A 115,343-nucleotide genomic window follows, 5' to 3' on the forward strand; every position below is an offset into this window, starting at 1 on the left:
GAGAACGACTGACACGTCGTCAACCCCCTTTCGTGAATTTTCTTTTAGCCAGGCGCCGATCGACGCCAGAAACAGGCGTCCCCTATATATAGGGAGAGTGGTGCAAACGCGACCCCGTCGTGTCAGGACGGCCGAACTCCTCTATAGTGAGAAGCTTGAAATCAGCGAATGTGCACGCACCTAGACGCATCGACCCGGCGACCGCTCTACGCCCGACCAGCGGCCCAAGGACGAACCTGCGACAAACGCGCATGATGAAATGATGTGCACAAGATGAGCGCGATGGCCCAAGCTCGTATATAATGCGAGCCGCGCGAATTTCGCACATTTCTATCGGCCCGCTTCGAGCGGGCTCATCTTTTTTGCTCCCCAGAGCACAGCCAAACAACCGCGTTGAGTCACTCAGGTGATGTTGAGCCATGCTCGAAACGCCTGACGGTCGCGTCTTGCGTCTCATAGCGAAGCCTCTAGAGGAGAATACGTGAACCCTTTTGATCGCGAAGATTCGCAACACGAAACCGCCGCCTACACCGCCAAAGCTCCCTCGGGCCGTACGGCCAAGGGCAAGGGCGCCGGTAAAGCGATCCCCGTGGCGGCCGAGCTGCCGCCGCAGCAAGCCGAAGAACGTCAGCGCCAGATGCGTGCGCTGATCCAGTTGGGTAAGGAGCAAGGCTACCTGACCCACGCGCAGATCAACGACCATTTGCCCGACAACTTCGCGCAAACAGCCGCGATCGACAGCATTGTCAGCGCGTTCAACGACATGGGCGTGCAGGTCTACGAACAGGCCCCGGACGCGGAAACGCTGCTGCTGAACTCGAACGCCCCCGCCGTGGTGTCGGACGATCAGGCGGATGAGGAAACCGAAGTCGCCCTGTCGACCGTCGATTCCGAATTCGGCCGCACGACCGATCCAGTGCGCATGTACATGCGTGAGATGGGCGCGACTGAACTGCTGACGCGCGCCGGCGAAATCGCGATTGCCAAGCGCATCGAAGACGGCCTGCATGAAATGGTGCAGGCAATTGCCGCTTGCCCGCTCGCGATCTCGGCCATTCTGGCGAGCGCTCAGCAGGTTGCCGACGGCGAACTGCGCATCGACGAACTGGTCGACGGTCTGAACGAAGACACGCTCGCCGCCGAAGAAGACAGCGCAAGCGCGGACGCATCCGCCGATGTCGACGCCGACACGGACGGCGACGACGACGAAGACAGCGACGACGACGTCGGCCCGGCCGACTCCTCGGCAGCGGACGAAGCACGCCTGAAGCAACTCACGAGCGACTGCCTCGAGATCTTCGCCCAGGTCGGCATGCTGTCCGACCAGATGAACGCGTCGCACACGCGCGGCGATGTCACCTCGAAGGCGTACCAGCGCGCGCGCGAAGAGATCCAGCAGCACCTCGCGAAGATCCGCTTCACCGCGCGCACAATCGATCGCCTGTGCGGCGACGTGCAGCAACAGGTTGCGCAAGTTCGCGCGATCGAGCGCAACATTCTGCAAATCGTCGTTTCGAAGAGCGGCATGCCGCGCGAGAAGTTCATCGAGTCGTTTGCCGGTCATGAAGCCGACCTCGGCTGGACGGAACGTGCGGCGCGCGGTGCGTCGTCGTACGGCGCGGCGCTCGAGCGCCATCTGCCGGCAATTCAGTCCGAACAGCAAAAGCTGATCGAAATCGAAGCAACGGTTTCGCTGCCGCTGAAGCATCTGAAAGAGATCAACCGCCAGATGGTCGCGGCCGAATCGAAGATGCGCAAGGCGAAGAGCGAGATGATCGAGGCGAACCTGCGTCTCGTGATCTCGATCGCGAAGAAGTACGTGAACCGCGGCATGCTGTTCCTCGACCTGATCCAGGAAGGCAACATCGGCTTGATGAAGGCGGTGGACAAGTTCGAATACCGTCGCGGCTGGAAATTTTCCACCTACGCAACGTGGTGGGTTCGTCAGGCCGTGACGCGTTCGCTCGCCGATCAGGCTCGCACGATCCGCGTGCCGGTGCACATGATCGAAACGATCAACAAGCTGAACCGCATTTCGCGCGAAATCCTGCAGCAGACCGGTCAGGAAGCGCATCCGTCCGTGCTCGCGGAACGCATGGAACTCTCGGAAGAGAAGGTGCGCGGCATTCTGAAGATCGCGAAGCAGCCGGTATCGATGGAAACGCCGGTCGGCGACGACGGCGACGCCACGCTCGGCGATATGATCGAAGACTCGGCAGCGTCCTCGCCGGCCGACGCAGCAATGCAAGCCGACTTGCGCGCCGCCATCGACGACGCACTCGACTCGTTGTCGCCGCGCGAAGCCAAGGTGCTGCGTATGCGTTACGGCATCAACACGAAGTCGGACCACACGCTCGAAGAAGTCGGCAAGCAGTTCGACGTCACGCGTGAGCGGATTCGTCAGATCGAGAGCAAGGCCATGCGCAAGCTGATGCATCCGAGCCGCGCCGACCGCCTGAAGTCGTTCCTCGACCGCTAAGCCAGCAATAGCGCTTGTCGTGCACCACGCACGGCAAGCGCTTTTTTTTGTCCGTCTCTCAGGCAAGCAGCGAAATGACCCCTCCGATCGTAATTCCCGCTGCCAGCCAACGGCCAGCCGTATAGAACGCGTTGTGCGCTTCCTGAGGCTGATCCGGACGCTCGAGCCCGAGCGTGCCGTACGCAAACGATTTGACCGCTGAGACGCCGGCTGCCAGTGTGCCCTCGCTTGCAGAATCGCTGACTGCGTCACCTTGACCCGTATTGCTATCTTGAGCCGCCGTCGTTGCGCCTTCCGCGGAGATATGGACGGCATCATCCTGCGTGGGAGCATCCGCCGTCGATGTCTGTATGACGGCGTCGTCCGCCGCGGACGGGCTTTTCGTCGTCGCGCGGTCCGGTCCCGGCAGTGTCGGCGACAACACACTGTCGATTTGCATAGCAACCTCCGTTGGTTTCGCTTCGATACGCCGGCCGCCGTCCGCTAGCGGCAAGTCGAAGTACGCTCGTGCAGTTGCGCCGCGAACGGTATGTCAACGACGAACGGCCGGTTACAACACCTATCGACCCCAGTGCGCCGAAACTTGAGCACAGGTAAGAAAGGGTAAGCGCTTTCCTTTGGATCGCTGCGTCCTCGCGCCGCCGGGTCCGAAACCCACCTCGCGCTGAACAGCGCGACAAGATCCGTTTGCGCAAGCTGGCGGCGAAACGCGGCTTGGCCCGTTGCGTCGAGCCCTGACGTCACCCGCCGCGGTCGCGCAACTTTCGCCGGTAACGCTTCCCACAATTGCGCCATGCTTCGCATGCCCCGCCGCACGGCTAGGCGAACCATGGCCGCCGCGCGACCACCCGTGGCGGCAACCGCCTGAAAAGCGCTCCCTCACCAACCATCGCCCCAGGTAACAGGCATAGTCGTTGCGCGCTCCTCATGTACGCTTTTTACGAGGAGCACATCATGACTACGCTCGATCCCCAAGTCCCGGCATCCGCCGGCACGCAAGGCGCAACTATCGTTGGAGTCGGCATCGGTGACGGTCCCGGACCGGATGTCATGGCGGCCTCCACGCTCGACGGAAACAAGGTGATGTCGTCCGACGGTGAACATGTCGGCAAGATTTCCGACATCATGCTCGACGTACGCGGCGGCCGAATCGCCTACGCGGTGTTGTCCACCGGCGGCTTTCTCGGCATGGGCGACACCCTTCACGCGATTCCCTGGAGCGCGCTCACGCTCGACACGGACGACAAGTGCTTCGTGCTCGATGCAAGCGCCGAACGGATCAAGAACGCGCCGGGCTTCGATAAGGATAACTGGCCTTCGATGGCGGACATGCAATGGGGCACGTCCGTGCACGAGTACTACCACCGTCCGCCGTATTGGGCGGTCACGCGTGACGTAGTGGAAGAGCGGGGATTGGACTCCGACCTTTGACCGTCAAACGGCCGGCATCGAGCCTCACGAGCCGCCTTCTTGCTGAAGGCGTGCTCGCTGTCGAACCTGTTCACAGCATTTGTCCACAGAAACTGTTCGCAAGCCTGTGGACAACCTGCGCATGACTCATCCAACTCCTTGAACGCATTGGCTTTGACCGCTGCGCTCCCAATGAGTCGCGTGCCTCACGGCTTGCCGCACATCGAGCGGACAGCAGCCCATTCGCGCGGCGTCAACGCACTTTCACCGAGCGGGGACCCTTGGCTTTGCTTTTGCCGATCGCTCGTCCGCGGATGATCCGAGAGGAATTCCACCGCAGCGCCGGCACTGCCGTTGCGCTTGTCGTTGCGTGCGTCAGTCAGCGCAAAAAACCCGGCAAGCCCGTCGCTGCGCAAGCCGCTTGCTTGCAGATAGGCGACGCCGTTTGCATCGGCGAGGCGCTCCATATCGCGGCTATACGACAAACCCACGAGTCGCCCAGCCAGCGTCGACACGTCAGCAAAGCCGAGATTGATGCCGAGCGTCGCGCTGATCACGCCGATACCGGCGCCGCGAAACGACGCGACCATCGGATCGCGCCGCGCGATATGCCCCGTCTCGTGCGCCATCACGCCGGCCAGTTGATCGACGTTGCCGGTGCGCTCGATCAGACCTCGCATGATCACCATGCGCGCGCCAGGCAGCGTCAGCGCATTGACCATCTTGCGGTCGATCACCTCCAGGTGGACCGGCTGCGCAATACCCGCCGCGTGAGCGAGCCGCGCTTCGAGTTGCTCGAGCGCGCGCTGCCCGTCTTCACCGCGACACACCTTGTGCTTGCCGACGACGACTGCTTCCACCATCTCGCCGAGCTGGTTTTCGGCGCTGCGCGGCACCAGCGCCGCACCCACCGCCGGCAGTCGCACGACGAGCACAAACGCGAGCACTAGCGCCACCACGCCGACCGCCATCCAGCCGAGATAGTGCCGCCGCTTCATGCGCCGCTGTACGATCTGCGCCGGCAGCGCGGCGGCATCGATCGACACGCGACCCGGCTCGCCTTTGCACGACAACGCGACTCGTCCTTCCGGATCGGGTTCGCCGACGACCAGCCGCGCGCGCGGCCACACCGCCAGTTCGCCCGCTATGCCGTCGATGAAGAGAAACGCGTCGCTCCAGCGCAGCGTCGCCGCATGAGCAGCGGCGCTGCGGCCGTCGTAGAAGCGCGCGCCATTTGAATCGGAGAGCGTCAACACCGCCTCAGAATCAGAACGCGCCACCGTGATCGAGCAGGTTCAGCATGCCCTCGCCGGTACGCGGCGGCGCCTGATCGCTTTGAGCCAGCGTCTGCGGATCGAGTTGACCGGACACCTGCAGCGTATCCGCCGCGAGTCGCATCACGCGATGCAGCACGATCGGCAAACCCAAACCCAGCGTGAACACGACGATGGCCAGATTGCCAAGGATCATGCCGAGCAGACGACCCGCGGTGATGCTGCTGCCGAAGCGCAGTTGCGAGCCCAGTGTCGTATTGCCCATGACATGCCGCGTCACCAAGGCCAGGTAGAAGCACTGAATCAACAACGCGCCGACGATGAACAACACGTAGAACAGAAACACCGAGCCGACAGCGGCGAGCGCGGCGGGACCGTTGCCCTTCAGCGGAGCGTGGCCGATAGGCAGCAACGCCATGAAGCTCTTGAGGAAGATTGCCCCGAGCACGAGCAGCAGCACGACCACGCCCACGAACGTCCCGACGAAAGCGAGATACAACGCGCGGGCGCGGCCTTCGAAGTGAAACGGCAAGCTGCCGAAACTGCTCGCGTTGATGCGGCGTTCCGCGAGGCGCATCGACACCCACGGCGCCATCTGACCGAGCGTGACGATGCACAGCAGGCCATACAGCAACACATACACGCCATAGACGAAGGACGAGCCGGTCATGCCGCCGCGAATCCCGCACCACTGTGTGCGGCTCAGGCGATAACGCTGCGCGCTGAAATAAGCGCCCGCCGCGACCACCGCGATCACGATGTAGAGCGCCAGAAGCGGCACCGCGCCTAACAACGCACTTCCCGTGACGGCGCGCAGAATCGCGCTGAGAATGCCCGCGCCGACAATCGCGCCGATCATAATCGCGATCGCCAGTAAAAAACCTTTGAACAATTCCCCGCCGGTGCCGGCGTATTCAAACCGTTCACCTTGAAAACGCATGCGCGACCAGATATATCGACGAGTATTGGTGGTCGCCCAAAATCGATAAATACCAAGCGTGATGATCTGCAGCAGCAGATTTTTGATGAAGATCCCGTACAACTCCCCAATCTTGCCGTCATAGGTCAAGAGCGGCTGCTTCTGGTCGAGTGAATTCATTTTTCTTCTGCCCCATTTCACGAACTGACGTTTTTATGGCCCGCGTACGCGTAAGCGTTGCGGGCTGGTGACGGCCCCGCACAAAACTGACTTGCATCCCGCCCGCTGTTTTTACGGCAATACAAACGTTTTCACGAGCGTCAATTCACCGGCCTTGCGCATAGGCGCGCGAATCGTTTCGCTCTTTTCGTTCGGCGTATTCTCGTTCGTGATGATGGTCACTTGCGCGACGGTCATATCGGCGCCGCTATTGCCGCTGCCGTAGTAATTCACATAGACCAGATACGTGCCCTTCAACGGCGCCGCGGACGAGTAAATCTCCGGCCCATAGCCGGTCGTCACATCGACGTCGAGCGCGCCGCCGTTCGGCGCGACGCGCTCGCCGTACCAGGTGTGCGCGCCGTCGGGCGAGACGACGTGCAGATCCAGATCGGTGCCGTCGGTATCCCACGCGAGCAGCACGCGCAACTTCGGCTGGGTCTTGCCGCTGTAGGCGTCGTAGAACTGCACGCGCTTGCGGCTGCCATCCGGCGCACGCAGTTCGACGCCGTTACTGCCCGCGGGAAACGCATACGGACGTGAGAACTTGCCGTCCTCTTCCACGCGCTGCGGCAGCGGCGTGCCGTCGACCACCAGCGTGCCCACCGACGTGCCCTTCTTCTTCGGCGCGTTGCGGATCTGTCCTTGGATCAGCGCGAATCTGGACTGCCCTTCCGGCGTCGACACCGCCACCGCCGGATAATGCACGTCCTGCGTATAACGCTCGCTATCGCCGCTCGTGTTGCGCCAGCCGTTCAACGGCGCGTCGAAGTCGATGTCGCTCGCCTGCGCCGCGGGCGCCACCAGCGAGCAGGCCAAACCAGCCACACAGGTGAAACATGCAATCGCGAGCCAACCGCGGCTCGCCTTTGTCCAACCCGTCGTCTCGACCTTCATTGTCACTACCCCCATCCCGCTGTCAGAGTCGCTCGCTTTTCACGAGCATCAGGTCGCCGATCTTGCGCAGCGGCACGACCATCGTTTCACGCCGTTCGTTCGGCGTGTTTTCGTTGAACACCAGCGTCAACGTCGCCGTGATCACGTCGCGATCGTGCGCGGCGGCGTCGAAGTTGTAGCCGGTCGAATCGAAATTGCCCCAGTAATTCAGAAAGAACAACCACGTGCCATGCTCGGGCGCCGCCGACGAAAAGATCCCCGGTCCCGCGCCGTCCACCGAATCGACGTCGAAACCGCTGCCGTCTTCGAGTGTCGGGTTGGCGAAGAACGCATGCAAACCGCCCGGCGTGATCACATGCAGATCGACCTGCGCGTGCGGATCATCCCACGTGACCATCGCGCGTAATTTAGCTTGCGGCTTGCTGCGGTCGGCTTCATAGAACTGCATGCGCTGGCGTTGCTTGCCGTCGGCGGAAATCAGCTCGATGCTATTCGAGCCCGCGCCGAACGCCCATGGCCGCGCAAACGCGCCTTCGTCGTCGGTGTAGAGCGGCGTGGGGTTGCCATTGACGACGAGCGTCGGCGGTTTGCGCGCGTGTTTGTCGATGTGCTTCAGACGTCCTTCGATCAGCGTGCGAAAGCGCTGCGCGCCGCGGTCGACCGGCGGCCGCGGATACGCCGCGACGAAATGCTCGCCCTCGTTCGTCAGCCCGCTGTGGCGCCAGCCGCCGAACGCGCCGGTGAGATCCGCGACTGCACCGTCGGCGTCAGTCGCGGCTTGGGCGTTCGGCGCGATCATGCAGATCGCAATCGCAGCGACGGCCGCGGCTGCGGCCAGCGTCACGATTGCGCGAACGCGGAGAGCACGCCGCAGCGATGGCCAGCGCAACAAGAATAACGGCGAGCGCGAGACGGTATTCATTGGATCGGATTGTCGGTACGAATCAGCGTGCGCGCGGTCCGCTCGACGAACGTCTCATCGAGACCACGTGGATGATGCTGAAACGCGAGGTGTATGTATTCATGCGCCAACGCGATACGGTCCTCTTCAGTCTGCAGGCGATACACGTAGACGCGATTGCGCTGCGCATCGGCATATGGCCGTCCCTCGCGCACGGCGCATACGGCGGGCAGATCGGGGGTTTCGTAGCCCGCCGCGCCGTCCATGCGCCGCGCCCACAACGGCGCGTTGCGCTGCAGCCATGCCTGCGCGCCGGCCACCGCGACGCAGTCGCCCGATAGAGGACTTTGGAACGAAGTCAGCGTCGCTTGCGGCCAGGTGCGCGCGAGAATGGTGTCGAACGTCAGGCCGGTTTGTGCGGACGCCTTCGCCGCCAGCCAGCTCATCTGTCCCGGTGCGGACTTGTCGTGGTGATACTGAACGGGCGCGCCGGTCAGCACCAGCGCGTCGGTCACATCCGCGGCGTGGCGGGCGGCGGCCGTCGGCGCGCGCGGCAGGACGCGCTGCGTGTTGCTGCTGTCGTCGATACGGAAACAGCCGTGATCGTGGTTGCCGTGCTGCACGACGTAAGTGCGCGCCGCGACCGCCAGCGCCTTCGCCGCTTCCGCCTGGCTCGTGTCGCCTTCGCGCTCGACCACACGCGCCACATAGTCGTTCATGCCGAAACGGCCGACCACTTGCGGCGTGCCGGCCGCAGCGCGATCGAGCCGCAATTCGCCGCGGCTCGTCACACGCGCCCAATTGCCATTGACGAAACCGACCCGGAAATCGCCGCGCAACGGGCCCTCGGACACGGCGACCGGTCCTGTGTCGCCGAGCACTTCGCGAATCGGATAGCGGCTGAAGAAATCGACCAGCACACAAGCGCCGTCGTCCGGCACGGTGACTTGCGAGAGCAGCGGCGCGATGCGCGGCGCGGCGGCCGCCAGCACGCGCGCGCTGCCGCTCGGGCCGCCCAGCCACACCGGCGTGCCATCGGCAAGCCAACCCGCCGCGCCGCCGATCGAGGCGCCCGGACGCGCCGGATCCGGCATCGTCCACGTCTTGGCGCGCAGCACGCTGCCGTATAGGGACACCGTGCCTTCGCCGCGTCCGCTGGTCAGCACCGACACCAGCGTGCTCGCCGCCGCTTCGCGCGGCCGGACGGGCATCGCCTGCAAAGCGGCGAGCAGTTCGGCCACCGGTACGCGGCGCGCCGGCGTCACGGCGTGCAGATCGCGCAGCCAGGTGGGCGCGTGAGCAGCCGTCCAGTACTTGCGCCAGTCGGCGGAATCGAGTTGCAGGCGCGCGGGCTCGAAAAAGAGTCCGCACGACTGCACCAGCGCATGTTCGCGGTCGATGTGACCGCCTGTCATGCAGCAATACACCTCTTCCGGATCGTCGCCGTTGCAGGCGTAATCCGGCGTGGCGATGTTGCGGTCCATCAGATAGCCGTAGACGAACAGCTTCCAGACGCTGCCGAGCGGCGTCTCCAGTGTCGCGGGCAACGCACCTGCGGCCTGAGGCGACAAACCGACTGCGGCGCCGCTGCCGTCGACTTGCCAAAGCTGGTTCTGGCCGTCGCGCAACCAGGCGAAGCGCAGCATTTGCGACGAGGATGCAGTCGCCGACGCGACCGGAGACGAAGCCGCCGCATAGGCAACCGCGCCGTTGAAACCACACACCACGCCCACGGCGAGCGCGATCCGCAGCGTAGCTGCCAGACAATCGCGTAAAGGCCGAAGCGCGCGGAACATGACGGTCTCGTCTCGCTTACTGAATACGCAACGTCGTCACGCGATCGCTCTTGCCGCCTTCGAACGCCTTCGCGTCCGGCTGATACATGCGGAAGTAGCGCGCGGGCGGCAACGCGAACGTGCCCGGCAACGCGAAGCGCACCAGTTGCCTCAGCGTGACCGGCCGGTCGAGCAAGGGCACGGGCTGGTGATAAGCCAGCTCGCCCATCTCGTACGACGCAACGCGCTGGAACGGCTGCGGACCACCGGCACCATCCTTCGCGCCCGGCAGACCATCGATCGACACGCCCCAGCTCGTCGCCTCGACGTCGCCGCCCGGAGGCAGCGGCACGTCGAGCAGACCGTAGTGGTAAGCATTGCCCGAGCGCGGCGTGAGCGTGACTTCGTCGACGTACAGCGCGTTGCTGTCGATCGCATCGCCCTGCTTCACCAGACGCGCGGTGAACGCGGAGCGCCCCAACTGGCTCTCGCCGGCGGCTTCCTTTTTCTTCGGATCGACGGCTATCTCAACCGGTTCGAGCTTGTAGAAACGCCGCTCGACGGTGATGTTCAGACGGCTGTCTTCGCTCGTATGACTGCGGAACGAAACCAGCGCGTTGACGTCGGTGCGCGCAGCGCCTGCGTCGAGCGTGGCTGGCAACGCCGCGCCGCTCCATTTGTAAAACGGCGTGCCGGTCGGCGTCGCGGCGCGTGTCCATCCCGCGCCTTGCAGCGATGGCAGCGACGCGGCCGCTACGTCGCCGCCCAACGCTTTACGCAACCACAAGAGCGTCAGCGCGCGATCGAGCGTCGGATAATCGGCGCTGCTCTTCGCAAGCAAGGCCGGTGCATCGGCCGCCGCGCCGCCGTCGCTACCCGACATGACCAGCAGGCTTTGCACGAGTGGCGCCGGATCGTTGCTCAACGCCGTACGCGCGGCGCTTACCGCGGCGTCGAAGCCATCCGGCAATTGCGCGCTCGTGCTGCGCGCCATGCTGGCGATCAGCAGCGTCGCCATCTGCTTGCCGCGCGGCGAGTCGGCTTGCGCGAACACGATGCTGTCCGACGCGCCGTATGTGCCGCTGCGCGCGGGCGCATTGGCCGTGGCCGCCGCATCGCTCATCAGATCCGCCGCCACGCCCGATACCGGCGTCGCAACCGGCAGGCCCATCTGCTGCATGAACCACAAGGCGAGCGCGCGATGCAACAGCGGCTCTTTCGCCCCGGCGTCGCGATACACGTCCATGGCGTGCTGCCAGTTGTCGGCGGGCAGGCTGATGCCGAGGCTGCGGCTTGCGAGCCAGTCCGCGTAATACGCGTAGGCGGTGATCAGCGCGCTGCCGCCCGTCGTATCGCCCCACCAGCCGAACGTGCCGCCGACGCCCGCGAGCATGGCCAGACGCTGCCGCTGATTGCGCAGCAGCGCTTCGAGCCCTTGCGTCGAGCTCGCGCTATCGTCGTAGCCACGGCCGTGGCCGATCGCGTCGTGCGCGAGCGCCAGCGGAATCAGGCGGCTCGAGGTCTGCTCGGCGCAACCGTACGGGTAGTTGATCAGATCGTCGGCGACGCGCATGAACTGGCTCTGCGCGCTGCCGATGAAACGCACGCTGACGTCCTGCGCATCTTGAGGCAGATCGAGCGGCTTGTTCGAGCCGTCGAGCGCCACTGTATTCTGATGCAGATCGAGCCAGCCACTCGCGTCGAGATGAATCGTGGTCTGCAGACGGTCCACGTCCTTGCCCGCGCTGCGCAGAGCCGCGTTGATCACTCCGTCCTTCAGCGCACCGCTCGGCAGACGCAGATAGTTCGCGCCGCGCTTGAGCGTGACCTTCTGATTGAGCGACAACCCACCGCCCTCGACCACCCACTGCGCGTCCATCTCCGCGTCGGTCTGATTGAAGGCGATCATGTCGATGGCTGGCTGATCGTTGACGCGGAAGTGCGACGGCCCGCTCCACTTCAGATACAGCGCCTTGTCCGAGCGCACGTAAGCGGTGCGCTGACCGACCATGCCGTCCGGCGCCGCCGCGCGCACCGTGATGCGCCAGCGCGCCAGCGAATCCGGCATCTTGAACGTCATGGTGGCATGGCCGTTCGCGTCGGTTTTCAGATTGCCTTCCCACGCGGCCGTATCCTGATCATCGCGACGCGGCCGTTCGAGCACCTTCACGCCGCGCTCGTTGTAGTTGGCGCGTTGCGGTCCGCCCGGCGCGCCCTTCAGCGGCGAGCGCGCGAGGTCGTAGGTGATGAACGACAGGCTCGACGAAGTCCGCACGTTATTGCGGCGTGGGTGATAAAAGAAATCGACGATGTTCGGCGCGATTTCCGGCTGCAACACATAGACCATTTCATCGACCACGCTCACCGTCAAATTCGCCGCTTCCGGCTTGCCGTTCAGCGTACTGTCGAAATTCAGCGTGACCGTGTCGCCCGGGCCATACACCGGCTTGTCACTCTTCACGTTCAATTCGATCTGCGGCTGCGCGACCACGATGCCTGCGTTCTGGAACACGTATTCGCCGGCGTGCACGTACAGCACCGAGAACGTCATGTTCGGCGCGAAGTCTTCGCCCACCTTGATCCGCGCCTTCCATTGCGACGGCGCCACGCGCTGCAGTTGCAACCAGTCGCCGCCTGCCGTAAGCAGCGCGCGACGTTCGACGTTGTCGCGTTCGAGCGTGAGCAACGCGTCGTCGACGGGCATCGGGAAGGTGATCAACGCTTCGGCGGTATCGCCGATTTTGTATCTGTCGCGATCGAACACGATCTCGACGCTGCCCGGAATCGCCTTCAGGCCATCGCCCGCGACCCAGTGGCTGGTGGCGGCGAGCAGATTGCCCAGATCGTCCTTGACCGACAGCATGTACGAACCCGGTTCGTCGAACTGCACCGGGAACGATAGCTTGCCGCCCGCGCTCGCGCCCTTCAGCGCGCCTTCGCGATGCGTTTGCGATTCGAGGCGCGTCCATTCCCACTTCGACGGCGCATGCGACGCGGGATCGACCGCGCCGAGCGCCCGCAGATCGAAGCTGACCGCTTCCTTCGGTTGTGAGAACGATTTGGCCGTGGCCAAACGATACGGCGTCGCGCCGCGCGCGATCAGCACTTCGCGCGTCACGCGCACCTTGTACGCCGCGCCGTCCTGCGCGAACAACGTCAACGCGTAGCGGCTCGGCTCCTTTGCAGCCGGCAGCGTGAGGCTCGCGTTGCCATCACTATCCGTCTTCAACTCCTGCTGTTCGAGCTTGACCGGAAAGAGTCCCGCATAACGCAATTCGCCATCGACGATCGTCACTTTCTGCGCGCGCAGCGTAACCGAGATCTTGCTGTCGCGCACCGGCTTGCCGTCCGGATAGCGCAACTGGATCTTGCCCTTCAGCGCCTCGCCGGTCGCGTAGTCGGCTTTATCCATCGACAGGTTCACATCGAAGTGCGGCTTCACATATTCGGCGACGCGAAACGCGCTGCCGTAGACATCGCCGTTGTAGTCAAAGCGCAGCGTGTAGCCGCCGGCGGTGGCGTCGGCGGGCAGCGTGAACGCGGTGTCCGCGCCGGTATCGGACGCGAAATGCACTTTGCTGGTCGCCACCGGCGCGCCGTTCGGATCGAGCACGTCGAGCCTGATATCGGCCTCGGCGGGCGCGGACGATTGCGTCGCGTTCTGGAACGTGCGGCCGATGAACTTCACATGCACCGGATCGCCCGGCCGGTACATGGGCCGGTCGGTCACTGCGTAGATCTTCGTGTTGTAGATCTCGCTGTCGTAATAGAAATTCTCGGAGACGAACACGCCGCCCTGCGGATCGGTGCCGAGCACATAGCTACGCTCGGGGCTCACGTGTTGCAGCACGAGCGCGCCGTCGCCGCCGGTCGTGCCGCTTTGCAGGACGCCCACGCCGTCGGTCCAGTTCACTTCCGTATTCGCCACGGGCTTACCGTTATCGCGCCGCGTTGTCCACACCAGCATGCCGCTCGACGCCGCCTTCACGACCGCCACCGTGTCGGACACGAACAGCAGCGTATGCGCGCGATAGTTGCCGATCACCGCCTCGACGATATACAGCCCCGGCGGCAACTTGCCGACCGGAATCATGACGTTGCCCGAACTGGCCTCGATAAAGTTACTGCTGCTGCCCGCGAGATTCACACCCTTGGGCGGCTCGATCACTTTCGCGTCCCAGATCGGATAGCGGAAACGCGCGACCATGTCGTAGCCTTTCAGCGGCGCGAATTGCGAGTTCGGCTCGAATTGCGTTTGCTTGCCGGTCTGTTCGCCGAGCTTGAACTGGGGCGCCGCTTCGGTCGCCTTGCTGCGGGTCGCGAACGACAGCACACGCTGCCATGCGCGGCGCGCTTCGGTGAACCAGCGGTCCCACAGATACGCGAGCGTATTCGCGAGCCCTTCGCCCTGATAATTCGGCGCGACATTCAATCGATGCAGATTCTTTTGCGCCTTCAGAAAGTCCAGCGGCTTCGGCACGCGATACACGACGATATCCGCGCCGCCATAGGCCTGCAGCGCGTCCTTGAAATCGCGGCCGGGTGCTTCGAGCCGCACCTGCGCCAGTTGATCGCTGCCGAAGCTCGCGTCCGAGAGCAGGAAGAACGGCTGACCGTCGACCTTCTGCGAGCTGAAGTTGCTCGACAGCGCCGTCTGCAACGTTGGATTCCCGGCGATGTTCGCATCGGCGGCGGCCGTGCTCGACGCTTCGTCGTCCGCGTAAGCGGCCGGTGCGACGGCGAGCATCATGGCTGCGACCAACGCCGCGAACGTGCATGCCGCGCGACGGCGCGCATTGCCCAGCCAACCGCTCGATGGCGTGACGGAAATCATTCGGGTCATGGTGTCAAAAAGTCCAAACGAAACACGCCGACGAAATTCGGATTGCCGTCGAGCGGCTGCCAGCGGGAATCTTTCCATTGCATCAGGTCGGAGACGGCGACGGCGCGCAGACCGGTATCGGTCGGCGTGACGGTGCCTGTGTGATAAGCGATGTAGCGATCCAGCCAGATCATCAGATGCTGGTCGTCGCCCTGGTCGAAGAACAACAGATCCCCGGGCAGCGCCTGGTTCACGTCCTTCGAAACAAAACGGCTATTGCGTTGAATCAGTGCGATCGCCGATGCGTACGCGCCGGTGGAACCGTCGAGCTGGGTCCAGCGGTTGGCGATCGTGCGCTGTGACCCGGACAGTTGCAGTTCGGGCGGCATGCTGCTGGTATCCGCGAGACCGGTCATGCCGTTGGCGCGCAGCCATTTGGTGTCGTGCGGCCTGAGCGTCTCGCCGGCCGCGAAGCGCACGAGGCCCGCACAATCGCGTTGTGTCCAGCGCGGTGTCGGTCCGCGCCGCATCTGCTGGTCGACGATGCGCACGAACCACGCGCGAAACGCTGCGGATTGCTGCGGTGAGAGTGCGTCGGGGTCGGGCGATGCGATGGTGCCAGTGAGCGCGTGCGAGTAGGGTGAGAGACTCCCCATGGTGAACGCGCAGGCGGCGCGCGCGAGCCATGTGCGGCGCGAGAGTACGCGAAGGCGGCGCACTCAGTCGCCCTCGGTGCCGGGCTGATCCGCGGGCGTATCGGCAGCGGTGGTATTCGCACCGGCATCGGCCTTCGCGCGGTCGAACCACCACTCCACCGGCACCCAGCCCGTCGAGCCCGGCAGGTTTTGCGGCAGCGTCAGCGAAACCGGCGGGTAGTGGGCGAGCGCGTGCAGCTTCGGCACCAGATGCGTGCGCGACGCGTTGCGGAACACCGCTTCCTGATCCGCCGGCAACGCCGCGCCGGCCTCGCGTTCGATCAGCGCGGCAGCCGACGAAGGCGTGAGCGTCAGAATCGTGCGCGGCAGACGTTGTGGCGCGAGCGTATCGGCGAGCGCCGGATAGCGCTTGTCGAGCACCGCGAGCGTGTCGTCGACGAGACGGCCGTCCGGCGAGAAAATCAGATAGCCGTGCGCGAGTGCGAGCCTGACCGGGAAGTAGCGTTCCGCCGACAACTGCGACGCGAACGACGCCTTGCTGGTCACCGCCGTGCCCGAACGCGCGCTGACCGGACGCTGCCACACGGTGACGTCCGCGCCCTGGTCGCGCGTAGTGACCGGCAGGCGACGATAGCTGGAGTCAGCGCCATCGGCTCTGGCGGCCTTCGCTTCGTAGGCCCCGATCACGTTGCCGAAAGTCTTGCCGAGCGCGGTCTTCAATGCGGCGATGCCGGCCGCGTCCTGCTTCTTCACACGTGCGACGAACACCGGCGCAACCAGCGTGGACTTCGCATACCAGCACACCGCAGCAGGACCCGTGAGCTGATCGCCGATCGCGGCGGCGTTGTCCGCGCCGCCGTCGGCCACTTTGCCCAACAGGCCCGAGGCCTCCTTCCAGTCCGTCGGCAAGCTCGTGCAGGCCGCCGCATTGGCCGGCAACGCGCGCCACAGGTCGGCGCCGTTCCATTGCTGCGGCAACTTGCCTGGCTCGATCAGCGCAGAGGTTTGCCAGTTCGCCGCGGCGTCGCCGTTCGGCGAGAAGTCGAAGCGCAGCGCGTCGATACCGGAAAAAAACGCCTGATAACCGAACGACAGGTAATTCGCCGACACCACCAGCCGATGGCCCTTCGGCGCGCCGCCGGACGCGTCGAGCCGATAGGCGTGCGCGGCATCGTCGCGGCCCGAGGACAGCATCTCGGACACGGCGTCGGCCCGCTCGCCCAGCAAGCCGCCCTTCCCGTCGAGCAATACGCCGGGTGCGGACAGCACCACCAGGCGGTCGTCTTTGGTGGCGAACAGCAGCGTGCGGCCGACCGCCAGTTTCAATGCATAGACCGGCACGTCGCCGGAGAGCTTCGCCACCTGGCTCAGTTGCGCGTCGCTCGTGGCGACGTTGCCGACGCCTTGCAGCAGCTTGGCGAAGCCGTTGCGATGCATCGACATCACCCAGTAGCCGAGGCGGCCGTCGGGCGAACGCCACAGCAGCACGTGCGCGGGTTCGTCAAAGACACGACGGATCAGTTCGTCGCGCCAGTCGAGTTGATGTTCGAACGCGAGACGCCGCAGCGCGCCTTCGGCGGACAGACGCGTATTGCTCGATTCGTAGTAGTCGACGAAGTCTTGTGTCAGCACGTCGTGCAACAGCGGCACGCGCAGGATGTCGCGCGGCAAACGCGAGAGCGCTTCGCTGTCGATCACCGCGTCAGGGTGATGAATATCGAGGACGACTTCGCTGTTCTCGGCGACTTTGCGATGCCCAAAAGGACGCCACACCGCCTGAATGATCACGCCGGCCACGACTAGAAGACCGACTACCAGGATTGCAATCTTTTTGCGCGACATCTTCATCTGATTTCTTCTGGTTCGATGCGACGGTATTAACGCGGATGCCCGGTGGATTAAGCCAGCGGGATCAATCTCCGAAGGCAGCGATGATAACCGATATTTTTAGCTCAAAACCAGCGACGCTTCCTATTTAACAGTCGGACTTGCCTGATGAGTTTGACAAAAATCGGACACATGCGTGATTAAGGGATTAGGAAATGCATCCATTGGACACGGCGATTCGATTCGTTAAACCGACGCAAGCCAGTGCGGAGATTATATGCAGGAACACGCGGCGGCTAGCCGACGCTTTGAGAATAGTACCCATCGGCCTAGATGGCATTACTCGCCCGGGGCTTTATGCTAAATCCGCTTAATTTAGCGTACGCGTAAAAAAACCCGGCTGCGCGCAATGTGCTCGGCGGGTTATTTCAGGCATCGCGATTACTACTTTGATGCGAGCACCACCTTAGCTGCAGTCAAAAATGTTCGAGCGCCTGCTTCATTCTCTGCACGCCGGTTTCGATATCCGCCACGCCCGGCGCGGCAAATGACAAGCGCAATGCCGACGAATCGATATTGTCTTTATAGAACGCGACGCCCGGCACAAACATCACATTGCGCTCGATACAGGCGCGCAGATAATCGGACGCATTCTGACCGGCCTTCAATCGTGCCCACACGAACATGCCGCCCGCCGGACGATGAAACGCAATGTGTTCCGCCAGTTGCGCATCGAGCGCGTCGCACAGCGTGCGGCATTTCCCGGCGTAGGCGTCGACGATGCGTGGCAAATGACGCTCCAGCGCGCCGCTCGCGAGGTACTCCGCGGCGATCGCCTGGGTCCACGGCGAGCTGCACAGGTCGACGGTCTGCTTGGCGACGACGCAGCGCCGCAGAATCTCCGCGTGCGCGAGCATCCAGCCGACACGCAAACCCGGCGCGACGATCTTCGACAGACTGGAGAAATGCACGACCCAGTCGCGTGAAGCCGGCACCTGCTCGCTCAACGCGAGGAGCGACGGCAACGCTGTACCGCTGAAGCGCAGATCGCCGTAGGGATCGTCTTCGACGATCAGAAGGCGGTGACGTGCCGCCAGTTTCAGCAAAGCCGTGCGGCGTTCGAGCGACAAGGTCGCGCCGGTCGGATTGGCGAACGTGGGCACCGTGTACAACAGCTTCGGTGCGCGGCGCAATGTGCCAGCTTCGAGCAGTGCGGCGAGCGCGTCGACGTCGAGGCCGTCCTGATCGACGGGAATCGTGACCACGTCGGCCTCTTGCAGCTTGAGCGCCTGCAAGGTCGCGGGATAAGCCGGCTGCTCGACCAGCACCACGTCGCCAGGCGCCACCATCACGCGCAGCAGCAGGTCGAAGCCTTGCTGCGAGCCGGTCGTCACCAGCAATTCCTGCGGCGTGCAAGACACGCCGCGGCGCGCCATCAGGTGCGCGAGTTGTTCCTTGAGGACGAGGAGGCCGTCGGTGGGGCCGTATTGCAGGCAGAGCGTGGTGTGTTGCGACGCGCGTGCCGCCGCGGCGTCGAGCCCTTCACGATCGAACAGATCGCTCGCCGGATAGCCGCCGGCAAACGAGATCATGCCGGGCTGCGAAAGATATTTGAAAAGCTCGCGGATCGGCGAACCGGTCGGCGCTTCGAATGCGGGATTGAACGTGAACATGGTGACGGGCCGCTTGTCTCGAGAGGGAAGATCGGCGTCGATTGTGGTCGTCGTCAGGATGCGCGGCAAACGATATCTACGCACTACGTATTGCGTTTTCCGCATCACCCCGGCGCGCGTGGCTACACCACGTTCTTCTCCACGATGGGCCGGTTTTCGAGCACGCGCGTGAAGCTCAACGAGCCCAGATCGAGCGTGGTGTAACGGCCATGCAGGATCAGTTCGCTGATGCCGCGCCCCGTTGCCGGACCTTGCTGCAAACCATGTCCGCTAAAACCGTTGGCGAAAATGCAGTTATCGACATCCGGGTGATAGCCGATGATCGCGTTCTGATCGAGCACGTTGTATTCGTAGTAGCCGGACCAGCAATTCTGCACGCGCAGCGCTTCGAATTGCGGCACGCGATGCGCGAGCGTCGGCCAGATCACGTCGTCGAATAAGGCGTGATCGACCTCGTCGAGCGGCAGATCGTCGGGGTCGTTATCCGCCGACGGCGACGTGCCGCAGATAAACGATTTCCCTTCGGGACGGAAATACACGCCGCTCGGATCGATCAGCAACGGGCACCGTTCGAGTTGCCCCGGCGAGGTGACATTGAAAATACTGCGGCGCCGCGCATACACCGGGATGTCGATGCCGACCATCTGCGCGACTTTGCGCGACCACGCGCCGGCGGCATTGACCACGACATCGCAGGCATAGGTCTCGCCGTTCGCGGTCTGCACTTGCGTAACGCGTTTGCCGTCGCGATAGATGGCGGTGACGTCGGCGGCGACGTAGCGCGCGCCCAGCGACTGCGCCTTCTTGCGCAGCGCCTGCACGAGTCCGTAGCCGTCGAACCAGCCCTCGCCGCTCTCACCATATGCGCCGGCCACGAGGTCTTCTGTATTGAGCCAGGGAAAGCGCATTTGCAATGCGTCTTTGTCGAGCAGGCTGATATCCGCACCGAGACTCGTTTGCAGCGCGTGGTTCTCGCGCAGCGTCGTCTCGCCGGCGGGCGTCGCCAGGAACAGATAGCCGCCTTCGTGCAGATCGATCGACGGCTTGGCTCCGTCGACCTCAAGCCGTTCACCGATCGAGCGCAAAAACTCGATGCCGAACAACGACATCTGAATGGACAGCGGTGTGGAGAATTGCTGACGGATCGACGCCGCCGACAATGCCGACGACGAGCGCGCATAAGTGGGATCGCGTTCGATCACCGTGACGCTGACTGTCGGATCGGACAGCCGCAAGAAATACGCAATCGAGCTGCCGATCACCCCACCGCCGACGATCACGACTTTGGAACTCACGTCTTACTCCACGAGTAGCGTGGCCGCTCGCAAACGCCGGCGGCGCAAACGGATTGCTGAAGAAGGTTTTGCAAAGCGCAGCGGCGCAGGAATGCGCCGCTGCTTTTTGACCAGTCAAGCGAACGGTATTAGCCGATATTGAAGTCGATACCCTGCGCGAGCGGCAACGCCGACGAGTAGTTGACCGTGTTGGTGGCTCGGCGCATATAGGCCTTCCACGCATCCGAACCCGACTCGCGGCCGCCGCCGGTTTCCTTCTCGCCGCCGAACGCGCCGCCGATTTCAGCGCCGCTCGGTCCGATGTTGACGTTCGCGATCCCGCAGTCGCTGCCCGAGTCGGACAGGAAGCGCTCCGCTTCGCGCAGATCCGTCGTGAACACGCACGACGACAGACCGTGCACCGCCGCGTTGTTCGCCTCGACTGCGTCGGCGAAATCGGTGTAGCGCAACACGTACAGAATCGGCGCGAAGGTTTCTTTCAGCACCACCGACGTTTGCGACGGCATTTCGACGATCGCCGGACGCACGTAGTAGCCGTTTTCATAGCCCTTCACATCGACGCGTTCGCCGCCGAACACCTTACCGCCTTCGGCCGTGGCCTGTTGCAGCGCTTCCTGCATGCGGCCATACGATTGCTTGTCGATCAGCGGCCCCATCAGCGTGCCCTTTTCGAGCGGATTGCCGATCGGCACCTTGCTGTACAACTGCTTCAGACGCTCGATGGTTTTGTCGTACACGCTCTCGTGGACGAACAAACGGCGCAGCGACGTGCAACGCTGGCCCGCCGTGCCCACCGCCGAAAACAGAATGCCGCGCATGGCGAGTTCGTGATCCGCGGTTTGCGTGACGATGCCCGCGTTATTGCCGCCGAGTTCGAGCAGCGAGCGGCCGAAGCGCTTCGCCACTTCCACGCCGACCGTGCGGCCCATTTCCGTGCTGCCCGTCGCGCTGACAATCGACGCGCGCGGATCAGCCACCAGCTTCGCGCCCACGTCGCGGCCGCCGTTGATCAAGGCGGTGAGGCCGGCCGGCGCATCGCCGAACTCTTGCAGCGCTTCTTTGAGAATCTGATTAACGGCGAGCGCGGTGAGCGGCGTCTTCTCCGACGGCTTCCAGATCACCGCATTGCCGCAGACCAGCGCGAGCGCCGCATTCCACGACCACACCGCGGCCGGAAAATTGAACGCCGAGATCACGACGCAGGTGCCCATGGGATGCCACGTCTCCGCCATGCGATGCCCCGGACGCTCGGAGGCGATCGTCAGACCGTACAGTTGACGCGACAGACCGACCGCGAAATCGCAGATGTCGATCATTTCCTGCACTTCGCCCATGCCTTCCTGAAGAATCTTGCCGGTCTCGAGCGTGATGATGCTGCCGAGCGCCTGCTTCTTCTCGCGCAGACGGTTGCCGAGCAGACGCACCAGTTCGCCGCGCCGCGGCGCCGGCACGTTGCGCCAGGCGGTGTACGCCTCTTTCGCCTGGGCGAGGGCCGTGTCGACTTCCGCCACCGTATTGCTGGCCACGCGGCCGATGAGGTCGCCGGTGATGGGCGAATGAACCGCGATGTCGCCGGCTTGCGCCGCGTGGGCAATGCCGAGGTCGGCGAGGATGGTGGAAGCGTCCATGAGAATCCCTTTAATTTCCGATGCGAAACAAGAGTAAGTTCGGAAACTATACACGCGGGTTTTTGTGGCGGCAAGGTGAAGCGTTCGATTAGAAAGGGACAGAGCCGTCGGATAGTTCAGGATACAAGGCGTCGACGCCCCGACCAGACCGCTGCTGGCCGGGATGAGGCTGCTACCACCCGAACACGACAAACGTTGATGTTCGCCCTGCCGCGGGGATCTTTTCGGACAGACCCTGGCGACGAAATGGAGACGTTACGATGAGAAAAATCGTTTCCCTTAGGAAATTCCTGCGTAATGCTCCCGCGCCCTTCTGGCGAGCTGTGCGCTGCGGACAACAGGACCTTTCGCGATCCAGCGGAATGCACGTCCCGAGGAGATCGCCGGCGTCGTTGTCAATGTGATCAGCCAGGAAGCGCAATTCGTCACGGATGCTTGATCATTGAAGGCGGGTTCAATGCCACAATCGTATCCATTGTTGAGAAGCCGGACGCCGAGCGTGCGTCACAATGCGGACTACGCGCGGACTTCTTGCTGGTCTCCGTCAACACATCGACTCTGGAGAAACTCGCCGATCTTGCCGCGACCGGCCAACTGAAAAGCTCCATTGGTGACGTGCTCGCTCTCCGTCAGGCACAACGCGCCCACCAGATGATGGAAGGTCTAAAACACAAGCCGGGAAAAGCACTCCTCGTGCCATAGGTTCATCCGGCTTGAGCTTGGGGCCGCCAGCCGAGTTCAGACAAGCCGAATTGAGTAATAGGGCGACGTCGTGCGTCTTTATCATTCCGCTGTCGCAAACTTCGAAAACCGCGGTCGTTGATAGCTTTTAATTCTATCGAGTCGTTAGAGTCAGCTCATACACTACTCAGACGATCTCACGCCTTTACCAGCACTTTCCTTCCCGCAATGCATACGCCGACCGGCGTCAGTGTCGCGCCCATACACGGGCCGTCGACGCACCGTCCGTCCTCAAAACGGAACATCGCACTGTGATGCGCGCACATCAGCAGTTCACCATCGTAGGCCCAGAACGTGTCGGGCTCGTAATTCAGTGGGATCGAAAAATGAGGACAGTGGTTGTGATATGCCCACGCATGGTCCCCACGCCGCACCACGACGACGCCCGGCATTCCCGAGTCCCGCTGGATTAAAACGCCTATTGCGCCACCATCTGGCACGTCATCGAGCATGCATCATCGAGCATGCACAGAAAGCCCGGTTGCAGTTCGTCTTGCGTTGCGGTCATCGCATCGGCCCCTCAAGCACTGCGCCGGCACAACACGAAATCGCGCTGCACTTCGTAGAACGGGCTCGGCAAATCCCACTTCCCAGCCGCCGACGCATTGTCATTCGACACATAGTCAATGACGAGCGAAGGCTTCGCGCCGAACACCGCGTCGGATTCGATGTACTCATCGCGCGCCGAATAGAGCGCCGTCGTCAGCGTCTCGTAACCGGGCGCTTCGATCAGGAAATGAATGTGTCCGGGGCGCATCGGATGGCGGCCGGTCGCCAGCAGCATCTTTCCAACCGGGCCGTCCGTCGGAATCGGATAACTGGTTGGCTTGATGGTTCTAAACGCATATTCGCCATTCGGACCGGAGCGGAATTTCCCGCGCAAATTACTCTCCGGCTGATCCATATCCTGACCTTCGTACATGCCGTTATTCGCCGTCTGCCAGACTTCGATGAGAGCGCCAGCCACTGGGCCGCCGTGCTCATCGATCAAGCGTCCATGAATGAGCGCCGGTTCTCCTTCCGTGCGCGCGATGTTGGCGCCGAATGCCTCCTCGTTTGCGCCTTCACGATAAAACGGCCCGAGCAGACTGCTTTCGGTACTGTGGCCCTCATGTCCATGATTGATTGCGTCGAGTACGATCGACAGGCCTAAGGTATCCGACAACAGAATGAATTCCTGGCGGATTCCGTCGCACTTCTGACCCGTCTCAGTGAGGAAATCGATGCCGCGCCGCCATTCGTCGCCCGTCAATTGAATGTCAATGGCGAAAGCATGCAAATGCCCGACAAGCGATCTCATGATCTCTTTCAGGCGTCCATCGGCGCAACCCGCCATGCTGTCCAGAACGTGTTCGGTCAGGGGATGGAGAGGAGATTGTTTCATTGTCTGGTTCATTGCATCGCTCGCTGTTCGATTCAGTAAAAAGGTGCGTCAAGTGCCACTGCGTCACTACGTCGGCCTTCGCCCTTCGAATGCGTTTTCAAGCAGGACCCGCAATGGTTCGCGCTCCACGGGACGCGGGTTCCAGTACGGGTTTTTCAAAGCGAGCGTAAGCGCAACATCCAGATCATCAGCTTTAAGGCCGATGTCCTTCAATGCAGTAGGCGCCCCGTTGTCGCGAGCGAGATCGAACACGGCTTGCGCGGCGTCGTCAGCGTGCAAAGCGCGGGCAATGCGCTTCATCGCGACGGGTGCGGCGTCGCGGTTATAGGCCAGCACGTGCGCGAGGACGATCGTATGGGCTTCAGCATGCGGCAGATCGAATGTCCCGCCGAGCGTGTGACACAGCTTGTGATGCAGCGCCATGCCTACGCTGCCGAGTACCGAACCGCACAGCCATGCGCCGTACAGGCACTCAGCGCGTGCCTCCTGGTCGGCAGGGTCTTGCATCACGCGCGGCAGACCGGCGCCGAGCGCGCGGATACCCTCCTCCGCCATCAGACTGACGATCGGGTTTGCGTCCTGCGCATAGAGCCCTTCAGCCGCATGCGCAATCGCGTTGATGCCACTGGTCAACGACAATGCCCGCGGCAATGTTGTCGTCAAGGCCGGGTCGTAAATCACCGTCTTCGGCAACACGCGCAGATCGCGTCCTGTCCTCTTCACCCCGGCCTCCGTGAGGCCATATATGGGCGTCATTTCCGAGCCGGCATAAGTGGTCGGAATCGCGATGATCGGCAGAGAGGTTTCAAGTGCAATCGCTTTGCCGAGGCCAGTAGTCGAACCGCCTCCCAATGCAATCGCACAATCCGCGCCGATGCGCGCCGCAAACTCACGCGCCGCGCGCGCTGTTTCGACGGGCACGTGCATCACGGCTTCTGCGTACACGCCAGCCGCGCGCGATCCGAGACTCGCAGCCAGCGCGTCCGCCTGCGCACGCTGCTGCGGCGTGGCCAGTACAAGTGCGCGCGTCGCGCCGAGCAAGTCGATCTCGCGGCCGAGTTGGTCAAGACTGCCCTGACCGAAGATCACGCGTGAAGGCAAACCGTTGTAGACGAATGGCTTCATGTCGGCTCAGCGCGGGTAGTAAGGCGGAAGCTGCGCGTCCACATTGACCCAGACCGACTTGGGTTGCGTATATTCGCGCATCGCTTCGAAACCCATTTCGCGGCCGTAGCCGCTCGCGCCGACGCCGCCGAAGGGCGAACCGGGACTGACACGCTTGTAGCAGTTGACCCACACCATGCCGGCCCGAATCTCGCGGGCGATGAGGTGCGCGCGTTGCAGATCACGCGTCCAAAGGCCCGCGCCGAGACCATATTCGGTGCCGTTCGCAATGGCGAGCGCTTCTTCGTCTGTGCGGAATGTCGTGACCGTCATGAACGGCCCGAACACTTCTTCCTGCGAGACCCGGTGCTCCGGCTTCGCTTCGACGATGGTCGGCTCGACATAGCAACCGTTGGCCAGCGCGGCATTATCTGGCGCCTTGCCGCCTGCCAGCACGCGGCCACCCTGCTCGCGGGCGACATCGACGAACGACAGCACGCGGTCGCGATGCTGCCGCGACGTGAGCGGGCCCATTTCGGTCGATGGATCGAGCGGATCTCCGATCTTGATCGTGCGACTCAACGCGGCGAACTTTTCGAGCACTTCATCCGCGATCGATTCGTGCACGATCATTCGCGAGCCGGCGATGCACGCTTGCCCCTGGTTGTGGAAGATCGCAAACGCGGAGCCTTGCACGACGGCGCCGATATCGGCGTCCTTGAAAACGATGTTGGCGCCTTTGCCGCCAAGTTCGAGTTGTACTTTCTTCAGATTACCGCTCGATGCCTGCACGATCCTGCGGCCCACCGCCGTCGACCCCGTGAACGCGATCTTGCTGATCCCCGGATGCTCGGCGATATATTGTCCTGCGACATGCCCAAGTCCCGGCAGAATATTGACGACACCTTCCGGAAAACCGACTTCAGCCATCAATTCGGCAATCGCGAGACTGGACAGCGGCGTCAGTTCAGCCGGCTTCATGACGACGCAATTGCCCGCCGCGAGCGCCGGCGCCATCTTCCAGCTGGTAAACATCAGCGGAAAATTCCAGGGAACGATCTGTCCAACGACGCCGACCGGCTCGCGCGTCAGGTAGTTGAGGAAGCCTGGCTCTACGGGAATCACCGAACCCTCGAACTTGTCGGCCATGCCGCCGAAATAGCGGAACGTCGCGGCGGTACGCGGCACGTCGAGATTGCGGGTATCGCGGATCGGATGGCCCGTGTCGAGCGATTCGAGCCGGGCGAGCACGTCGGCGTTTGCTTCTATCGCGTCGGCGAGTTTTAGCAGCAAACGTCCGCGCTCCGCGGCGGCGAGCTTGCTCCACTTCGGAAACGCGGCCTTCGCCGCCACGACAGCTCGATCGACGTCCGCGGGGCCTGCCATCGATACGTCGGCGATCACCGAGTTATCGTGCGGGTTCAGCGTAGCGAGCGTTTCCCCGCTTGCCGACTGCACGAAGCGGCCGCCGATAAAGAGTTGGGTTTGCATGTCAGTCCTGCGCGGTGAAAATCTGGACGCGACTTCTCCCCCGACGCTGTCGCTGCCAGCGCAGTCGAAACAGTCGAGGGAGAAGTCGAAGAATTACATCTGGATCGGATACGGCGGCAGTTCACCGCTTTCGTAGCGCTTGGGCAGATCGGGCGTGGCGTTCTCCCACACCAGCAGCATCGAGCGTTTCTGCGAGTACCCTTTGTGACGGATATCCGCGGGCATTGCCGCGATATCGCCCGCATTCATCGTAATGCGCGCGCGCGGTTCGCCACTATCTTTGTCCGCAATGTCCCAGATGATCTTGTCCGAAAGCTGCAGGAACCATTCGACGCGATCATTGCCGTGGAACACGGGCAACATGAATTCTTCCGTAGTCGGGCAAAACAGACTTTGCTGGCACACCGACGTAACGGACGGGTTCCACGTCACATCCGAACGCGACAGATACTTGAACAGACTGAACGCGTGCAGCGTCTTTTCGAAACCCGGCTCGGCGTGAATCTCCGGCTCGTCCTGGACGACGTCGGCAAAATGACGATTCACGGGCAGATCGTCGCGCAGCGGCGAATCGCCCTCCATGCCCGGCATACGTTTCGTCGCAATGCGAAACCGTTCGATGGCCTCGATGTTGTCGCCATGTTTGCTGCCGAAGGCCGAACCGGTTTCTCCCGGTGCCGCGAATGGGTCGAATCCTTCATTGACCCAATCCTTCAGGATCGCCTTGAAGGTCGCCATGATCAACGGCGTCTCGAACTGCTGTGTGAAATCGATGCCCGCCTCCTTGAAGCTTGCGTTGTACGAGCCAGCGTAGAGGTCGACCTTGCCGTAATGGTTGCGCGTACCGATGACGTGATCGAAGTTGACCCAGCCGTAGAAGAAACCCCAGGCGACGTCGCGCATCATCGCGCGCAGGAAGTCGTCGGCAGGAATCTGGTGAGTGCGCGTTTGCCCATTGACGGGCCACTTCACGGTGGCGAAATACGAGTCCCGGCTGAACTCGAAGTCGCCGAGCTGAAATGTGCGATAACCGGTTACCGCGTCCGCCTCACTCGCCGTGACAGCTTGCAGGTTGCTTTTGTTTTCCACAATGAACTCCGTAATTGGCTTGTCTCAAGAGTGAGTGAATCAGCGCACGCAGATATCGGCCCACTTCTCGACCGAATGGCGGCCGAGAATGGTCTGCACCAGTAGCACTCCCGTCGTGACCGCATCAAAGCGATAAGCAGAGTGGGCAGGCAACAGCGCCTGGTGGCCTCGGCGCAAACGCACGCGTCCCATCGTTTGGCCCGCCGGCTTCGAATCGAGACGCACGGTGCCTTCAATACTTGCATCGACGAGCGGGCTATCGGACGGTTTGACGAAATGCACGTCGATTTCACCATCGAGCGCCACGACAAACTCATCGTGCGATGCGCTGAACCACGGCGAGATTCCTTCCGCCCGAAGCGTCTCGATCACGTACTTAAGATTTTTTCCGACGACAATCTTTTCGTATGGTTTAGCGATGCCTGCGACCTCGAACACATTCGACATCGCGTAATGCTCGGGCTTTCCGCTGATGATCTCGATTGACCCTTTCTTGAAACTATTCAAGCTGCCGAATAGTGTCTGTTCCATGTCTGCCTCCAAAAAATCCATGAATGTGATGCGTGAATGAAGGTTAAGTCGCGACGGTTCTCACATCAACGCCTGGGCCGTTCTGGAATCGCGAACCTTGCGTACTCGAAGACGTCGTCAGGAGATCTACTTAGTGGCGAACCCGTACGACTGTTTCGAATAAGTTGGCGCGCCAATGGAGAACCCCCGCTCACGCATGAGGGGGTTGTTAACAAGTGACCCTGCGATCGGGCCACGGCGATCAATTTTTCCTGCTGACCAAACGCTTGGCGATTGTCGCGACATGCTCGCCTTGAAACCGGGCGATTTGCAGTTCATTTTCGCTGGGCTGCCGCGAACCGTCCGGGCCGGCCAGAGTAGAGGCACCGTACGGCGTCCCGCCAGAGATTTCGTTCATGTTGACGAGACGCTGCTCGGAATAAGGGACGCCAACAATGACCATGCCGTGATGCAGCAGTGTGGTGTGGAAGCTGGTGATCGTCGTCTCCTGGCCTCCGTGCTGGGATGCGGTGCTCGTAAATACGCTGCCGACCTTGCCGATCAAACCGCCCGACATCCACAGGCCGCCGGTCTGATCCAGGAAATTGCGCATCTGTCCGCACATGTTGCCGAAGCGCGTCGGCGTACCGAATATGATTGCATCCGCTTCCGCCAGAATTTCCGGTGTTGCGTAAGGAATGCTTCCGAACGCAGCGCGATAACCTTTAACGCCGCTCTTGACCAGAACATCGTCGGGTACGAGTTCGGGAACCTGCAACAGTGTGACTTCCGTATCACCAATTGCTCGCGCGCCGGCGGCAATCGCCTCGGCCATCTTGTAGATGTGGCCGTACGAACTGTAGAAAACGATCTGAATTTTGGTTGCCATGTCTATTCCCTAGGTTGGGTTCTCTGTCTGAACGCAGATTGCAATCGAACCGGATCAAGGACCGGTCATCTGCTCGTTTCAGCATAAGCAGGACCATCAAACAAAACAACGGCGCCATCGGTCCGGTTTGACGAACTATCCGATTGCAAAAAGCAAACGATCAGGTCCGCGGTTTCCTGCGGCAAACATCGCACCGTTTCCGTCATTAAACGCATGTCAACCGGATTTACCCTCCCGATACGCGCACGGGGCGCCGCTAAAAACCGATCAGTCCGTTTGCGAATGGCAAACCGGATCGCATTGCCTCCGTTAATCCGGTTGGTTACGCTTGATTCAAATTTCCCGACCACGCGCAGCTCGACTTTCAGGTGGCGGACTTTTCCCTGCAGATGAACATCGATAGGAGACAGAGCATGGAAACATTGGATGGAGTGGTCGTCGTCGGTGGAGGTCCCGTCGGACTCCTTACCGCTCTCAAACTTGGCAGAGCCGGCGTTCGCGTTGTCGTGCTCGAATCAGAATCTGGCATCTCGCCGTCGCCACGCGCCGTGGCCTATATGCCGCCCACTGCCGCAGCTCTGGACCGCTTCGGCCTGCTCGACGATATCCGCAAACGCGCAGTGTGGTGTCCTGACTTCGCCTATCGTCACGGCGATGGCTCACTGATTGCCAAAATGGACTGGAGTGTCCTCGCCAAGGACACGAACTACCCGTACATGCTGCTGCTGGGACAGAACCACGTGTCCGGTGTCATCCTTCAGCATCTGCGCACGCTGCCCAATGTCGAGATCCGCTGGAATCAGCGCGTGGAAAGCATCGACCAGGACTCGTCATGGGTAACTATCCAGACCACGGGTCCGGGTGGCACGACACGCTTGCGCTCGCGCTGGGTCGCCGCCACGGATGGCGCCCGCAGCACGGTGCGCGAAAAAATCGGCATGACCTTCGACGGGATCACCTGGCCCGAGCGTCTCGTGGCAAGCAACGTTTTCTACGACTTCTCGCTGCATGGCTACTCACGCGCCAATTTCGTTCACGACCCGGTCGATTGGGCTGTCGTAGTCCAACTCGATCAGAGTGGTCTGTGGCGCGTCTGTTACGGCGAAGATCCGTCTATATCGGACGCCGAGGTTCGCCGGCGCCTGCCCGAACGCTTCAAGCGCCTGCTCCCCGGCGCTCCGGCACCCGAACAATATCGAGTCGATCACCTCAATCCGTATCGGGTTCATCAGCGATGCGCACCCGAATTCCGCCGTGGCCGTGTGATTCTCGCCGGTGACGCCGCGCATGCAACCAATCCCATGGGCGGTCTTGGGCTGTCGGGTGGCGTGCTCGACGCGGAGCATCTTGCCGAAGCATTGATCTCCGTGATCAAGGAAGCCGCGCCGCTCCGGCTGCTTGACGAATACGCCGTCGATCGCCGCAAGGTCTTCCTCGAATTCACCTCTCCGACGGCCACTGCCAACTTCACCTGGATGAAGGAAAGCGACCCGGCTCAACGCGCCCGCGACACCGCCATGTTCGAAAAGGCAGGCACCGATCGCTCCGTCATGCGGCAGATCCTGCTCGACTTCGAAAAGCTGAATGGCAAGCGCTTTGTCGAACCGCAACTCCTCGCTGCATGACACACAGACGTCTGAAGGTCTGACAGCAAATAACGCTGTCGGACCGCCTAATGGCATCCGCCGCGGACGTCCACACACAACGCACTAAACCTTTCTGACCACGCCAGGCGAGGCCAGAAACGGGTCTTCTCGCGGCATTGCAGCTCGTCCGCGCCTCCGCTTTTCAGAATTGAACGGAAGGGAAAGATGAGAAAAACCGTTGTCATCGCAGCAACCTTGTTCACCTTCGCGCCATTTGTCCACGCTGAAAATAGTGTCGTGATGTTTGGTCTCATCGATGCAGGCATCTCGTACATTAGCAACCGTGGAGGTTCATCATCGTGGAAAATGGACGACGGAATCGGCGTCCCCAATCTTTTCGGGCTACAAGGTAGCGAGCAGATCGATACAAGCACGAAAGCGATCTTTCGGCTGGTCTCGCAATTCCTGCTTGGTACGGGATCGACGGTGGGTTTCAAGAGCAACGCGGACCAATCGAGCGGGCTTCTATTTTCTCGCGAAGCTTTCGTAGGACTATCCGACGATCATCTAGGCACGTTGACATTCGGACGTCAGCAGGACTTCATGGTCGACACACTTCTCGGAGACGTCGACGCGGACGCCGCGGCATATATGGGCGGTTTCTATAACTTCCGGGACGGCCCGTTCAGCGGCCTTGCGCTCCCCGATTCACCCCCGAACGAAGCATATGATTTCGATCATATGAACGGAAGCGAACCGCTGTCCAATTCAATCAAATATAAATCGCCCACACTCGCCGGCATGACGGCGGGCTATCTTTTTGCATTCGGGAATGCGGCAGGAAATTTTAGACAGAATAGCGCATCGAGTGCGGGCGGAAGTTTCGCCGCTGGCCCACTTGCCATCGGCGTGGCCTTTACATCCGTGCGCTATGCGCAGCTGGGAGGCGGAGCCATTCAGAATATCGGCGCCGGCGTGCGATATTCGATCGGAACAAGCCAGATCTCCGCGCTATACACGAACACGCACAACACCGCGAACGGAGCGACGGTCAACATGATCCAGAGCGGCGGCTTGTATCGCTTCACGCCTGCTGTGGCGTTCGGCGCGGACTATATGTACATGTGGGGCAATGACGTCGTCAATCGGAACCACGCTCATCAGGTGACGGCAGTTGCACAATACATTCTGTCCAAACGGACGACGACTTATATCAACGTTGTCTACCAAATCGCAAATTCAGGTGCCTCGGCTTCCATCAATGGGACATTTGGGCCGTCGAGCAGCCGTTCTCAATGTATAGGTCGCCTGGGCATTCAAACGCGATTTTAGGTGCGCCCGTCCTTCCGAAAAAACGCGGGTCAGTTTGACCGCGATAAAAATCAGGTGCTGCTTCCGTGCGTCAGACCGAGCAACCGATCCCATTCCGGTTCCATCGAGAGCGTAGACGAGAGCAGATCGAGGAACAGCTTCACTTTCGCCGTCGCGCGGTGTGAGGTTGGGTATACCGCGGAAAAATAAGGGACATCTGTCTCGAACTCGGACAGGACACGAACGAGCCGTCCTTGCAAAAGATCGTGATAGGCAACCATGGTCGGCAGATACGCGATTCCCATCCCCCTGCGTGCAAACTCCTGCACGAGATGTACGCTATTGGAGCGAAGCGCGGGCACCAGCGTTACCTCGCTATGCTGCGAACCATTGTTTAGCGACCATCGGTTGCGCCAGGGATAATAACGGTAGCACGCGAAATCGTGCGCACAGAGATCGCCTGGGGTCGAAATAGGCGCCAGGCCTTCAAGGTATTCCGGAGTGGCAGCAAACACCCCTCGCATCCGGAATAGTCGACGTTCGATCAGAGATTCCGACGCTGGCGGGAATATCTGAAGCACGACGTCATAACCCTCCTGCACAGGGTCCACTACCTGATCGTTTGCGAAGACGTCGAACTCGACGTGCGGATTACTTTTTCTGAATGTTTGAATGATGCCCGGAAGATGCTCGAGCGCGAAGCCGTTCAGTGCGGCGACCCGTATGGTTCCGGTTAGAGCAGTAGTCGTATCTCGAGACCGCTGGGAAAGCGCCTGCATGCGACCGATCAGATCGTGACACTCGGAGTAGTAGGAGATGCCAAACTCCGACAGTTTCACCGCCCTGCTCGAGCGGTGAAAAAGCGAAACGCCCAGATGCTCTTCAAGTTGTTGTACCCGCGTACTGATAACAGACTTGGCGACACCGATCTGCCGCGCCGCTGCCGCGAAATTGCCGGACTCGGCGACACGCACGAATGCTTCAATACTTAAGTAGATATCCATGAAACGTCTCCGGCTTCTGGGGCGCTTGCCGCGAACGTCTTGGCCGCCCAGCGTTTCAACGCTAACTGCTCGGCCAGCGCGAACGTAAGGTGCGAGATGGGTCTGAAAACGATACCACGTCGATTAGTAAGTCACTATGGTGGAATTCCCGCCACGCGCACCACATCGAGCGTCACGGAAGCCTCATCTTGATGGCTATCGAAATGATTGCCACGCCGACCACAGGCGGAAGAGCGCGTGACGAGCCGCTCATGTCGTAGCCAGACGCGAATGGCGATAGCGAACGTTCGTTTTCCGCGAACGTACCGTTCGCGCAAAGCTAACACGGGAAATGTGGGGGACGGGACATCGCAGACGCTCATCGCTGGGTAAAGAACAGGTGCTAAAACGCGATCAGTACGTTTGCGATTAGAGCTCTACGCCGCTGCCGGAAAGGATCGAAAAACACGTTAACATCCCTTAAAGTATGCAGATACTTTTTAGTATGTTTACGGTCAATCGCTTTCCAACTCGCCAACCCAGGGCCATGCCAGCCATGACACATCCCGTTCCGCTTTGCCTCCTGGCAATCGCTTCGATCGTTCCGATGGGAGCATTTGCGCAAGACACCGAACATCTCACCCGCACCCAGGTTCGTGAAGAACTAGCTGACCTGGAGCAACGTGGGTATAACCCTGGCGATTGGGCTCACTATCCACACAGTCTGCGCATCGCGCAAAGGCGTTCCGAGCCAGCTGCGAACGAGCAAAGTCGTGACAATCGACCCGCTCAACTCCAGCCGTCTCAGGCTGAATGAATCAGCAGGCGTGCGCCGGCGCTTGCGAGCCGAGTGCCCGGAGCATCTTTAATATACTTTTTAGTATTCGAATACCTTATGGTATATTAAAGACATGCCTTCACCGTGCCGGGAATCGAGATGCCTCTGACAGCTTCAATGCGTGTTTCACTGTCCGCGCTCGCGCTTTTAAGCGTGGCTGCTTGCAGCGTCGGCCCCGATTTCCGGTCGCCGGACGCGACACCGCCGCTTGGTTCGCTCACCAGCCGCACGAATGATGTACCAAGTCATCTAACGGATCAGTACCTGAATCCGGAATGGTGGACGCTGTTAAACGACCCTCTGCTGACTTCGCTCGAAGTCCGCGCGACGAGTCAAAACCTGGATCTACAATCCGCACAGGCGCGGATAGGTCAAAGCAGAGCAAAGCTTCGTATCGCCGGCGCCGATCTATATCCGACAATCAGCGCGAATGCGTCCGACTTGCGCGAGCGGGCCAGTCCAAACGGAATACTCAAACTGACCGGGCCGTCCAGTCCGGTCAGCGCAACCGCAGCCAACGGTGCCGACCCTTATGGAACGAGCGCATTGAGTGGAAGTGGCGGCTCCGCGCCATACAATCTTTGGCAATACGGATTCGACGCGAGCTGGGAACTGGATCTCTGGGGGCGTGTGCGGCGAACCCGGGAATCCGCGCAAGCCAACGCCGAAGCAGCGGCACTCGAAGCTGCAGGCGTAAAAGTTTCCGTTTCCGCCGAAGTCGCACGAACCTATCTCGAGCTTCGCGGCGTCCAGAACACGCTGGACATAGCGCGAAAAAACCAGGACATTGCACGCGCGAGTCTGCGGCTTGCGAAACACCGGCAAGATGAAGGCGTCGCTACCCGATACGATAGTGCGAGCGCGGCAGCGCAGCTTGCCACGGTCAGCGCATCGATTCCCGAACTCGAGCGTCAAGTCTCCGCGCTCATGAATGCATTGGCGCTTCTGGTCGACGAAGCGCCGCATGCGCTCGATGACGAACTGGCGACGGCAGCAACCGTTCCGGTCCCGCCCGATAACGTGCCGGTCGGGCTTCCATCAGAGCTCGCACATCGCCGTCCGGACATCTTGCGGGCGGAGGCCGAGTTGCACGCCGCGACCGCGGACATCGGCGCAGCCAAAGCCAACTTCTACCCGACCGTCAGTCTGACAGGCAGTTTCGGCATTCAGGCACTGAAATTCAGCGAAGCGGGCGATTGGAGCGCGCGACAATTTGCGTTCGGCCCGGTGCTGCATCTACCGATTTTCGAAGGTGGCCGCCTCATGGGCACGCTCGCCTTGACCAAAGCACGGCAGCAGGAAGCCGCTATCCAGTATCAACGCACGGTTCTCGGCGCCTGGCACGAGGTAGACGACACCATCACGGCGTATCGAAGCGAGCAACTTCGATACGCGCAGCTTGGCACCGCCGTCGATGAAAATCGCATTGCATTTGAGACGGCAAAGAATCGCTATGGACAGGGCGCTTCGACATTTCTGACCGTACTCATCGCTCAGCGCGACCTGCTCGCTAGTGAAACCGCTCTATCGCAGAGTCGGACGAACGTTTCGCTCGCGCTGGTGAAGCTCTATAAGTCTCTCGGCGGCGGATGGAATGCTCCAATCGACAACGGCCACACGAGCCCTGTTGCGAGTGCGGGACAACATGCGCCCGCGAGTGGGGTGGCGGGTGGCTAACCGCGTGATCGTGAGATCTCTTCAGCAGCCCGATCCGCAGCGAGTTGGGCTTCTGCGAGGCCGCAGGCGATACCTGATCCAGCCTCGCCGGTACCGCTGAACGTTTCGATTTCCCAGCGCCATTGACCGTCCAGTTCGTCCTGCCAAACGTACAACCGGCGATGATCGACGCTGAACAGATTCGGATCGAGATCACGCACCCAAGCGCTGGTTTCTGACTCGACAACTTCATGCCATTCGGACATAGGAGTATCCATGTGTTCGTTCATTTACATACCACGTAGTATTTCAATACTTTACAGTATGGCTACGCCACTCGCAAACACATCGATGCAGCACACCGCGCCGCCGCAGTCGCCGCCGGCGGCGCCGCATCCATTCAACAGCCGCATATTGATTGGCGTATTCGGGGTCTTCGCGGCCGCGATGATGTCTGGCCTGAACAGTCGAATCGGTGGTCTATCGCTCATCGACATCAAGACGGCATTCGGCGTCGGTGCCGACGAAGGTAGCTGGATCGGAAGCCTGTACTCTGCTTTCGAGCTTGCCGCAATGCCCTTTGCGGCCTGGTTCGCCGTCACGTTTTCGTTCAGACGGTTTCACGTCGGCGTGGTCATCATCTTCACTGTGCTGGGGTTGCTAACCCCGTTTGCACCTGGCTTTGGCGTGCTGCTGGCGCTTCGATGCCTGCAAGGGTTCTTCGGTGGATTGCTCATTCCCGTTCTGATGGCAGCGGCACTCCGATTCTTCCCTCTTCCCCTCAGGCTATACGGACTGGCGCTGTATGCGATGACGGCGACCTTTTCGCCAAATATTGCTACGTGGCTTTCTGCGACGTACACCGATACGTTGTCCAATTGGCATCTCGTGTTCTGGCAAATCGTTCCGCTCGCGATTTTCTCCATCTGGGCCGTCGCTTGGGGCATCCCGCAGGATCCCGTTCGCCTGGAGCGCCTCAAGAACCTCGACTGGCTGGGGTTGGTCAGTGGCGTCTGCGGTCTGGTGTGTATAGGCGTCGGACTGGCTCAGGGCGAGCGCTATGACTGGTTTAACGACGCGCTTATCACCTGGCTATTCTGCCTCGGCGCAATACTGCTGTTTGTATTTCTGCTTGCGGAGTGGTTTCACCCTCTGCCGTTCATCAAGCTTCAATTGCTCCACCGACGAAACCTCGGGCTTGGATTTACGATCTTTATTGCGCTGGTGGTCGTGCTGTTATCCGGTTCGCTTCTACCCGCCCAGTATCTGATCGAAGTACGCGGATTCCGCACACCGTACATTGCAGGGATTGGGCTTTTGATTGGCGTCCCTCAGATCCTGTGCGGCCCTGCCGTCTCCTTTCTTCTCTACAAGCAATGGATCGACGCGCGACACGTGTTCGCTACGGGTCTGGCTTGTCTCGCGGCATCGTGCCTGGTGAACGCCCATGTGACATCGGACTGGATCGCACACGAGTTCCTGATCGGCCAGGTGCTCCAGGCCCTCGGACAGCCGATGGCCGTGATTTCCTTGCTGTTTCTGGCGACCAGCGTTGTCCAACCGATGGAAGGACCGGTCGTATCGGGAATTATCAACATGTTTCGCGCCTTTGGAACTCTCTTAGGCGATGCCATGCTCGAGCGCGTCTTCTCGCTCAGGGAGAAGATGCATGCCAACGTCATTCTGGATTCCGCCGCAGCCGCTGGAATGATTACGCCGCCACAGCATACCGGCGCTCTCGAAGCGCTTGGCGTCCTCGCTGAGCGCATCTCACGGCAGGCCTTCGTGCTCGCGATAGCCGACTCATATCTGATTCTCGGCACCCTCGCCGTTCTGTTGATTCCGCTCGTTCTGAACCTGAATTACATTCGACCGCCCATACTCAATTCGACTTCCAGGTGACTGTCATGCCTCTCCCACGACCGGCGAAAATAGCCGTTGCCATTGCGCTCATATCCGCCAGCGCGGCCAGCTTATACCTCTACAACCACGACGAAGGAAGAGCTTCGGAGCAGACCACGACTGACGCTTACATTGCGACTGATTCGACTTTTGTCGCGCCGAAAGTCGCCGGAAACATATTGGACGTCATGGTGGACGACAATGAAACTGTTCGCAAAGGACAGCTACTTGCCGTGATCGATGACCGGGACTTCGTCGTCGCCGTCGCGAGCGCAAAGGCGGACGTCGAAAACGCTCAGGCGGACGTAGCACGGCTCGAAGCCAGTGCTGTTCAGCAGCACAGCCTGATCCGGCAGGCCAACGCGGCGATTCTCGGTGACGCCGCCTCGGTAAATTTCGCCGCGGCGAACTCGAAACGCTACTTAAATCTCGCGAAAGACGGTTCAGGTACGATTCAGGAGCAGCAGCAGGCCGAATCGACACTACAGATTGCGAATGCCCGCCACGCGCAAGACACCGCCGCACGCGACGCCGCGCAACATCAGCTCGATGTGCTTCTTGCCCAGGAAAAGCAGGCAATTGCGACGGTTGCGAAGGCCCGGGCAGCGCTTCAGGCTGCGGAATTGAACCTGTCCTATACGAGAATAGTCGCGCCAATTGACGGCACGGTAGGTCAGCGCACTCTTCGTACCGGCGCTTACGTTCACGTCGGCGCACCGCTGCTCGCAGTGGTTCCATTGCAGCAAGCGTATGTCGAGGCCAATTTCCGCGAAACCCAATTGCAGCATGTTCGCCCCGGGCAACCGGTTACAATCAGAATCGACATGTTGTCTGGCGCCATCATCCATGGCCATATCGACAGTCTCGCCCCTGCCAGCGGGATCGCGTTCTCACCGATCGCACCCGACAATGCGACAGGCAATTTTACGAAAGTGGTTCAGCGGCTTCCCGTGAAGATCACCATTGATCCGAACCAGCCAGCCGCCGATCGGCTTCGTGTTGGAATGTCCGTCGTCCCTACAGTGCACATAGATTCGGCAAGGACGGCGCCAGGCTGACGCATCAAACTTCCAGGAGGTATCGCCGGAATGCCCAGATTGACAAGAGAAGAGAGTCGCTTACAGACGCGAGAGAAATTGATGCTTGCTGCCGCCAGGATGTTTGCGCGCGAAGGACTGGGTGGCGCATCCATCGACCGGATTGCAGAGGAAGCCGGCTATACGAAAGGCGCGTTCTATTCAAACTTCGACTCGAAAGAAGATATCTTTCTGCAATTGATAGAGGCCACGACCCGACAAAACATCGAAAGGATCGAGACGGCACTCGCAGGCGTGTCAGATCCAGAAGAAATCATCGAAGCGGTTTGCGCATGGGCGAATGCTCACACTCACGAACCAGACATGCGACCGTTAGTCCTCGATCTGGTCCGTCATGCGAAGCAGGACGCAGCGCTGACAAAGCGGCATACAGAGCTTTTTAGCAAGCAATGGACGATCGTCGGCAAGCTGCTTCTACGTGCGTTTCCGAAAGGCAGAGCACCTGCAACGGCGCTCGAACTCGGTGCGCTGGTGATGGAGCTGACTTACGGCACCGCAGTCCAGTTTCATGCAGGACCAACCGGAGGCGACCTTGTCAGGATCGCACTCAAGGGACTGATGACCGCGGCACAAATGCCTCGGAAGACTCGATGACCGACTGTCAAAAAATAGCGCTCTATCTGAAACATTCAATTCCATATACCGATCAGTATTAATATACCTTGTGGAATAAAATGTTGAAATCTCGCTTCGGCATGGCGAGCGGCATGTAACGGAAATCTTATGGATACGCTTGAGAGCATGCGCGTGTTCGCGCGAGTCGCAACGGACGGAGGTTTTTCGGCGGCAGGGCGCCAGATGAACATGTCCACCGGACAGATATCGCGTGCTGTCTCGCACCTTGAGATGCGCTTAAGCACGCGCCTGTTGAACAGGACGACACGCAAAATCGCCCTGACTGAAGCCGGTGAGCGCTACCTCGATCATTGTCAGAAGATACTCTCTCACATTGAGCGGGCAGAAGCCGAAGCAAGCGATGCGCGGACGAGTCCGGGGGGAACGCTGAAAATCCATTCGATGTCGAGCTTCGGGCAGCATCACATCGTCCCGACACTTCTGCGCTTTCGCGCGCGCTATCCGTCAGTGAAGATCGATCTGACGTTCTCGCAGTCCGTACCGCATCTCCTCGACGAAGGTTACGATGCATCAATCATGCTTGCACCGGACCTTCCAGATTCCGGGTTGATCGCACATCGGCTTGGGACAGTAATGGGTGTTGTGTGTGCTTCGCCGGCCTATATTCGAGAACACGGGATGCCACTTAAACCTCAAGAGCTTCAGCGACATACCTGCGTCCAGCTGACAAATCCGGTGTTCCCAAACGGAAAATGGATGTTCGAGGGAGCCGACGGACCCGTAACAGTCACGCCTGGCCCTTCGGTCTTTTCGGTCAATCTGTCGGATGCGCTCGAGTTGGTTATTCGGCAAGGCTCCGGCATCGGCTTACTGCCTGCGGCGTCTGCACTCCCGGGTTTGCGCTCTGGCGAGCTTGTCCGGGTCCTGCCTCGATTCGGGCTGCAGCCACTGAATGTTTACGCGCTATATCTTTCCCGACAATACATCGACGCAAAGATTCGATCGTGGCTCGATTTCGTGCGCGAGGACATGCCACCGGCCCTCGAGGCCGACATTGCCGCCTTGCATGCATTTACCGACCGCCAACTCGTGAGTAATTGACGCGTGCTGATATTCCTGTTTTCGGCGACGCTACATTCAAAGGAGATATATAGTGATCCGTCACATTGTGATGTGGAAGCTCAGAGAGAACGCTGCGGGAGCATCGCGTTCGGAAAATGTACAAAAACTGAAAGAAAGGCTCGAGGGGTGCCGCGACATAGTGTCTGGAATACTGAAGCTGGAAGTGGGTGTAGCGGCAGCAGACCTCGAATCGACCTACGACCTCGTTCTGGTGTGTGACTTCGTAGACAGAGCCGCGATGAGCGCCTATCAGAACCATCCAACGCACGAAGCGCTCAAAAGCTTCACCGCCCCACTGCGTGAATCGCGCCAGTGTGTCGACTACGAAATCTGAGCATGAAGTAGTTGGATCATGCTCGTGGACTCGAAGCGAGCGCTGGCCATTAGCCCTTGAATGCCAAGAGCACGAGATGCCGTGGCTAGGCCACGAATCCCGAACTAATCGGCGCTGATTGGAAATTCCAGACCAAACCTTCGGCGTAGAGGGAGGTGCGCTGCTCAAACGCCCGCCATCAACCGGTCCACGAGCACGCGCGCGAACGGCGGCAGGTCCTTGAGACTGCGCACGCAGATCTTGAGCTTGCGCTCCGCCCAAGGGTCATTCAGTCCGACAGTAGCGATCTGCATCGTTTTCTTGTGCCGCAGCGCGACCGATTCCGGCACGATGCCGATGCCCACGCCCGCTTCGATCATCCGGCAAGCGGCTTCGAAATTGCCGACCTGGATGCGCAATTTCAGACGCGCGCCGAGTGCATCGGCGGCACTGGTGATGAACGCGTGAATCGCGCTCGACGTCGGCAAGCTCACGAAATTGGCCATGAGCACTTGCGCAAAATCGACCGACGCCAGTCGCGCCAACGGATGATCGCGTGACGTGACCAGCACGAGCCGGTCGTCGCGATACGGCAGCATTTCCAGATTCCCCGCATGCACATTGCCCGCGACGATACCGATATCCGTCGCGCTATCCGCCACGCCTTTAACGATTTCGCCGCTCAACACTTCGCGCAGATCGATGTTGACGTCCGGATGATCGCGCAAGAAATGACTCAGCACGGCCGGCATGAATTCGCTGATCGCCGTGGTGTTGGCCCAGATGCGCACGTGTCCCTTAACGCCTTCGCCGTACTCCTGCATGTCGCCGGCCAGATGCTCGACCCGTTCCAGCACGAGCCGCGCGTGATGCACAAAGGCTTCGCCCGCGGGCGTCAGCGTCACGCCCTGGCTGGTGCGATAGAGCAGCTTGAAACCCAGTTGTTCCTCAAGATTCTTGACCCGGTTGCTTGCCGCCGGCGCCGACAGATGCGAACGTTCCGCCGCGCGCGCGAGGTTCTGCGTGTCGGCGATATTGAGGAGCAAACGCAAATCCACGAAATCGAAATGCATGATGAAGGCCTGGGTTGAAGCGCCGCTGGGCGCTCGCAAGACAAAGGCCAATCTTAACCGGGCGTGAAGGAAGCGCTAGACCGTTTCGGCAGAGCCGCCGGTCTCGCCCGTCACCGCATGCATTAGACGCCGCGATACAGGTAAGCGTTGAACCGCTTACCGCGCACACTCCGACTATCCTGCTCCGATCGGCGCCCGCGACCTTATTGATTCCCTGCAATACGACTCTCGTGCCCCTGCGCATTGTGTTGAACAGATTCCGGCCGGCGCATCCTGGCTCCCCGAAAGCCACGCTTACGCGCCGCTGCGCATAACCAGGCACAGCACTTGCTTTAACCTGCGGCTCGACAGGAAAAGAACGCATGGCAATTTAGCCCACGTCCCTGTCACGGCTGGCGCCACGAATACCCGAGGCCCAGTGCAACCGAATATTTCAGGCATAGAAGCAATATGAGTCGCGTATTACTGGTCGACGACCAACCCGAGGCATTGTCCGCGCTGCGCGCCGTACTGGTCGGCCGCGGTTACACGGTCGCCACGGCGGCGGACGGCGTCGAAGCTTTTGAACGACTGCAACGCACGCGCGTGAGCGCCGTGGTGTGTGACTGGCGCATGCCCAACATGGACGGCGCCGAACTGATCGAATCGATGCAGGCACGCAGTGAACTGGCTTCCGTGCCCGTCATTCTGACGAGCGGCAGCGGCGAAGCGCCCGCCTTCCCCGTCAAAGGCTTTCTGAGGAAACCATTCGCGCTGGACAAACTGCTCTCGCTGCTGGCCGAATGCGAAAGCGATGCGGCGATGCCGGCCGTCTGCTGAACGCTGTACGGTCGCGGGCAAGCGTCGTCGATGTGCTAGCCAGCCAGAATCGTGCACAGAAGCGGGGCACGCGATGGGTTCGCGAGCGCAGTCGTGCGGCATCGAGGTGCGGTTCCTTCGGAGCGCGATTGCGTCTGAAAGAGCGAATCGACGGACCGCGCTCGTCGCTCAACTGTCTATACCGACTTCTCGAGCAATCCGCCGCTCGGCGTCAGATCGGCATCGGGCGAGATGTCCTCGAGCGTCTGCTGACTCGTTTCGATCCGCAGCGCGAGGATCGCCACGCTCAGCAACAGCAGAACCCCGCCGACCATAGTGAGCACGCCGGTCACGCCGAAGTGCGTGTACAACAACAGCGCAACATAAGGCGTGGACATGGAGGCCGCGCGTCCGCATGTGCCCGCGACACCCGTCCCCCGCAGCCGATGCGCAGTCGGAAACAGTTCCGGGATATAGCCGAACAGTCCGAGCGTGCAGACCGTATAGATCGCCGTCACCAGCGCGAACCCAACCACGGCAATCGCCGCCGGCGTCCGCATCTGCACGTACACGAACCCGAGCGCGATCGTCACGAGCGAGAACAGCACGATACCGTTACGCCGGCCGATCCGATCCGTGACCAGATACCCGACCACCGCGCCGGCCGGCGCGCCGAACGACATCAACAGCACGAACCCCAGCGACTGCACGATCGTCAGCCCTTCCTTGACGAAGAACGTCGGCAACCACGCGACGAACCCATACAGCGACATGTTGATCGCCATGCAGGTCAGCGCCGCCACCAGCGTGCGGCCGATCATGCCGCGCGCGAACAGCGCCGAGAACGGCGCGGCCGGCACCTCATGACTCATCACGCGCGCCACCTGCGGCAACTTGCCGACACGCGCTTCGACCTGCCGCTCGATCGCCGACACGGTTGCCTCGGCCTCGTCGAGCCGTCCGACCGTCTCCAGCCAGCGCGGCGATTCCGGCATCCGATGCCGCAGAAACCACACGACGAGCGCACCGATACCGGCAATCGCAAACATGTAGCGCCAGCCCAGATGCGGAATCACCCAGTAGCCGATCGCCGTCGCGCCGAGCAGGCCGGAATTGATGATCAACGCGAGCAGCGAAGTCCAGCGTCCGCGCGTGGCTGGCGGCACGAATTCGCACAACGTCCCGGCCGCCACCACCAGTTCCGCGCCGAGCCCGACGCCCATGATGAAACGCAGCAGAATCAGCCAATAGATATTCGGCGCAAAACACGCTGCAATCGACGCGAGGCCGAAAATCGCCAGATTCGCCTGATACGAATAACGCCGGCCGAACCGGTCGCCGAGATAACCGGACAGACCCGCGCCGATCATCATGCCCATGAAGGTCGCGGAGATGAAGAACGAGCCGAGTCTTAAATCGGTGAAGCCGCTCTTGACCATCGCGGCTAACGCGCCGTTGGCCAGATAGATATCGAATGCGTCGAGGAAAGCACCCGCGCCGATCAGGCCGAGAATGTTCCAGTGGAAACGGGTGATAGGCAGGCGGTCGAGCCGCGCGCCGGAATTGACGGTTGCCAAATTGTGTCTCCTGATGGTCCGTGCGCGGCTGGACCACGCACGCAAAACAGTTTGCATGGCTGTCTTTATATGGCGACGGCCCTATGCATGGTCTTGAGTAACGCGGCGCGAATGCGCCCCTCCGCGTGACGTCAAGATTGCGTCACGCGGCGTCTTCAGGGAATTGGCATTATTGGAAGCCGATGTTTCGTCGCGGTTAATGAACAGGCCGCGCGTATGCGCCAGCGATGCGCTGGCCTTGGCCTATGCGCCCGCCAGAATCCTTCGCGCCTTCAGAATTACCGGCATATCGACCATCTTGCCGTCCATCGCCACCGCCGCACCGTGGCTCGTTTCCATCGCGTCGAGCACACGTTGCGCCCACGCCTTGTCCGCTTCGCTCCACACGTACGCGCGATGCACCGCCTCGATCTGCCGCGGATGAATGCACAGCTTGCCGCCGAAGCCGAAGCGCCGGCTGCGGCGAGCGTCGGCTTCGATGGCGTCGGTGTCCGTGATGGAGGTCGACACGCCGTCCACCGGCGCGCCGATTCCGGCGAGCCGCGAGGCCAGCACGATCTGCGAGCGAAACAGATGCAGTTCCTCGCCGTCGCCGTCGATACCGAGATCGATCTGAAAATCCAGCGTGCCGAATACGATGCGCTGCACGCGCGGCGCGGCGCACAACACCGTGAGGTTGGCAAACCCACGCGCGGTTTCGACGATCGGCAACACGCTCAATGTGGAATGCGCCGTCGCCAGCACGGCCTCGATCTGCTCGCGCGTCTCCGCTTTAGGCAACACGATCCCGGCGACACCCGGCTGCCCGGCCAGCGCCGCGACGTCCTCGTTGAACCATGACGTGTCCGAGCCGTTGATGCGCACCCATGCAGGCCGCGATGCATCGCCCGATACAGCGGCCAGCACTGCCGCGCGCGCCGCCGGTTTTTCATCGGGCTGCACGGCATCTTCGAGATCGAGAATCACCGCGTCCGCGCCGGACGCATGCGCTTTTTCGAAGCGCTCAGGGCGGTTGCCCGGCACGAACAGATAGGAGCGCGGCAGCGCGGCGCTCAAGCGGCCACCGTTGCGTTGGACTCTGCCTCGAATACCGACCCGACCTGCGTTTGCCCCGCGATCTGCCACGCGTTGCCGAGCAATCGCGCGGCCTCGCCTTCGGTAGCTGCGCCCGAAAACGCCGCCAGCCGATGCAGCTTGGTGGCGATCTCATCTCGTGACAGCGTATTGCCCGGATCGCCTTTCGGTTCATCGACGCGGCCTTTGAACGTGCGGCCGTCAGTGGTCGTGACCGTCACCTTGCCGATCCAGCGCGCGGGATAGGCGGCATCGACTTCGGTGTCGAAGGCCATCTCGACGTTGTCGCGAAAGGCGGCGATCGCCTCCGCGTCGAAACCCTGCTCGAATTCGGTCACGCCCGCATAACCGTGATGCGCGACGAGTCCCAGCACCGTGCCCATGTTGAACTTCGCCTGGTGGACCGTGCGCGGCGTGACGACCGCGCCGAGCACGTCGAGCGCGCCTTGATGGACGTGCGCCACGACCTTCGCGATATCACGCGGTGCGAGGCGGTGCTCCTGCACCACGGCGAGCAAAGCGTCGGCGGCGGGATGCGTGTGACGGCATGCCGCGTGATACTTGAACGACGTCTCCGCCGTCGCCCAACGGCTGCCCAGGCGGTCGACGAGGCGCGCCGGATCCGCGTCGCTCGACATGCCCGCGGCCATGCCCTGCGCGCCTTCGAGAATATGCGTTGCGCCCTTGAAGCCGTCGGCCGCGAGTTGCGCGGCCATCAGTCCGTTGGCGGCGGCCATGGCCGTGTGCAGTTGCTTCGAGTCGGCGGCGTCGCGCAGAAACTCCCACAGGCCGCTTGCCTGCGTGCCCGCCGAGCCGAAAGCGTCGAGCATCTGTGTCGGCGACAGTCCAAGCAACCGTCCCGCTGTCGCGGCCGCCGCCACCGTGCCCGCCGTGCCCGTTGTGTGAAACACCTTGTAGTGCGAGCGCCCAAGAAATTCGCCGATGCGGATGCCGACTTCATAGCCCGCGACCGCCGCCGCGATCAACTCGCGCCCCGACTTGCGATGCGCCTGCGCCAGCGCCAACGCCACCGGAAACACGACCGTCGCGGGATGAAACACCGACCCATTGTGCACATCGTCCTGTTCGGCGAAGTGCGATGCCGCGCCGTTGATCATCGCCGCGAAATACGGCGTGGTGCGGGTGCGGTCGATCAACACTTCGCACGGGGCGTCGTTCGACGCGCCGCCGGCCTGGCGGGCGAAGCGCGCAATCGTTTCGACCGGCCGCGCGCCTTTGCCGGCCAACGCGGAACCGAGCCAGTCGACGTAGAGGTTGACGGTGCGCTCTACCACCTCGTGCGGAATGCTGTCGAAGTCGAGTTGAGCGGCGAAGGTGGCAAGCGTCAGACTGGGATGGTCGTTCATGATGAGGTCGCGTCGTATTCGTTCAGGTCGCCGGCGTGGCGTCGTTCACGCGCCGGCACAGGAAACATTCAGATCGTGCCGGCGGCTCGCAGCGCATCGATACGCGCGCCGTCGTAACCGAGTTCGCGCAGGATCGCGTCGGTATGCTCGCCGAGCGCGGGAACCGGGTCCATGCGCGGCTCGAAGTCCGTCGGCAAACCCGGCGGCAACAAGGCGGGCACCACGCCTGCCGCCGTGCCGACTTCATGCCAGCGCTCGCGCGCCTTCAACTGAGGATGTGCCCATACATCGGCTATCGAGTTCATCTGCGCGTTGGCGATGCCAGCGTCATCGAGCCGTTCGATGACCTGCGCCGCGCTCAGCTTCGCGAAGGCCGCGACGATTACCTCGCGCAAGGCGTCGCGCGCCGACGTGCGTTTCGAGTTCGAGTTGAAGCGCTCGTCCGTGGCGAGTTCCGGCTGCACAAGCACACGCTCACAGAAAAGCTTCCATTCGCGTTCGTTTTGCAGACCGAGCATCACCGTCTTGCCGTCGCCGGCGGGAAACGGTCCGTAGGGATAGATCGTCGCGTGTGCCGCGCCGGAGAGCGCGGGTGGCGATTGACCGTCGATTGCGTAATAGAGCGGATAACCCATCCACTCGACCATGCTCTCCAGCATCGACACGTCGATGCGGCAACCGCGCCCCGTGCGGCCGCGCAACAACAGTGCGCTCAGAATGTTCGAATACGCGTACATGCCCGCCGCAATATCCGCAATCGAGCATCCGGCCTTGGCCGGCTCGCCCGGCGAACCGGTAATCGACAGAAAACCGGATTCGCTCTGGATCAGCAGGTCGTAAGCTTTCTTGTCGCGGTATGGGCCGTCGGAACCATAGCCGGAAATATCGCAGACGATCAGCTTCGGATACTTCTCGCTCAGCATGTCGTAACCAAGGCCAAGCCGGTCCGCCGCGCCGGGCGCGAGGTTCTGCACCAGTACGTCCGCGTCGGCGACCAAGGCGTCGAGAATCTCCGTCGCGGCGGGCTGCTTCAGATCGAGCGCAAGACTTTCCTTCGAGCGATTGGTCCAGACGAAATGCGACGACAGTCCATGCACACGCTCGTCGTAGCCGCGCGCAAAGTCGCCGACGCCGGGTCGCTCGATCTTGATCACCCGCGCGCCGAGATCCGCGAGCTGGCGCGTACAGAACGGCGCGGCGATCGCGTGTTCGAGCGTGACGACTTTGATACCGTCGAGTGGTCTCATGTTGTTGGCGCCAGAAAGTCAGAACGAACGCGGCAGCCCGAGAATATGCTCGGCCACGTACGAAAGAATCAGATTGGTGGAAATCGGCGCGACCTGGTAAAGACGCGTTTCGCGGAATTTGCGCTCGACGTCGTACTCGCAGGCAAAGCCGAAACCGCCGTGAAATTGCAGACACGCGTTGGCCGCTTCCCACGATGCGTCGGCGGCGAGCAGCTTCGCCATGTTCGCCTGTGCGCCGCACGGTTGATGCGCGTCGAAACGGCGCGCCGCCTCGAAGCGCATCAGGCTGGCCGCCTCGACATTGATGAACGAGCGCGCGATCGGAAACTGCACGCCCTGGTTCTGGCCGATCGGACGGCCGAACACGATGCGCTCTTTCGCGTACTCGGTGACCTTGTCGACGAACCAGTAACCGTCGCCGATACATTCGGCGGCGATCAGCGTGCGCTCCGCATTCAGACCGTCGAGGATGTACTTGAAGCCCTGCCCTTCCTCGCCGATCAGATTCTCGGCGGGAATTTCGAGGTTGTCGAAGAACAGTTCGTTGGTCTCGTGATTGACCATGTTCAGAATCGGCTGCACGGTCATGCCGTGACCGATCGCTTCGCGCAGATCGACGATAAAGATCGACATGCCTTCCGATTTCTTCTTCACGTCCGCGAGCGGCGTGGTGCGCGCGAGCAGAATCATCAGATCCGAATGCTGCACGCGCGAGATCCACACCTTCTGGCCGTTGATCACATAGCGGTCGCCGCGTCGCTCGGCGGTGGTCTTGATCTTCGTGGTGTCCGTGCCGGTGGACGGCTCGGTCACGCCCATCGATTGCAAACGCAAGTCGCCGCACGCGATCTTCGGCAAGTACTTTTGCTTCTGCTCTTCGGAACCGTGGCGCAGCAGCGTGCCCATGTTGTACATCTGGCCGTGGCAGGCGCCCGAGTTGCCGCCGGCGCGATTGATTTCCTCCATGATGACCGACGCCTCCGTCAGCCCCAGCCCCGAACCGCCGAAGTCCTGCGGAATCAGCGCGGCCAGCCAGCCGGCTTTGGTGAGCGCGTCGACGAATTCTTCCGGGTAGCCGCGGGCTTCGTCGATCTTGCGGAAGTACTCACCGGAAAATTGCTGGCACAGATCGCGTACGGCTTCGCGAATGTCCTGGAAGGCATCCTGCTGCGTGGTTTGCATAAATCGAGTCTCTTTGAGGTCAGGCGATCGCCGCCGTGGCGCGCATGGTCAGATAGCCTTCGTGGTCTTTGGCCCACAGCTCGATGAGCTTGCCGTCGACGGAAGGTTTGCCGCATACCGTGAAAGCCTGACCCGCGAAGGTCGGACGCACCGCCTTGAAGGCGAAACTCTGCAGCGTGGCGTGTGGTTGTTCGCGGCGCACCAGGTCGACCAGCAGGGTCGCAATCAACGGACCGTGAACGATCAGGCCTGGATAGCCTTCGACTTCCGTGACGTACGGGTAGTCGTAGTGAATGCGGTGGCCGTTGAAGGTCAGCGCCGAGTAGCGGAACAGCATGACAGCGTCGGCGTCGATCGCGCGGCGCCACGTCTCGCCTTCCGGCGCGAGCTGCGGCTGCGGGGGCCGCGCGCCCTCCTGCGGCGCGTCGCGATAGACGATGTCGTGCTCTTCTTCGAGCTTCAGTTCGTCACCGGCTTCGATGGTGTGCTGCACCGTGACGAACACGAGACGGCCGGAGCGGCCGGTCTTGTCTTCGATATTGGCGATCGTCGACGTGCGCGTGGCGTGCTCGCCCACCCTGAGCGGCGCGTGAAAGGTCAGCCGGCCGCCGGCCCACATGCGCCGCGGCAGCGGCACGGGCGGCAGAAAACCGCCGCGCTTCGGATGGCCGTCCGGGCCGACTTCGGACATCGGCGCCACCGGCAGGAAGTACAGCCAGTGCCAGAGCGGCGGCACGCTGTCACCGCTTTCCTCGCGATCGAGCGTGGCGGCCATCGCCTTCAGTGGAAAAGCGGTGATGTCGTCTTTGACGACCTCCTGCTTGTCGAGCCAGTCGTCGAGTTTCTGCGGGGAAGCAGACATAGGCACAGTCTCCAGATGCGCGCGTTGGGCTTAATAGGGTCCTACTATGAACGAGGCGGCACGTCCCGCGAAGTTTGCATTTTCGAAGCGGGCGTTTGGATTTGCTTAAGGCTCGCTGGATCGCCGTGTGGCAGGCACTTCCGCTGGGTCGTTCCAAGCATAATGCGCCCGTTGCCGAGGCGCCGGCCGTGAACAGCGCGGAATTGAACAGCAAGAGTCGGAGTGCGCGGCATGACGCGCGTGCTTACACTCAATCATCGTTCTGGTGATCGCTTGATGGAGATGGCTTATGGATACGGTTGCGAAGGGTACGCTGTCGCACTCGCTGGAATTAGAGCTGGACTTGAAGCCCGATGCGGGACGCAAGCCGGAGGCGAAAGGCGCTGAAGCAGGAGCGCGCGGTTCGCTCGTCCAGCGTGTCGGCGCGATCGACTGGTTCGATGTCGAAGAAGGCTTGAACGCCTATGGCTGCGCGATGCTGCGCAAGCTGTTCAGCTCAGAGGAATGCGACGCGCTGACCGCGCTCTATCCGCGCGATGCGTTGTTTCGTAGCCGTGTCGTGATGGCGCGGCATGGTTTCGGCCGCGGCGAATACAAGTACTTTGCGTATCCGCTGCCGCCTTTGATCGGCGACCTGCGCACCGCGCTTTATCCGCGTCTCGCGCCGGTGGCGAATCGCTGGAATGAGGTGATGGGTATCGATGTCCGCTATCCGGCCGCGCATGCGGAATTTATCGAGCGTTGTCACGCAGCCGGTCAGACGCGCCCCACGCCGCTCATGCTTCAATACGCCACCGACGATTACAACTGCCTGCACCAGGATCTCTACGGCGAACACGTGTTCCCACTACAGGTCGCGATTCTGTTGTCCGAGCCCGGCGCGGACTTCACCGGCGGCGAATTCGTGATGACGGAGCAGCGTCCGCGCATGCAATCGCGTACGGAAGTGGTGCCGCTCGGCAAGGGCGATGCAGTGGTGTTCGCGGTTCATCACCGACCGGTTCAGGGGACGCGCGGTCCCTACCGCGTAAATCTGCGGCATGGCGTGAGCCGCTTGCGCTCGGGCCAACGGCATACGCTCGGGGTGATTTTCCACGACGCCGCCTAGGTATAGCTGACTTTAAGAGCGCGCTTAACGTTGCCATTGAGTGGGCTTGCGTCTTCAATGTACTGAAAACCGATCAGCCGTCCACGTGCATCGTAATAGGGGTTCGCAGTGAACCCCGCGCTGCTGAACTGAATTGCCCGGTGCGCTGAATCCCGAAGTTCAATCGTAAGTGCCTTGCCAGACTTCCTGTCGTTGATCGAGCGGAGGTTTCCGGTGACATCCTGCGTTATCCCCCATTCACCTGTTAACTGACCGTCGTCGTACATCTGGGCAAACGTTAGCCGATTCGATGAGTCGAACACCATCCCGTAGGTACGGGTTGGGCCATCGGCCAAGGTCGCCGCAAATCCGTCCGCACCTGTCGCATCCGTTGTCCGTCGTTCGCTGATGCCAGTCGGATTGCCCTTCGGGTCATAAACATACGTACGGAGCCATCCTGGTGTCGCGACCATATATGGGCGCAGGCTCGCGGAGTCAGCGTACCGTACCGACGTGATCGCTGTCCCGCCCGAACTACTGATCGAAGTTGCCCGGATGGGGCGACTGCTATCGTCATACTCGTACTGAACGTTCTTCCCGTATGGCGCAACCTCGCTAGTGAGTTTGCCCCCCACGTCCCAGCCCATGCTGTAGCCAGCATCGCTTCCCGTCGCACGCAACATTCCTCCGAACGGAGAGAAGTTCACGGTCGTTGCGCGCTGGCTACTTGTTATGGTCGATGTGTTAGCGCCATAGGCAAGTGCCACATTCTGCTGTGCGTCCGGATGGGTTACTGCCGTGGCACGCCCCATCGAATCGTATGCCCAGGTCGCTATGCGGGTCCCTGTTTCGTCAATCACACCCGTCAGAGCACCGGTAAACCGCGAGTCCTCATAGGCGTAGCGGCGGACGTTTCCATCCGGCCAAGTCACAGAAGCAAGGTTGTTGTATGCGTCATAACCATACTGTGTAACGTTCCCAATCGAATCCGCGAGCTGAGTAATACGCCACTTCGCATCGTAGGTCAGACGGATGGTCAGATCGTAGTATGGGTTCGATCCTGCCGCATGGTCAGTAACCATGACGAGCGCTGCTGGTGCCACAGAGGCAGGGGTATTCGCATCGCTGTATGTAAGCGTAGCCACCCGACCATCGTGTTCGGTAACAGACAACAGAACGCCTTGTGCGGAATAGGCTTCCCGGCTGCCATTGGTCAAGTCATCGAGTGTCCACGATGAAGAGCTTTAAGAGGTAGTTAAATGAATGACGCAACCGACGAAAATGAGGACGATTTAGATGACGACGGAAACGATCCTCCTTTGACCCCCGCGCAACAAGTTGCTGCCGATCGTCTGACCGACGCTGACCTGCGCGTAATTGATGCCGCACTTCTCAAGCATCTGACTGGACTTTATCGAAAGGTCGCCTGAAACGTGGCACTTGGCATAGGCTCCGATACGACGTTTTACCCCGACATCATCGACGTGTTTTACGCACAGCGTATCAAGTTGATGGCTGAAAAGGGTTTGGTTGAGTCAGTCGGCGATCTGAATAGAATGCGCTACAGCGAGGTTCGCTTGCCGCAGACTGCGAGCGGTCAGGACAAGTCCATATCAGGCAAATAGCCGTAACAGGTTCTTCGTTCCCAGCGAACATATCTAGAATGAAGGCGCGAGCAACCGCGTCTCATTTCTTAAGGCATCAAGTTACTTGTTGCTTCATCGATATACGGGCCAACTGGATGGCGCGAGGTGCGGCACGAAGCATCGTGCCAGCCTTGCGCTGCAAGGGTTCCAACGCCCCAAAAGTTACCCACAGAAATTGTTCGCAAGCCTGTGGATAACCACCCCACAACAGCTCCAACTCCTTGACGCAGAACCCATCTTGATCACTGCGCGCAAAGCGCCGAGAGCAAAGCGCAGAGCGCAACCACCAAACCGGTTGCGCCCCTCGAATCCAAACATCAAACCGACTTCACCGCCGACCTTCCCCCCACCCGCATAAACGCGCTCCGCTCAACCAGTGCCCCAAACAGCAGCCCAATTGTCGCCCACATAATCGCCTGCATACCCAGCGCCGCGACGCGAAACTTCCACAGCAGCACTGCCGGGAAAGCCTCCGGAACTTCGTTGATGGTGGGCATCGACAATTGCACCGCGGCGATGATCACGATGAACACCACCGCCCCCACAATCGAGCCATTCCAGGCGCCAAGCTTCACGGCCAAACGACGCCGCACCTTAAGCGAAAACACCATCGCCGCCAGCGAGATCGCAATCATCAGGAAGAACAAACCAGTCCGCGTCCCAATCGTCTCAGGATCGCCGACCGAGGGCGGGTTCGCCGGATACTTCAGATTCGGCACGACCGCCAGTGCAATGAACGCGCCGAGCGCAAGCCACGCGGACAACGCGCGCGGGCTCAATGCGCCCACTCGTCCATAGGCGTACGCGAACACCAGCGAGAACAGCCCGCCGAATGCCGCACCGTAAGTCAGCACGCCGGTCAACAGGCCGATACCCCGCTGCGTATCGCGGCTCACAATCTCGGGTTCAGCGGCCTCGCCTTTCGCGGCATCGGCCTTTTCTTCGAATGAAATCGCCTGATTGACCTGCGGCTCGCCCACCACCCGGGCGAAGCCGAACGTGAGCAGTCCCGCGGCGATGCCTGCAAGCATCCCGCGTACCAACAATTTACCAACCATGGTCGACTCCGTTAGTGGCAGGGAAAGCCGAGCAGATGGCGGCCGTCGTGCACGAACTCATGCACGTACATGCCCGGCACCAGCGAGGTGGCGCCCTGTTCCGCACCCACGAAGTAAAGCGCGAGCAACAACAGCAAGCCGCCGAATACGACCCAAGGCAACAACTCGCGCAGCGGAATCGGCGTGGGTTGAGCAACGGGCTGGTTGGCGGGATCGAAAACAGCTTCGTTCATGATGGACATCTCCTGGGGTAACGCGCCCCGATAGTCATTGCAGAGGATTGGTGCGAAGCTCAGGTCTGGCTTTCGGCTTGTGCTGCCGATTACAGTGGCGCGACCGCGCCGGGCTCTCACCGGCTTCCGCGCTTCGCAGTCCCGCTATTCTACGCGCTAAACTTCGGCACCCGGCAACGCAAAAAGTACGCCTCATCCCGCCGCGTTCGGCTTCGGGGCGTGGCTTCACAGGACGTGAACAGAATGGACACACGGCTATTACTGGTCAGCCACGCATCGACCGCCGCCCAGCGCGCGGGCCGTTTTCCCGCCGATGACCCGCTCGACGCCCGCGGCCTCGCCGAAGCCCACGCCGCGCGCACGCGTCTGGCGATCGCGGACGACGCGGCGGCTTTCGTCAGCCCGGCCGTCTGCGCACGCGAGACGGCAGGGGCCCTGGGCCTCGCGGCATCGGTCGATGCTGGCCTGGCGGATATGGACTACGGCACATGGCAGGGACGGCGCCTAGCCGACCTCGCTGCCGAAGCGCCGCAAGACCTCGCGGCATGGACGCGCGATCCCGACGCCGCGCCGCACGGCGGCGAGTCGTTCAGTCAACTCGTGAAACGGGTAGGAGAATGGCTCGACGCGCTGGACGGCGCGAAGGATCGTGCATCGAACCATGCGCGCGACGTGATCGCCGTCACCCATGCGCCGGTGCTCCGGGCAGCGATCGTGTATGCCCTCGGGGCGTCGCCCGCTGTGTTTCCGCGCATTGAAATCGCGCCGCTTTCGATGATCGAGTTGCGGCGCTCGTCGCGCGGGTGGACATGGTGGCCGGCGTCACACTAGCCGCCTTCGCCTGGCGGCTTACTTACCCGACACCACCAGACGCAGCTTATTCGAACCGGTCGGCGTCAGCGTGATGTCGGTCCGCTTGCCCTTCGCGCCCAGATAAAAGTGCTGACGTCCCGGCGAATTCTGATCGTGCGTGGCGTCCGGCAGACACGACGCGATGTCCGCCGCGACTGCTTGCAGCGCGTCGGCATTCGAACCGGCGTCGTGATGCGGCGTCCATGTGCACTGATAGGCACCGCGGCTCGGCGAACATTGCGCGTCGTCGCCGTAAGGTTGCGCGACGCCCTTGCCGTCGTCCGGCGTCAATGTGGCGAGCCCGCCAGGGGCGGCCGCGACGATCCGCTTCAGCGATGTACAGGGGCTGGGCGCATCGTCGGCATACGCGCTGCCGGCCAGCAAGACGCCCAGCGACGCAGCGGCAAGCGCGGTGGCAAGTAATCGGGTTCTGTTCATGTCGGGCGATCCTTGAAGTCACTCACAGCTATTAGCGCGGTAGCACGCTTCGTGCCCATGCACACTCACAGCCCAGTACCAAACAAAGCCGCCAGCCCCTGCGCCGACGCGAAAATCCCCTTGGCATCGTGCCCGACACCATCGATCACATGAGTCCGATGCTTCGCCAATCCTTCCGGATGCCGCAACGCCATATAGCGCGCATAGGCCAGGCCGCGCCCGAGCCGGTGTTCCCCTTGCGTCAATGCGGCGCACGAACGGTCGAGCGCCGGATGTTGCGGATCGCAATCCGCGCCGCCGAGCAGCACAGTGACGTCACGCTGCGCGTAACGCGCTTCGAGCGCTGCGGCAGACGTCGCGTCGCCTGTATAGCCCGGCAAATCCTCGAGCCCATACTTCCAGCGATTGAACGACGGACACATGGCCCGATCGAACGCCGCGAATTCGCCGGACGCAACGGGCCGCATCGCATCGAAGTACACATACGACGAAGGATTCGCGACCACGTAGCGCAGCGCGATGCCGCGCGCCGCGAGCGGCGTCTCGTCGCGCGCCACCACCGCATAGCGCTGCACGACCTGCGCGCCGCCCGAGTGCCCCGCGATCACCACTTCGGCAAGCGACGCGAACTGCTCGCGCGAAGCAAGCGTATGCAGAATGGCGTCGAGCACATCGAACGAACTGATCGGCGCGGGACCTTCGGCGTTCTCGCCGCCCATCCAGCTCGTCCAGTCCCAATGCAACGTGGACGGCGGCACCTCATGCGCCTCGATATCCGCCGTCGCGAGAAATTGCGGCACGATCAGCAGCGTATTGGCCGCACTGCCGCCGGCGAGCGCGCACGAACGCTGCGCGAGTTCGAAATACGTGTCGCCGTTACGCAAGCGGCCATGAATCAGAATCACGGCGCGTTGGACTTCGCGCGTCGGCGCTAGCCAGTCGCCGTTCGAAAACACGGGCACGGTGCCGCTGCCCGCTTGCGTCGTAACGCTCAGATGCCGGCTCGCGACGACCGCGACCGGATGTTCATTCGGCGCGCGTTCGTCGTCTCTGGTGAAAGGCTGGGTCATGCAATAGGCTCGTGGTTGATCAATGAGTGGCGGGCCTCGCCGCCGCGCCGCCCGACATGCGTCCGGCACGCGTGAAGTACACCATCGCGAGCGATACGAAGCCGGCAAAAATCAGGTAGAACGCGGGCGTGAGACTGCTGCCGGTCACACGCGTCAAGCCGGTGATGGTCAGTGGCGCCATGCCGCCGAACAGCGTCACCGCAATGTTGTACGAGAGCGCCACGCCCGCCGAACGGCTGCGCACCGGGAACAGTGTCGCGAGCATGCCGGGATGCGCGCCGGACATCGCGGCGAGGAACACCGTCGCGATCATCTGCGCGATGAACAGATGCCCCGGCGTCGGATTCGTCACGACGAAGTGATAGAGCGGATACACGCAGACCATCCACGCGATCACGATCGGATAGAACAGCCGGTACGCGCCGTAACGATCGGCGAGCTTGCCCGACAGCGGAAACAGGAACAGATTCAGCACGCCGGACACGAACGCGCCGAGCAACGCGGTGGAGAGCGGCAAATGCAATTGCCGTTCGACATACACCGACAGATACGAGTGCCACACATAATTGGTCGCCGCCCCGACGATGATCACGCCCATCGCGCAGATCGCCGCATCGCCGTTATCGTGGAAGAACTGGCGGATCGTGACGCGCGGCGGCTTGTCCTTGTGATCGAGCAACCGCTCGAACTCCGGCGATTCGGCCACGCGATGCCGGATGTAGAAGCCGAACGGCCCCGCCAACGCGCCAAACAGAAACGGCAGACGCCAGCCCCATGCCACCAGTTGCTCATGCGTGAGCTGCGTAGTCAGCAGATAGCCGACCCCGGACGACAACAGCAACGCAAACGCCTGCGCCGACATGTTGAAGCTGCCATAAAACATCTTCTTGTGCGGCGGAGCGTACTCGACCAGCATTGCCGAAGCAGTCGCAAACTGTCCGCCCACGGAGAGCCCTTGCAACAGCCGTGCGAGCACCACCAGCAACGGCGCCGCGATGCCAATGCGCGCATAGCCAGGCGTGAGACCCATCAGCAGCGTGCTGGCCGCCATCGAAATGATCAGCAGCGAGAGTGCTTTGCGGCGCCCCGCGCGGTCCGCGTAGATGCCAAGCAGAATGCCGCCGATCGGCCGCACGATGAAACCGACGGCGAACGTGGCGAGCGTCAGCATGATCGACACGAAGCCGCTGCCGCCGGGAAAGAACACTTGCGCGATGATCTTCGCGAAGTAGCCGTAGATCAGAAAGTCGAACCACTCGAGGCCGTTACCGAGGACCGAGGCGAAGATCGCGCGCCGCACCATCGAAGGGCTCAAGGCGTTCGACGCGTCGGCGCCGGATGCGCCACCGTCACTCTGATTGAAGGTCGCCTCGCTCATTGCTCGCATCCTTGAGTGTCGAACATCGCCGCTAGCGCGCACACGGACGTCAGCATGCGCGCACCGTTGTGCCCCACGCCCGCCACGATATGAAAGCTCTGCTTCAGGCCGTCCGGATGACGCGACTGGATATAACGGTAGTACGCCTCGGCACGCGCGACGCGTTGCGGCCCTTGCGCTTCGGCGGCGCAGGTTCTGTCGAGCGCGCTTTGCTGCGGATCGTCATCCGCGCCGCCGACGAGGTAGTCGATCCGGCGCGCCGCATAAGTCGCTTCGAGTTGCGCGGGCGTCCGGTCGTCGAGATAGGGCGGCCGGTTGTCCATGCCGTATTTCCATTGATTGAAGTCGGGACATTGCGCGGCATCGAACGGCGCGGCAATGCCTTGTGCGTTGGGCCGTTGCGCATCGAAATACGCATACGTGGACGGGCTCGCCACCACGTAACGCACGTCGATGCCTTCTCCGGTCAGCGCGGCGATGTTGCGCGCCGCGACGGCGTAGCGCTGCACGACTTGTCCGCCGCCCGAATGCCCTGCGAACACCACGTGCCGCAGATTGGGAAACAGCGTGCGATCGGCGAGCCGCGCGACGATCGCGTCGAGCACCTCGTAGGAACTGATCGGCAGCGGCGCGCGCGCCGCTTCGCCGCCCATCCAGGCGTCGCCGGTCCAACGCAGCAGATCGGCGGGTTCGTCATGCACGCGCGTGTCGAGCGTGGCGAGGAATTGCGGCGCGATCAACAGCGTGGCGTCGGGGTCCGCGTGCGCGGCATCGCGAGCATTTTGCGCGGTACGAAAGTACACGTCCGCGTTGCGCAGCTTGCCGTGAATCACGATCACCGCGCGCGTCACTTGCGGCTGCGCGACGTTCCAATCCTTCGACAGATACAGCGGAAATTCTGCGTGCCCTTGAGGCGTGTCGAGCGTGAAGCGCGTACCCGAGATCGTCGCCACAGGCTTCAGATGTGGCTCGTAAGCATGGACCGCGAACGCGGGTTGCGCGAGTGTCATCAGCAGCGCAGCGGCTGTTGACGCACACAGCACCCCGAGACGTCGTGAAAGATGGAAAGTCATGCAGCTTGCTCCTGATCACCGTGCACTGTCCTGAACGCGGCGCATCGTCAAATCCGTCGTTGAAAAACCAAATACTCAGAACCGGTGGCGAATGCCGAGCGTCACGCCGGTCTGGTTCGGACCGAACGCGGTGTCGCTCGTCAAGCCGACGGGCGTGTACTGATCGTTGGCGTAGTGCGTGGCTGCGGCATACGCGACGGTTGCGTACACATCGGTTCGCTTCGACAGAATATAGTCCGCTCCCAGCACGCCCATCAACGAGTTCGACACGTTGTCCGCCTTGTTGCTCTGGTAGTACGCGGCGGCCGTCAGGCGGAAAGCCGGCGCGATCAGATAACGCACGCCACCGAACCACAATGCCGACGACACTGACTTGCCCTTGGTCGGGTTAAACAAATAGTGCTCATAGCCGCCCATGACCGTGACGTCGCCAATCTGCTCGCGCGCCGACGCGCTCCAGTTGCGCGACTTGGTCCACATGCCGGTCGAGTTGATCGCGCCGTTGCGGTAGTCGTACGCAACGGCCGCGGCGAAGCTGCCGGCGTCGTAATCAAGCGCGCCGCCGTAGGCCGCACTGCTCTGAAACGAATCCGCCGAGCCACCGAAGCTGTAATCCGCCGTCGCCGTCAAGCCGCCGAAGCGGCCCACGTATTTCACCGAATTGTTCACGCGCGCCTTGAACGAAAAGCCGTCGACGGAACCGGTGGTCGGCATCCACGTGTATTGCTGGCCGAACACCATCGGGTCGTATTTGATGAGCGTGTCGTACATCGCCGTGTACTGCAAGCCCGCCGACAGCGCGCCGTACGCATTCGAAAGCCCCACTGCCGCCGTGCGGTTGAACAGCACGCCGGCACTCGCGTTGGTGCCGTCGTTGCCGTTGAAGCCCGCTTCGAGGATGAAGAACGCTTTGTTGCCGCCGCCGAGATCTTCGGCGCCGCGAAAGCCGAAGCGCGAATTGCTGAGACCGCCGGAATTCTCGCGGACCAGCGAGCCGCCGCTGGCGCCGGCGTGGTTGAGAAATTCGAGGTTGGTGTCGATCACGCCGTATAACGTGACCGATGCTTGCGCATGCGCTCCCACGCAACTCACCGCGGCCAGGGCGGCCACCGCACATTGTTTTTTCACTGACGTCTCCATTGATCTTGTTGTATGTCGCTGTCATGTCGATGCGATGGACGAGATCGTAGGATCGGCCGTGGTAAATGTAAAATACCTGTTTTACGCACAATCCATATTTAAAGCATATGGCAGCGAGCCGCCCTTTGAGCGCTGTCCGGGAGACAAAACACCATGGAACTGCGGCATCTGCGTTACTTTCTGGCGGTCGCCGAAGAAGGCCAATTCACACGTGCCGCTGAACGGCTGGCCATGCAACAGCCGCCCCTTTCACAGCAGATTCGCACGCTGGAAGAAGAGATCGGCTTCGAATTGTTCGTGCGCATGCCGCGTGGCGTCACCTTGACGCCAGCCGGCCAGGCCTTTGCGGAAGACGCGCAACGCTTGCTGCAGAATCTGCAGCAGTCGGTCGAAAAAGCGAGCCGGATTGCGCGCGGCGAGCTCGGCACGATTTCGATCGGGCTGACGAGTTCCGCGGCGTTCCATCCGTTCACGACCGAGGCGATCCGTGCGTTTCGCTCGGTGTGCCCCGAGGTCGCCGTCGAGCTTGCCGAACTCAACGCGGCGGAGATCATCGAACGTCTGGCCGCCGGCCAGATTCAGGCGGCGTTCCTACGCAAGCCTGTCGACGCACGCGAAGGCGTGGCGTTCGAGTTGCTGCTCGACGAGCCGATGGTCGTGGTGTTGCCGGTCGGCCATCCGCTGCTCAAGGGCAAGAAGCGGCCGCAAGTGTCGCTGAAAGCGCTAGCGCACGAAGACTTCATTCTGGTCCGCCGGCCAGGCGCCCCCGGCATGTATGCCGATATCCTCGCCGCATGCCGGCAGGCCGGCTTCGTCCCGCGGATTGCCCGGGAAGTGCCGCGCATGGTGTCGGGCATCAACCTCGTTGCGGCGGGGCTGGGTGTGACGCTGGTGCCCGCTTCCATGCAGCGTTACGACCAGGTGGGCACCGTATATTGCACGCTCGCGAACCCCTCGAAGCTCAGTGCGCCGCTGCACCTCGCCTATCCCGCGGCGTTGCATAACAGCGCGGCCACGCGCTTCATTCAACTGGTGAAGGAGCGCGCCGGCGAATGACACCGTCGACGGGCACAGATATTGCATTCTCGCCGTACCGGCTGAACAACCACCAGCCACTTATCGACGCCCATACGCTACGCCATGTCAAACAGACACGCCGCCGCCAAGCCGGCCCGCCTTTCCTCGGGAATCGACGGAATCGACGACATCCTGGGAGGCGGTCTCACGCCGCACCGCATGTACCTTGTGGAAGGTGCGCCCGGTACAGGTAAAACTACCCTGGCCTTGCAATTCCTACTCAAGGGTGTCGAAGAAGGACAGAGAGGTCTGTACATCACGCTGTCTGAAACCCGCTCCGAATTGATCGCGGTGGCCGACAGTCATGGCTGGGACATCAGCCGGTTCGCGATTCTCGAGCTGCTATCCGACGAAGGCCTCGACCCGCAATACGAGCAGACCGTGCTGCACCCGGCCGAGGTCGAACTCGGCGAGACCGTGCGCAACGTCATCCAGCAGGTCGACGAACTCAAACCGTCGCGCATCGTGCTCGACAGTCTCTCCGAGTTGCGTCTGCTGTCGCAGAACCCGCTGCGTTACCGGCGGCAGATTCTCGCGCTCAAGCGCTACTTTGCCACCCGTGAATGCACGGTGCTGCTGCTCGACGACAATACGGCCGATCCGAGCGACGTGCAGTTGCACAGCATCGCACACGGCGTGATCAGCCTCGACAATCTCGTGCACGACTACGGCGGCAACCGGCGGCGCACGCGCATTGCCAAGATGCGCGGCATCAAATTCCGCGAGGGGTACCACGACTTCACGCTCGACACCGGCGGCATCCACGTGTATCCGCGCCTCGTCGCGGCGGAACACCACGCGAAGTTCGACACCGAGGTGGTCAGCACCGGCACGCCGGGACTCGACGCGTTGCTCGGCGGCGGTCTGATCCCCGGCACCAATGCGCTGATGATCGGCCCTTCGGGCGTCGGCAAGACCACTACGGTGGTGTCGTGCCTGGTCGCGGCGCTCGAACGCGGCGAGCGCTGCGTCTACTACGTGTTCGACGAGACGCTCGTCACACTGATGATCCGCTGCGCGACGCTCGGCATGCATCTGGCGCCGCACGTGGAGAGCGGCCTGCTGACGCTGCGCCAGATCGATCCGGCGGAAATCTCGCCCGGCGAATTCGCCAGCGACGTGCGCGATTCAGTCGAGAAGAGAGACGTCAAGTACGTCGCGATCGACAGCCTGAACGCCTATCTCCAGGCGATGCCCGGCGAGCGCTACCTGCTGCTGCAAATGCATGAATTGCTCGGCTATCTGAACCAGCAAGGCATCATCACGATGCTCGTGCTCGGACAGCACGGCATTATCGGCGAGGTGCAGAACGATATCGACATCAGCTATCTGAGCGACGTGGTCGTGCTGTTCCGCTATTTCGAACACCACGGCGAAGTGCTCACCGCCGTGACGGCCGTGAAGAGCCGCGCCAATGCCCACGAGCGCTCGATCCGACAGTTCCGGCTCGTCGGCAAAGGCGTGGAAGTGGGCGAGGCGCTGCGCGACTTCGAGGGTGTGCTATCCGGACTGCCGGCTTATCGCGGCAGCACCGCGCTGCTCGGCGCGACGAACCGCGTCATCGACACGTCCGGGCAGTAAGTCATGGAGCAACGCGTCCTTATCCTGGCGCCGTTTGGCCGCGACGCCGATGTGATTGCCGAGGTGCTGCACAAAGATAAGCGCCTCTGCGTGGCATGCCGCGATGCCGACGCGCTCACCGCCGCGCTGGACGCCGGTGCGGGCGCCGCGTTGATCGCTGAAGAAGCGCTCGCGGGCAATCACGCGATCCGGTTGTTCACCTGGCTCGAACAGCAGCCGGCGTGGTCCGACTTCCCGTTCATTCTGCTCGCCGCCTCACGCCTCGGACATCGCTCCGAACGCGGGCTGGAAGTGCTCGAACGGCTAGGCAACGTGGTCGTGCTCGAGCGTCCGCTGAATTCGGAAACACTGCGGCGCGCGGTGGCGTCGTCGTTGCGGGCACGCGCGCGGCAGTATGAATCGCGCCGCCATCTGGCCGAGCGGATCGAAGCGCAAGAGGCGCTGGTGCAGTTGAACGACTCGCTGGAAAGCCGCATCGCCGAACGCACTCACGAACTCGCCTCCGCCAACAACCGGTTGATGATGGAAATTCACGAGCGCGCCAAAGTGCAGGCGGTGCTGGTGCAATCGCAGAAGATGGAAGCGCTCGGGCAACTCACCGGCGGCATCGCGCACGACTTCAACAATCTACTGAACGTCATCATGGTCAACGCGGAGCTGATTGCGCGCGTGAGCAGCGACGAGCGCCTGCGCGGCATGGCGGCCACCGTCAAACGCGCGACCGAACGCGGCGCGAAATTGACGGGACAGTTGCTCACTTTCTCGCGTAACAGCAACCTCGATCTGAAAGCCGTGGACGTGGTGTCGCTGCTGCAAGGCATGCGCGACATCATCACGGTGTCGCTCGGGTCGAGCATCCGTTATACCAACGAGTTCGACGGCGAAGAGATGTGGACTCAGGCCGACGCCAATCAGCTCGAACTGGCCGTTCTCAATCTCGCCATCAACGCGCGCGATGCCATGCCGGGCGGCGGCCAGCTCGGCATTTGCGTGAAGGAGCGCGAGGCGCCCGATCAGACACTCGACGAAGGCCGCTACGTAGTGGTCGAAGTCGCCGATACCGGGTCGGGTGTGCCGGCCGAAGTGGTGTCGCGCGTGTTCGATCCGTTCTTCACCACCAAGCCGATCGGCAAGGGGACGGGGCTCGGCTTGAGTCAGGTCTATGGCATTGCGAGGCAGGCTGGCGGCACCGCGCGTCTGTTCAGCGAGGAAGGCGTGGGCACCACCGTGGAGATCTGGCTGCCGTTGCGCGAACGCGTGGCGCCGCAGGCCGAAGCGGCATCCGATGCTGAAGCGAACGTGGTCGGCGAAAAGCGGGTCCTGGTGGTCGAAGACGACGGCGAGGTGCGCGCCATGCTGGTCGAGTCGCTGAGAATGCTCGGCTACACCGTGACCGAAGCCGCCGATGGACGCGCCGGCCTGAACCGTTTGCGGGACGACAAGCCGGACCTGCTGATGGTGGACTTCGCCATGCCCGGCATGAACGGGATCGACGTGATCGCCGAGGCGCGCAAGATGCGCGAGGATTTGCCGGTGATTCTCGCAACGGGTTACGCGGACGTGGACATTTCCGGGCTGGCGGTGAAGCGCTGCACGATTTTGCGCAAGCCTTTTCAGCTCGATGATCTGGCGCGTACGGTAAGGCTGGGGCTCGCGGCTTGAGCGACGTTGACATCGCGCCCCCCGGTGCCCGTCAACACACGCGGCCATACCGCACCGCGACAAAAAATTCCGATTCAATAGTTTGCTAACGAATTTTTTGGAAATACAATACCGGCCATGTCGAATCTCGATACCTTGCGCCGGACCGTCAGCAGCACGCTGGTCGTCGCCGCCCGAAAATGGCGGCGCACGAGCCATGGCGTGCTGGCGGCCTTCAATGTCTCCGAGGCGTGCGCCACCCCGCTCCTGACCGCCAGCCGGCTCGGCGCGGCCGTGCGCCAGGTCACGCTCGCCGACCACATCGGCATCGAAGGGCCGTCGCTCGTGCGGCTGCTCGATCAACTGTGCGCCGCGGGTCTGATGCGTCGCGACGAAGACCCCGAAGACCGGCGCGCGAAAACCGTGGTGCTCACCAAAGAAGGCCGCGCTGTCACCGCGAAAATGGAAGAAGAACTGGTCACGCTACGCGCGCAAGCGTTGAAAGGCGTCTCGCGCAGCGATCTCGAAGCGACCTTGCGCGTGCTGGCCGCGTTCACAGCCGACGCCAGCGAGCGCGCGGATCAGAACAGCGATATCAGCGGCGATCCGGACAGCGATAAACGCGCCCAAAGCGCCTCGGGCGAACGAGCCCAAGCCGCCAGCAAAGCGGCCAAAGCTACCAAAGCTACCAAAGCGAACAAGTCGAACAAAGGCAAAGCAGACACCGCCGCGCCGCACAGCGCCGGCGACCCGGCTTAACGGTTTATGGTCTACCCTTCCCTTCGCGACTGGCTGTTCTCCGTCAAGACGTTTGCCGCGGCGATGATCGCGCTCTACATCGGCCTCGCGCTCGAACTGCCGCGGCCGTATTGGGCGATGGCGACCGTCTACATCGTCTCGAACCCGTTTGTCGGCGCGACGCGCTCCAAGGCGCTCTATCGTGCGCTCGGCACCATGCTCGGCGCCTCGGCCGCGGTGCTGCTGGTGCCGCCCTTCGTCGAATCGCCGTATCTGTTCAGCGTGATCGTCGCGCTATGGACCGGCACGCTCCTGTATCTGGCGGTGTCCGACCGCACCGCGCGCAGCTACGTGTTCCTGCTGGCCGGCTATACGATGCCGATCATCGCGCTGCCCTCGGTAACCAATCCAGGCGGCGTGTTCGATCTCGCGGTCAGCCGCACCGAGGAGATCACGCTCGGCATCGTCTGCGCGAGCGTTGTCGGCAGTGCGCTGTTTCCGAGCCGGCTTGCGCCGACCATCATCGAGCGGACCGACGCATGGTTTCGGGACGCGGCGTTCTATGCCACCGAAACGTTGTCCGGACGCATTGCCAGCTCGGCGATTTCGGGCGCCCGGCAGCGCATCGCGGCCATCATCAATGGCCTGGAATTGCTGCTGAGCCAGTTGGCCTACGATCACACGCGGCCCGACATTCTGGCGCACGCGCATGAACTGCGCGGTCGCATGCAGTTGCTGCTGCCGATCATGTCGTCGCTCGCCGATCCGCTGATCGCGCTTTACAACAGCGGCCGGCAAACGTGGCCCGAGGGTCTGGAAAGCCTGCTCGCCGATGTCATCAAGTGGTTCAATGAGCCAATGCCCACCGTGAGCGAGGGCTATCATCCCGATCCGGCGGCCGACGCGTTGCGTGAGCGCATCGCGGCGATGCAGCCGCCGCCCTCCGCGCTCGCGGGCTGGGACGGCGCGTTGCTTTCGAATGCACTGTGGCGCATGAAACAGGTGATCGACGTCTGGCAGGACTGCCGCTCGCTGCGCATCATCATCACGCGGGAAGAAGGCTCGTGGCGCCCGCGCTTCCGTCATTGGCGGCTGGGCGGCACCGAGCGCTTCTACGATCACGGCATCATGCTGTTCTCGACCGGCTCGGCCGCGGCGGCCGTGATTCTCGCGTGCAGTTTGTGGATCAGCTCTGGCTGGAACGACGGCGCGAGCGCGGTCACGCTCGCGGCCGTGGCGTGCTGTTTCTTCGCCGCCCTCGACGAGCCCGCGCCGTTCGTGTTCCGCTTCTTCGTGGCGACCGCGATCAGCGTGGTGGCGGCGGGCGTCTATCTGTTCGTCGTATTGCCGCACGTGCATGACTTTCCCATGCTGGTGATCATGTTCGCCGCGCCGTTCATCTTCGTCGGCACGCTGATCCCGCGCCCGCAGTTCAACCTGGCCACGGTGCTGGTCGCGGTGAATACGGCCACCTTCATCAGCATTCAGGACGCGTACGACGCCAATTTTCTGGTGTTCATGAACAGCAATCTCGCGGGCCTCACTGGCTTGCTCTACGCGTATCTGTGGACGCGCGTGACACGGCCGTTCGGCGCCGAACTCGCGGCGGCCCGTCTGTTACGTTCGAGCTGGGCCGACGTGGCGCTCACGGCGTCGACGCGGCCGATCCAGGATCCGCGCAATCTCGCCGCGCGCATGCTCGACCGCCTGATGCAGTTGATCCCGCGCCTTGCCGCCACCGACGACCATCGCCATCCGTCGATCGAAAGCTTTCGCGATCTGCGCATTGCCTTCAACGCACTCGATCTGCGCCGCCTGACCCACAAGCTGGGCGGCGAAGCGCCGGCCGCGATCGATCACGTGCTCGACGACGTGCGTCAGTACTACGAAAGCTGCGTCGATCGCCGCAAGCGCGAGCCGGTGCCCGACAGCCTGATGTCGTCGATCGACGCCGCCGTGGCGCGCGTAACGGCACAGGGGCTCGCCAACGCCGGTGCGCCGAGCGCGGCCTCGCAAACCTCGGCACGCCGGTTGCGCGAAGCGCTGCACGCGCTGGTCGGCTTGCGTCTTTCGCTGTTTCCGGCCACGCTGATCACGCCGACGCCGCCTGAACCAGAGGCCGCTGCCTGATGCGCCCAGCCCGTCACCGCTTTCCAGCCCTCTCCACCCTTTTCCACTTCCCGCGATGATCGGTGAAATCGATATCTTCGGCGTGTTCGTGCCGGCCGTGCTCGTGCTGATGTTGGTCGCGTATCTGATCAACCTCGCCATTCGCACGGTGCTCGCGCGCGTCGGCTTTTACCGCTTCGTCTGGCATCGCTCCATCTTCGATCTCGGCATCTATGTGCTGGTGCTGGGCCTTGTCGTTGTCGTTTCGCACAGACTAATAACGTGAAAAAAACCTGGTTCTCCGTCGGTCAAATTCTGCTGACCCTGATCGTCGTCGTCGTTGCGGCCTTCGTGCTGTGGAAACTGGTCGGCTACTACATGTTCGCGCCATGGACCCGCGACGGACACGTGCGCGCCGACGTGATCCAGGTCGCGCCGGATATCTCGGGGCTGATCTCGTCGGTCGAGGTGGTGGACAACCAGCAGGTCAAGCAAGGCCAGGTGCTGTTCGTGATCGATCAAGCCCGCTATACGCTCGCGCTGCGCCAGGCGCAGGCCACCGCGCAACAACGCCGTGCCACGCTCGATCAGGCGCGCCGCGAAGACGCGCGTAACCGCAAGCTCGGCAACCTGGTCGCCGCGGAGGTGTCGGAAGAAAGCCGCTCGCGCGTCGAACAGGGCGAGGCCGCGCTTGCCGATGCGAATGTGGCTATCGACACAGCGAAGCTGAATCTGCAGCGCGCCACGATCATGAGTCCAGTCGATGGCTATCTGAACGACCGCGCGCCGCGCGTCGGCGAATTCGTCGCGGCGGGGCGCGCGGTGGTCGCGGTGGTCGACATGCATTCGTTCCGTGTCGATGGGTATTTTGAGGAGACCAAGCTGGGTGGCATCGACATAGGCCAGCCGGTGGATATCACGGTGATGGGCGAGCCGACCGTGTTGCGCGGACACGTGCAGAGCATCGTTGCCGCGATCGAGGATCGTGACCGCACGCAAGGCTCGAATCTGCTGCCGAATGTGAATCCGGCGTTCAGTTGGGTGCGGCTCGCGCAACGGATTCCGGTGCGTGTGGCGCTCGATGAAGTGCCTGCGGATTTCCGCATGATTGCCGGGCGCACGGCGACTGTGTCGGTGCGTGATCTGTCGCCCGGCAGTAAGAGGCGTCCGGATGCGGGAGCGTCGGGTGCGGTGGCGGCTTCGGCTTCCTCGTCGGCGTTCCCTTCGGCGTCTGCTACCTCCGCTGCTCCGGCTGGTTCGGCTGCACAGCCGGCGTCGACTGCGGTCACATCATCGGGCGCCTCGCAATGAAGCTGTCGCGCGCCCTGCCCTTATTGCCGTTGCTGCCGTTGGCGGTCGCGCTCAACGGCTGCATGAACGTCGGTCCCAATTACTCGTTGCCGCAACAGGCGCTCGTCAACGCGCCGCTCGCGAATGCGCCGATCGAAGGCGCCGACACGTCTCTGACGACGCGCCAGAACGTGCCGGCCGTGTGGTGGAAGCTGTACGACGATCCCGTCCTGAACGGACTCGTCGACGAGGCACTGCAATCGAACACCGACTTGCGCGTCGCGGCGGCGAACCTCGCGCGCTCGCGTGAAGCGTTGGGCGTGGCGCAAGCTCAAGGCGGCTTTTCCGGCAAGACGTCGGCGCTGATCGAACGCGCGCAGGAGTCCGCCGAACAATACCTGCTCACCGAGAAACTGCCGGTCGTCAATGAAGGCGATATCGGCATCAGCGTCTCGTATGAAATCGATCTGTTCGGCAAGCTGCGGCGTGGCGTGGAGGCGGCGCAAGCGGACACCGAATCCGTGCAGGCCGCGGGCGAACTTGCACGGATCACCGTGGTGGCGGACGTGGTGCGCTCTTACGTCGAGCAATGTTCGGCCGCCGAGGAACTCAGGATCGCGCAACAGTCGCTGGCCTTGCAGAAACAGCGCGTGGACGTATCGCGCCGGCTGCGCGACGCGGGCCGCGGCAATCAGCCCGACGTGACGCGCGGGCAAACCCAGGTCGATACGTTGTCGGCTGATATTCCGCGCTATAGGGCGCGCCGCAAGATCGCGCAGTACCGCCTCGCGGCGTTGCTCGCCCGCGCGCCGTCCGACCTGCCGCCGGCCGTGCTCGCTTGCGACAGGCTGCCGCAAATCCGTCAGCCGATTCCGGTCGGCGACGGCGCCGCGCTGCTCAAGCGCCGCCCGGACGTGCGCGAGGCCGAACGTCAACTGGCGGCGTCCACGGCACGTATCGGCGTCGCTACCGGGGCGCTGTATCCGACGGTGAGCATCGGTGCGTCGGCGGGTTTGACCGGCGTTCTGGAAGACCTCGGCACGTCGCCCACGGCGCGCTGGGGCTTCGGTCCGTTGATCAGCTGGACGTTCCCGGCAAACGGCGCGCGTGGCCGTGTGCGTGAAGCGCAGGCATCGAGCCAGGTGGCGTTGGCGAAGTTCGACGGCGTGGTGCTGACCGCGCTGCGCGAGACCGAAACCAGTCTCGCGACCTATGCGTCGGATTACGCCCGCGCCGACGCGCTGCATGCCGCGGTGAAGTCGGCGACGGAGTCGGCGGATGAAACGCACCGGCTGTATCGCGCGGGACGTGAGTCGTTTATTTCCGATCTGGATGCGACGCGCACGTTGACGTCGACGAAATCACAGGCGGCGGCCGCGGATGGCCAGGTGGCGATCGATCAGGTGAATCTGTTCCTCGCGCTGGGCGGAGGGTGGGAAGTTGATCCGCAGAACGCGTCGGGTAATTCGACGCCGGCGGCTGCGGTGCCGGTTAAGGCAACGACGGCGCCGACGGCCGCTGCGGCAAAAGCGCCTTAACGCGGCTTTTTATGTTGATTGTCTAACGCGGGACGCTATTCAAGCGATCGCTTTAGACAATCCGCTTGCCGATCTATCTACCGCAGCGGCACAACCCCACGCCGCACGTGCGCACATTCCGCACTTCCGCTCGCAACTCGCGAGCGATCTGCGCGACCGCATCTTCAGCACGCGCCTTGCCGCACATGAAAATATCGAGCGCGGCGCAGCGATACTCCGGCCACGTATGAATCGTTGCCGTGACGCGCGTCCAGCTTACGAATTATTTTTGACAAGCTTTCTTTTACCTTTCATTTCGGGTTAAATACATGTCACCAACCACACATTACGGGGACATGTATGTCGCAATTCATGAAAAGCGCAGCCACGCTGGGCGGCTGCATCGGCATCTTCACGGCGGTCGTCGCCGTGGTGGAATTGCTGGCAGGTTGAGCGCGCGCGGCGGGCTCTTTCGATAGCGCGAAACACCTAGGCGGCATTACGCGGGGCGGCGCTTTGCCGCCGCCTGGTGGATTGCCGCCCGTACCCGTGGATAGGTGCCGCAACGGCATACGATGTGCGACATCGCCGTGTCGATGTCGGCGTCGGTCGGTTTGGGATTGTGCTTGAGCAACGCGCAGGCCGCCATCAGTTGCGCGCTCTGGCAGTAGCCGCACTGCACCACGTCGAGATCGATCCACGCGGTCTTCAATGCCTGTGCTTCGGGTCCCTGCAAGCCTTCGATGGTCGTGATCTTCTGTGTATGCAGCGTCGACATGAGTGTCTGACACGCGAAGCAGAGTTCGCCGTCGACGTGGATCATGCACGCGCCGCAAATCCCCACGCCGCAGCCGAACTTGGTGCCCGTCATGCCGAGTTCGCAACGCAGCACCCACAGCAGCGGCATGTCCGGCTCGGCTTGTACCGCCACCGCCCGGCCGTTGATGTTCAGCGATCCCATTGCTTACCTCCATGAGTATTCGAATTCGGCGCGCTTTCCGTGAGCTTCACGCGAGCTTCAACGGCAGCGAGCGCAGGCGCTGGCCGGTCAGCTTGAACACCGCATTGGCAACCGCCGGCGCGACCGGCGGCACACCCGCTTCGCCCACGCCTTGCGGATGCATCTGGCTCGGTATGATGTCCGTATCGATCACCGGACAATCGTCGATCCGCACCACCGGAAAATCCAGAAAGTTTTTCTGCTGCACCTGACCGTCGACGAGCGTGATCTCGTCCTGCAACGCGGTGGAGAGACCGAAGACGACCGCGCTCTCCATCTGCTGACGAATCAGATTCGGATTCACCGGCATGCCGCAATCGATCACGCAAACCACCCGATGCACACGAATCTTCTTACCCGGCCCGATCGACACTTCCGCGACCTGCGCAACCACGCTGCCGAACGCCTCATGCAACGCGACGCCACGCGCGCGCGGCGCGCCGTCGGCGGCACGCGTCAACGGATGTTCCCAGTCCGACAACGCCGCGACGCGCTTTAATACCGCCAGATGCCGTGGATGCTGCTCGAGCAGCGCAGCGCGAAACGCAATCGGGTCTTTGCCGGTTGTCACGGCGAGTTCGTCGGTAAAGCCCTCGGTGAAGAACGCCTGATGCGAGTGGCCGACCGAGCGCCAGAAACCGACCGGCACCGGCAGTTCGACGATCTTGTGCGCGACGCGCGCAGCGGGCCATTCGTAGGGCTGATCGAATGCGCCTTCGCAGGTGGTCTTGTCGATGGGAAGGCGCGGCGCGCCGTAGTAGCGCGCGAGCGCTTCCGGCACGATCGCCTGACTCGCCGACGTGGCCTGCCACGCCACCAGCTTGCCGTCGTTGTCGAACCCGGCTTTCAGCCGCGACAGGCATGCCGGACGATAGAAGTCATGTGTGAAATCCTGGGCCCGCGACCAGAGGGTTTGCACCGGACGGCCACCGCCCTCGCGCGCAATCGCCGCGGCCTGGGCGATGAAATCCAGCTCCAGACGCCGCCCGAACGCGCCGCCGAGCAGAAGCGTTTGCACGTCGACCTTGTCGGCGTCGAGGTCCAGCACTTTCGCCACGTGGTGTCGCGCGAGCGCGGGCATTTGCGTGGAGACCCAGACCGTGGCCGCGCCGTCCGCGACCTGCACGGTGCAATTGAGCGGTTCGACCGCGCCATGCGCGAGATACGGCGCGCGATATTCGGCGCTGACGGTGCGCGCCGCGCGGCTCAACGCGGCATCGGTGTCGCCCAAGTGGTAGTAAACGTGGCCGGCGCTGTCGTCGAGTGCTTGCGCGAGCCGGCGATCGACGTCCGCATTCGACAGTTTCGCCGCTGGGCCGTCGTGCCAGATCACGTCGATCGCGGCGACCGCGTTCGTCGCGCGAAACGGGTTGTCAGCGATCACCGCGACGCCGCCAGTACCCCCGCTGTACGGCGCGACGGCGAACGCCTTGATGAAGCCCGGCATTTTGCCGGCGGCCGTTGCGTCGAACTTCGCCACCGAACCGCCCAGCGTCGGGCACATCTCGACGCTCGCATAGAGCAGCCCGTCCGGCAGCACGTCGATGCCGAAGCGCGCCGTGCCGTTGATCTTCGACGCCGCTTCGATACGGCGTAACGGTTTGCCGATCAGCTTGAAGCCGGCGGGATCTTTCAGCGTCACCTTGCGCGGCAGCGCCTGCTGCGCGGCCATCGACGACAATTCGCCGAAGCTCGCCTTGTGGCCAGACGGGTGCAGCACCTGACCGCCTTCAGCGCGGCATTCACCCGCTGGCACTTTCCATTGCGCGGCCGCTGCGCTGATCAGCATGGCGCGGGCGGACGCGCCGGCTTCGCGCATCGGCGTCCATAGATCGTTGATGCTCGATGAACCGCCGGTCATCATCGTGCCGGCTTCGCGCACCAGCTTGCGGGTCATCCAGACGGTGGCGCGCTTGATGGTGCCGTCGTCATCGGGGCGAAACGGCAGGTCGTCGATAATGCTTTGCACGCTGTTGTAGATCCTGTCGATGGGCGAGTCTTCGACGCGCACCTGCGACCAGTCGGCGTCCAGTTCTTCGGCGAGCAGCATCGCGAGGCCGGTGTGGATGCCCTGCCCCATTTCCGCCTTGCACATCATGATCGTCACGCTGTTGTCGGCGGCGATCTTGACCCAGCCGTTGAGCGCCACTTGCGTGCCTTGCGCCGGCAGCGGCATGGAGGTGGTCAAACGCTGTCCCGGTGGCAGCACAGACCAGCCCACCAGCAATGCGCCGACAGCGCCGGCGCCGCCGAGCAGAAAGGTTCTGCGTTTCAACATGGCATGGTTCGGTCAGCTTGCACGATGGCTGGGAAGCTGTGAAGGCGCGGATCGACGCCTGGCGTTGTTCCTCGGAATAGTAATAAGACGGGGGAGTGGATGTGGGACTTAAATGCGGGCTTTTATGGTTGGGGGGCTTGGGGCGGGGGATGGGGAGGATGGCGGGAATGGGGGGATGTCGTGGGGTGTTTCATTAAATGATGTAGACGGCTTGCTGCCGACGGCTCGCTGCGTGGCAGCAAGCCGGCCTCTGGTGGCGTATCCACGAAACGCTGCTGGCCGACCTGGCGAAAAAATAAACGGCCAAAGCTCACAGACTGGCGCAAGCCCGCGCAGAAAACACTATCTCATCGTCGACGCGAAAGGTATCCCGCTCGCAATCATCCTGAGCGCGGCAAACCGGCACGACATTATCCAGCTTGACGCGTTGGTCGATGCCGTTTCACATATTCCCGGCAAGCGTGGGGCGCCCGCAAAAATCGGCTCGCCGCACGGCAGCGGACTTGGCAAAACGCGCTGGTCCGTCACGCGTTCGATTGCACGACTTCACTCGTCTCGACTGCTGACGATTCGTTACGAAAGCCATGCTCATGTTGACGAGGCATTCAAGTCTTTGGTCTGTACGTAAATTTGCCGAAGCGTCTAAAGCCTCCGTTTAATCAATTCCGCAAGGGCTTCCAAGGCTTATCTGAAAATAGAACCAATTATGCGTAGTGTGTATCAATTTCTCTCTAACGCCTCGGTCTAGAGGCCTAACGGGAGAAGCTCTCCGGAAGTTTCTCCCGCTGCCTGCTGCATTTCGCAATCGACACGTCGCCATTCCTGACGTTGCAGGTAAATCACCTCACACATAAACCAGCGCCTTCCGCTGCATCTCACTTTTCCAAACGATTACCCTCGCATGACGAATGGTTAACGGTTTTTTGTGCGGTTTGCCGATCGTAAGGACGAACGATCACAGCAGAATCTGGAAGATCTAAAAAATGAAAGAAGAGAGAACGAAAACCGGAAAGGTCGATTTTCATCGCGCAGTCGCCTGGACGGATGCGATCCGGTTGAGGCTATCCACACGCCGAATCGTTGTGAGTGTTGCAGGCGTACCCCTATTGGTGACCCTAGCCGCGTGTGGCGGAAGCGGCGGGAATAGCACCGCTTCCCAGGAAGCGCCGACCGCTAGTGATAAGGTGGAGGTGGCCGCCGCAGCGAGCGCCGCCAGTTCCGCCGCGGTTCCGCTCGCCCTATCGCTGAAGATGAACACGACCAGTATTTCGTCCGACTCGCAGACCGATAGTTTCATCGTCAAGTATAAAACAGGCACCGTTGAACGCGGATCAACGGCGGCAGTCCAGTCGAAACTCGACAAGCTGGCGAGCGCCTTTCCAGCGAGGGCGCACCATGCGCGCCGTATGGGTGTCGGCTCCGATGTGATAACGACAGAGCGCAAACTGAACCCCAAGGAAGCCAAGACGTTCATGCGCGCCATTGCAGCGGACCCGAACGTTGAATACGTGGAGCCGGATGTGCCTATATCCGCAAGTTCGACTCCCAATGACCCGTTTTACAACATGCAATGGGGGCTCTTCTCAAACCTTGACCTGTATCAGCCCAATGTCGGGATTCGCGCGGCCAGCGCGTGGAATATCGCGACCGGCGCAGGAATCACTATCGGACTGGTGGACAACGGCACAACAAGTCACAGCGACCTGAATGCGAATGTTATCCCACAGGGCTATGACTTTACCTACCTTGGTCCTCCGGGTGGATCAAATCCTGGCATAGGAAGAAGTTGCGGAGTCACGTATCACGGCACTCACGTTGCAGGCATCATGGCGGCCGTGACGAACAACGGCGTCGGGATTTCAGGAATTGCGCCGTCCGCAAAGGTCCTTTCCGCGCGAGTGCTTAATGAGTGCGGTACTGGCGTGCTCTCCTCTGCTTCGGACGCGGTGATGTGGGCCTCTGGCGGGTCGATTCCGGGAATACCAAACAACGTTCGCCCCGTAAACGTTATTAATTTAAGCGTTAGCGGCCCTGGTCAATGTTCAAAATCGATACAGGCTTCAGTCGACTACGCGACCAGTCACGGCGTAATCGTTGCTGTTGCTGCCGGAAACAATAACGACGATACGTCGAATTACCAGCCCGCTAATTGTTACGGCGTTATTGCCGTCGGCAATACTCAGGAAAACGGTGTGCGAGGTTATTTATCGAACTATGGGCCCGTTGTTGACATTGCCGCGCCGGGCACCAACATTTACTCAACCTATAACGATGGCACCCGGTCGTTGGGCGCTGAGAGTTATGCTTACGAATCTGGCACATCGATGGCTGCACCGATGGTTAGCGGCGTCGTTGCTCTAGTAAAGTCTGTGGCACCGGTCCCGTTAAGCGCGGCCGAAATGCGCACGCTGATCACGCAGCACGCGCAACAATTTCCTCTACAGCCTGATCTACCGCTGGGCTCGGGTATCCTAGACGCAACGGCGACAGTTGCCGCTGCCAAGGCTGGAGAAATTCCAGCAGCGGCAGATTTCAAATGTTCGCAGGGCGCAACTGGGATGCTGGTGACATGTACGGACCTGTCTACTGCGAGAGGTGTTGCATCGATCAAGTCTTGGGCCTGGAACTTTGGCTCGGGTAATCAGGTTGATATGGTAAGCACGCAATCAGTGAACCCAAACAACAACTACGAATATCCTGGCACTTACAACATCACCTTAACGGCCACTGACAGCACAAGCGCAGTTAGCAGGGTAACGCGACCCTTTACGGTCGTCGCTCCTGAATCAACCGATCTGAATTTCGACGTCAATTTCCAGATTGCTGCGACAGCAAACGTCATGAAGTATTTCAAGCTGGACGTTCCGGCTGGCGCGCCAATCCTGAGGGTGGCCCTCTCGAACAGGTCTAGCCTTGAATCGGGAATGATGTATCTCAGGGCAGGATCGCCTACTACGGTAAACGCATCTTGCGTGAGGACCTTTGCATCAGGCAGCGGCGCCCAATGCATCCTGTCGAACCCGGCCGCAGGCACTTATTACATTATTGTGAGCCCTAATACGAACCTCAATGACGATGTGATTTACGCTACCTATACGCCGTAAAGCTTCTGGTACGCGAAGGCCTCCTGCGTCACCCTTGCGGCGCGCAGGAGCACAACTTCTCGAACAAGAGAAGCTAGCTATCTTTGAAAATGTCCAATCCATCCGCCAGTAGTTCTGATGTAATAGACGTAACCGCCCTGATTGCCAGTGCGGACGCCGATTTTTCCGCCTTGCGTTTCAGCGATGCGGCGAGCGCCTATCAGCAGGCGTTGGCCCTAAGCCCGTACAATATCCACGCACTGCATCGTATGGGGCTGGTGTGCGTGCACCTGAAAAAAATTGCAGAAGCGGATATGTATCTGGAGCGCGCTCTACAGGCTGATTCTGCACGGGCCGACCTGTGGGAACACGCAGGCTTAATTGCCGCAATGAACGCCGACTACATGCGTTCGGAAGCCTACTATCATCGCGCGATGGGCCTCTCTGGAAGTACCGCCACTTTGCATCGTAATCTCGCGGATTGCCTGCGACTGGGCGGGCGCCTCGCTGAAGCGAAAGTACAATACAAGGAGGCTCTTTCTATAGAAGCGAAGCTCCTTCATGCGATGCGCGCCATCGCGCGCATAAGTGCCGAACTCGGGAACATTGATGACGCTGCCGACTACTGGCTACGCGCCTGGGCGTTCGACTCGACTTCGTTGCAAGACGGGCTTGAGTTGGTCAGTGCGTTAGCAAAAGCCAAGCGAACAACGCTAGTTGACGAAACGATTGCACAAATCAGAAATCGGGAAGCGGATAATGCCGAGGCATTGCAGGCGCTGTGTCTCGCGTTATATAGGATTGACCGTTTCACCGATATGCTCAGTGTTGCCCGTCAGGGACTCAAGATCGATCCGCGACGCGTCACACTGCACCACTACGCGGCACATGCCCTGAGCGTGCGCGGCAAAGTTGCAGAAGCGCTGGTCTACAGCAGGGAAGCGGTACGGCTCACACCTGACGATCCAGTCATGCAGTGCCAGCTTGCATGCCTCGAACTGAGCCAAGGCGACTATAAGAACGGATGGGCGCGTCGCAATATGACTTATGCCATGCCCCTAGCGCGCGCCACATTGGTATTTCCAAATTTTCCGGTGTGGAATGGCGAACCAGTTTCGGGGTGCCGTTTCTTGCTCGTAGGCGAGCAAGGACGTGGTGACGAAATCCAATTCATCCGGTTTGCCGAATGGCTGCATCAGCGAGGCGCAATTGTCGATGCGCTGGTCAGCCAACCCGTCGCCAAAATCGCGGCCAGCATGACCAGCGTACGGTCGGTTTTTACAAAAATACCGGCCGGACCTTACGGCTACTGGAGCCATATGCTAAGGATGCCGGAGTACATGAAGCTTGATCTGCCCATGCTGCCTATTGCTATGCCATACATTTCAGCATCGCAGCGCCATATTGACCAATGGCGGTTAAGAATCGATGCAGCCTCACCCTTAGCTGCATACAAGAAAAACGCAAGAATCGGTGTAGTGTGGGCAGGTGGCCCCCACACCGCTCTCGATCGGTTCCGGTCAATTAGTATCGAAGCGCTAAAACCTCTTTTTTTGCACCCCGGCACGACATGGTTTTCAGTACAGAAAGGCGAGCATGAATGCGACAGCGAAGCCTTGGCGGATAAGTTCGATTTGCACACGCTCGGTCCAATCATCGAAGACTTCACCGACACGCTCGCCATACTTAAAACGCTTGACCTGCTCATTACTGTTGATACGGCCGTTGCGCATCTTGCCGGTGCGGCGAACCTTCCTGTCTGGGTACTTTTGCCCGCGTATTCCGAGCTGCGATGGCTGACCGACAGAACCGACAGTCCCTGGTATCCATCGATGCGGCTATTCCGCCAGCGCGAACTCGGAGAGTGGGATCCAGTTATCGAAGAAGTGCGGGAAGCTCTGACGGATTGGTGCAGTACCTGACCAATATAGCGGCCGCGCCTTGAGCCATGCAGTTCTCACGGGGCAAAGAAAAGCAAAACCTGCGGGGTGCAGGCGGACCGGTTCGCTGGCACGCACAACCCATTCGACGATATCGCGCAGGTTTCAGGTACCGGACCAATACGTTCTTTCTGTCAGATCGTTACGACCCGATGGCCGCGACCATGAGATGGTTCGCCGTGACAAACTCGCAAAAGCTTCTTAGAAGCTAAGGCATGAGCATCAAACATTTTCGAGCGTCTGGGACGCTATCGAAGACACGCCCGAGCAAGCGGAGACCATGAAGCTTCGCTCGGTGCTGATGATGGCGATCAAAGACCATATCACCCGCACCGGAATGAGTCAGGCGGAAGCGGCCAGGCGCTTCTGCGTCACCCAGCCGCGCGTGTCCGATCTCATACGCGGGAAGATCAATCTGTTCGCGCTCGACGCGTTGGTCAACATGGCGGTCGCGGCGGACATGCGGGTCGAGATGCGCGTACTGAATGGCCCTTCGAAACACAGCGCCGGGACCTCGGAGGATAAGACGGTAGCGCGCAAAAAAGTCCGCTGCAACGGCAAAAAAAGACCCCAACAACAAAGAAGCCAACGGCAAAGACGCCCACACGGCGTAGCAAGCTCGGCGCCGCCGTTGCCGCGCAGATGCGCTGATAGATAGCTCGCGCGTCGGCTTCAGCGGAAAACAGACGCGCCGCCGCACCTCCCTTCAATCTCACCGCCGGTTCGACCCCGACACCACATCGATCCACACGGCCAGCACGAGAATGCTGCCCTTCACGATCATCTGCCAATAAGCATCGACGTCCAGCATCGACATGCCGTTGTCGAGGCTCGCCATCACCAGTGCGCCGATCAGCGCGCCATAGACTGTGCCGGAACCGCCGCGCATCGACGTGCCGCCGATAAAGCACGCGGCAATCGCATCGAGCTCGCCCATCGATCCCGCCGACGGCGAACCCGCCGCAAGCCGCGCCGTATTGACAATCCCGCCGAACGCGCACATCAGCCCCATCAGCGCAAAGATCGCCAGTTTCACGCGATTGGTGTTGACGCCCGAGAGCCGAGTCGCTTCGAGGTTAGAGCCGACCGCATAGATACGTCGCCCGAACACGGTCTGCGTGGCGATCCACGTGAAAATTCCCAGCAACGCAAGCAGCAATAGAACCGGCACCGGAATACCGCCGTAACGATCGAGCGTCGCAACGAAGCCGGCGAGAATCACACCCGCGCCGACCACCTTCACCACGTCCTGCCAGAACGGCACCACCCGCAATTGATAGCGCTCTCGGTTACGCCGCTGCCGTATCGTCAGAAAAGCCAGCAGCAGAAACAGCACCACCGCAAGCGTATCGCCGGCGAGCCGCGGCAAATAACCTTGACCGACGAACACGAAACTGTCCGACACCGGCGCGATCGTCGAGCCGCCTGTCACGCCGAGCAGAATGCCGCGATACGCGAGCATGCCGCCGAGCCCGACGATAAACGAAGGCACACGCCGGTAAGTCGACCACCATCCGTTGAACATGCCCACCAGCACGCCGAGCAGCATCACCACCGGCAACGTGACGCCGATCGGCCAGTGGCGGTTGACGTCGAGTATCGCCGCCACGCCGCCGAGCAAACCGAGCAACGACCCAACCGACAGATCGATCTCGCCGGCGATGATCACGAACACCATGCCGCATGCCAGCATGCCGGTAATCGACATCTGCCGCAGCAGGTTCGACAGGTTGCGCGGCGTGACGAACGCGCCGTGCGTGAGCACCGAAAAGAAAATCCAGATCGCGGCCACAGCGATCAGCAGCGCGAGAATCTTGTAGCGCGCGAACAGTTGCTGAATGCGCTGTGGACCACCGAATGCGCCTCGCGGCACGGCTTCGTCGGCGCGTTGGGAAGTAACGTCGGGCGTCATGCGGCACTCGCTGCGGTTGGGTTCGGGGATCGCTGCACGGGACGGATCGCGGCGCTGAGAATGTCCTCCTGCGTGAGGCCGTCGTTGACGAAATCGCCTCGCAACTCGCCTTCACCGATCACCAGCACGCGATCGCTGATGCCGAGCACTTCCGGTAATTCGGAGGACACCATCACGATCGACATGCCGCGTTGCGCCAGTTGAAAAATCAGCTTGTAGATTTCGAATTTCGCGCCGACGTCGACGCCGCGCGTGGGTTCGTCGAGAATCAGCACCTTCGGATTAGTCAGCAACATGCGTGTCAGCACGGCCTTTTGCTGATTACCACCCGACAGACTCGCAATCGACAACATGGGATGCGCGGCACGCACCGAAAGTCGCTTCATCTCCGTATGAATCGTATCGAGTTCGGCAGCGGAGTCGATTCGCCCACCCGAAGCAAAGCGCAGCAACACCGCCAGCGTGATGTTGTGGCCGACGCTCAGCCCCGGCACGATGCCGTGGCGCTTGCGATCTTCCGGCACCATGCCAATGCCCGCGCGAATCGCATCGACAGGTGCGCGAATCTTGAGCGGCTTGCCGTCCATCACCACGGTCGCCTCGCTCACGCCGGGATACGCGCCGAAGATCGCCTGCATCAACTCCGTGCGCCCCGCGCCGACCAGACCCGCCACGCCGAGAATCTCGCCATGCCGCAGCGCGAACGACACATCGTTCACACGCTTGCGACGCGGATTGGTCACGTCGAAGCAGGTGACGTGGCGCGCTTCGAAGATCACGTCGCCAATCGGATGCGGCTCGCGCGGAAACAGGTTCTTGATTTCGCGGCCCACCATCAGCGAAATGATGCGGTCGGTGGTGAGCGCGCGCATTGGCTCGGTCGCGACATGACGTCCGTCGCGAATCACGCTGATCGTGTCGCAGACAGCCGCCACCTCATCGAGCTTGTGCGAGATATACACGCAGGCCACGCCGCGCCGCTTCAGATCGCGCACGATGTCGAGCAGAATGCGGATCTCGGAAGAAGTCAGCGAAGAAGACGGTTCATCGAGAATCAGCAGCTTTGCGCGCTTGTTCAGCGCCTTCGCAATCTCGATCAACTGCTGATGACCGCCGCCATAGTTCATCACCGGTTGTGCGGCATTGATGCCGCTAATGCCGAGTTCGCGCAGCAATTCGTCGGCGCGCTGGTACATCGCGGCGTAATTCATGCGGCCGCCCGGCAGCGTGATTTCATTGCCGAGGAAGATGTTCTCCGCCACCGACAACTCCGGCACCAGCATCAACTCCTGGTGAATGATGATGATGCCGGCGCGTTCGGTGTCGCGCACGCTGGCGGCTTTCAGCGGCTCGCCTTCCCAGATGATTTCGCCGTCCCATGTGCCCCACGGATATACCCCGGAGAGTACTTTCATCAGCGTCGATTTGCCCGCGCCGTTCTCGCCGCACAGGCCCACGCACTCGCCGGGCGCGACCGTGAGGTCGATGCCGTCGAGCGCCTTCACGCCGGAAAACGCCTTGACGATGCCGCGCATCGTCATGAGAGCTTGCGTCATTCGCTATGCCTCGCTGCAAGGCGCGCGGCGGCGCCGATACGCATGACACGCATCGAGGTCCGCCGCGCACACGTTACGCTCATTGGCTCGCGAGCTGGGCCTGGCTATAGAAGCCGTCCTTGACGACTACATCGACATTGCTCTTGGTGAGCAACGTGGGTTGCAGGAGCACGGTGTCGACTTTCTTCTTGCCGTTGTCGTATTGCGAGTTAAAGGCGGGTTTTTCGCCCTTTGCAAGTGCCACGGAAAGCTTGGCCGCTTCGCCGGCAATCAGTTTCAGCGGCTTGTAGACGGTCATGGTCTGCGTACCGGCAATCACACGTTTCACGGCCGCGAGGTCCGCGTCCTGGCCCGACACCGGCACTTTGCCCGCCATGTGTTGCGCGGCTAGCGCCTGGATCGCACCACCCGCGGTGCCGTCGTTCGATGCGACGATCGCGTCGATCTTGTTGTTATTCGCCGTCAGCGCATCTTCGACAATGCGCAGCGCCGTGGACGCGCTCCATTCCGGCACCCACTGCTGACCGACCACTTTGATGTCGCCCTTATCGATGGCGGGCTTCAGTACCTTGAGCTGGCCTTCGCGCAACATCTTGGCGTTATTGTCGGTCGGCGCGCCGCCGAGCAGGAAGTAGTTGCCCTTCGGTTGCGCGTTGTAGACGCCTTGCGCCTGCAATTCGCCGACCTTTTCGTTATCGAACGAGATATAGGCGTCTACATCGGCGTCGAGAATCAGGCGGTCATATGAAACGACCTTGATGCCCGCTTTCTTCGCTTCGGCGACTACGTTGCCGAGCGTCTTCGAATTGAACGGCACGATCACGATGACATCGACGCCGCGCGAGATCAGGTTTTCGATCTGCGAGATCTGCCGCTCTTCGCTCGCATCGGCGGATTGCACCGACACTTTCGCGCCGAGCTTTTCCGCTGCGGCGACGAAATAGTCGCGATCGCGCGACCAGCGCTCGACGCGCAGATCGTCGATACAGAAGCCAATTTCCGGATGATCCTTGCTTGCATGCGCGAGCGGCGCGACAAGCGACAGGCTGGCGAGCACCGCTCCACACACGAGCGAACTCAATACGGTACGACGCGTTGCGAATTTCATCTCTGTCTCCTTCTTCTGATAGCCGGAATACCGGATTGGACGGTTTGCGCTGCGAGCCGCAAGACCGGACAAGCGACAACCCAAAGCTTCCTGTTTCGCGCGGTCGGCGTGGCCGCGCGATTTTTTATGTGGTGTGGCTACTTTCTGATGCGTTGCTTCTTGAGACACCGATCAGCGTCCGCTGTAAATTGCCTGGTTCACGATGTTTTCCATCAGTTCCTGATGGCCGCTTGCGTGCTGCGGGTTTAGACCGCGCGCCAGCGCATCCGCCGCCAGCGTAGAGAGCGAATAGTCGCCGGAAAGAATCTTGCGGCCGAACTCCGCGTCCCAGCCCGCGTAACGTTGACGTTTGAATTGATCGAGACGATCGTTTTCGATCAGCACCGCCGCGCGCTCGACGGCGAGCGCGAGGTTGTCGATCGCCCCGATGTGGCCGTAGAACAGATCTTCCGGATCGACACTTTGGCGCCGTACTTTCGAATCGAAATTCATGCCACCGGTTGTGAAGCCGCCGTGTTTGAGAATTTCGTAGAAGGCGAGCGTCAGTTCTTCCACACTATTTGGGAACTGGTCCGTATCCCAGCCGTTTTGCGGATCGCCGCGATTCGCATCGACGCTGCCGAAAATACCGAGCGCGTAGGCCGTGGCGATCTCGTGATGAAACGAGTGGCCCGCGAGCGTCGCATGATTGGCCTCGATGTTGACCCGAATCTCTTTGTCGAGCCCGTGTTGCAGCAAAAAGCCATGCACGGTCGCGACATCGTAATCGTATTGATGCTTGGTCGGCTCCTGCGGCTTGGGTTCAATCAGCAGCGCGCCTTTAAAGCCGATCTTGTGCGCGTGGTCGACGACCATATGCAGAAAACGGGCGAGTTGATCGCGTTCACGCACGAGGTCAGTATTGAGCAAGGTGTCGTAACCTTCGCGTCCGCCCCACAGTACGTAGTTATCGCCGCCGAGCCGTTGCGTCGCATCGAGCGCATGGCGCACCTGTGTTGCCGCAAACGCAAACACCTCCGGATCAGGACTGGTCGCGGCGCCAGCCGCGTACCGTGGATGCGAGAACAGATTGGCCGTGCCCCACAGCAGTTTGATGCCAGTGCTCTCCTGCTTGCGCGCCAGATAGTCGGTGATGCGCAGGAAGTTTTCGCTGTATTCTTTCAGGCTCGCGCCCTCGGGCGAGACGTCGGTATCGTGAAACGTGTAGTACGGTGTGCCGAGCTTCGAAAAAAACTCGAACGCGGAATCCGCCTTTTGCTGCGCCCGCTCCATCGCGTCGCCGGCTTGCTGCCAGGGACGCCGAAACGTTCCCTGTCCGAAAATATCCACGCCCGGCCAGACGAACGTATGCCAGTAGCACACCGCAATGCGCAGATGTTCTTCGAGTGTCTTGCCGAGCACCTTTTTGCTTTTATCGTAGTGGCGGTACGCAAGCGGGTTATCCGATTGAGGGCCTTCGTAGCGGATCTCGGGAATGTGTTCGAAGTAAGACATCAGCGTCTCCAGTTTATGGTGCACCGCAACCCGTGCGACGTCGCCGCGCCGAGTGACAAGGGTGACGCCATGCTGCCGCTTGCCAGTTGCATCGGCAATTGCGAAATTGCGCAGCGTGCTTGATGTTTCTTACCGCCCTCGATTTTGTTTCGCACCGGCGCGCGATTCGGGGCCTAGAATAACCAGACGCTTAAAACCGCTGCCGTTCAGATTAAGTGTCCAACAGGAGACGAAGGCGTGACGGGTCATTGGCCCGCGCGCAGCTCAACCGCCATGACCCGTCCGCAAACACCACAGACGACCCATCGGATCGCGCTGCTGTTCAACGCGAACAAGGTCTACGACCGCGAGATCATCACCGGCATCGGCAACTACCTGCTGTCCACGCGCGTGGCGTGGGATCTGTTCCTCGAAGAAGATTTTCGCTGCCGGCTGACCGGCATCGAACGCTTCGACGGCGACGGCATCATTGCGGATTTCGACGATCCTGCCGTGGGCGAAGCACTGCGCGATTGTCCGTTGCCGGTGGTCGCCGTGGGCTCGTCGTTCGAAGATCCGGCGCACTATCCTCCGGATTTACCCTATATCGCCACTGATAACAGCAAGCTCGTCTCGCTCGCCTACACGCATCTGATCGGCGCGGGTCTCGAGCACTTCGCGTTGTATAGCCTGCCGCAGGCGCAGGAGAACCGCTGGGCTCAACAGCGCGAACTCGCGTTCGCTCATCTGCGCAGCGCGGATGGACACAGCGCGGAGCAGATCGACAGCGAGATGTATCGCGGCCTGTCGACCAGCGCGCCGTCATGGAACCAGGCGACCGAACAACTCACCGCGTGGCTGCGGGATTTGCCGAAGCCGGTCGGCGTGATCGCCGTGACCGATGCGCGTGCTCGGCATCTGCTTCAGGCGTGTTTGATCGCCGGCATTCCTGTGCCCGAAGAAGTCGCGATCATCGGCATCGACAATGATCCGTTGACGCGCACGTTGACGCGCATTCCGCTTTCTTCGGTAATTCAGGGCACTGAGGAAATGGGCCGCACCGCCGCTCACCTTTTGCATCAGATGCTGCGTGGCGCGCGGTTTCCGGGGCGGCGCATTCTGGTGCCGCCCGTCGGCATCAACGTGCTCGAATCGACGAAGCACCAACCGCTGGCGAGTCCGTATGTGATGCGGGCGCGGCACTTCATCCGACAGTACGCGTGCCAGGGTATTCGCACCGAGCAGGTTGCCGACTATGTGGGCGTGTCGCGCTCGTCGCTCGAAGAGTACTTTCGGCGCGAACGGCAGTGCACCGTGCATCAGGAAATCCTGCGCCATAAACTCGATGTCGCGAAGGCACTGCTGGCGAAGCGCGATGCGTCGAGTGCGGAAGTGGCGATCCGTTGCGGCTTCACGTCGCTGCAATACATGTACGCGGTGTTTCGCCGTGAACTCGGCTGTACGCCGCGCGAATACCAGGAGCGGGCGAACTCGACGTCCGCGCCGGGCTGAGCATGCCTATTCTCTCTTCTTCTCACTGACGACATGATCAGCATCGCACAACTTTCTTCCGAGCCGTGGGGCACATTGCGCGGCGGCGATTCCGTTCGACTCTTCACGCTGCGCAACGCGCACGGTATGAAAGTCGCCATCAGCGATCTGGGCGCGACGCTGGTCTCGTGGCATGCGCCGGATCGCGCCGGCGTGCTCGGCGATATCCTGCTCGGCCACGACACGCCCGCTGAATATGTGGCGGCCACCACTTACATGGGCGGACTGATAGGCCGCTGGGCGAACCGCATTGCCGATGCGCGCTTTACTCTCGATGGCATCGAGTACACGCTCGATCGCAATGAAGGCGCGAACCTGCTGCATGGTGGCACGGTGGGATTTCATCGCGCGCTGTGGGACGTGAGTGAGGACAACGGCGCGTTGCTCATGCGGCTGGAGTCGCCCGAAGGCGATGCCGGTTTTCCCGGCAACGTAACCACGCAAGTGCGCTACTCGCTCGATGACGACGGCACGCTGACCATCGCCTATGATGCGATCACCGATGCCGCGACGCCGCTCAATCTGACGAGCCATCCGTACTTCAATCTCACGGGCCGGCCGGGTGCCGACATTCGCGGCCACGTGTTGTCGATCGATGCCGACCGCTTCTTTGAAGTCGACGCCGCCATGATTCCGTGCAAGCTGGCCGAAGTGGCCGGCAATGCCTTCGATTTCCGGCAGAGCGCACCGATCGGCGCGCGGCTCGACTGGCCGCACGCACAGCTGGCGACGGCCGGCGGCTTCGATCATTGCTACGTGCTGCGCGATACACCCGACGCCGGTAAAAACGGCGCCACTCCGCCGATGCGCCAGGTTGCCTGCGCTTACGATCCCGGCAGCGGACGCGAATTGACCGTCTCGACCGATCAACGCGGCTTACAGTTTTATAGCGGCAACTGGTTAAAGGGCGACACAGGACGCGGCGGCGTTGCGTATCAAGCGCATGCCGGTTTGTGTCTCGAAGCGGGCGGTTTTCCGAACCAGGTCAATATGGCTGAGCAGGACGAGGTGATCGTGCGAGCCGGCAGCACGTATCGGCAAGTGACTGCGTACCGTGTCGATGTACGCCAAGGCGTGTGACGCGATTATTCATATATTACGAACGACATTACATCACGCCGACTTACTGTTTGTGGCAACACTGAATTACCGTATCAGGGGTTTCCCCTAGACCACGCCCTTCCTAGAATCCGTGCATGGTGCCGAAGATTGCTGCGGCGCCCAATAAAATATTCTCGGAGGGAAGCATCATGAAATCGCTTATCAAAGCCGTGGCGCTAGTGGTGGTGTTTGCAGCACCGGTGGCATCGTTCGCACAATCCGAGCAACCGGTCACGCGCGCCGAGGTCAAGGCGCAATTGAAACAGATCGAACAGGCCGGCTATAACCCCGCGGTCGCAACCGACTCCACCTACCCCGCTGACATTCAAGCGGCCGAAGCACGTGTTGCTGCGCAGAGTGGAGCGACGGGATATGGTCCGTCCACCGCTGGCTCGTCGGAAACCGGCTCTAACGTTCCTGCTGGGAATCCGAATCTGCAAGGTCAGTAGTACGCAATCCGCTTTGGGCCATTCGATCCGAGCGCATGCTTCAGGCATGAGCTCGTATTCGTGCGTCGGATGGATGACCATGACAGCGCAATGTCAGAAAGTCCTTTGACGAAAATAATGGCTCAGCTATCCTAAGGCGGCAGTTCGATGGTTCTCCGCGTGCATTCCTGTGCATCGCGAGAACTTCTACTCAACGTCGCTTCGGGTTCAATCGTGAAAGTCCGTGGTCCATTGGTGAGATACCAGCGCGGTCGGGAAAGAACGATCCTGTTCGGCTGTCCGATCGATCATCAGGGAAGCAGTTGCGCTTCGCCATCCCGTCCCCTGTCTATCGATACCGTCTTGTCGCGTCGCTCCGTGCGTCGGCATAACGTCATTGCCGCGCCTTCAGCCATTCCTGTGCGTACCGACGAAATCGCGTCGCTTCTGCCCTAGCCCCCTTCTCTTTTCGCGAGTCTGTGTTGCATGCGGGAGACCGTTCGTTTAGCGGTCGCACGCCTGTCATGCATTTGCCTGTTCGTGCTTCGCAAGTTCGCTTGCTAGCGCGCGGCGGCTTATAGCGCTCGCTTATCCACATTCGTTTTAGCTCTGCTGTGCGCTTGCGCTGCGGCAGGCGGCGTCACGTCTCTTTTCGTCTTTCGCGTTCTGTGTGGATCGCGTGGACTGAGAGCGATGGTGTGCGCGCGTCTGTGCTACGGCGATAACTGAAGATCGATATCAAGGAGATTGCAGAATGAAGACTCGTCACGCCACGCTTCTTTCGCTGGCCGGCACGATGCTGTGCTCGCTGACCGCTTTGACCGCGATGAACGCCGCGCGCGCCGCGGACACGTCGCTGAATGTCTACAACTGGTCCGACTACATTGCGAAGGACACGATTGCCAACTTCGAGAAGCAATCTGGCGTCAACGTGAAATACGACAGTTACGACAGTGACGATACGTTGCAGGCCAAATTGCTGGCGGGCAGTTCAGGCTATGACATCGTGGTGCCGACGTCGAGCTATATGGCGCGGCAGATCGAAGCCGGCGTTTATCAGAAGATCGACAAGTCGAAGATGCCGAACCTCGCTAACCTCGATCCTGGTTTGATGAAACTGATTGCCGATGCCGATCCCGGCAATCAATACGGCGTGCCTTGGGCGTGGGGCACCGATGGCATCGGCTACAACGTGGAAGCGGTGAAGAAAGCGCTCGGTGGTGAAGCGCCTGTGGATAGCTGGTCGCTGTTGTTCGATCCGGCGAATCTGTCGAAGGTGAAAAGCTGCGGCGTGTCCTTTCTCGACTCGGCCGCGGATGTTTTCCCCGCCGTGTTGCAGTACATGCATAAGGATCCGAACAGTACCAATCCTGGCGACTACCAGGCGGCGTACGAAGTGCTGAAGAAAGTGCGACCGTATATCACGCAGTTCAATTCGTCCGGGTATATCAACGATCTGGCGAACAACGATATCTGCGTGGCGTTCGGTTTTTCCGGCGATGTTGGGATTGCGCGGCGACGTGCTTCTGAGGCCAAGCGCTCGTATGAGGTTCGGTTTTCGAATATCAAGGACGCGGGTTTGGTTTGGATGGACGTGATGGTGATTCCGAAGGACGCGCCGCATCCGGAAGCGGCGATGAAGTGGATGAACTACATCGAAGATCCGAAAGTGAGTGCGGAGATTACGAATGAGGTTTTTTATCCGACTGCGAATCGGACGGCGCGGCAGTTTGTGACGCCGGCTATCGAGCAGGATACGAATGTTTATCCGCCTGAGGCTGTGCTGAACAAGATGACGTTGATGCGGCCGCAGCCGGCGCCGATCATGCGGTTGGAGAACCGGCTTTGGGCGCAGTTGAAGTCGGGGAGTTGAGGGTTTGTAGCTGGCGGTTGGATTGGTGACTTCAGGTGAGTCTTTTGGGCGTGGCGCGGGCAGTGGGTGCATGCGCTGCGCTTCTTTTTTCTGTTCTTCTACTTTTCTAATTTTTCTATTCGAGACGTTATGGGTAATTTGAGTATTGTGGATTTTTCGGCGCCCGCTAAGGAAAGTGTTGAGTACATGCCTAAGGCGGAGGCTGTGCTCGCTGGTGATCCTTTGCAGATGGTTCATACACATTTTGCTAGCCCTTGTGGGCAGCTTGCGGCCGGGATTTGGGAAGGGGCTTGCGGACAGTGGGCTGTGAATTTTACGGAGAGCGAGTACTGCGAGATTCTTGAAGGGGTATCGGTGATTCGCGATGCAGATGGTGTGGCGAAAACTGTGCGGGCTGGGGATCGGTTTTTGATTCCTGCGGGGTTTAAGGGGACCTGGGAGGTTGTTGAGCCGTGCAGGAAGGTTTTTGTTTCGGTGGAGTTTAAGGGGTAGGTTTTTGTGGTCGTCTGTGAGTGCTGGTGAAGGAGGCGCATGCGCTTGTGCATGGCGCCTCGCTTCGTTTATGCTTTTGGTTCACCGCTATCCGTCGATCAGTGCCGCACGGCGACCGATTGCTGCGTTTGCGTTTTTACAATCGACGCGGTTTTCGCAGGTGTTCTTTTTCGCTTTGCGACGTTGTTGGTGGGTTTCGATCCGCTCGCGAGCTTGGATGCTTCGGCGAGAAGGCGCGTTGCGTGGCTGGCCGTGAGGCGGGCTTGAGAGACGCCTTTTGCATCGAGCGCGATCACCTGGAAAAGCTCGCGGTCGTTTTCGAGGTCTTGCTGATATTGCTCTGCGGTGTCGACAAGGAGTTCGAGCATGGTCTGGCGACGGCGTCTTTCGTCGCTCGTGATGGGAGGATTCCTACATATCGAGGACGCGAGTGTGATCAGCGTGTTCAGTTGGCTCAATTGCCGGTCGCAGAAGTCGAATGCGGATAGGGCGAGTTTTTCGTACTGGAGTGCGTCGACAGGTGGGCGTGAAGCGGGTTGACTCTTGATGGACTTGGTCATTTTGCGATCTCCCTGATACCTACTTAGATCGCCCGACACTCGCTTTGGGAAGTGGGTGAGCGGGCACGTAGCGGGATTGGAAGACCGGGATACAAACAAACCGGCGAGCCTCGCGGCTCCCCCACTACAGCCCGCCCATTGGAATATAGACGTGCAGCAGCAGACGCACGACCCGCTGGGCGGGTGTGCGGTTTGTATCGCTGGCTTCCAAACCAGGCCGCCGGGTGTTTCCCGATGGCTTGGTGATTATAAATCAGGTGGGATTATGAGAGGGTAACTGGGCGGGTTTAGGCTTGATTTTAGATGATCGGACGGGCCAATGATGTCGCCGTAGTTTCGTCAAGGACCCTCCTATCAAGCCAGCCCGCTTGTTGCAGACGTCAAGCCCTAGCGCAATGACTGGTCGTCGGCCGAAGATGACATTCAAGTATCACCGTAGGTAAGTCGACTATGCGTCGCGTTCCTGACGTTCGCGGATGGACTGTCGTCGTGACCAGTCTCACAGACGCCCAATATGTCCTTTCGCCCCGAATCAGTCGGATGCCCTTTCCCAAAAGGCCGCCACTCGGTTGATATAACGCACTCCTGCCGCTCCGGCAAGCGTACGGCCCGTCTTGCTATTACCCAACTGTCTTTAGCGCAAAATCTAGTCCCTCAGCCTACCCTACGTAATATCCCATGCGCGAGCGAGATGAACGGCAATGGACAGGTGGATCACCGGTAATGGTTCGATCTGGAGTTACGGGAGGGCAATTTTCAGGATGCCAGGCTGCGGCGACGCTTCGCTAACCTACTGGCGACGCAAACCGACGTCCAACTCGGCTACGAACTTGCACTAAAAAGAGGTGGGAAAAAGCAAGACTGTCACGACGCTTACGAAATTCCGAGGGCCGTGTCAGAATTCGACACAACGTAACCATGCCAAATCTCGCAAAAAATGACTTCGATTACTGCGCATGCTGGTTCGCTCCGTGCGGCGCGTTAAGTTTCAGTGAAGTGGGTTGTGCTACATCGGTCAATATCATGGCATTTCTCGACTACCACTTACTCACGGATACAAGCATCTAACCAATTTCCCAGCGGTATCGGCGCCCATCACCACTATTCCCACCCGAAATGAATAATTTTTCCGATAGCTGGCGACAACTTAAAGGCATTCTCACCGCGTACGCGGATAACGAACGCCGGCCTGAATTGCCAACTTTGGCCGACCACCAGCACGCGAAAGCAATGTCCATATTTCTGGTGAACGCAACGCTGGCCACACCCAGCCTCGATCGCACGACGGTTGCCAACATTCTCGCGGGAGGAGTGAGTTGGCCCGCCAAAACAGGAGCAAACCGCTTCCATGGGGTGGATATCCCGCTGTCTTTCTTCGAGGATAACGGTTTCGTCAGCTTCTACGCAGGGTGGTGTGTTGTTCATTGCAAATTGCCGCGTAACACCGTAACCGTTGACCCTACTCTGACAGGACTGATCGAGGCAATTGAACATCTGAGCGACATCCAGACTGGTAGGGGCGGGCTTGTGCGACCTCACTATGAAAGTCCAGCGAAGTTCATCGATAAACTCGTGAGCGTTGAGTTGGAGACTACAGTGAAGGGCACCCTCCCTGATCTCGGGCTGGAAGACGGTAAATATCATTTGCCCCCCGGCAACGAGCACTTCAGCCCGTTGATCTGCACGTATCTGTGGCAGGCTCTTTTTGCGCAAACCCCATCGAAAGCGTTCGGGCGATGGATCACAATCCTTCGTGTCAACTGCGGTCACGCTATGTCACCGATATTTGAACTGCTGCAGAATGATGAGCGTTCTGCGTTCAATGACCAACTGCTCGAGTGGCTAGCGGATGATACAGCCCTCGAGAAGGCAGCCGAGACGCTGCAAAAGCAGTCAGTCAACAAACAAGGATTCGAATCGATCGTCAGCCCGACGATGACGAAGATTCAAATCAATATTGGTTTACGCGGCACGTCGTCACCGGAACGTGAGCAGGTCGTCGAGCTTGAGAAGCCGACGATTACTTCGTTAGCCTCTGCGTACAATGTACAGACTGCCGAGGGGCTTAATGATTTTCAAAAAGCCCGGCGCTGGGATCAGTATCAGAGGCACTCTCAGTCCGACATTTTTTATACCGGGTTAGTAGGCTACGCACTGACAGCTAGCATTCGGATAGATGGGCAAGTACTCGCATCGTCGGGCTTGGCCGAAACAATGCTGGAACTTGCTGCAACTCGTCCAGTGCTGAAGTATCTGTTATTTCAGTCGCTTGCCCGTTGGAACTTTGACAGTTTTAGACTGTTCTTGCTGTCCCGCCCCCAGACGAGCGCCGTGGCGTTGTTCTACTTGACGGAATTTCGGAACGTTTCGTTCAGCCGTGCGAGATCGTCATCCGAGTCCTTGGTCGAGAAGGGCTATCTGCAACTGGTCTACAGCGAATTCGTGCGTGCGATTGAGAAGGAGCCCGATGTCGGTGACCGCCTGCTGGAAGTCGTTGAGTATTTGAGCGGCCGGGTCAATCTCGCCCTTTCCGATTTTTCGCAGCAGCCGGAATATCTGTTGCTATTCGACGCGCTAAATAGCTTGGGCCACAAGCAGGTGCTTGAACTGGGTCGCTCCTTCGTTGTGAGTCCAGCGTCAGATGCTGGGCGAACACCTTATTCCCTTACTGGTCATCGCCGTTATCTCGTTGGCTTTTGGCTGATTGATCGCCTGGACAATACGGGCATTGACACGGTCGGAGAGGTAGACGATCTGCTGAAGCAGCATCTCTTTAGTCAATATAAGACCGAGTTCAATGCCTGCTTGGACGGAAGCGATAAGAGTCTCGCGCCGACATTTTTCTTTTCAACGTTGCCGTGGCATAAGCTGGTTGAGTCTACCAGCAATTTTGCTGATCTATTGGCGCTCTCACAAAGATGGACGGGATGGATTGGGAAGCTGATTTATACAAGCGAGCAAGCCTTCAACGTAGCTTCGGCAATCCGTCAGTATCTTCAGATACTAATGCTTGTCGGGAGGCGATTACGTACAGATCAAGACCATCAACGTGTTTCGAGCAGGGTCATGGAGCTTGTGCGCCATCTCGGATTCGGAGAGGACGATAATGTTGTCTATCTCTTCAATTCGGCCTTCTATCTAGAAAATTATGATTTATGGAAGCCATTTTGCTCTTACACGAATGAAATTTGCGACAGCCTGTTTGACGATTTCGTCGAACAATGCGCGACACTTATTCGTTTAGATCAACTGTACGTTCTGCTAGAGCGTACCTCAGTCGTTGTGCGAAATCAGAAGCTGCAAAGTGAAATAGACAAGCGTTCGACCTCTGACATTGAGAAGATGAGTCTCAATGGACTTGAACAAGCTTTCATTTCGGCTTGTAACATAGGGAACGTCTCTTTGGCAGGGAAAATTTTGCTCGCCGCAAAGGCGCAGTTGAGGGAACCGCGATTCAGCGAATCGACGCATCCAATTTCTATTCAAAAGCGTAAAAACTGGGCGAACTACGAGTACATGTGGGAATTACTGGATCAATCCGTGAGGCTACGCGAAGATCCAGATGCGTTTGTACAGTTTGCCGGAAAGCTTCCGATCCCACATGAAGCGACAAGTGGTCGGTATGATGTGAACAGTCAATTTTGGAGAGATTGCAATCATTTTCGCCGCTATGTCGTTGCAGCTTCCTATCTGGAGTCGAATCCGGAAAAGTGCGTTCAAATCATGGAGGCACTTTGCAGGGAAAGTGATGACGAAAAATTCAGATTTCTGCTACTCCAAGGACGAGTAGTCATTTTTGAGCGCAATCAGGAGAGCAAGGACATCAACGTCGCAGATCTTCGACGCGCAGTCTCCCAATTTCTCGATTCCTGCCTAGACATGCAACCGAGCAATATGCCTAACCACTGGGCAGCAGTGATCCTCAATGCCTACCGCTTACTTAGGGATGTAACACTAATCGGCATTTTTTGGGGAAAGTTGACTGTCGACCAGCAGCGTAGAGCGGAGATACTTTATCCATTTTGCAAGGCCCAGATTGCCGACGGTGATCCTCGCGTTGCGCAACGGATCATCGAAGACTACATGGCTCGAAATGATCAAGCGACTGACAGCCTTGCACTGACACAGTTGATTGACGAAGTCGCAAAGGCGCTCCCTGGCGCCCTGCTTCCGAGCAGCGTGGTGCAAGGGATGATGAACGCGTCGGTCCGCAGCAATAGTCAACTTGCCAGAGACTACGGTGAAATCGTATCGAAGGATTTTTCGGACTATGTGGAAATCGTCGGAGGAGGACGAACACTTCAGGAATTTCTGATGGACGTCGTCAAGGACATCGGCAACGAGCTACTTGTGCGCAAGAAAAATCTGCTGATCCACGTGCGGGACTCGGGCGGGAACGTGAAACTGCGGCTGACTAAGGAGGACCTTGTTAATGATTGGTTCACTTCCCTCTTTAATAAGAGAATGTCCGAGGCGCGCATTGGGTTTGAGGACCAGAAACGAGCCGGTGAATCGAAATCCGGAATCGAAGTTGGCGAGGTAGACGGGTACATCGTCGACTCGCAAAATCGCAACGTCTCGATTTTCGAAGCATTTCGATTGTTTTCAGCGGACACGACAGTTATTTTTGAGCATCTTGACAAGATCGCAAAGTACGACAACGAAGCGTTAAGTCCCGTGTTCATTGTGGCCTACTGTCATGTCGAAAATTTCGGCGCACTGGCTCGTAATTACAAAACCCTTATCAACGATCGAGACTATGTCGGATATACATCAGTTGGCGAGAGTGATAATCGCGTCACGTTGCTGGAGGAGACCGATCAACTATGGATTGGGTCGGAGACACGTCTTCGTGGTCCGCGAGCGGTCGTCTTTTATCACATGCTTCTGAATTTCCGCTGAACTACACACCAAAATGACTAAATCGCTCATTGAATTCAAAAAGTTTCTTGGCAAGTCAGCAACTGCAATGTCGGAGCACGAAAAGAGACTCGCGAACTTGATATTGGAAAGATTCGTTGATGTTGCGAATTCCGGAGCCGCATCTGGCCGTCGCGGGAAGCTCATCGCGAAGCTGATCGTTGAAAAGGGCGATTCGGTCTCCTCCGAGTTCAAGGTCGAAACAGACGAGGCGCAGGGCAATGATAGTCCTATCACCCGGCTCAAAAGGATTACAGTCGAGAATTTCCGAGGCTTCTCCGACAGACTGACATTTGAGTTCAAAAATCCTTACACCTTTGTTTATGGGCCAAACGGAACAGGAAAAACTAGTCTCTGCGAGGCCCTCGAATTTGCCTTGCTTGGCTCTATCAGCGAAGCCGACGCGAAGCGCATTCAGACTGTGGACTACATTAGAAATGCGACTTCGAAGAAGTCTTCCAAGCCGGTTCTCTATGGCGACACGTCGGTTGCGCAGGACGTCGTAGTCAGTCACGACCCGGCTCATTTCGAGTTCTGTTTCATCGAGAAGAACAGAATCGACGGCTTCGCACGCGTAGCGGCCAACACCCCTGCCGCTCAACAGATTCGTTTGGCGGCTCTGTTCGGACTGGAAGAATTCAACTCGTTTGCCACCCAATTCAACGAAAGCATCGAGTCATATCTGGACTGTGTCGGGAAGAAAGGAAAAGAGCTTGCCGACCGAGAGAAAGGGATAGCCGGGCACAAGACAATCCTTGCGGGCCTTCCGGCAAAGGCCAAGGACGCTGAGGCACGCAGCGCCGCCCTAATGGCGAAATATCCAGAATACCTGATGCTTGCCGAGATCAAAGCCGCGTTGTCTGGTCCCGATGGTAACGGCGGAAAGCAAAAGGCGAACAACACGGAAATCGGTCGTCTGCACACAATCAGACCGGCTTCAGACCCAGGAACTGATGGTATATCGAACGCTGTCGATGGCTTGTTCAAGCTGTTCGAGGAGAAAGCCGAGGCCCAAGCCTTCCTCAAGCAGTACAGAGAGCAGCTATCCCTTAGGGATCTGTATGATGCCATTCTGAGTAATCGTGAAAAGTTCGATAACGTCTGCCCTGCGTGCTCTTCTGAACTCTATCGCGACGGGATACTGGTCGTCCCTGTTGATCCCTACGATCACGCCGTTGAAAAGCTCAAGCAATTCGACACTGCGCTCGCGGCTGAGAAGCGGATCAAGGAAATCCGAGACACTCTCGATAGCGGTTGGCGAGATCTCCAAGCTAAGCTTGCGAAGCTACCGTCGGTTGCATCTTCCGTGAGCTTTGCCCGGGCGGCCGAAATCGACTCGTTTTGTGAGACGGCTGCCGATACCAAGGCAGAAGCTGACGTTGAGCGGTTCCTCAGTGTGATGCGCGCGTTGGATGAACTGCTGCAGGCGCTGAACGACACGGTTGCGAAGTTCAACGCGGCGGTTGTACAGTCGAAGGCGGCAATCAAAACGCTTGAGGAAGAGAATCTTGTCATTACAAAGGACCTGGAAGAGATAGTGGCGATTTCCACTCTCATCGATGCGAACGCGAAGAGCGAGGCCGCTTCGAATGAAGCACTTGAGACGTTCAATCGAGAAAACGAGATTCTTATCAGAGATGCGGAGGCAGAAAAACCGGAAGTCGCAAGGAACCTAGCCTATAGTTTCGCGTATGACTCGTTTCGACGGAAGCTGCTGGATTACAACGCCGCGCTACCCATCTCTCTCGCCGCTGAGCTTAACGAGAAGACGCTGAAACTCTACAACGAGATCAACAAGAACGACCATCCGTCCGACAAACTGAAGTCTTTGGCGTTGCCGACGGCAACCGGGGAAAAAATTCAGATCGAGTTCGAGAATGGTGACAAGTGTGACGCACTTCATGTCCTCAGCGAGGGGCACACCCGCTGTCTTGGGTTAGCTATCTTATTGGCAAAAATTCTCCGGGATGATCTCCCGTTCCTGATATTCGATGACGTTGTGAACTCCATCGATGACGAACATCGGGGAGCGATCATCGATCTCATCCTGAACGCGAATGAAGTTGGGAAACGACAGATCCTCGTCACCACCCATGGCGAAGATTTCGTTAAGCGTCTCGAAAATGCCGTCCCGACGAAGCAGTACAAGGAGATGGTCACGCGCATCGATTTCCTCGTGCCACTCTCGGCGAAGAAGATTGTCGTGAAGCTCGATTCACCACGTCACTATCTTGTAGTTGCATCGCAAAGCTACGAAGAGGGCAGAATCCGCGACTCCCTGAGTTATGTGCGAAAATCCTTCGAGGATTTGCTTAACCGGCTTTGGAAGAAAATTGCGAACAAGAAACTGTCAACTCAGATTTCCGTTGGTATGCGTGGACCAGGTGCGCCGGATCTCATGAGTCTTGCAACCGGACTCCATGCGTTCCTCGAAAAGAAGGACGTCGCAGTATTTCAGGAGGTGATCCCACATTTGGCTGAAATCTTGGGGCTGGGTGAGAAACATAAGATTGAATGGAACTACCTCAACAAGGGTACTCACGAAAAAGACCAGGCAGAAGAATTCGACGCGAGTGTAGTCAGGCATATGCTTGAGACCGTCATGAGGTTGGAGGCGGCAGTCGAGGGATCGTCGGGGGGGTAGAATCTGCCTTTGTGTTGGCAAACTGCGAGTTGTTTTCGATCGCCAACTTCGATTGGTGCGAATCGGGTTGCATGGAACCTGATTCGTCCTTCGTCACGAGTGCCCCATTGCAGCCTGCAATCTCACGAGCGCTTAAGACGTTGACTTGGAGATGGGTCAATACGGTGGACCTCAACACCGCCCCGCTGTTCGACGCCGCCACCGTCGGCAATCCGTTATATTGCTGACGTAGAACCCAAGCCGCTTCAACGACGGCATCGGCCGAACAAGGGCCGTTCATCGCACTGCCTCCGGACGTTTCCAGATCACTCATCTTCCGCCCACCACCCCCTCAATCCCCCACCGCCCCCAACAACGCCGGCGCCCCAAACTCCCCAACCTTCCCATTCGACTTCTGGAAATAGAGCATCCAGAACTCCTTCAAAGCCCCCATAGTCTGCGGATCGCGATAAGCATTCTTAACCTTCAAATCCCCAGCCAACAAACCCGCGCCGATCACATAAACCCGCGCCCCGCCGAAATCCCCAATCAACCCCGCAGCCGCAGCCTTCTTCATCTCCACCTGCGGATCAATCCTGCGAACGGCATTGTGCGAATAAAAACTCGACACAGAACTGTTCTCCAACATATCCGACGCAAGCAACACAACCTTATCGGACGCAGGCGAAGCCCGAACCTTATCGCTGATATCCTTCAACGCCGCCAGAATGTCCGACTTCGCAAGATCATTCGTAGCCACCGACTCGACACGCACAATCGACGTAAGCAACGCCTTCTTCGCAAAAGCCGACTGCCCCGTCATACACGCGTCGAAGCTACGCAACGCGCGTTCACTAATATCGTCCCGCAACTTCTCGGGTATCGGCGACTCGATGACGCCGCGCGTCACGACCTCCGTGTAATGCCCTTGCGAGAAAGCCGAGAAATCGAACAACGTATAAGCGCCTGCGGGCCTAATGGCTTTCCCGGCCATCTCCGCAATCTGGGCCTGCAACTTCTCATCGAAGACCGTCGTCTGGTCAATAGCGATGAAAAGCTCGTGATCGACACCGCCCGCTACCGGCTTGATGTGATTGGCCGCGTAGCAACTCGGAATATCGTTAGTGACGCCGGCTTGTGCCGACACCGCAATCGCGGTCAAACACGCTGCCGCGACTACGTGAGTGAGATGTTTAATCATTTGCGTCGAATCAGGCCTTGAAAAGATCATCGAGTTCGGACTCGAGCGCGAGCTTAGCTTTCTCAGCCCGCTCTTTACGAAGCTTGATCGCATTGACCACTTCAGTTCGCACCGAATCATCGAGGCCGTAAATCAGTTCCTTCTTGCGTGTCACGTCAGACTCAGCTTCGATCTTCGCAACTAGCGCGTCAATGCTCGCGGTCGCCGACACTTCGTCAGACGCTGCGGCAGGTACCGCGACGACCTTCGCGGGCGCATCGGTCGCAACGCTTACGGATGCTGCTTGCCGTGCTGTCACCTGAGGCTCCGGCGTATCGACAACTGCCATCGCCGCAGCTGTCGAACGAACCACCCCGCTTTCCAAATCCGCGAAATTCCGATGCTCAAGCACATAGTCCCTGAACGTCTTCGAAAACGTCTTGCCCGAGATATCCGCGTTCTCAGCCATCCGCTTCTGAAGATTCTCTAACTGCGACTGCGCAATAGCCCGAAACGGCGCGTAGTAGTTGTTGTAGTCCTCGAACGTCTTGAAGCCTTTCGTCGTCTTCCACGCGGCGAGACTTTCCCGCCCACCGAAACCCCACGCAAAGCCACCAAAAATACCCACGATCTGCGTGACCACAAAAATCACAGCCAGCGTGATAAAGGCCGCAGCGCCTTCGCTTCGAGTCGACGACGATTCCTCTGCTTTCGCACGATCATCAGCCGCTTTCTGGCTGGCGACGAGTTCGGCCGGCATCGAGTTCGCAGTCGCAAACGGATTGCCGGCGTCAGCGCCCTGGCTCACGCCCATCGCTTCACGCGTCTGTTCCGCATTGAGATTACTCCAGCGCATCCACGTCGACGTCCCTGCAATCACGATAATGACCGCGACAGTCAACACCACCATGAAATAGCTGTGACTCGTGCCGACGCGATTGGCAACCTGCGTGTAGTCGGGTTCGACATCATCGACGGACTGATCGTCGTCGAGTTTGACCTTGCGGCTCGAAAAGCGCTCTTGCGATTTGTCCTGCTTCCATTGCTTCCGGCACCGCGCAACGAGATTCGAACGATAGAGCTGATGCCCCGCGACGTGCGTCAGAAACACCATGATCACGCACAGCACGAACACGATAGCTACCATCAACAAGGTGTGCGTATTCGCGCTGCCATCGCGGGCCATCCAGCTACCGAGCAGATACGAAAACCCAAGACCCTCTGCGATAACAAGCACGCTCAGCAGCGTGAGAAGCCACAACGGCGTCGGCGAGCGTCCGCTGTCGTCCGACTTCGCCAGATACTCATTGCGCTTGCTGAACTCGGCTTTCGACAGGTACGAGATGAACTTGTTGTAGTCGCCGCACAGCGTACGCTCGGAATCGGTCCAACCGTCCTTACCGTGAATGCCATGGCGCGACAGACGCGCCGTCTTCCCGAGAACGGGAAACGTGTATTTCCAATGATTCAGCCAGAACTCGAGCGTCGAGCGGAAAGAAAATGCGCCCACTGCAAGCAGTACCACGACGACGCACCAGATAGCCGGGCCCAGGTTGGCCTGAATAAAATCCATCATGATCGTTATTACCCTCTTGTTAGGTGCGTGCGATGACCGGCACGTAATTCACCGTGAAATACTGACTGCTCTTGCGGCGCACGAGCTCGCCGGATGTCGCCTTGCCGTTCGAGAAGATGATGTCGGCGCAGTCGAACACGCCGCTGTTGTTCACGAAGACCCGATACAAGACGCCGCCCTTCACCGCGTAGGCGTTCACATCGGGAGACAAGGTCACTTGCGGCGAGCCATTCGGACCAGCGCTCCGGTCAAAGTCTTTCCATACGAGCAGCGTCGGCTTTGCCCCTGCGGTCGCTCCGTTGCGAAGGACGGAGACATCCTTGATCGCGAGATACTGTCCGTTCAGCGCGGCGCCCCAGCTGCTTCCATACAGATTCGGCAAGTGATCGCGCACGGCCACGGCCCGGTCATCGGCAACGGACTTCATCGCTCGCGAAAAGCGCGGCCGGTCGTTCACGCAGCTCTTCGCCACGGGCGCCTCATCGGCTACCGCCGAAGAGAGGAACGAGAGCGTCGAGGACGATGCAGGCAAAGCGGCAAACTGGAGGCCAAGCGTCGCGGGGAGCGCCTCATGCCAGCCAAAATCGATGCCATCGGACGACGTTGAACGAGTAGACGCAACAGGCGTAGCAGGCGCGGCGTTCGATGCGGCTGCCGTGTTCACCGACAGGGGGGCTGACGCTGCGCGCGCGGGCGCGGGCGCGGCACCGGTCACTGCGCTCTCTGTCGCAGCGCGATTCTTGGTAGCTGTGCGACGCGCTGCTTTGGTCGTCGGGCTGCCAGATGTTGAAGGCGCCGCGCCCGCAGCGGCTTGATCCGACTGAGCAGTCACCGCGCGGTAGTACTGGTATTTAGGTACGCGGCTGCTTGCGTAGCTTTGCAGAATATCGGTCCTGGCGCCGCTAAGGTCGACGATCTCGACCCGACGATTAGCTGAGCGCCCCTCTGCCGTGTGATTATCGGCAATCGGCAACGTCTCGCCTGCGCCCTGGTAGAACACATTCTCCGGCGCAATGCCGTGGTCCGCGAACAGACGCGCGACCGCTCGAGCGCGGCGCTCCGACAGGTCCGCGTTCAGTTCCGAGCTGCCGGTGTCGTCCGTATGGCCGATGAGCAGGATTTTCGTTTGAGCCGCGGCAGCTTTATCGGCCGCGCTCGATGCCTCGGCCACACGACTCGACGTGCGATATTGCTCAGCAATCTCAGCGAAGTAGACCGCCGCCTCCGGCGTCAATTCGGCCGAGCCCGTTTCGAATTGGGTATGTCGCGCGGTGTCGACGATCGTGAAGGAACTGCCGACCTGCTCGGTCTTGCCGGTATCCGGAGCACGCGCTTCGAGCGCGGTCGCCGTATAGGTGAGGTCGTGCTTGGCGGCGATTTTCGACAATGCACAGCGCCGGCTATCGACCGCATGTCCAATGAGGCCGCCGGCCAGGCCGCCCGCAGCGCCGGCGATTGCCGCGGCCGCCACCTTGTTCTTGTTGGCGATCACTGCGCCTAGAACAGCACCAAGCCCCACTCCGACTGCAATGCCTATGTTCCGGTTGCTATTCGCGCATGGGTCGGGGTTTGCAAATGTGCTCTCGAACACATTCAAGTCTGCGGCTTTCTCCGGATCCGCTGGCGCGCCACCCGTCTGTTGGAACCCGCCAGGATTGGCACATCCGGACAATGCGAAAACGGCGATCGTAGCGAGCCAAAGCGGCCTCGCTTTTACTATTCCTCTCACTGAGAAACCCCTCGGTCGATTTATTTTTTAGTCGCGGCAGCACCCCGCGTCGGCAAAAGAACTGCCGCGCCGCAATTGAAACAAGCGCACCGTAACGATAACGGCAGGGGATCAACGAACTTTAGAGAAATTGCTGTTTATTTGATCAGAAACATCGCCTTCGAGTGTCTGTATTGAGCGAAGGTGACGTTCGAACGTCTGTATTGAAGCGCCAACCATCGTCTTCGATTGGTCGATCACTGCCTGACTACGAGCGAAAGTAAGTGGCTGACTGGACAAACGCTAGGCTGCTGGGACGATCTATTCTGCCGACCGCGCCAGTTCGTCGAAGCCCGGACGCGACAAGTGCTGCACTTCGTAGCGCTCGCCCGGTACAACCGCTTCTGGCGTGTCGGCCCAAAGCGTGAAGATGACGCGCTCCCAGGAACGTGGATCGATCGCACTGGCGCTGGCGAAGACGCTACTGTGTTTGGCTATCCGCTCAACTTCAGCGATCGCATCGCGCGCAGCCTGCGCGAGATCGGCTTCGCGAGGCAGGAGCACCCGCTCCCGCGTCGCCGCGCGAGGCGATGCGCCGGCCGCCGGGCCGCGCAGACATAGGAGGCCCGACCACGTCTGCACGACAGGCCGTCCGAACGATTCGACGATGCCTTGGAAGCCGCCTCCCTCCCACAGGAAACGGTTCATACCTGCGGTGTCATTCCACAAATAGAACGGGGAATACTGGTTGAGCGTCGCACCTGCCTTGTCGCGCTCGCGAAGCAGGTAAGCCTTGAGACCGAGGCCAGCATACGCGTCGGTCATGTGCCCACGGTCCGCGATGCGATTTCGGATAATCTGCATATCGTAATCGGCGGGCAGGGTGATTTCATAATGCATCGCATACATGGTCAACTCCAGGTTCTGCTACAGCCATGGGAGGATAGAAAGTGTGCGCCTTTACGAGGTACTCGTCAGAATCGAGGCGGAGGTGTGATCGCAGAACAGCCGGTGGTCGCCCGTAACCAGGAGTTGGCCGTATGGAGTCCGTTAAGTAGCAAGCGATCCAGTTCGACCCTGATCGGCCAGTCACTTTTCTTCCACGGATAACCGCAGTAGCGCGAGATTGAGACGATCAGGCACAGATGAGGCTCGTTGCGGAGTCGACTGGCAGAAACGCCTCCGGTAGTCAGAAGGCGTGAGGCCCATGACTTTCCGGAACACGCGACGAAACCCGGTAACGTCGCCATAGCCGAGACTCCACGAAATCTCTTCGATGGTAGCCTGCGAAAACTCGAGCATCTCACGTGCTCGGGTGATCCGAAGCCTCTGCTGGTACTCGCTTGGCTTCATTCCCGTGGCTGCAATAAAACGGCGCAGAAACGTCCTCGGTTCCAAACCCGCGTGGTGAGCAATATCCATGACGCTGACCGGGCGCTCGCGTTGAGTGAACAGCCAATGCTGCGCCCTCAGTATCGCTCTATCTCCGTGCTTCGTTCTCGGATCGAATTCACTGTAGAAGCGTTGCTCGCGGCCAGGGGGATCAACGAGCATAAAGCGCGCTGTTTCCAGCATAACTGCTGTTCCCAGAAACTTCTCGGTGAGCCTTAATCCAAGATCCGCCCACGCGAGGACACCTCCGGCCGTGACGACGTCTCCGTAGTCAATGACCATGTGATCAGTTTCCGTCAGCACATCGGGAAATTGTTCGGCGAATAGTTCACTGAATGACCAGTGCGTCGTCGCCTGTCGACCGGCTAGAAGACCGGTTCTCGCCAGGATGAAGACGCCGCCGCATACCGCCGCCAGAACCGCCCCCTCGGCGTGCTGTTGACGAAGCCAGTACACCAGCGGATTGTCACTTATGCCCTTCTCCGGGGCACGCACATTTCCGGGGATCACCAGCAGCGACAGCGCGTGCGACGAGCCTGGACAACTGTCATATGCACAACGGACCTCGGTAGCGTCATCGTCGGCTCGCCAATGCGTAATGCGCACGGCTGGTCGTGCGGCGTTGCCGTGCCGTTTCGCCGCGAATTCACCCGCGTAGGTGAACAGGTCTGTCAGGCCGTAGATACCCGCGTTCGAAGTGCCCGCGTCGCAAGCGAGTCCAATCTCGATCCGCGGAGCCGAAACCAGCGCCGTTTTTGCCATGGTTTTTGTCACATTCGTCCGTTGTGGTGTTTGGGTGCTCCGAATACCCTGACAACGGCAGACCAGATTTCGACAGAAGCCGGGGCTTTTGCGACGGCGGAGCCGGCGTGCCCAAAAATTCTAAACGGTAACTCGTTGCTTTCCCGACTTTCAGATCAGGTCTGAATTACCGGCTTCCTGAGGTAGGTCTGCGCTCGTAGAACGTTCATCCCTTCGTCAAAACCGACCTCAAAAAGGATACGAGATGGAAGCGAATACTGGAAGCTCATACATCACAACCGCGGACGGAACTCGAATTTTCTACAAGGACTGGGGCACAGGCGAACCACTGGTCTTCCATCATGGCTGGCCTCTTTCAGCAGACGATTGGGACGCACAATTGATGTTTTTCCTGGATCAAGGGTATCGGGTGATTGCTCATGATCGCCGTGGTCACGGGCGCTCCACCCAAACGGTGCGCGGCAACGACATGGATACCTACGCCGCCGACGTCGCCGAACTCGTCAAGGTGCTCGATCTTAAGAATGCCGTGCACATTGGCCACTCTACGGGAGGCGGGGAGGTGACACGTTACGTTGCCCGGCATGGCACCGGCAATGGCCGCGTAGCGAAGGCGGTGCTCATTAGCGCGATCCCGCCACTCTTCATGCAATCGGAAAAGAACCCCGAGGGCGTTCCAAAGAAGGTCGTCGACGAGATACGCAACGGGACAGCGAACCATCGTGCCCAGTTTTACAAGGACATCACGATTCCATTCTATGGTTTCAATCGTCCTGGCGCGACAGTGTCTGAGGGTATACGCGAGAACTGGTGGCGGCAGGGCATGATGGGCGGCATCAAGGCCCAGTACGATTGCGTCAAGGTACTGTCTGAAACCGAGTTCTACGACGATCTGGCGATAATCGATGTCCCAGTGCTGGTGATGCACGGCGAGGACGATCAGATTTGCCCGTTCCCGACCACTGGAGCAAAGTCCGTCAAGCTTTTGAAGCACGGGACGCTTAAATCGTATCCAGGATTGCCGCACGGGATGCCGACCACCCATGCGGAGCAGATCAACGCCGACCTGCTGGCGTTCATTAAGTCCTGATTGCTGTTCGATGCCAAGGAACACCTGAGTTCCTCTCTGGGCGCTATGCCTGCTCTCGTCAGCCGACCGGCCAGGATATATCTGCCGTCGGCTGAACTACGTTGGCGAGAGCAAAGAAACACGGCAGCGCTCAGGCGCTGATGACCGCTCATGTCAGACGATCGCCTGACGCAGAACTACCAGGATCTGATATCCATCGACATCACCGCAGACCTACCGGCGATCGCTAAAGCAAGTCGGCGCCGCCGAATAACCACTGTCTGACTTACGGGACGCAAAAGACTTTTCCCGCTCGTCCGTTATATCTCGCCTCATAAAAACATCAATGCCATCCGCGCGCGATGACACAAATGCCCTAACCACCACGACACAAACGACACCTAAAACAACCGCGACAGCTGGAATCTCAAACAACGCCATATCCACGAGAAACCTCCTCCTGAGTTGAGTTACATCTCTAGATTAGGCAGGCGGAGGTAAAGCGCCAAACGAGCATTTTTCATCGATATGTGAGAAATATTCGCAGTAGCGCCAATCCGGCGCCACCGCCCTCTCAATGCCGCTCAGGAAAGCGCAACTTCGAATGATTCCGGCCATAAGAAATATAAATGGTCATGCCGATCACAAGCCACACAACAAGCCGCACCCACGTGACGAGCGGCAGCCCCGCCATCAGCAACAGGCAAAACAGTATCCCCAGAACGGGCACGATCGGTACACCAGGAACCCGGAACGGGCGTGAAGCATCAGAGTCGCTGCGCCGCAAATAGATCACAGCACCGCAGACGAGAATGAACGCGAACAGAGTGCCAATGCTGACCATCTCCCCCAGCACGCTGATCGGTGTAAGCGCCGCCACGATCGCGACGACCGAGCCAATCAGAATCTGACTCAAATGAGGCGTCTGAAGACGCGGATGAACTCGCGCGAAAAGAGGCGGTAGCAAGCCATCCGTCGACATCGTGAAGAAGATGCGGCTCTGCCCGTACAGCAGCACGAGAATCACAGTGGTTAGTCCTGTCAGCGCACCGATCTTGATCAGAATCGAGAACCAGTTCAGACCGATGGCATCCACGCCCTTGGCGATCGGATCAGGAACGTTCAGTTCAGCGTACGGTACGAGTCCGGTGAGTACGCCCGCGACGAGGATGTACAAAATCGTGCAGATGATCAGCGACCCAAGAATGCCGATCGGCATGTCCCGCTGCGGTTTTTTCGCTTCCTGTGCGGCAGTGGAGACCGCATCAAAACCAATGAACGCGAAGAACACCACGGCCGAGCCACGCAGAATCCCGCTCATGCCGAAGTTACCGAACTCGCCAGTATTCGCGGGAATAAACGGATGCCAGTTCGCGGGCTTGATGAAAAAGACGCCGAGCGCGATAAAAGCCACCACCACGACCAGCTTGACCGCCACCATGATGTTGTTGAGCCGCGCCGATTCCTTCGTACCGAGCACGAGCATGGTGGTGAGAATGGCGATGATCACTATCGCGGGCAGATTGACGATGCCTGTCGCGGTCGTGCCATCGGCTAGCTTGATGACGGTGCCGGGTGCAGTGGCTAGAACGGGCGGGATATTGATCCCCACGTTATGCAGCAAGCTCACGATATAACCGGACCATCCGACCGCGACTGTGGCGGCGCCCATTGCGTATTCGAGGATCAAGTCCCAGCCGATGATCCACGCGAAAATTTCACCCAGCGTGGCATACGTGTAGGTGTAGCTGCTGCCGCATACGGGCAACATCGCTGCCAGTTCCGAATAGCAGAGGCCGACGAACGCGCACGCAATGCCACCGAGTACGAAGGACAGGATAATGCTCGGCCCGGCGAATTGCGCTGCGGCCGTGCCGGTCAGAACGAAGATGCCGGCGCCGATGATGGCGCCGATGCCCATCGCCGTGATGCTCGTTGCGCCGAGTGTTTTCGATAGTGCGTGGCCTTCTTGCGCGTCGGCGCTTCCCACAATATCGGCGACGGATTTCCGTGCCATGTAGCTCGTATCAGCCATGATGAGTCGTCCCGTTCAAATGGTGTTGGGCACGAGCCGCCTCGGTTTGCTTCGGCTCGCGGAGCACGACAAAAACATCTGTTACTGAAGACTAGCGGGGTAAGGTAAAGGGAAATAGAAAATTCAGTGTATTCCGAATTAAAAGCAAAGTGAATATTTGATTCTTTCTCGCCTGATGACGAAGCTTTTGCTCGCGTTCATAGGCAATCCTCAAATCTCCACGCGCGCCCCCAACTCGATCACTCGATTAGCCGGCAGCTTCAGATAAGCCGCAACGTTACCCACGTTATGCAACATGACCGAGAACAAACGCTCTCGCCACATCGCCATGCCGCTATCACGAGTGGGCACCAGAGTCGCACGGCTAAGGAAGTAGGAAGTCTCCGCCGGCTCGAATGTCAAACCTTGCGACTTACAAATTTCAAGCGCGCGCGGCAAGTCGACCTCATCCATGAAACCATACGTGATCGTGACCTGGTAGCAGTCCGAATCTAGCGGGTGCACACTCACGCGCTCGCTCGTAGGCACCCACGGTATCTCCTCGTTGTTCACCGTCACGAAGACGACGCGTTTATGCAGCACGCGGTTATGCATCAGATTGTTGATCAACGAATGCGGCACACCATCAGGATCGGGCGATAGAAAAATCGCCGTGCCGCCGCATCGCATCGGCGAGTCCTTCAGCAACGTCGCCAGATAGGGCTTGAGCGGCATCGTCCCGGCCCTCACGCGTGCTTCGGCACGCATCATCTCCCAGCCTCGTCCCCAGGTCGCCATGATCGTGTAGATGATCAGCCCCACCAGAAGCGGGAACCAGCCGCCCTGCATGAGCTTCAGCAAGTTTGCTGAGAAGAACGCCGCGTCGATCACGAAGAAGAAGCCGGTCGCAAACACGCATAGCAGCCAGTTGTAATGCCACGCGTAGCGAATCACGAAGAACGTCAGGATCGTCGTGATCAGCATCGTGCCGGTGACGGCGATACCGTACGCGGAACCGAGCGCCGTGGATGAACCGAAGCCGAGCACAGCGGCCACGACGGCAGCCAATAACGTCCAGTTGATGCCTGGCACGTAGATTTGCCCCATCTCCCTTTCCGACGTGTAGACGACGTTCATGCGCGGCAGAAAGCCGAGTTGCATCGCCTGCTTCGTCATCGAATACGTGCCCGAGATAACGGCTTGCGACGCGATCACGGTCGCGACCGTCGACAGCACGATCATCGGATACAGCGCCCATTGCGGGAACAGTTTGTAGAACGGATTTTGCAGCGCGCCCGGATCGGCAAGCAGCAACGCGCCCTGCCCCAGATAGTTCAACGCGAGTGCGGGAAACACGAGGCCGAACCACGTCAGCCGGATCGGCCTTGCGCCGAAATGTCCCATATCGGCATACAACGCTTCCGCGCCGGTCAACGACAGAACGACCGCGCCCAGAGCAACGAACGCCAGCCACCGATGATGCAGGCAGAACGCCAGACCCGTGAGCGGATTGAGCGCGACGAGAATCGCGGGCGCCCGCATCATGTTGATCACGCCCACCACCGCAAGCACGATGAACCAGAGCACCATCACCGGTCCGAACACAATGCCGATACCGGCCGTGCCGCGCTTCTGCATCAGGAACAGCGTGACCAGCGCGACCAGCGTCACGGGGATCACGCAAGTCTTGAGAAACGGCGCGGCGACTTCGAGACCTTCGACGGCGCTCAACACGGAGATCGCCGGCGTGATCACACTATCGCCGTAAAAGAGCGCCGCGCCCATGATGCCGACGCCCAGCAACGTATGGCGCAAACGCGGCCGCGTGGCCACCGACGATGCCGCCAGTGCCAGCAGCGCCATGATCCCGCCCTCGCCGTGATTGTTCGCGCGCAGAATCAACGTGACGTATTTGAGCGAGACGACGACGATCAGCGACCAGACGATCAGCGACACGATGCCAACCACATTCAGCGCGTTGAGCGACAGTCCGTTGACTGGATCGAACACCGTCTGCAGCGTATACAGCGGGCTGGTGCCGATGTCGCCGTACACCACACCCAATGCGGCAAGCGCGAGTGCAGGCATCGCCGGCCGGTGATGCCCGCGCCCGCCGGAGTGGCCCGCATCGGGCGCGGCGGATACTGACTGGCTCATGTCTCGCTCCAGTTTCGCGTTCTCGCGGTGCAACATATGGCCTGGGCCAATGCACGTGCGGAACCGATTCATACTTTTGTCAGGCCTCGTTTTTTTCGAGGAGTCGCCTGCGTCCCCACGCAACAGTCAGCATCGCCAAAGCAACTTTCGTACGCGCCAAACGCGCATTCGTATTGTTCTGATGTTCTGCGTACCTGCTTCCGCGAACGTGACCTGCCTCATTTCCTGAAGGACGGTGTGCCACTAATTCAACATATACCATCGGCCGTTTGCCACGCTACTGATACATGAAGTGGCGACAGATTTATTTCGTCTCCACGCTTGCCATGCGCGATTCGCATTACATAAAGCTTTCGACGTGATATGCTCGCACCTGTCTTTGGGGAGTAGCCGGCTTCTACCCAGAAGCGCCTGCGTCAACATTCTCGGTCACGCAGACCGTGGTGCAGGTAGCCCTTTGGTTGGCAAGACCATCGACACACCACGCGACCGGTCGGGCGCGGCGGTGTGTCGCGGTTTTCCGCCCGACCTCGAGCCCTCCTCTCATGAATCCTGCCGCAACGCTGTTCCTTGCTTTCGCCATGTCCACCGACGCCTTTGCGGCCGCAATCGGCAAAGGCGCCACGCTCAATCGTCCTCATTGGCGCGAGGCTGTCAGGACGGGCCTCATCTTCGGCGTCATCGAGGCGTTGACGCCCCTGGTCGGATGGTTTCTCGGCAAAGCTGCAGCGCAATACGTCTCCGCATGGGATCACTGGATCGCGTTTGCGCTGTTGTTGGTCCTCGGCGCCCGCATGGTTTTCAATAGCTTCACCGCCAAGGAAATCGAGGAGGCGAAGCCGTCGACTCATTCGTTCTGGTTGCTGGCGCTGACCGGCTTCGCCACGAGTATCGACGCCATGGCGGTCGGTGCGGGCCTCGCCTTCGTGGACGTCAACATCTATTCCACTGCTGCCGCGATCGGGCTCGCCACGATGGCGATGGTCACGATCGGCGTGATGCTCGGCCGTGTCATCGGGCATGCGGCGGGCAGGCGTGCGGAGCTGGCGGGTGGCGTCGTGCTGATCGGCATTGGCAGCACTATCCTGGCTGAACATCTGAAGATCATCGGCTAGACGGTGGTTGGCGGGCGCCCGCTGATCTCCACCTCTTTCGGTGGCAGCCACCGACCGCCTGTATCATGGCGGGTTCGCGCCCGACCTAGAGTCCACGCAAACGCATCCATTCACGACAACCCAGAGGAAGATTGGCATGACGGCCGCAACGCAATTCGATCAGGTTTCCATCGTTAAACGAGCCAACGTCTACTTTGACGGCAAGTGCGTCTCGCACACCGTTCTCTTCGCCGACGGCACGCGCAAAACGCTTGGCGTGATCCTGCCCGGCGCGCTCAACTTCGGCACCGATGCGCCGGAACTCATGGAAGTGCAGGCTGGCCAATGCCGTATCCGCCTGGAAGGCAGTGACGAGTGGAAGACCTATGGTGCGGGCGAGTCGTTCTCGGTGCCCGGGAAAAGCCGCTTCGATATCGACGTGATCGAAACGCTCGACTACGTCTGCAGCTATCTGTAAAACGTGTCGCGTCGCACGACATAAGGACGGCGCGCACATTCAGGCGTGTCATTGATGATCGCCGGTTGGGCACGAGCCACAACCCAACCGACGATGTGACAATTGCGAATCGAACATCGCATTGAGATCAACGGCGCTTCATCTTGATCACGCGCGAAATCTGACCCAGCGTAAATCCACTGTTCTGCACGTACTTTGCGTAGTCGACTGGAGCAGTAAACGATTCCTCGGTGACGTACTCGCCCATGTAACGGAATCGGTCAGTCGCTGTGCGGACAAAAACAGGCAGTGGGTCGGTCTGTCGCGCGAGCGTTCGGCCTGCCGCTCGTGCAGCGGCGCTGCCATCGCACACGATCACATCCGGTGCATACGGGTTGAGATCCTGACGCAATCGCGCGGCGACGACCTTTCCACCCTTCACGGGCAAGAATGCCTGTTTGCATCCTCCCGTCACCCGATGAATATCTTCCCGAGAATACTCTTTTCCAATATCAAACATGATTTTTCTCCCAAGAATGACGCCTGGCTTTAAAGCAGTGGCATCAAGCGGAGCGATGATATCGGCCTGTACCTAAATCCCTTGTATAAAGCACGAGCTTCTTGATAAAGAAGGCATGCTGGTTGAGCGAAACAGCGAGACATACGCCACAGATCCGCCTGGCTGCAACCGGGGCTCGCCGCGCGCTTCGATATGCCGTATTAACAGTACTCACCATTCGGTTTTATGAATTCGTTATACGGTTGATGACAAAATATCGAGGTGACACCGAGCGCGGTTTCGTAGACGGTTGCCGCAAGCGCTTGTAGGAATACGCCGAGGTAGGTGGGGGACGAAGACCGCACGAAGTTTAGGGGCCGCCCACACGCCAAGGATGTGTTTCTACGAGCGCTTGCGTCAGCGTTGCGCTACTGATATGACGCGCGACTTATTTCCTGCTCACTCAGCCACGCACTGACGCGTCTCGACGCGGCTCAACATCGCTTCAAAACCCTCGATAGGAAGCGGGCGGCAGAAATAATAGCCCTGATACGCGTAGCATCCCGCTGCTGCGAGGAAGTCCCGTTGAGCCTCCGTTTCGACTCCTTCGGCGATCACGCCCAAACCGAGGCTGCGCGCAAGCGCCACGATAGTCCTGGCAATCACAGCGTCGTTAGGATCGACGAGGACGTCGCGCACAAATGAGCGGTCGATTTTCAACTGATCCAACGGCAGGCGCTTCAAATAGGACAGCGACGAATAGCCGATGCCAAAATCGTCTAATGCGAAGACGATGCCTTTCGCTTTCAGCGCGCCCATCTTCTCGATGATGTCCTGCACGTTGTCGACCAGCACGCTTTCCGTCAGTTCCAGTTTCAACCTGTCGGGCCGCGCGCCGGTTCGAGCGATGATCGTCAATACGTTGTCCACGAAATCAGCTTCACGGAATTGCTGGACACTGACGTTGACCGCAATCGTGAGATGCGTCATATCCGGCCGCGTAGCCCATTGCGCCAGTTGCGCGCACGCAGCCTCCAGCACCCAGCTTCCCAGCGCAAGGATCAGTCCGGTCTCTTCGGCCAGCGGAATGAACTCGGCAGGCGGCACGATACCGCGCTGCGGATGCTGCCAACGCACCAGTGCTTCCGCGCCGGTTACACGAGTACCGACAACCTGCGCCTGGTAATGGAGCAGGAACTGATTGTCCTCGATTGCATTGCGTAAGCCCGCTTCCAGCGCGGCTCGCTGCACCACGACGGTCTGCATGTCCGGATCGAAGAAACGCACGGCATTGCGTCCTCGCTCCTTGGACTTGTACATCGCGAGGTCGGCCTGCTTGAGGAGCTCGTCGATCGAGGCCTGATGCCCTCTGAACACGGTGGCGCCGATGCTCGCGCTAGTGCGGTACTCGATCTTGCCAAGGTGATACGGACTGCCCAGAACAGCGAGGATTCTTTCGCCCACGGCCTCCGTCTGGTTGGCGGCCTCCTGCCGGTTCTTGTGCAGGTTCCCGAGCACCACCACGAACTCGTCGCCCCCCACTCTGGCCACGGTGTCGCTCTCGAGTACGCTGTCTGCCAGACGCCGCGCCACTTGCTGCAGCAGTAGATCGCCTTTATCGTGGCCCAAGGTATCGTTCAACGTCTTGAAATGGTCCAGGTCGATGAACAGCAGCGCACCACACGCTTCGTTGCGTGCGCTGGCCGTGATCGCCTGCCTCAGGCGATCCAGCAGCAAGGTGCGATTGGGCAGCCGGGTCAGCGCATCGAAGAAGGCCAATTCCTTGATTCGCTCTTCCGCGATCTTGCGTTCGGTAATGTCGTGATGTGTGCCGACATAGTGGCTGACGGTTCCATCCTCGCTCATCACGGCGGAGATCGTGAGCCATTTCGGGTACACCTCACCGTTCTTGCGACGGTCCCAGATTTCCCCTTGCCAGCCACCGGCACGATGAATCGCTTCCCACATCTCCTGGAAGAATGCGGCGTCGTGACGGCCTGACCGAAGCACGGCCGGTGTCTGGCCCACGATCTCTTCTGACGTGTAACCGGTGCACTCCGTGAAAGCGGAATTGACGCGCAGAATCCTCGCGCTCGCGTCGGTGATCATCATCGGTTCCATCGAGTCGAATGCGACAGCGGCAATTCGTAGTTCGGCCTCGACCTGTTTGCGCTCGGTAATGTCGCGGCCACTCGTGCGAAAGCCGATGAACTCGCCCTTGGAATCGGTAATCGGAACCCAGGACGCGGACAGCCACATGATCGAGCCGTCCTTGCGAACACAGCGAAACTCGAGGTCATCGCCGCGCAAGCCCTGTAGTGCCTTCTGAAACTCGGGTGCAACGCGGGGAATGTCCTCCGGATAAATGACGGTGCCCGCGAAATCCGGCAAGGCCATGCACTCGTCGACGGTATAGCCGATGTACGCCTCCACCGCCGAGTTGATCCAGCGTGGCTTGCCGTCGGGTCCCCACCAGATTTCCCAGTTGACCGTACAGTCGGCAATCGCGCGGAATTTCTCCTCGTTCTCGCGCAATTCTTTTGTCATTGCCGAGGCAAGCCGCATCGCGCGGCCGCGGCCGGTCATCATCAGCCAGGTGAGCAGCGCCAACAACAAGCTGAGGCCCGTGCCGGTGCTGGCGATCGGCAGCGCGGCGTTACGGCCGAAGCGGGCCTTGAAGTCGTCCTGGGCACTCATCGAGAGTGTCCAGTCATGTCCGCCGACAACCAGATATTCGTTGGCCGACATGTCCGCAGCCAGATGATGACCGGGCGCCTCAGGCGTTTTGTGCAACAGCGCGGCGGCCGACGTTTCGACGCCATCGTATATAGCGATGGTGAGGCCGGGCGGTTGCTCGCCGTACAGGCTGGCGATGACATCGTGCATGCGGAACGAGGCGTACACCCAGCCGACCAGGTGCGCGCGGCGCTGGGCGACGCTATCTTGCGGCTGGCCTCGTGCGTAGACCGGCAGGTACATGATGAATCCGGGGCGAGCATTGCCGGCGTCCACCGACAGGCGGACCTTCCCGGAAAGAGTCGCCATGCCGGAGTCGCGTGCCTGCTCCATGGCGCGCCGCCGTACAGGATCGGCCCATGCATCGAAACCGGGCGCCGCGCGATTGATGCCAACGGACGGCTCGCGCTGGATGATGGGCGCGTAGTTCTCGCGTGAGCCTTTGGGCTCGATCGTGTAGTCGGGCACCCCCTGCCGGCGGAGGGCCGCAATATGCTCGACCTTCTGCGTCGCCGGCACCCACGCGACGATGCCGATAGCCTGGATACCGGAGAAGTTAGCGTCGAGATTGAGCGTGCCGACGTAGTCACGGAACTGACCGCGGTCGATCTCTCCGGTAGCGGCGAACAGACTCTGCACGCCACGTAGCAAGAGCTCATACGTGCCCATGCGCTGCTCGATCCGGCTGACCGCGTCGCCCAGCGAGAAATTGAACTGGGACAGCAGTTCATGACGGGCGGCTTCCCGCTCATGGTCCCAAAGCATCCACGTCACGCTGAGCGCAGCGGACAGGACCAGTAGCGGCAGCAGGACGAGGCGTGCCCAGTTCACGGCTGCGCTTTGAAATCGACCATCGAATTGGCGAGGTCAGGTTTGAAATACTTCTCGAAGATGCGCCGAACGGTGCCATCCGCGCGCATCTCATTCACCAGGGCGCGCCACTTTTCCCGCTCGGCCGGCGACAGTGCCTTCTTCGACATGATTAGGCCGTGAGGTACGGCGGGGTCGTCGAATTCCACGATGGTGGTCACGTCGCGGATTTTCTTTTCATCGATTGCAGGGTAATCGAAAGGCTCGATGATCATGCCTTGAATGCGGCGGAGGATCAGCGCCTGATACAACGGATCCAGACCACCGGCCTGGCTGACACGGTTTTCGGCCGCCAGCTTGTCGACCAGACGGTTGGCCGACTCGCTATAGCGGAAGCTGCGGATCACGCCGAGCTGAAACTGGTCGTTGTGCTCGAAATCGGCCAAACGATGAATTCCAGCGTCCTTGCGCACCAACAGATAGTACTTGTTGCTGAAATACCAGGCGAAGTCCGCG

General features: G+C 60.4%; 90 protein-coding genes, 2 pseudogenes and 2 riboswitches (1 of these 94 running past the window's edge). Of the genes and pseudogenes, 38 read left to right on the forward strand and 54 right to left on the reverse strand.

All coding sequences use genetic code 11. From position 1 onward, the window contains the following. The first annotated feature begins 481 nt into the window (after positions 1-481). Entirely contained in the window at positions 482-2,479 is a 1,998-nt protein-coding gene (rpoD, locus tag PQR32_RS17495; RefSeq protein WP_408229177.1) for an RNA polymerase sigma factor RpoD, read from the forward strand. Between the two features lie 58 nt (positions 2,480-2,537). Here the strand turns inward: rpoD and PQR32_RS17500 are convergent, their stop codons facing one another. After that, positions 2,538-2,918, reverse strand: coding sequence for a hypothetical protein (locus tag PQR32_RS17500; RefSeq protein ID WP_408229180.1), 381 nt, complete (start codon positions 2,916-2,918; stop codon positions 2,538-2,540). 515 nt (positions 2,919-3,433) lie between these two features. Between PQR32_RS17500 and PQR32_RS17505 the strand changes: the two genes are divergently transcribed. Then, positions 3,434-3,910 carry a PRC-barrel domain-containing protein gene (locus PQR32_RS17505; RefSeq protein WP_408229183.1) on the forward strand — a complete coding sequence of 159 codons (477 nt, stop codon included), beginning with the start codon at positions 3,434-3,436 and terminating at the stop codon, positions 3,908-3,910. Between the two features lie 185 nt (positions 3,911-4,095). On the opposite strand, the gene PQR32_RS17510 is transcribed toward PQR32_RS17505, so the two are convergent. The 11 genes from PQR32_RS17510 to amaB form a co-directional block, all read right to left on the reverse strand. Continuing rightward, positions 4,096-5,142: a M48 family metallopeptidase gene (locus tag PQR32_RS17510; RefSeq protein WP_408229186.1), complete on the reverse strand. Its 1,047-nt coding sequence runs from the start codon at positions 5,140-5,142 to the stop codon at positions 4,096-4,098. A gap of 13 nt (positions 5,143-5,155) precedes the next feature. Beyond that, entirely contained in the window at positions 5,156-6,262 is a 1,107-nt protein-coding gene (locus tag PQR32_RS17515; RefSeq protein ID WP_408229189.1) for a YjgN family protein, read from the reverse strand. A gap of 111 nt (positions 6,263-6,373) precedes the next feature. Continuing rightward, a complete protein-coding gene (locus PQR32_RS17520) occupies positions 6,374-7,198 on the reverse strand; it encodes a YfaP family protein (RefSeq protein ID WP_408229597.1) in 825 nt (274 codons plus the stop codon). Between the two features lie 22 nt (positions 7,199-7,220). After that, positions 7,221-7,997: a YfaP family protein gene (locus PQR32_RS17525; protein ID WP_408229600.1), complete on the reverse strand. Its 777-nt coding sequence runs from the start codon at positions 7,995-7,997 to the stop codon at positions 7,221-7,223. A 119-nt stretch (positions 7,998-8,116) separates the two neighbouring features. After that, complete coding sequence (locus tag PQR32_RS17530; protein ID WP_408229192.1) at positions 8,117-9,895, reverse strand: DUF2300 domain-containing protein; 1,779 nt, start codon at positions 9,893-9,895, stop codon at positions 8,117-8,119. A 16-nt stretch (positions 9,896-9,911) separates the two neighbouring features. Beyond that, a complete protein-coding gene (locus PQR32_RS17535; protein ID WP_408229195.1) occupies positions 9,912-14,717 on the reverse strand; it encodes an alpha-2-macroglobulin family protein in 4,806 nt (1,601 codons plus the stop codon). Further along, positions 14,714-15,415, reverse strand: coding sequence for a DUF1175 domain-containing protein (locus PQR32_RS17540; protein WP_408229198.1), 702 nt, complete (start codon positions 15,413-15,415; stop codon positions 14,714-14,716). Before PQR32_RS17540 ends, PQR32_RS17535 begins: the two co-directional genes overlap by 4 nt. Then, on the reverse strand, positions 15,416-17,200 hold the full coding sequence (locus PQR32_RS17545; protein WP_408229201.1) for a DUF2138 domain-containing protein: 1,785 nt from the start codon (positions 17,198-17,200) through the stop codon (positions 15,416-15,418). 455 nt (positions 17,201-17,655) lie between these two features. After that, a complete protein-coding gene (locus tag PQR32_RS17550; protein WP_408229204.1) occupies positions 17,656-18,852 on the reverse strand; it encodes an aminotransferase-like domain-containing protein in 1,197 nt (398 codons plus the stop codon). Between the two features lie 122 nt (positions 18,853-18,974). Further along, on the reverse strand, positions 18,975-20,147 hold the full coding sequence (locus PQR32_RS17555) for an NAD(P)/FAD-dependent oxidoreductase (RefSeq protein ID WP_408229207.1): 1,173 nt from the start codon (positions 20,145-20,147) through the stop codon (positions 18,975-18,977). A 128-nt stretch (positions 20,148-20,275) separates the two neighbouring features. Then, positions 20,276-21,775, reverse strand: a complete 1,500-nt coding sequence (gene amaB, locus PQR32_RS17560; protein WP_408229210.1) for an L-piperidine-6-carboxylate dehydrogenase — start codon at positions 21,773-21,775, stop codon at positions 20,276-20,278. Between the two features lie 435 nt (positions 21,776-22,210). Here amaB and PQR32_RS17565 point away from each other — a divergent pair, with 435 nt between their 5' ends. Then, positions 22,211-22,477, forward strand: coding sequence for a zinc-binding dehydrogenase (locus PQR32_RS17565; protein WP_408229213.1), 267 nt, complete (start codon positions 22,211-22,213; stop codon positions 22,475-22,477). A 176-nt stretch (positions 22,478-22,653) separates the two neighbouring features. On the opposite strand, the gene PQR32_RS17570 is transcribed toward PQR32_RS17565, so the two are convergent. The 7 genes from PQR32_RS17570 to wrbA all read right to left on the reverse strand — a co-directional run bounded on the left by PQR32_RS17570 (position 22,654) and on the right by wrbA (position 28,983). Continuing rightward, positions 22,654-22,968, reverse strand: a complete 315-nt coding sequence (locus PQR32_RS17570; protein ID WP_408229216.1) for a Rieske (2Fe-2S) protein — start codon at positions 22,966-22,968, stop codon at positions 22,654-22,656. Between the two features lie 68 nt (positions 22,969-23,036). Beyond that, complete coding sequence (locus PQR32_RS17575) at positions 23,037-23,900, reverse strand: intradiol ring-cleavage dioxygenase (RefSeq protein ID WP_408229218.1); 864 nt, start codon at positions 23,898-23,900, stop codon at positions 23,037-23,039. 66 nt (positions 23,901-23,966) lie between these two features. Continuing rightward, positions 23,967-25,025: a maleylacetate reductase gene (locus PQR32_RS17580; protein WP_408229221.1), complete on the reverse strand. Its 1,059-nt coding sequence runs from the start codon at positions 25,023-25,025 to the stop codon at positions 23,967-23,969. Between the two features lie 6 nt (positions 25,026-25,031). Beyond that, entirely contained in the window at positions 25,032-26,495 is a 1,464-nt protein-coding gene (locus PQR32_RS17585; protein ID WP_408229224.1) for an aldehyde dehydrogenase family protein, read from the reverse strand. Between the two features lie 93 nt (positions 26,496-26,588). Further along, a complete protein-coding gene (locus tag PQR32_RS17590) occupies positions 26,589-27,584 on the reverse strand; it encodes a hydroxyquinol 1,2-dioxygenase (RefSeq protein ID WP_408229227.1) in 996 nt (331 codons plus the stop codon). Positions 27,585-27,623: 39 nt separating this feature from the next. Beyond that, positions 27,624-28,115, reverse strand: a complete 492-nt coding sequence (locus PQR32_RS17595; protein WP_408229603.1) for a cupin domain-containing protein — start codon at positions 28,113-28,115, stop codon at positions 27,624-27,626. Between the two features lie 241 nt (positions 28,116-28,356). Continuing rightward, entirely contained in the window at positions 28,357-28,983 is a 627-nt protein-coding gene (wrbA, locus tag PQR32_RS17600; protein WP_408229230.1) for an NAD(P)H:quinone oxidoreductase, read from the reverse strand. A 413-nt stretch (positions 28,984-29,396) separates the two neighbouring features. On the opposite strand from wrbA, the gene PQR32_RS17605 reads away from it, so the two are divergent. Continuing rightward, complete coding sequence (locus PQR32_RS17605) at positions 29,397-30,608, forward strand: FAD-dependent oxidoreductase (protein WP_408229233.1); 1,212 nt, start codon at positions 29,397-29,399, stop codon at positions 30,606-30,608. Positions 30,609-30,794: 186 nt separating this feature from the next. Beyond that, complete coding sequence (locus PQR32_RS17610) at positions 30,795-31,901, forward strand: porin (protein ID WP_408229235.1); 1,107 nt, start codon at positions 30,795-30,797, stop codon at positions 31,899-31,901. 50 nt (positions 31,902-31,951) lie between these two features. Here PQR32_RS17610 and PQR32_RS17615 read toward each other — a convergent pair whose 3' ends face one another. Further along, positions 31,952-32,884, reverse strand: coding sequence for a LysR family transcriptional regulator (locus PQR32_RS17615; RefSeq protein WP_408229238.1), 933 nt, complete (start codon positions 32,882-32,884; stop codon positions 31,952-31,954). 535 nt (positions 32,885-33,419) lie between these two features. Between PQR32_RS17615 and PQR32_RS17620 the strand changes: the two genes are divergently transcribed. After that, on the forward strand, positions 33,420-33,680 hold the full coding sequence (locus PQR32_RS17620; RefSeq protein ID WP_408229241.1) for a DUF4148 domain-containing protein: 261 nt from the start codon (positions 33,420-33,422) through the stop codon (positions 33,678-33,680). 138 nt (positions 33,681-33,818) lie between these two features. After that, positions 33,819-35,378 (forward strand): efflux transporter outer membrane subunit, encoded by a 1,560-nt coding sequence (locus PQR32_RS17625; RefSeq protein WP_408229244.1) that lies wholly within the window; start codon positions 33,819-33,821, stop codon positions 35,376-35,378. Here PQR32_RS17625 and PQR32_RS17630 read toward each other — a convergent pair. After that, the gene (locus PQR32_RS17630) at positions 35,375-35,623 is read right to left on the reverse strand and encodes a hypothetical protein (RefSeq protein ID WP_408229247.1); all 249 of its coding nucleotides are present in this window, start codon (positions 35,621-35,623) and stop codon (positions 35,375-35,377) included. The genes PQR32_RS17625 and PQR32_RS17630 overlap by 4 nt on opposite strands. 10 nt (positions 35,624-35,633) lie before the next feature. On the opposite strand from PQR32_RS17630, the gene PQR32_RS17635 reads away from it, so the two are divergent. The 5 genes from PQR32_RS17635 (at position 35,634) to PQR32_RS17655 (ending at position 40,388) form a co-directional block, all read left to right on the forward strand. Further along, complete coding sequence (locus tag PQR32_RS17635; protein WP_408229250.1) at positions 35,634-37,259, forward strand: MFS transporter; 1,626 nt, start codon at positions 35,634-35,636, stop codon at positions 37,257-37,259. A 5-nt stretch (positions 37,260-37,264) separates the two neighbouring features. Next, entirely contained in the window at positions 37,265-38,317 is a 1,053-nt protein-coding gene (locus tag PQR32_RS17640) for an HlyD family secretion protein (RefSeq protein WP_408229253.1), read from the forward strand. Between the two features lie 81 nt (positions 38,318-38,398). Then, positions 38,399-38,950 carry a TetR/AcrR family transcriptional regulator gene (locus PQR32_RS17645; RefSeq protein WP_408229255.1) on the forward strand — a complete coding sequence of 184 codons (552 nt, stop codon included), beginning with the start codon at positions 38,399-38,401 and terminating at the stop codon, positions 38,948-38,950. A gap of 129 nt (positions 38,951-39,079) precedes the next feature. Continuing rightward, on the forward strand, positions 39,080-40,033 hold the full coding sequence (locus tag PQR32_RS17650; protein ID WP_408229258.1) for a LysR family transcriptional regulator: 954 nt from the start codon (positions 39,080-39,082) through the stop codon (positions 40,031-40,033). A 52-nt stretch (positions 40,034-40,085) separates the two neighbouring features. Continuing rightward, complete coding sequence (locus tag PQR32_RS17655; protein ID WP_408229261.1) at positions 40,086-40,388, forward strand: Dabb family protein; 303 nt, start codon at positions 40,086-40,088, stop codon at positions 40,386-40,388. A 164-nt stretch (positions 40,389-40,552) separates the two neighbouring features. Here the strand turns inward: PQR32_RS17655 and PQR32_RS17660 are convergent, their stop codons facing one another. Then, positions 40,553-41,440, reverse strand: a complete 888-nt coding sequence (locus PQR32_RS17660) for a LysR family transcriptional regulator (protein ID WP_408229264.1) — start codon at positions 41,438-41,440, stop codon at positions 40,553-40,555. Positions 41,441-41,890: 450 nt separating this feature from the next. On the opposite strand from PQR32_RS17660, the gene PQR32_RS17665 reads away from it, so the two are divergent. Continuing rightward, the gene (locus PQR32_RS17665) at positions 41,891-42,259 is read left to right on the forward strand and encodes a response regulator (RefSeq protein WP_408229267.1); all 369 of its coding nucleotides are present in this window, start codon (positions 41,891-41,893) and stop codon (positions 42,257-42,259) included. Positions 42,260-42,435: 176 nt separating this feature from the next. Here the strand turns inward: PQR32_RS17665 and PQR32_RS17670 are convergent, their stop codons facing one another. From PQR32_RS17670 to PQR32_RS17695, 6 genes are all read right to left on the reverse strand, one after another. After that, entirely contained in the window at positions 42,436-43,815 is a 1,380-nt protein-coding gene (locus PQR32_RS17670; protein ID WP_408229270.1) for an MFS transporter, read from the reverse strand. A gap of 243 nt (positions 43,816-44,058) precedes the next feature. Continuing rightward, positions 44,059-44,871 carry an HpcH/HpaI aldolase/citrate lyase family protein gene (locus PQR32_RS17675; protein ID WP_408229273.1) on the reverse strand — a complete coding sequence of 271 codons (813 nt, stop codon included), beginning with the start codon at positions 44,869-44,871 and terminating at the stop codon, positions 44,059-44,061. Next, on the reverse strand, positions 44,868-46,256 hold the full coding sequence (locus tag PQR32_RS17680) for an MmgE/PrpD family protein (RefSeq protein ID WP_408229276.1): 1,389 nt from the start codon (positions 46,254-46,256) through the stop codon (positions 44,868-44,870). Before PQR32_RS17680 ends, PQR32_RS17675 begins: the two co-directional genes overlap by 4 nt. A gap of 68 nt (positions 46,257-46,324) precedes the next feature. Continuing rightward, positions 46,325-47,503, reverse strand: a complete 1,179-nt coding sequence (locus tag PQR32_RS17685) for a CaiB/BaiF CoA transferase family protein (RefSeq protein WP_408229279.1) — start codon at positions 47,501-47,503, stop codon at positions 46,325-46,327. A gap of 18 nt (positions 47,504-47,521) precedes the next feature. Further along, entirely contained in the window at positions 47,522-48,685 is a 1,164-nt protein-coding gene (locus PQR32_RS17690) for an acyl-CoA dehydrogenase family protein (protein ID WP_408229282.1), read from the reverse strand. Positions 48,686-48,704: 19 nt separating this feature from the next. Further along, positions 48,705-49,547: an HTD2 family dehydratase gene (locus tag PQR32_RS17695; RefSeq protein ID WP_408229285.1), complete on the reverse strand. Its 843-nt coding sequence runs from the start codon at positions 49,545-49,547 to the stop codon at positions 48,705-48,707. A 289-nt stretch (positions 49,548-49,836) separates the two neighbouring features. Between PQR32_RS17695 and PQR32_RS17700 the strand changes: the two genes are divergently transcribed. Further along, complete coding sequence (locus tag PQR32_RS17700; protein ID WP_408229288.1) at positions 49,837-50,655, forward strand: 2OG-Fe(II) oxygenase; 819 nt, start codon at positions 49,837-49,839, stop codon at positions 50,653-50,655. Here the strand turns inward: PQR32_RS17700 and PQR32_RS17705 are convergent. Continuing rightward, positions 50,652-51,851, reverse strand: a complete 1,200-nt coding sequence (locus PQR32_RS17705) for a hypothetical protein (RefSeq protein WP_494471419.1) — start codon at positions 51,849-51,851, stop codon at positions 50,652-50,654. The two genes, PQR32_RS17700 and PQR32_RS17705, sit on opposite strands and share 4 nt — an antisense overlap. A 42-nt stretch (positions 51,852-51,893) precedes the next feature. Between PQR32_RS17705 and PQR32_RS17710 the strand changes: the two genes are divergently transcribed. Next, positions 51,894-52,064, forward strand: a complete 171-nt coding sequence (locus PQR32_RS17710; protein ID WP_408229294.1) for a hypothetical protein — start codon at positions 51,894-51,896, stop codon at positions 52,062-52,064. Positions 52,065-52,597: 533 nt separating this feature from the next. On the opposite strand, the gene PQR32_RS17715 is transcribed toward PQR32_RS17710, so the two are convergent. Both PQR32_RS17715 and PQR32_RS17720 read right to left on the reverse strand, forming a co-directional pair. After that, positions 52,598-53,338, reverse strand: a complete 741-nt coding sequence (locus PQR32_RS17715; protein WP_408229297.1) for a CbtA family protein — start codon at positions 53,336-53,338, stop codon at positions 52,598-52,600. Between the two features lie 11 nt (positions 53,339-53,349). After that, positions 53,350-53,571: a CbtB domain-containing protein gene (locus PQR32_RS17720; RefSeq protein WP_408205154.1), complete on the reverse strand. Its 222-nt coding sequence runs from the start codon at positions 53,569-53,571 to the stop codon at positions 53,350-53,352. 2 nt (positions 53,572-53,573) lie between these two features. After that, positions 53,574-53,727: riboswitch (adenosylcobalamin (AdoCbl) riboswitch) on the reverse strand. Between the two features lie 87 nt (positions 53,728-53,814). Between PQR32_RS17720 and PQR32_RS17725 the strand changes: the two genes are divergently transcribed. Further along, the gene (locus PQR32_RS17725) at positions 53,815-54,402 is read left to right on the forward strand and encodes a histidine phosphatase family protein (RefSeq protein ID WP_408229300.1); all 588 of its coding nucleotides are present in this window, start codon (positions 53,815-53,817) and stop codon (positions 54,400-54,402) included. A gap of 18 nt (positions 54,403-54,420) precedes the next feature. On the opposite strand, the gene PQR32_RS17730 is transcribed toward PQR32_RS17725, so the two are convergent. From PQR32_RS17730 to PQR32_RS17750, 5 genes are all read right to left on the reverse strand, one after another. Next, complete coding sequence (locus PQR32_RS17730) at positions 54,421-54,861, reverse strand: hypothetical protein (RefSeq protein ID WP_408229303.1); 441 nt, start codon at positions 54,859-54,861, stop codon at positions 54,421-54,423. A 65-nt stretch (positions 54,862-54,926) separates the two neighbouring features. Next, positions 54,927-55,931, reverse strand: a complete 1,005-nt coding sequence (locus tag PQR32_RS17735; RefSeq protein WP_408229306.1) for an alpha/beta hydrolase — start codon at positions 55,929-55,931, stop codon at positions 54,927-54,929. 19 nt (positions 55,932-55,950) lie between these two features. After that, positions 55,951-57,309, reverse strand: a complete 1,359-nt coding sequence (locus PQR32_RS17740; protein ID WP_408229309.1) for an MFS transporter — start codon at positions 57,307-57,309, stop codon at positions 55,951-55,953. Beyond that, positions 57,306-58,382, reverse strand: coding sequence for an alpha/beta hydrolase (locus PQR32_RS17745; RefSeq protein WP_408229312.1), 1,077 nt, complete (start codon positions 58,380-58,382; stop codon positions 57,306-57,308). The genes PQR32_RS17740 and PQR32_RS17745 overlap by 4 nt, the downstream gene beginning before the upstream one ends. Positions 58,383-58,457: 75 nt before the next feature. After that, a complete protein-coding gene (locus PQR32_RS17750) occupies positions 58,458-59,510 on the reverse strand; it encodes a porin (RefSeq protein WP_408229315.1) in 1,053 nt (350 codons plus the stop codon). Positions 59,511-59,675: 165 nt separating this feature from the next. On the opposite strand from PQR32_RS17750, the gene PQR32_RS17755 reads away from it, so the two are divergent. The 8 genes from PQR32_RS17755 (at position 59,676) to PQR32_RS17790 (ending at position 69,496) form a co-directional block, all read left to right on the forward strand. After that, positions 59,676-60,578, forward strand: a complete 903-nt coding sequence (locus PQR32_RS17755) for a LysR family transcriptional regulator (protein ID WP_408229318.1) — start codon at positions 59,676-59,678, stop codon at positions 60,576-60,578. 84 nt (positions 60,579-60,662) lie between these two features. Further along, positions 60,663-62,180 (forward strand): ATPase domain-containing protein, encoded by a 1,518-nt coding sequence (locus tag PQR32_RS17760; RefSeq protein ID WP_408229321.1) that lies wholly within the window; start codon positions 60,663-60,665, stop codon positions 62,178-62,180. 3 nt (positions 62,181-62,183) lie between these two features. Next, positions 62,184-63,842: an ATP-binding protein gene (locus tag PQR32_RS17765; RefSeq protein ID WP_408229324.1), complete on the forward strand. Its 1,659-nt coding sequence runs from the start codon at positions 62,184-62,186 to the stop codon at positions 63,840-63,842. Between the two features lie 117 nt (positions 63,843-63,959). Beyond that, positions 63,960-64,580: a MarR family winged helix-turn-helix transcriptional regulator gene (locus tag PQR32_RS17770; protein WP_408229327.1), complete on the forward strand. Its 621-nt coding sequence runs from the start codon at positions 63,960-63,962 to the stop codon at positions 64,578-64,580. 6 nt (positions 64,581-64,586) lie between these two features. Then, on the forward strand, positions 64,587-66,689 hold the full coding sequence (locus PQR32_RS17775) for an FUSC family protein (protein WP_408229330.1): 2,103 nt from the start codon (positions 64,587-64,589) through the stop codon (positions 66,687-66,689). Positions 66,690-66,744: 55 nt separating this feature from the next. Next, entirely contained in the window at positions 66,745-66,954 is a 210-nt protein-coding gene (locus PQR32_RS17780; RefSeq protein ID WP_115778589.1) for a DUF1656 domain-containing protein, read from the forward strand. Then, complete coding sequence (locus PQR32_RS17785; protein ID WP_408229333.1) at positions 66,951-67,979, forward strand: efflux RND transporter periplasmic adaptor subunit; 1,029 nt, start codon at positions 66,951-66,953, stop codon at positions 67,977-67,979. Before PQR32_RS17780 ends, PQR32_RS17785 begins: the two co-directional genes overlap by 4 nt. Then, positions 67,976-69,496 (forward strand): efflux transporter outer membrane subunit, encoded by a 1,521-nt coding sequence (locus PQR32_RS17790; RefSeq protein ID WP_408229336.1) that lies wholly within the window; start codon positions 67,976-67,978, stop codon positions 69,494-69,496. Before PQR32_RS17785 ends, PQR32_RS17790 begins: the two co-directional genes overlap by 4 nt. 73 nt (positions 69,497-69,569) lie before the next feature. On the opposite strand, the gene PQR32_RS17795 is transcribed toward PQR32_RS17790, so the two are convergent. The 3 genes from PQR32_RS17795 to PQR32_RS17805 form a co-directional block, all read right to left on the reverse strand. Further along, entirely contained in the window at positions 69,570-69,728 is a 159-nt protein-coding gene (locus tag PQR32_RS17795; protein WP_408229606.1) for an S-adenosylmethionine decarboxylase, read from the reverse strand. 246 nt (positions 69,729-69,974) lie between these two features. Then, entirely contained in the window at positions 69,975-70,436 is a 462-nt protein-coding gene (locus PQR32_RS17800; protein WP_408229339.1) for a (2Fe-2S)-binding protein, read from the reverse strand. A 46-nt stretch (positions 70,437-70,482) separates the two neighbouring features. Further along, on the reverse strand, positions 70,483-72,753 hold the full coding sequence (locus PQR32_RS17805) for a xanthine dehydrogenase family protein molybdopterin-binding subunit (protein WP_408229342.1): 2,271 nt from the start codon (positions 72,751-72,753) through the stop codon (positions 70,483-70,485). Between the two features lie 206 nt (positions 72,754-72,959). Between PQR32_RS17805 and PQR32_RS17810 the strand changes: the two are divergent. The 4 genes and pseudogenes from PQR32_RS17810 to PQR32_RS17825 form a co-directional block, all read left to right on the forward strand. Next, a pseudogene (locus PQR32_RS17810) lies at positions 72,960-73,381 on the forward strand (transposase family protein); the annotation flags it as partial. 355 nt (positions 73,382-73,736) lie between these two features. Then, complete coding sequence (locus PQR32_RS17815) at positions 73,737-75,857, forward strand: S8 family serine peptidase (RefSeq protein WP_408229345.1); 2,121 nt, start codon at positions 73,737-73,739, stop codon at positions 75,855-75,857. An 89-nt stretch (positions 75,858-75,946) separates the two neighbouring features. Next, the gene (locus PQR32_RS17820) at positions 75,947-77,758 is read left to right on the forward strand and encodes a hypothetical protein (protein WP_408229609.1); all 1,812 of its coding nucleotides are present in this window, start codon (positions 75,947-75,949) and stop codon (positions 77,756-77,758) included. A 268-nt stretch (positions 77,759-78,026) separates the two neighbouring features. Further along, positions 78,027-78,260: pseudogene (locus PQR32_RS17825) on the forward strand (helix-turn-helix domain-containing protein); the annotation flags it as partial. A 228-nt stretch (positions 78,261-78,488) separates the two neighbouring features. On the opposite strand, the gene PQR32_RS17830 reads toward PQR32_RS17825, so the two are convergent. From PQR32_RS17830 to xylA, 4 genes are all read right to left on the reverse strand, one after another. Continuing rightward, positions 78,489-79,688, reverse strand: coding sequence for a sugar ABC transporter permease (locus PQR32_RS17830; protein WP_132383886.1), 1,200 nt, complete (start codon positions 79,686-79,688; stop codon positions 78,489-78,491). After that, positions 79,685-81,244 (reverse strand): D-xylose ABC transporter ATP-binding protein, encoded by a 1,560-nt coding sequence (gene xylG, locus PQR32_RS17835; RefSeq protein WP_408229348.1) that lies wholly within the window; start codon positions 81,242-81,244, stop codon positions 79,685-79,687. The genes PQR32_RS17830 and xylG overlap by 4 nt, the downstream gene beginning before the upstream one ends. A gap of 79 nt (positions 81,245-81,323) precedes the next feature. Continuing rightward, on the reverse strand, positions 81,324-82,352 hold the full coding sequence (gene xylF, locus PQR32_RS17840; RefSeq protein WP_408229351.1) for a D-xylose ABC transporter substrate-binding protein: 1,029 nt from the start codon (positions 82,350-82,352) through the stop codon (positions 81,324-81,326). 171 nt (positions 82,353-82,523) lie between these two features. Continuing rightward, positions 82,524-83,846, reverse strand: a complete 1,323-nt coding sequence (xylA, locus tag PQR32_RS17845; protein ID WP_408229354.1) for a xylose isomerase — start codon at positions 83,844-83,846, stop codon at positions 82,524-82,526. Between the two features lie 273 nt (positions 83,847-84,119). On the opposite strand from xylA, the gene PQR32_RS17850 reads away from it, so the two are divergent. The 5 genes from PQR32_RS17850 to PQR32_RS17870 all read left to right on the forward strand — a co-directional run bounded on the left by PQR32_RS17850 (position 84,120) and on the right by PQR32_RS17870 (position 89,270). Continuing rightward, positions 84,120-85,337: a XylR family transcriptional regulator gene (locus PQR32_RS17850; RefSeq protein ID WP_408229357.1), complete on the forward strand. Its 1,218-nt coding sequence runs from the start codon at positions 84,120-84,122 to the stop codon at positions 85,335-85,337. Between the two features lie 33 nt (positions 85,338-85,370). Then, the gene (locus PQR32_RS17855; protein ID WP_408229360.1) at positions 85,371-86,456 is read left to right on the forward strand and encodes an aldose epimerase family protein; all 1,086 of its coding nucleotides are present in this window, start codon (positions 85,371-85,373) and stop codon (positions 86,454-86,456) included. A gap of 170 nt (positions 86,457-86,626) precedes the next feature. Continuing rightward, complete coding sequence (locus PQR32_RS17860; RefSeq protein ID WP_408229363.1) at positions 86,627-86,926, forward strand: DUF4148 domain-containing protein; 300 nt, start codon at positions 86,627-86,629, stop codon at positions 86,924-86,926. Positions 86,927-87,701: 775 nt separating this feature from the next. After that, entirely contained in the window at positions 87,702-88,778 is a 1,077-nt protein-coding gene (locus PQR32_RS17865; protein WP_408229612.1) for a polyamine ABC transporter substrate-binding protein, read from the forward strand. A gap of 66 nt (positions 88,779-88,844) precedes the next feature. Further along, positions 88,845-89,270, forward strand: a complete 426-nt coding sequence (locus PQR32_RS17870) for a cupin domain-containing protein (RefSeq protein WP_408229366.1) — start codon at positions 88,845-88,847, stop codon at positions 89,268-89,270. Between the two features lie 98 nt (positions 89,271-89,368). Here the strand turns inward: PQR32_RS17870 and PQR32_RS17875 are convergent, their stop codons facing one another. After that, on the reverse strand, positions 89,369-89,830 hold the full coding sequence (locus tag PQR32_RS17875) for a hypothetical protein (RefSeq protein ID WP_408229369.1): 462 nt from the start codon (positions 89,828-89,830) through the stop codon (positions 89,369-89,371). A 1,116-nt stretch (positions 89,831-90,946) separates the two neighbouring features. Between PQR32_RS17875 and PQR32_RS17880 the strand changes: the two genes are divergently transcribed. Both PQR32_RS17880 and PQR32_RS17885 read left to right on the forward strand, forming a co-directional pair. Continuing rightward, the gene (locus tag PQR32_RS17880) at positions 90,947-94,732 is read left to right on the forward strand and encodes a hypothetical protein (RefSeq protein ID WP_408229372.1); all 3,786 of its coding nucleotides are present in this window, start codon (positions 90,947-90,949) and stop codon (positions 94,730-94,732) included. A gap of 13 nt (positions 94,733-94,745) precedes the next feature. After that, positions 94,746-97,394, forward strand: coding sequence for an AAA family ATPase (locus PQR32_RS17885; protein WP_408229375.1), 2,649 nt, complete (start codon positions 94,746-94,748; stop codon positions 97,392-97,394). A 331-nt stretch (positions 97,395-97,725) separates the two neighbouring features. Here the strand turns inward: PQR32_RS17885 and PQR32_RS17890 are convergent, their stop codons facing one another. The 5 genes from PQR32_RS17890 to PQR32_RS17910 all read right to left on the reverse strand — a co-directional run bounded on the left by PQR32_RS17890 (position 97,726) and on the right by PQR32_RS17910 (position 103,991). Then, a complete protein-coding gene (locus PQR32_RS17890) occupies positions 97,726-98,574 on the reverse strand; it encodes a hypothetical protein (RefSeq protein ID WP_408229378.1) in 849 nt (282 codons plus the stop codon). 10 nt (positions 98,575-98,584) lie between these two features. Further along, positions 98,585-100,129, reverse strand: a complete 1,545-nt coding sequence (locus PQR32_RS17895) for a hypothetical protein (protein WP_408229381.1) — start codon at positions 100,127-100,129, stop codon at positions 98,585-98,587. Between the two features lie 19 nt (positions 100,130-100,148). Beyond that, on the reverse strand, positions 100,149-101,648 hold the full coding sequence (locus PQR32_RS17900) for an OmpA family protein (protein WP_408229384.1): 1,500 nt from the start codon (positions 101,646-101,648) through the stop codon (positions 100,149-100,151). 510 nt (positions 101,649-102,158) lie between these two features. Beyond that, positions 102,159-102,746, reverse strand: coding sequence for a DUF4865 family protein (locus tag PQR32_RS17905; protein ID WP_408229615.1), 588 nt, complete (start codon positions 102,744-102,746; stop codon positions 102,159-102,161). 180 nt (positions 102,747-102,926) lie between these two features. After that, positions 102,927-103,991: a GlxA family transcriptional regulator gene (locus PQR32_RS17910; RefSeq protein ID WP_408229387.1), complete on the reverse strand. Its 1,065-nt coding sequence runs from the start codon at positions 103,989-103,991 to the stop codon at positions 102,927-102,929. 244 nt (positions 103,992-104,235) lie between these two features. Here PQR32_RS17910 and PQR32_RS17915 point away from each other — a divergent pair, with 244 nt between their 5' ends. Next, positions 104,236-105,081 carry an alpha/beta fold hydrolase gene (locus PQR32_RS17915; protein WP_408229390.1) on the forward strand — a complete coding sequence of 282 codons (846 nt, stop codon included), beginning with the start codon at positions 104,236-104,238 and terminating at the stop codon, positions 105,079-105,081. Between the two features lie 553 nt (positions 105,082-105,634). Here the strand turns inward: PQR32_RS17915 and PQR32_RS17920 are convergent. Both PQR32_RS17920 and PQR32_RS17925 read right to left on the reverse strand, forming a co-directional pair. Beyond that, positions 105,635-107,095 (reverse strand): amino acid permease, encoded by a 1,461-nt coding sequence (locus PQR32_RS17920; protein ID WP_408229393.1) that lies wholly within the window; start codon positions 107,093-107,095, stop codon positions 105,635-105,637. Positions 107,096-107,305: 210 nt separating this feature from the next. Further along, the gene (locus tag PQR32_RS17925) at positions 107,306-109,231 is read right to left on the reverse strand and encodes a potassium transporter Kup (protein WP_408229396.1); all 1,926 of its coding nucleotides are present in this window, start codon (positions 109,229-109,231) and stop codon (positions 107,306-107,308) included. A gap of 369 nt (positions 109,232-109,600) precedes the next feature. After that, a riboswitch (yybP-ykoY riboswitch) is annotated at positions 109,601-109,767 on the forward strand. Between the two features lie 9 nt (positions 109,768-109,776). On the opposite strand from PQR32_RS17925, the gene mntP reads away from it, so the two are divergent. Next, a complete protein-coding gene (mntP, locus tag PQR32_RS17930; protein WP_408229399.1) occupies positions 109,777-110,346 on the forward strand; it encodes a manganese efflux pump MntP in 570 nt (189 codons plus the stop codon). Between the two features lie 136 nt (positions 110,347-110,482). Continuing rightward, complete coding sequence (gene ppnP / locus PQR32_RS17935; RefSeq protein ID WP_116122394.1) at positions 110,483-110,803, forward strand: pyrimidine/purine nucleoside phosphorylase; 321 nt, start codon at positions 110,483-110,485, stop codon at positions 110,801-110,803. Between the two features lie 127 nt (positions 110,804-110,930). Here ppnP and PQR32_RS17940 read toward each other — a convergent pair whose 3' ends face one another. The 3 genes from PQR32_RS17940 to PQR32_RS17950 all read right to left on the reverse strand — a co-directional run. After that, complete coding sequence (locus PQR32_RS17940; protein ID WP_408205210.1) at positions 110,931-111,302, reverse strand: DUF6697 family protein; 372 nt, start codon at positions 111,300-111,302, stop codon at positions 110,931-110,933. A gap of 438 nt (positions 111,303-111,740) precedes the next feature. Continuing rightward, positions 111,741-114,848, reverse strand: a complete 3,108-nt coding sequence (locus PQR32_RS17945; protein ID WP_408229403.1) for a bifunctional diguanylate cyclase/phosphodiesterase — start codon at positions 114,846-114,848, stop codon at positions 111,741-111,743. Then, positions 114,845-115,343: the 3' portion of a substrate-binding periplasmic protein gene (locus PQR32_RS17950; RefSeq protein WP_408229406.1), read on the reverse strand. It continues 239 nt past the right edge of the window; only the last 499 of its 738 coding nucleotides appear in the window; its start codon lies beyond the right edge, outside the window; its stop codon occupies positions 114,845-114,847. Before PQR32_RS17950 ends, PQR32_RS17945 begins: the two co-directional genes overlap by 4 nt.

The sequence above is a fragment of the Paraburkholderia dipogonis genome, assembly GCF_046027395.1.
In the GTDB taxonomy this organism is placed as follows: domain Bacteria; phylum Pseudomonadota; class Gammaproteobacteria; order Burkholderiales; family Burkholderiaceae; genus Paraburkholderia; species Paraburkholderia dipogonis_A.

What these genes read in the sequence shown, in the direction of transcription:
- PQR32_RS17500 (WP_408229180.1), bottom strand. Translation starts at nt 2,918, where the DNA reads ATGCAAATCGACAGTGTGTTGTCGCCGACACTGCCGGGACCGGACCGC.
- PQR32_RS17505 (WP_408229183.1), top strand. Translation starts at nt 3,434, where the DNA reads ATGACTACGCTCGATCCCCAAGTCCCGGCATCCGCCGGCACGCAAGGC.
- PQR32_RS17515 (WP_408229189.1), bottom strand. Translation starts at nt 6,262, where the DNA reads ATGAATTCACTCGACCAGAAGCAGCCGCTCTTGACCTATGACGGCAAG.
- PQR32_RS17520 (WP_408229597.1), bottom strand. Translation starts at nt 7,198, where the DNA reads ATGAAGGTCGAGACGACGGGTTGGACAAAGGCGAGCCGCGGTTGGCTC.
- PQR32_RS17525 (WP_408229600.1), bottom strand. Translation starts at nt 7,997, where the DNA reads ATGATCGCGCCGAACGCCCAAGCCGCGACTGACGCCGACGGTGCAGTC.
- PQR32_RS17530 (WP_408229192.1), bottom strand. Translation starts at nt 9,895, where the DNA reads ATGTTCCGCGCGCTTCGGCCTTTACGCGATTGTCTGGCAGCTACGCTG.
- PQR32_RS17535 (WP_408229195.1), bottom strand. Translation starts at nt 14,717, where the DNA reads ATGACCCGAATGATTTCCGTCACGCCATCGAGCGGTTGGCTGGGCAAT.
- PQR32_RS17545 (WP_408229201.1), bottom strand. Translation starts at nt 17,200, where the DNA reads ATGAAGATGTCGCGCAAAAAGATTGCAATCCTGGTAGTCGGTCTTCTA.
- PQR32_RS17550 (WP_408229204.1), bottom strand. Translation starts at nt 18,852, where the DNA reads ATGTTCACGTTCAATCCCGCATTCGAAGCGCCGACCGGTTCGCCGATC.
- amaB (WP_408229210.1), bottom strand. Translation starts at nt 21,775, where the DNA reads ATGGACGCTTCCACCATCCTCGCCGACCTCGGCATTGCCCACGCGGCG.
- PQR32_RS17570 (WP_408229216.1), bottom strand. Translation starts at nt 22,968, where the DNA reads ATGCTCGATGACGTGCCAGATGGTGGCGCAATAGGCGTTTTAATCCAG.
- PQR32_RS17575 (WP_408229218.1), bottom strand. Translation starts at nt 23,900, where the DNA reads ATGAAACAATCTCCTCTCCATCCCCTGACCGAACACGTTCTGGACAGC.
- PQR32_RS17580 (WP_408229221.1), bottom strand. Translation starts at nt 25,025, where the DNA reads ATGAAGCCATTCGTCTACAACGGTTTGCCTTCACGCGTGATCTTCGGT.
- PQR32_RS17585 (WP_408229224.1), bottom strand. Translation starts at nt 26,495, where the DNA reads ATGCAAACCCAACTCTTTATCGGCGGCCGCTTCGTGCAGTCGGCAAGC.
- PQR32_RS17595 (WP_408229603.1), bottom strand. Translation starts at nt 28,115, where the DNA reads ATGGAACAGACACTATTCGGCAGCTTGAATAGTTTCAAGAAAGGGTCA.
- wrbA (WP_408229230.1), bottom strand. Translation starts at nt 28,983, where the DNA reads ATGGCAACCAAAATTCAGATCGTTTTCTACAGTTCGTACGGCCACATC.
- PQR32_RS17605 (WP_408229233.1), top strand. Translation starts at nt 29,397, where the DNA reads ATGGAAACATTGGATGGAGTGGTCGTCGTCGGTGGAGGTCCCGTCGGA.
- PQR32_RS17610 (WP_408229235.1), top strand. Translation starts at nt 30,795, where the DNA reads ATGAGAAAAACCGTTGTCATCGCAGCAACCTTGTTCACCTTCGCGCCA.
- PQR32_RS17615 (WP_408229238.1), bottom strand. Translation starts at nt 32,884, where the DNA reads ATGGATATCTACTTAAGTATTGAAGCATTCGTGCGTGTCGCCGAGTCC.
- PQR32_RS17620 (WP_408229241.1), top strand. Translation starts at nt 33,420, where the DNA reads ATGACACATCCCGTTCCGCTTTGCCTCCTGGCAATCGCTTCGATCGTT.
- PQR32_RS17625 (WP_408229244.1), top strand. Translation starts at nt 33,819, where the DNA reads ATGCGTGTTTCACTGTCCGCGCTCGCGCTTTTAAGCGTGGCTGCTTGC.
- PQR32_RS17630 (WP_408229247.1), bottom strand. Translation starts at nt 35,623, where the DNA reads ATGTCCGAATGGCATGAAGTTGTCGAGTCAGAAACCAGCGCTTGGGTG.
- PQR32_RS17635 (WP_408229250.1), top strand. Translation starts at nt 35,634, where the DNA reads ATGTGTTCGTTCATTTACATACCACGTAGTATTTCAATACTTTACAGT.
- PQR32_RS17640 (WP_408229253.1), top strand. Translation starts at nt 37,265, where the DNA reads ATGCCTCTCCCACGACCGGCGAAAATAGCCGTTGCCATTGCGCTCATA.
- PQR32_RS17645 (WP_408229255.1), top strand. Translation starts at nt 38,399, where the DNA reads ATGCTTGCTGCCGCCAGGATGTTTGCGCGCGAAGGACTGGGTGGCGCA.
- PQR32_RS17650 (WP_408229258.1), top strand. Translation starts at nt 39,080, where the DNA reads ATGGATACGCTTGAGAGCATGCGCGTGTTCGCGCGAGTCGCAACGGAC.
- PQR32_RS17660 (WP_408229264.1), bottom strand. Translation starts at nt 41,440, where the DNA reads ATGCATTTCGATTTCGTGGATTTGCGTTTGCTCCTCAATATCGCCGAC.
- PQR32_RS17665 (WP_408229267.1), top strand. Translation starts at nt 41,891, where the DNA reads ATGAGTCGCGTATTACTGGTCGACGACCAACCCGAGGCATTGTCCGCG.
- PQR32_RS17680 (WP_408229276.1), bottom strand. Translation starts at nt 46,256, where the DNA reads ATGAACGACCATCCCAGTCTGACGCTTGCCACCTTCGCCGCTCAACTC.
- PQR32_RS17685 (WP_408229279.1), bottom strand. Translation starts at nt 47,503, where the DNA reads ATGAGACCACTCGACGGTATCAAAGTCGTCACGCTCGAACACGCGATC.
- PQR32_RS17690 (WP_408229282.1), bottom strand. Translation starts at nt 48,685, where the DNA reads ATGCAAACCACGCAGCAGGATGCCTTCCAGGACATTCGCGAAGCCGTA.
- PQR32_RS17695 (WP_408229285.1), bottom strand. Translation starts at nt 49,547, where the DNA reads ATGTCTGCTTCCCCGCAGAAACTCGACGACTGGCTCGACAAGCAGGAG.
- PQR32_RS17700 (WP_408229288.1), top strand. Translation starts at nt 49,837, where the DNA reads ATGGATACGGTTGCGAAGGGTACGCTGTCGCACTCGCTGGAATTAGAG.
- PQR32_RS17710 (WP_408229294.1), top strand. Translation starts at nt 51,894, where the DNA reads ATGAATGACGCAACCGACGAAAATGAGGACGATTTAGATGACGACGGA.
- PQR32_RS17715 (WP_408229297.1), bottom strand. Translation starts at nt 53,338, where the DNA reads ATGGTTGGTAAATTGTTGGTACGCGGGATGCTTGCAGGCATCGCCGCG.
- PQR32_RS17720 (WP_408205154.1), bottom strand. Translation starts at nt 53,571, where the DNA reads ATGAACGAAGCTGTTTTCGATCCCGCCAACCAGCCCGTTGCTCAACCC.
- PQR32_RS17725 (WP_408229300.1), top strand. Translation starts at nt 53,815, where the DNA reads ATGGACACACGGCTATTACTGGTCAGCCACGCATCGACCGCCGCCCAG.
- PQR32_RS17730 (WP_408229303.1), bottom strand. Translation starts at nt 54,861, where the DNA reads ATGAACAGAACCCGATTACTTGCCACCGCGCTTGCCGCTGCGTCGCTG.
- PQR32_RS17735 (WP_408229306.1), bottom strand. Translation starts at nt 55,931, where the DNA reads ATGACCCAGCCTTTCACCAGAGACGACGAACGCGCGCCGAATGAACAT.
- PQR32_RS17740 (WP_408229309.1), bottom strand. Translation starts at nt 57,309, where the DNA reads ATGAGCGAGGCGACCTTCAATCAGAGTGACGGTGGCGCATCCGGCGCC.
- PQR32_RS17745 (WP_408229312.1), bottom strand. Translation starts at nt 58,382, where the DNA reads ATGACTTTCCATCTTTCACGACGTCTCGGGGTGCTGTGTGCGTCAACA.
- PQR32_RS17755 (WP_408229318.1), top strand. Translation starts at nt 59,676, where the DNA reads ATGGAACTGCGGCATCTGCGTTACTTTCTGGCGGTCGCCGAAGAAGGC.
- PQR32_RS17760 (WP_408229321.1), top strand. Translation starts at nt 60,663, where the DNA reads ATGTCAAACAGACACGCCGCCGCCAAGCCGGCCCGCCTTTCCTCGGGA.
- PQR32_RS17765 (WP_408229324.1), top strand. Translation starts at nt 62,184, where the DNA reads ATGGAGCAACGCGTCCTTATCCTGGCGCCGTTTGGCCGCGACGCCGAT.
- PQR32_RS17770 (WP_408229327.1), top strand. Translation starts at nt 63,960, where the DNA reads ATGTCGAATCTCGATACCTTGCGCCGGACCGTCAGCAGCACGCTGGTC.
- PQR32_RS17775 (WP_408229330.1), top strand. Translation starts at nt 64,587, where the DNA reads ATGGTCTACCCTTCCCTTCGCGACTGGCTGTTCTCCGTCAAGACGTTT.
- PQR32_RS17780 (WP_115778589.1), top strand. Translation starts at nt 66,745, where the DNA reads ATGATCGGTGAAATCGATATCTTCGGCGTGTTCGTGCCGGCCGTGCTC.
- PQR32_RS17790 (WP_408229336.1), top strand. Translation starts at nt 67,976, where the DNA reads ATGAAGCTGTCGCGCGCCCTGCCCTTATTGCCGTTGCTGCCGTTGGCG.
- PQR32_RS17800 (WP_408229339.1), bottom strand. Translation starts at nt 70,436, where the DNA reads ATGGGATCGCTGAACATCAACGGCCGGGCGGTGGCGGTACAAGCCGAG.
- PQR32_RS17805 (WP_408229342.1), bottom strand. Translation starts at nt 72,753, where the DNA reads ATGTTGAAACGCAGAACCTTTCTGCTCGGCGGCGCCGGCGCTGTCGGC.
- PQR32_RS17815 (WP_408229345.1), top strand. Translation starts at nt 73,737, where the DNA reads ATGAAAGAAGAGAGAACGAAAACCGGAAAGGTCGATTTTCATCGCGCA.
- PQR32_RS17820 (WP_408229609.1), top strand. Translation starts at nt 75,947, where the DNA reads ATGTCCAATCCATCCGCCAGTAGTTCTGATGTAATAGACGTAACCGCC.
- PQR32_RS17830 (WP_132383886.1), bottom strand. Translation starts at nt 79,688, where the DNA reads ATGACGCCCGACGTTACTTCCCAACGCGCCGACGAAGCCGTGCCGCGA.
- xylG (WP_408229348.1), bottom strand. Translation starts at nt 81,244, where the DNA reads ATGACGCAAGCTCTCATGACGATGCGCGGCATCGTCAAGGCGTTTTCC.
- xylF (WP_408229351.1), bottom strand. Translation starts at nt 82,352, where the DNA reads ATGAAATTCGCAACGCGTCGTACCGTATTGAGTTCGCTCGTGTGTGGA.
- xylA (WP_408229354.1), bottom strand. Translation starts at nt 83,846, where the DNA reads ATGTCTTACTTCGAACACATTCCCGAGATCCGCTACGAAGGCCCTCAA.
- PQR32_RS17850 (WP_408229357.1), top strand. Translation starts at nt 84,120, where the DNA reads ATGACCCGTCCGCAAACACCACAGACGACCCATCGGATCGCGCTGCTG.
- PQR32_RS17855 (WP_408229360.1), top strand. Translation starts at nt 85,371, where the DNA reads ATGATCAGCATCGCACAACTTTCTTCCGAGCCGTGGGGCACATTGCGC.
- PQR32_RS17860 (WP_408229363.1), top strand. Translation starts at nt 86,627, where the DNA reads ATGAAATCGCTTATCAAAGCCGTGGCGCTAGTGGTGGTGTTTGCAGCA.
- PQR32_RS17865 (WP_408229612.1), top strand. Translation starts at nt 87,702, where the DNA reads ATGCTGTGCTCGCTGACCGCTTTGACCGCGATGAACGCCGCGCGCGCC.
- PQR32_RS17875 (WP_408229369.1), bottom strand. Translation starts at nt 89,830, where the DNA reads ATGACCAAGTCCATCAAGAGTCAACCCGCTTCACGCCCACCTGTCGAC.
- PQR32_RS17880 (WP_408229372.1), top strand. Translation starts at nt 90,947, where the DNA reads ATGAATAATTTTTCCGATAGCTGGCGACAACTTAAAGGCATTCTCACC.
- PQR32_RS17885 (WP_408229375.1), top strand. Translation starts at nt 94,746, where the DNA reads ATGACTAAATCGCTCATTGAATTCAAAAAGTTTCTTGGCAAGTCAGCA.
- PQR32_RS17890 (WP_408229378.1), bottom strand. Translation starts at nt 98,574, where the DNA reads ATGATTAAACATCTCACTCACGTAGTCGCGGCAGCGTGTTTGACCGCG.
- PQR32_RS17895 (WP_408229381.1), bottom strand. Translation starts at nt 100,129, where the DNA reads ATGATGGATTTTATTCAGGCCAACCTGGGCCCGGCTATCTGGTGCGTC.
- PQR32_RS17905 (WP_408229615.1), bottom strand. Translation starts at nt 102,746, where the DNA reads ATGTATGCGATGCATTATGAAATCACCCTGCCCGCCGATTACGATATG.
- PQR32_RS17910 (WP_408229387.1), bottom strand. Translation starts at nt 103,991, where the DNA reads ATGGCAAAAACGGCGCTGGTTTCGGCTCCGCGGATCGAGATTGGACTC.
- PQR32_RS17915 (WP_408229390.1), top strand. Translation starts at nt 104,236, where the DNA reads ATGGAAGCGAATACTGGAAGCTCATACATCACAACCGCGGACGGAACT.
- PQR32_RS17920 (WP_408229393.1), bottom strand. Translation starts at nt 107,095, where the DNA reads ATGGCTGATACGAGCTACATGGCACGGAAATCCGTCGCCGATATTGTG.
- PQR32_RS17925 (WP_408229396.1), bottom strand. Translation starts at nt 109,231, where the DNA reads ATGAGCCAGTCAGTATCCGCCGCGCCCGATGCGGGCCACTCCGGCGGG.
- mntP (WP_408229399.1), top strand. Translation starts at nt 109,777, where the DNA reads ATGAATCCTGCCGCAACGCTGTTCCTTGCTTTCGCCATGTCCACCGAC.
- ppnP (WP_116122394.1), top strand. Translation starts at nt 110,483, where the DNA reads ATGACGGCCGCAACGCAATTCGATCAGGTTTCCATCGTTAAACGAGCC.
- PQR32_RS17940 (WP_408205210.1), bottom strand. Translation starts at nt 111,302, where the DNA reads ATGTTTGATATTGGAAAAGAGTATTCTCGGGAAGATATTCATCGGGTG.